The organism is Micromonospora arida (genome assembly GCF_042873195.1).
Classification (GTDB): Bacteria; Actinomycetota; Actinomycetes; order Mycobacteriales; family Micromonosporaceae; genus Micromonospora; species Micromonospora arida.
On sequence record NZ_JBIALC010000012.1, the window covers coordinates 1 to 114391 of the forward strand.

Here is a 114391-nt window from a genome sequence, read left to right on the forward strand (position 1 = left end):
GCGCTTGCTGCGCCCGCCCCCGCGCCGGCGCTTGCTGCGCCCGCCCCCGCGCCGGCGCTTGCTGCGCCCGCCCCCGCGCCGGCGCTTGCTGCGCCCGCCCCCGCGCCGGCGCTTGCTGCGCCTGCGCCTGCTGCGCCCGGCTGGCGAGCGCCGTCGCTGCGCAGGTTCCACCGGTAACGGCCGGCCCGGGTCAGGTCGGGACGTGAAGCGGAACCAGGCTGGCTAGCGGCGCGTGATGGGGTGGGCCGGCTGGCTGTGCTCCACCGCGCGCTGCACCGCCCGGTAGATCTGCCCGAAGCGCAGCGCGTCACCGGTGCGCAGCAGACGCACCGGCTGACCCCGCCAACGGGCCCACATCTCCAGTTGGCGGCTGCCCCGGGCGTACGAGCGGTCCAGGTGTTCGAAGAGGAAGTCGGCGACCGGCCCGACGGCCAACCCGACCAGCACCGACGCGCCGACGATCGCGATCGTCACGGTGGGTGAGCGGTGCAGCCAGACGGCCACGCCGATGCCGAGCACCGCCGCGACCAGCGGGCCGGCGAGTGCGGCGCCGATCGCACCCCGTCCCACCAGCACACGCCAGGAACGGGTGCCCCGGCGGTGCCAGATCATGGTGATGTCGGCCAGCTCGTAGCTGCGACCGTCGACACGGACGGTGGTGGAGGTGACCTGCACCGACCTGTCGTCGTAATACGTGATCATGGCTGGACTCCCGCCCACGGGGCTGACACCACACTACTTACCCAAACGAGCCGGGTCGTAAGGTTGGCACGCGACTTCGACGAGGAAGTGAGGGCAGCGTGGGCGAGTTCGTTCGGCTGGAGACCACTGACGGCATCGGCACGATCCGGCTGGAGCGGCCGCCGATGAACGCGCTCAACACCCAGGTGCAGGAGGAGTTGCGCGCCGCCGCGACGGCGGCCACCGCCGATCCCGAGGTCCGCGCGGTCATCGTGTACGGCGGGGAGAAGGTCTTCGCCGCCGGCGCCGACATCAAGCAGATGGCCGACATGTCCTACGTGGACATGGCCGACCGGGCGGCGAACCTGTCCAGCGCGCTCGGCGCGATCGCCCGGATCCCCAAGCCGGTGGTCGCCGCGATCACCGGGTATGCCCTCGGCGGCGGCTGTGAGCTGGCGTTGGCCTGTGACTGGCGGATCGTGGCCGAGGACGCCAAGCTCGGCCAGCCGGAGATCAAGCTCGGCATCATCCCGGGTGCCGGCGGCACCCAGCGGCTGGCCCGCCTGGTCGGCCCGGCCCGCGCCAAGGATCTGATCATGACGGGCCGGATGGTCGACGCCGAGGAGGCGCTGCGCATCGGCCTGGCCGACCGGGTGGTCCCTGCCGCCGAGGTCTACGAGGCCGCGGTCGCCTACGTGAAGCCGTACCTGACCGGGCCGGTGCAGGCGCTGCGCGCGGCGAAGCTGGCGGTCGACGGCGGCCTGGACATGGACCTGAACTCGGGCCTGGCCTGGGAGAGTCAGCTCTTCGCGGCGCTGTTCGCCACCGACGACCGGCGCGAGGGCATGGCGGCCTTCGTCGAGAAGCGCAAGCCGGGTTTCACCGGCCGCTGATCCGTCGCTTCCCGGCCCGACGGTCCGTGGCCTCGGCAACGTCCACCGGCCGGGGCCGCGGTCGCAGGGCCAAGTGACTGGCCGGTAACCTGTGATCCCGGCCACGGACGATGGGAGCGACATGACGGAGCGGATCGAGGGTCACGGCGGCGAGTTGGCGCTCGCGGCACTACGCGCGCACGGCGTACGGGAGATGTTCACGCTGTCCGGTGGGCATGTCTTCCCGCTCTACGACGCCGCGTACAAGACGGACTTCCCGATCTACGACGTCCGGCACGAGCAGTCCGCGGTCTTCGCCGCCGAGGCGGTGGCCAAGCTCCAGCGCCGCCCCGGCCTCGCCGTGCTCACCGCCGGGCCCGGTGTCACCAACGGCATCTCCGGCATGACCAGCGCGTTCTTCAACGCTTCACCGGTGCTGGTGCTCGGCGGGCGGGCGCCAGCGTTCCGCTGGGGCTCGGGCAGCCTCCAGGAAATGGACCACCTGCCGCTGGTCAGTCCGGTCACCAAGCACGCCGAGACGGTGTTCAGCACCGACGACATCCCGCGTGCGGTGGGTGCGGCGCTGAACGCCGCGCTCACCCCGCACCGCGGCCCGGCCTTCCTCGACTTTCCGCTGGAGACGGTCTTCTCGGTCGCCGAGGCCGAGCTGCCGACCGTGACCGGTGTCGACCCGATCGCCCCGGACCCGGAGGAGGTCGGCCGCGCCGCGATGCTCATCGCCGGGGCGCAGCGGCCGGTCATCATCGCCGGCTCCGACGTGTACGCGGGCGACGCGGTCGCCGCGCTGCGCGAGGCGGCCGAGGCGTTGCAGGTGCCGGTCTTCACCAACGGCATGGGCCGCGGCTCGCTCCCGCCGGAGCACCCGCTGGCGTTCGCCAAGGCCCGCCGGGCCGCGCTCTCCGGTGCCGACGTGGTCGTGGTGGTGGGCACCCCGCTGGACTTCCGGCTCAGCTTCGGTGACTTCGGTGACGCCAAGGTGGTGCACATCGTCGACGCCCCCGGCCAGCGGGCGACGCACGTGCAGCCGGCCGTCGCCCCCGCCGGTGACCTGCGTCTGATCCTGTCCGCGCTGGCCGATCACTCCGGTGACCGGGCCGACCACTCCGACTGGATCGCCGATCTGCGCGTCGCCGAGGACGCGGCGAAGGCTCGGGACGCCGCGGAGATGGCCGCCGAGACCGACCCGATCCGCCCGGCCCGGATCTACGGCGAGCTGCGTCGGGCGCTCGCCCCGGACGCGATCACCATCGGCGACGGCGGCGACTTCGTGTCGTACGCCGGGCGGTACCTGGAGCCGGCCCAGCCCGGCACGTGGCTGGACCCGGGCCCGTACGGCTGCCTGGGCACCGGCATGGGTTACGCGATGGGCGCCCGGGTCAGTCACCCGGACCGGCAGATCTGCGTGCTGATGGGCGACGGCGCGGCCGGCTTCTCGCTGATGGACGTCGAGTCGCTGGTCCGCCAGAAGCTGCCGGTGGTGATCGTCGTCGGCAACAACGGCATCTGGGGGCTGGAGAAGCACCCGATGCGGGCCATGTACGGCTACGACGTGGCCGCCGACCTCCAGCCGGAGCTGCGGTACGACACGGTGGTCAGTGCGCTCGGCGGGGCGGGGGAGACGGTCGCCAAGGCGGCCGACCTGGGCCCGGCGCTCCAGCGGGCGTTCGACTCCGGGGTGCCGTACCTGGTGAACGTGCTCACCGACCCGACCGACGCGTACCCCCGGTCGTCGAACCTGGCCTGAGTCGCACCCGCCGCCGCCGTCGCTCCTGCGCCGGCGGCGGCGCGCTCACACCTCCGGTCGGTCGCCCCCGCGCGGCGGCTCACCGTCGCGGCGGCGCAGATCGTCCTCGCGTCGCCGCAGGTCTTCCTCCCAGCGTTGGAACAGCTCCTGGTCCTGCTGCTGGGCGCGTTCCTCGACGGAGCGCAGGAACTCCGGGTCGTCGTCGGGGGCCACCGGCCGAGGGCGCTGCCGCTCGCCGCCGCCGGTGACGCCCGGCCAGCCCTTGCGGGCGCCGTTGCTGGGCTCCCGGCCGACGATGAACCAGGCGATCGAGCCGACCAGCGGGAAGAACAAGATGATCAGCACCCAGGCGATCCGGGGAAGGGCGCGGATCTGGCCCTCCTCGGCGGAGAGACAGCTGATCAGCGCGCAGACGGCGAGGACAATCTGCACCAGGAAGAGGAGTACGCCAAGCCGGGCCATGCACCCATGATGACGCACCGGATCGCGTCACCCTAGTCCGCGCAGGACCAGCAGCACTCCGAGTAACGCCAGCACCACCGTGCCCACCGTGACCAGGGGCAGTGTCCGGCCGCCGGTGCGGGCAGGACCGGTGCCAGTGCCCCTGGGCCAGCAGAGCACCAGCAGGGCGCCCCACACCAGAACGGTGCCGCCGGCGATCAGCGCACCGGTCGGGTCGCCGGTCGACGCCAGCCGGACGGCGAGCACGGTCACCACGGTCACCGTGAGCAGGGTGCGCCGCCAGGCCAGCCGGGTCCGCTCCGGTTGCAGCCCCGGGTCGCGTCCGGTGCTCACCGCCCGCCGACCGCCCGCAGCAGGACGGCGCCCACCAGCAGCAACGCGCCGACGCCGACGGCGAGCGCCAGGATGGCGGGGAACCGGGACGCGGGCAGTTCCTGACCGAGCCGGATGGCCCGCTCGGTACGCGCCCAGTGGTCCACCGCGCGGATCGCGACCGCCGCGCCGAGCAGCAGCAACGCCACCGCGATCACCTCGCGCAGGTGGCTCATCGGCAGGGGCGGCAGGAACTGCGCGGCGGCCAACCCGCCTCCGACCAGTGCCAACCCGGTGCGCAGCCAGGCGAGGAAGGTCCGTTCATTGGCCAGGGAGAAGCGGTAGTCCGGTGTTTCACCGACCGAGCCCCGCTCCGCCGGGTCGAACCACCGTCTGATCGCCTCCCACACAGTGGGAGATTATCCGCTTCCCATCCCGCTTAGCCTGGTCCGGTGACTGATCTCGACGTACAGACGCTGCGTGACGCCTACGACAACCAACTCCGTCCGGAGATCCCCGACCCGGTTCCGGCCGGCGTGACGGTGGAGCGGGACGGGCCGCTGGTCCGGATCTCCGGGCTCGACTCCGGTGGCTTCATCACCTATCGCGACCTGGGTGGGTTGACCGGCGACGCGCTGGACGAGCTGATCGCCCGGCAGGTGCGGTTGTGCGGCGAGCGGGGCGAGTCGGCGGAGTGGAAGCTCAACGAGCACGACGAACCGGCGGACCTGGCGGACCGCCTGCGGGCAGCCGGCTTCGTGCCGGAGGACCGGGAGACCGTCGTGGTCGGCCCGGTCGCCCCGCTGGCCGCCGCGCTGCCGGTCGTTCCCGAGGGGTTACGCCTGCGTGAGGTGACCGCCCGGGAGGACCTGGAGCGGATCGCCGCCATGGAGGAGGAGGTCTGGCAGGCGGACCGTTCGCACCTCGTGTGGGGGCTGGCCAAGGAGATCGACGCCGACTCGAACTCGATCACGGTGGTGGTGGCCGAGGCGGGCGGGACGGTGGTGAGCGCCGGCTGGGTGCGGTTCCCGGCGAACACCGGCTTCGCCACGCTGTGGGGTGGCTCGACCCTGCCGCAGTGGCGGCGCAGGGGCATCTACCGGGCGCTGGTCAACTACCGGGCGCGGCTGGCCGAGCAGCGGGGTCGGACGCTCATGCAGGTCGACTGTTCCGAGGACAGCCGGCCGATCCTGGAGCGACTCGGCCTCGTCCCGGTCACCACCACCACCCCGTACGTCTACACTCCGTGATCATGGAGCAGCGGTTGACGGACGAGGAGCGGTTGACCCTCAAGACCGGTGCCTTCGGTGCCGTCTTCCTGGTCTCCAACGCCGACCCCGGTGTCCTGGGGGTGATCCGGGAGAGCATCGCCGCGTCCGGCGCGCTGGCCGACGCCAGTGGCACGGTCAAGGAGGCGTTGACGACCGGCCCGCTGCCGCGACTTCCCCGGGACTCGCAGCTGGAGATCGAGTCGGTGGTGCTGCCGGCGCTGGGGCAGGCGGTGCGGATCCTGCGCGAGAAGTGCCCACGGGACGTGGACGCGTACCGCGAACTGGTGTTGGCCGCGGCGGATCGGGTGGCCCGCGCGCACGACGGAGTGGCGCCCACCGAGGCGGCGGCCATCGACCAGATCCGGGTCGCGTTGGCCGAGCCGGCCTGACCGGCCGCGCGTCGGTGAGCTGTGTCACTCTGAGTGCTGCGGGAGCGCAACCTACTGGCAGGTAACATTGTGCCGTGGGCAACTGCACAACCGCCCGCGGTTGACCTGACGTCGACCGACGCGCGACGCTGCGCCCCATACCGGGCGAGCGAATCGCAACACCACACAGGAGGGTCGTCGAAGCGCGATGAACATCGTCGTACTCGTCAAGCAGGTGCCTGATTCGGGCGCGGACCGCAACCTGCGCAATGACGACAACACCGTCGACCGCGGTTCGGCGAACAACGTGATCAACGAGATGGACGAGTACGCCATCGAGGAGGCCCTCAAGATCAAGGAGGCGCACGGCGGCGAGGTCACCATCCTGACCATGGGTCCGGACCGGGCGACCGAGTCGATCCGCAAGGCGCTCTCCATGGGCCCGGACAAGGCCGTGCACGTGCTGGACGACGCCCTGCACGGCTCGTGCGCCGTCGCCACCTCGAAGGTGCTCGCCGCCGCTCTCGGTCAGCTCAATGCCGACCTGGTCATCTGCGGTGCAGAGTCCACCGACGGCCGGGTCCAGGTCATGCCGCACATGATCGCCGAGCGACTGGGCGTCGCGGCGCTCACCGGTGCCCGCAAGCTCACGGTCGACGGCGCGACGCTGACCGTCGAGCGGCAGACCGAGGAGGGCTACGAGGTGGTCACCGCTGCCACCCCGGCCGTGGTCTCCGTCTGGGACACCATCAACGAGCCGCGCTACCCCTCCTTCAAGGGCATCATGGCCGCCAAGAAGAAGCCGGTGCAGACGCTCTCGCTGGCCGAGCTCGGGGTCGCGGCCGACGAGGTGGGCTTCGACGGCGCCACCAGTGCCGTCGTCGAACACACCAAGCGCCCCCCGCGCTCCGGCGGCGCCAAGATCACTGATGAGGGCGAGGGCGGCGTCAAGCTGGTCGAGTTCCTCGCCACCGAGAAGTTCGTGTGAGAGGGGGGTCTGACATGTCCGAGGTTCTCGTCGTCGTCGAAGCCACCAAGGAATTCGGCGTCAAGAAGGTCACCCTGGAAATGCTCACCCTCGCGCGTGAGCTGGGCACCCCGAGCGCGGTGGTGCTGGGCGGCGCCGGCGCAGCCGAGGCGCTGAGCGGCAAGCTGGGCGAGTACGGCGCGGAGAAGATCTACGCGGCCGAGGGTGACGAGATCGACGGCTACCTGGTGGCCCCCAAGGCGACAGTGCTGGCCGAGTTGGTCAAGCGGGTGCAGCCGGCCGCCGTGCTGCTGGCGTCGGCTCAGGAGGGCAAGGAGATCGCCGCCCGGCTCGCCGTGAAGCTCGACAACGGCATCCTGACCGACGTGGTCGGTCTGGACGCCGACGGCACCGCGACCCAGGTCGCCTTCGCCGGCTCCACCATCGTCAAGTCCAAGGTCACCAAGGGCCTGCCGTTGGTCACCGTCCGACCCAACTCGGTCACCCCCGCCCCGGCGGCGGCCACCCCGGCGATCGAGCAGCTCAGCGTGTCGGTCACCGACACCGACAAGCTGGCCAAGGTCCTCGAGCGGGTCGCCGAGCAGAAGGGCTCCCGCCCCGAGCTGACCGAGGCCGGTGTGGTCGTCTCCGGCGGTCGGGGCGTCGGCAACGCCGACAACTTCAAGCTGGTCGAGGAGCTGGCCGACCTGCTCGGCGGCGCTGTCGGCGCGTCCCGCGCGGCCGTCGACTCCGGCTTCTACCCACACCAGTTCCAGGTGGGCCAGACCGGTAAGACGGTCTCCCCGCAGCTCTACGTCGCCCTCGGCATCTCCGGTGCCATCCAGCACCGGGCCGGCATGCAGACCTCGAAGACCATCGTCGCGGTCAACAAGGACGGCGAGGCGCCGATCTTCGAGCTGGCCGACTTCGGGGTGGTGGGCGACCTGTTCAAGATCGTCCCGCAGGCCGCCGAGGAGATCCGCAAGCGCAAGTAAGCCAGCGATACGTCAGTGGCCGCCCGTGCGAACGGGCGGCCACTGCCGTATGGGGAGCTGATCGGCGAGCCGGGGAGCTGAGCCGGCCCGCCGATCAGCCCGTCAGGGAGCCCCTCAGCAGGCTGTCGCCGGAGTGGCGGGTGTTGTTGTCGTACTGCTCGGCGGAGACGTCGACCACCGAGTAGCTCTTGAGGTCGACATTCGGGGGCAGGGGTAGCAGCGCGTCCGAGCCGCCACCCAGGGTGCCGACCGAGAACATCTCCATCGTCGTCGGATTGATGAGCCAGACCTCGTAGTACCCCGCGACGCTCGGGAGATTCGCCACATGCAGATGTAGTTGGCCGTCCTTCAAAACCCGGGCGTCACCCTTGGCCGTCGGCGGGGTCGCCCCGTACGCCGCCAGCGGCGCGCTCGCCACCACCACCGGCGCCGGGGTGGGCGCCGGGTCGTCCGGTCGGAGGACCGAGACGGTGCCCACCACGCCGACCGCCGCGGCGGCGGCCGCGGTCACCGCGGTGGCCACCCAACCGGACCAGCCGCGACGTCGACGGGATCGCCGTGCCGGGTCCAGTCGGGTCACCGTCGACCCGGCCGCCGCGCCGAAGGTCTGCTCGGTCGTCGTGGTGTCGGCCTGCTCGGGCACCCGGTGTCGACGGGTCTCGGTCAGCAACGGTCCGGCCTCCGCGGCCCTGACCTGGGCTTCGATGCCCTGCCAGACGTGCTCCGGCGGGTCGGGCAGGTCGGCCAGGCCCTGCGTCTCGGTGCCGAGCCCCGCCACCAGCTGAAGGCTCGCGATCTCGGCCCGGCAGAGCGCGCAGGTGCCGAGGTGGGTGCTCTCCCCGTTGTCCGCCTCGCTCTCACCGAGTGCCAGAAATACCAGCCGGTCGTGGTCCAGGTGCTGCACCGTCCACCTCCCATCTGCGCTTCAAGCTCGCCATACCGCGTCGGATGTGACTCTTCACAGTGCCCAACGGCACGCCCGTCACCGCGGCTATCTGCTGGTGTGTCAGGTCGTCGTAGAAGGCCAGCTCCAGCATCCGTCGCTGGTCGTCCGGGAGACGAGCCAGCTCGTCGGCGATCACCAACCGGTCCACCACGCGGTCCGGATCGGGCTCGGTCTGCGCCGGCTCGGGCAACTGTCGGACCGTCTCCACCACCCGGGTCTCCCGGGCCGAGGCGCGCATCCGGTCGATCACCTTCCGCCGGCCGATGCCGAGCAACCAGCCGATCAGCGACCCCTTGGCCGGGTCGAACGTGTCGCGACCCAGCCAGGCGGCGACGAACGTCGCCTGGGTGACGTCCTCGGCGTCGCTGCGGTTCGCCAGCATGGACGTGGCCAGGTGGTGCACGGCGCGGCCGTAGCGGTCGTACGCCTCGCGGAGCGCCACGTCGTCACCGGCGCGGAACCTGCGGTCGAGGTCGTCCACCGGAGGGTCCGGTTCCTGTTGGAGCGCCGTCATCAGGCGGCTCGCCTTCGATGGGGCATGCCCGACTGTAGCTGGCACAGTCCCCGCCCCACTTCCCCGGTCGAAGTCATCTCACCAGCTCTTCGTCTCCCGACCCCCTTCCGGATGCGGTCTGGGCCGGAAAAGAAAAGTGCCTCCGGGGCGCATCCACCCGTCCGACAGCCGGCGTAACCCGTTCTGCAAGCCAGGCCTGACGAATCAGCACCAAATATCAGGAGGCAGACATGCAGTTCTCGTACTTCCGTCGGGTCGCCGCGGGCGGCGCGGTCGCCGCGCTGGCCTTCGCCGGTGTCGGTGCCCTCACCGCCGGCCCCGCGTACGCCGCCACGTCGAAGGTCTCCGTCGTGCACGGCATCCCGGACACCCCGGTCGACGTCTACGTCAACGGCAAGAAGACGCTGGACAACTTCAAGCCCGGCGACGTCGCCGGCCCGCTGAACCTGGAGGAGGGCGACTACGACATCGCGCTCACCAAGCCGGGCGAGCCGATCGGCAGCGCGATCCTCAAGGTCGACAACGCCGCGGTGCCGGGCGGTGCGAACATCAGCATCGCGGCCCACCTCGACGCCGCCGGCCAGCCGAAGATCACTCCGTTCGTGAACGACGTCTCGAAGGTCGACGCCGGTAAGGCCCGGTTGATCGTCCGGCACACCGCCGCCGCCCCGGCGGTCGACGTCCGCGCCGGTGGCACCCCGGTCTTCGAGGACCTGACCAACCCGAACGAGGCCAAGGGCGACGTCGACGCGGGCGAGGTCAAGGCGGACGTGGTGCTGGCCGGCACCGACACCGTGGCCATCGGCCCGGCGGACCTCAACCTCAAGGAGGGCACCGCCACGATCGTCTACGCGATCGGCTCCGCCGAGGGCAAGACCCTCGACGTGGTGGCGCAGACCATCACCGGCCTGCACTCCGCCCCGGGCGGCGTGCCCAGCGGTGACGGCGGCCAGGCCGGCACGGGCGTGGACACCTGGTGGTACGTGCTCACCGGTGCCGGCGTACTCCTGCTGCTTGGTGGTGGGGTGCGGATGGCGACCGCGCGGACCGGCCGCAAGTGACGGTGCGCAATCGCGGCGCGCTGGCGGCCCTGGCCGCCGGCGTTGCCGCGCTCACCGTCGCCACGCTCGTGGCGTGCGGCTCCCAGCCGGCCGAGGACGTGGGCGGCGACGAGGCGGCCAACCTCGCGACCGCCACCCCGACCCCGTCGGCCAGCGCGGCCGATGGCCAGTCTGTCCCGGTGACCGTCGGCGAACTGCCGGCCGGGGCGGAGATCGTCCCGCCGGTGCGGCTGGTGATCCCGGCGATCGACGTCACCGCCACGATCAACGCGGTCGGCATCAACAAGCGGACCAACGATTTCGAGGTGCCACCGAGCGTCGACAAGATCGGCTGGTACCGGTACGGGCCCGGCCTGGAGGCGGAAGCCGGCTCGATCGTCATCGCTGGTCACGTGGACAGCGCCCAGCAGGGCAAGGGCGCGTTCTTCCGGCTGCGGGAGCTCGATCAGGGCGACACCCTGACCGCGACCGGCAGTGATGGCGAGGCCCGCAAGTACCGGGTCGTGGCCCGGGAGGAGTACGACAAGACCAAGATTCCGTTGGAGCGCTACTTCGCCCGCGACGGCAAGCCGCGGCTGACACTGATCACCTGTGGTGGGCCGTTCGACGCCAAGGCGCGCAAGTACCGCGACAACATCGTCGTCACCGCGGTGCCCGCCTGAGCGGGTCCGCGCATCGGGCCGGGGTGGAGTTTCCACCCCGGCCCATTGCGTGCGGTCCCCTCCGGCATCCGGTCCCCAAGGTGTCGGCCGTACGCTGAACGGCGATGGCTTACCTGGATCACGCGGCGACGACTCCCATGCTCGACGAGGCACTGGAGGCGTACGTCGCTACCGCCCGCGAGGTCGGCAACGCGTCCTCCCTGCACGCGGCGGGCCGCCGTGCCCGCCGCCGGGTCGAAGAGTCACGCGAACGGGTGGCCGCGGTGCTGGGCGCCCGGCCCTCTGAGGTGATCTTCACCGGTGGTGGCACGGAGAGCGACAACCTCGCGGTCAAGGGCATCTTCTGGGCCCGCCGAGCAGCCCGGCCCGACCGCCGCCGGGTGGTCTCCAGCGCCGTTGAGCACCACGCGGTGCTGGACGCTGTCGACTGGCTGGCCCAGCACGAGGGCGCCGAGGTCGGCTGGCTGCCGGTGGACGCCGTCGGTCGGCTCGACCCGCAGACCCTGCATGCCGAGTTGGCCGCGCACGCCGACCAGGTGGCCGTGGTCACCGCGATGTGGGCGAACAACGAGGTGGGCACCGTCCAGCCGGTGGCCGAGCTGGCTGCCGTCGCCGCCGAACACGGTGTGCCCTTCCACACCGACGCCATCCAGGCGGTCGGTCAGGTGCCCGTCGACTTCGGGGCCAGTGGGGTCGCCGCGCTGACCGTCACCGGGCACAAGTTGGGCGGCCCGACCGGGGTGGGCGCGCTGCTGCTCGCCCGGGACGTGCCGGCCACGCCGCTGCTGCACGGCGGCGGCCAGGAACGCGACATCCGCTCCGGCACCCTCGACACCGCCGGCATCGTCGCCTTCGCGGTCGCGGTGGAGACGGCCGTGAAGGGCCAGCAGGAGTACGCGGCCCGGGTGGCCGCGCTCCGCGACGACCTGATCGAGCGGGTCCGCCAGGCGGTGCCCGAGGTGGTCTACAACGGTGACCCGACCGACCGGCTGCCCGGCAACGCGCATTTCTCCTTTCCCGGCTGTGAGGGCGACGCGCTGTTGCTCCTGCTCGACGCGCAGGGGATCGCCTGCTCGACCGGCTCCGCCTGCTCGGCAGGGGTGGCCCAGCCCTCGCACGTGCTGCTGGCGATGGGCGCCGACGACGACCGCGCCCGCTCCTCGCTGCGTTTCACCCTGGGCCACACCAGCACCCAGGCCGACATCGACGCCCTCATCGCGGCCCTCCCGGCAGCGGTCGACCGAGCCCGCCGGGCCGCAGCCCTCCGCACTCCCCGCTAACCCCCTCGCCCCCACCCCCTGATTTCCGCGATCTTGCACTTTCGGTCGTCTGTTCGCGTCTTGTGCGGCATATGTCGCAGCAGAAAGTGCAAGATCGCGTGGGCGTGGGCTGGGTTGGGTTTGGGTTTGGGTTTGGGTTTGGGTTTGGGGTTGGGTTTGTGGGGTGGCGGGGGGTTCGGGGCTGGTGGATAGGGTTGTTGTGGGGGAACGGGTGGGGACGGGGAAGGGAGTGGGTCGGTGAGGGTTCTGGCGGCGATGTCGGGTGGGGTTGACTCGGCCGTGGCGGCGGCGCGGGCGGTGGCCGCCGGGCACGATGTGACCGGCGTGCACCTGGCGCTCGCCCGCAACCCACAGACCTATCGGACCGGGGCGCGCGGCTGCTGCACCCTGGAGGACTCCCGGGACGCCCGGCGGGCGGCCGACGTGATCGGCATCCCGTTCTACGTGTGGGACATGGCCGACCGCTTCCACGAGGACGTGGTCGACGACTTCGTCGCCGAGTACGCCGCCGGTCGTACGCCGAACCCCTGCCTGCGCTGCAACGAGAAGATCAAGTTCGCGGCGGTGCTGGACCGGGCGGTGGCCCTGGGCTTCGACGCGGTGGTGACCGGGCACCACGCCCGCCTCGGCGCGGACGGGCTGCTGCGGCGCAGTGTCGACCTGGCCAAGGACCAGTCGTACGTGCTCGCCGTGCTCACCCGCGAGCAGCTCGACCGGTCGATCTTCCCGCTCGGTGACTCGACCAAGGCGCAGGTCCGCGCCGAGGCCGCCGAGCGTGGCCTGGCCGTGGCCGACAAGCCGGACTCACACGACATCTGCTTCATCGCCGACGGGGACACCCGCGGCTTCCTGGCCGGTCGGCTCGGTGAGGCGCCCGGCGACGTGGTGGACGCGTCCACCGGCGCGGTCGTCGGCAGTCACAGCGGTGCGTACGCGTACACGGTGGGGCAACGTCGCGGGCTGCACCTGGACCGGCCCGCCCCCGACGGTCGGCCACGCTACGTGCTCTCCATCACGCCGAAGACCAACACGGTGACGGTCGGCCCGGCCGAGGCCCTGGATGTGTCCGACGTGCACGCCGTACGTCCGGTCTGGACCGGCGGCGCCCGTCCGGACGCCCCGGTCGAGTGTGAGGTGCAGTTGCGCGCGCACGGCGAGGTGGTGCCGGCGACCGTCGCCCTCGACGGTGACCGGCTGCACGCCGAGCTGCGCCGACCGGTACGCGGCGTCGCCGCCGGTCAGGCCGTGGTGGCGTACCGACCGGACCCGGCCGGCGACGTGGTCCTCGGCTCCGCGACCATCACCGGCTGACCGCACACCCCGGGTGTTCGCGGGATAGCCTTCGCCCGTGACAGATCAGGCGTGGCCCTGGCCGGCCGGCGCGGCAACCGGAATCGGCTCGCTGCCCGGCACCGACATCGGCGAGGCTCAGCGGGTGGTCCTCGGTGAGCTTCCCGAGCTGCCGCACCTGTCCGAGTTGCCGGCCCGTGGCCCCGGAGCGGACATGATCGGCCGGTCCGCCGGGCTGCTCGTCGAGCTGCCGGTCGAGGTGTACGCGGGGCGGTGGCGGGTCGCCCCACGCCCGGGCCGCGACCTGCGCCGGGCCCGTGACCTGATGGAACGCGACCTGGACCAGCTCGCCGAGCAGGCCGAGGGGTACGCCGGGCCGATCAAGGTGCAGGCCGCCGGCCCGCTCACGCTGGCCGCCTCCCTGGAGTTGCCGATCGGTGGCCGACTGCTGCGCGATCCCGGCGCGGTCCGCGACCTGACCGGCTCCCTCGCCGAAGGGCTGCGCGCGCACGTCGCGGCGGTCGCCCGCAGGCTGCCCCAGGCATCGGTGCTGCTGCAACTGGACGAGCCGTCACTGCCGACCGTGCTGGCCGGGCGGGTGCCGACCGAGAGCGGTCTGGGCGCGTACCGGGCGGTCGAGTCGGTGGACGCCGCCGCCCTGCTGCGCGCGGTCGTCGAGGCGGTCGGCGTGCCGACGCTGGTGCACTGCTGCGCCCCGGACGTACCGCTGGAGCTGATCCGCTCCGCCGGCGCCGTCGCGGTCGCCCTCGACCTGGACCTGGTCACCAAACTCGACCCGCTGGGCGAGGCGATCGACGCCGGCCTCGGGTTGCTGGCCGGGGCCGCGCCGACCCGGCCGCCGTCGGCCGGTGGCGCGCCGACCTCCGCGCAGATCGCCGACCGGGTACGCCAGGTCTGGGACCGCCTCGGCTTCCCTCGTCGCCAACTCGCCGAGCAGGTGGTGGTCACCCCGGCCTGCGGCCTCGCCGGCGCCACTCCGGAGTACGCGCGGGCAGTGCTCGCCGCGTGCCGCGACGCCGTCCGGCGCCTCGCCGAGGCCTGAGGTTTCCTGTCGTACCCGGTGGGCAGGATGACGGTCATGATTGGACAGCTGCGTTCAGTGGTGATCGACTGCCCGGATCCGCGGGCGTTGGCGGCGTTCTACGCCGAACTGCTCGGCGTGCCGCTCGCCGAGGGCAACTCCGATGACGACTGGGTGGTGCTGGGCGGCCCACCCGGTCACCAGCCGCGCCTCGCCTTCCAACAGGCGCTCAACCTGCGCCCACCGGCCTGGCCGGATCCCGAGCGCCCACAGCAGTTCCACCTCGACGTGACGGTGGACGACATCGAGGCCGCCGAGAAGGCGGCGCTCGCGCTGGGTGCGCGGCGGCTGCCAGGTGAGGGCGAGGGCTTCCGGGTCTATGCCGATCCGGCCGGCCACCCGTTCTGCCTCTGCTGGGACTGAGCCGTGGGTTGCGGCGGCGGGGCATCATTGCCGCCGTGATCCACACCTCTGCGCTTCGCGCCTCCGGTTCGCTCTTCGGCCTCGCCTACGGTGACGCGCTGGGCAAGCCGACCGAGTTCCTGACCGTCGCCGAGATCGAGCGCCGGTACGGCCCGACCGGTCCACGCGAGCTGGTCGGCGAGCCCGCACTGGTCACCGACGACACCCAGATGGCGCTGGCGGTGGGTTGGGCGCTGCACGAGGCGCCGTCGTTCACGCCTGAGGCGGTGGAGCCACTGCTGCGGCAACGCTTCCTGGCCTGGGCGGTCAGCCCGGACAACAACCGTGCCCCGGGCATGACCTGCCTGCGCGCCTGCGCCGAGCTGAGCCGTGGGGTGCGCTGGCAGGAGGCGACGGTGGTCGGCTCGAAGGGCTGCGGGGCCAACATGCGGGTCACCCCGGTCGGGTTGCTCGACGTGGACCTCGACACGCTCGCCGGGTTGGCCCAGTTGCAGGCCGGGCTGACCCACGGCCACCCGACCGGGCTGGCCGCCAGCGAACTCACCGCGTACGCGGTCTTCGCGCTGCGCACGGGCGCCTCGCTGCCCGACCTTCCCGCGCTGCTTACCGAGCGGGCGCTGTCCCAGCGCCTGGTCTACCGGGAGCGGTGGCTGGGCGACCTCTGGCAGCGCCCGGGGGTCGGCACGCCGGAGGAGTTCATCGCGCGGGGCTGGGACGAGTGCCTGGCGGTGCTGGGCCGACTGACAGACACTCTGGCGCAGCCGGACGACGGTGGCGACCCGTGCCAGGCCACCGGGGAGGGCTGGGTGGCCGAGGAGGCGCTGGCCACCGCGCTGCTCTGCGCCGTACGGCACGCCGACGACCCGGTCGCGGCGCTGGCCCGGGGCGCGACCACCGCCGGCGACTCTGACTCGATCGCCGCCCTGGCCGGCGCGTTCGTGGGCGCGGCCGTCGGCATGACCGCCTGGCCGCACGAATGGGTCAACCGCATCGAGTACGCGGACCAGCTGGCCACGCTCGGCACGGCCTGGGACTGATCCGGGCGCGGCCTGCCCGACCGGCGCGGTCGGGCAGTCATGATCAACTCGGGTTTCTGTAAATCGGGGCATCCGGGAGCTCGGGACACCGCGACTTTCGGGAACCCTAGTTGATCATGACCGGCGCCCGGTCGCGAGGATGGGGAGGGGTGGTCGGCGGCCGGCCACGACGGTGGTCAGGAGGTGGGGAGGTGGCGCAGGCTGCGCACTTTTCGCCACAGGTCGGCGTCGCAACGGCCGGCGTGGTCGGCGAAGGCGGCCGAGCTGAGTCGGATCGGCTCGGTGAGGCTGAGGTAGCTGTCGTGCTCCGCGCCCGGGTCCCAGTCCCGCGTGGGAATCCGCACGTGGTCGTCCCGGTCGCTCTTGTCCTGGCTGGTGATCTTCAGGACGTCGGCGCCCCGGGAGTCGGCGCGCAGCACCAGGCACGGGCGCACCTTCGACCCGCTGCCGTCGGCGTACGGCACGTCGGCCCACCAGATCTCACCGGGCGCCGGGGCGTCGCCGTGCCGGTCGGTGTCGCGCGAGCGGGGTTTGGTGGACGGCCGTTCGGCGCCACGGGGCCGCGGCGGGGTGGAACGGCGGCCACCGGTGCCGCCCCGACCCGGCCGGGTGCCCGGACGCCGGTTGGCCACCCGGTGCCGCCAACTGTTCCACGCCCAGCCGGCGGTGACGGCCAGCAGGATCGCCACCGCCCAGAGCAGTGCCTCGCGCATCCGTACCTCCGCGTCCCGGCGACCAGCCGGTCGCACCGTCCGGCGATCCTTGCACGCCGCCGCCCGTGCCGCCCGCCAACCACACCGCGGCCGTCCCACCGCCGCTCTGCACGCGCACCTCGCCGACGCGATGCCGGCTGTCACTCAATGGTCGGTAGCTGGGCCGTCCCGTCGACGGCTACCGGGCATCACGTGATCATCGGATGCGGCTGAGGGCGGGGTCGCTTCGGGCGCGGGTGGGCGGCGGATTGTCCCACCGGCCCGATACGGTGCCGGAGTAGCGTGATCAGGGAGGTCGCAGGCGTGTCCGAAGGTGGCGGTGTGTCCGAGGAACAGATCGGTCAGCAGGTCAGCCCGGCGCAGGAGGCGGCGGCCGGGGCTGAGCCGACGCCGCAGGCCCGGGAACGGCATGCCGCGCTCAGTCAGGAGTTGACCGAACACCAGTACCGCTACTACGTGCTGGACGCGCCGACCATCCCCGACGCCGATTTCGACAGGCAGTTGCGCGAGCTGGAGGCACTGGAGGCGGAGTTTCCGGCGCTGCGGACGCCCGACTCGCCGACACAACGGGTGGGTGGCACGTTCTCCACCGACTTCACCCCGGTCACCCATGCCGAACGGATGCTCTCGCTCGACAACGCCTTCGCCGACGAGGAGCTGGCGGCCTGGGCCGAGCGGGTCGAACGGGACGCGGGCGGCCCGGTGCCCTACCTGTGCGAGCTGAAGGTCGACGGGCTGGCGATCAACCTGACCTACGAGAACGGCCGGCTGGTCCGAGCCGCCACCCGCGGCGACGGGCGCACCGGTGAGGACGTCACGGCAAACGTGCGCAGCATTCGGGACGTGCCCGGCCAGCTCGTCCCGTCCGGCGAATTCCCGGACGTTCCCGAGCTGGTGGAGGTCCGGGGCGAGATCTACTTCCCGATCGCCGCGTTCGCCGATCTCAACGCGGGTCTGGTGGAGCAGGGCAAGGCACCCTTCGCCAACCCCCGCAACGCCGCCGCCGGCAGCCTTCGACAGAAGGATCCACGGGTCACCGCCACCCGGCCGCTGCGTCTGGTGGTGCACGGCATCGGCGCCCGCCGTGGGTTCCAGCCCACGGCGCAGTCCGAGTCGTACGCGGCACTCAAGTCGTGGGGGCTGCCGACCAGCGACCGGTGGCGGGTCGTCCCGGACCTGGCCGGCGTGGCGGAGTTCATCGCCTACTACGCCGAGCACCGGCACGACGTCGAGCACGAGATCGACGGCGTGGTGGTCAAGGTCGACCCGGTCTCCATCCAGGGCCGGCTCGGGTCCACCAGTCGTGCCCCGCGGTGGGCGATCGCCTTCAAGTACCCGCCGGAGGAGGTCACCACCAAGCTGCTCGACATCGACGTGAATGTGGGGCGCACCGGCCGGGTCACCCCGTTCGCCGTGCTCGAGCCGGTGCGCGTGGCCGGTTCCACTGTCGCGCTCGCCACCCTGCACAACGCCCGCGAGGTGGAGCGCAAGGGGGTGCTGATCGGCGACACGGTGGTGCTGCGCAAGGCCGGCGACGTGATCCCCGAGGTGCTCGGCCCGGTGGTCGACCTGCGGCCCGCCGACGCCCGGCCGTTCGTCATGCCGACCAGTTGCCCGGCCTGCGGCACCCCGCTCGCACCGTCAAAGGAGGGCGACGTGGACATCCGTTGCCCCAACACCCGCAGCTGCCCGGCGCAGTTGCGGGAGCGGGTGTTCCACCTCGCCGGGCGGGGTGGGTTCGACATCGAGGTGCTCGGCTACAAGGGCGCCGCCGCCCTGCTCGACGCGGAGATCATCAGCGACGAGGGCGACCTCTTCCAGCTCGACGCCGAGCAGCTGTCCCGGTCGCCGTTCTTCGTCAACAAGGACGGCAGCCTGGGCAGCAACGCCACCAAGTTGCTGGACAATCTCGCGGTCGCCCGGGAACGGGACCTGTGGCGGGTGCTGGTGGCGCTCTCCATCCGGCACGTCGGCCCGACCGCGGCCCAGGCGCTCGCCCGGCACTTCCGCTCGATGGACGCCATCGACGCGGCCACCGAGGAGGAGCTGTCCTCCGTCGACGGGGTCGGGCCGACCATCGCGGCCAGCATCCGGGAGTGGTTCGCTGTGGACTGGCACCGCGAGGTGGTCCGCAAGTGGGCCGAGGCCGGCGTACGGATGGCCGAGGAGGCGGTCGACGAGGGGCCGCGCCCGTTGGAGGGGTTGACCGTGGTGGTGACCGGCACCCTCGCCGGTTATTCGCGTGACCAGGCCGCCGAGGCCGTGCAGAGCCGGGGCGGCAAGGTCAGCGGGTCGGTCTCCAAGAAGACGAGCTTCGTGGTGGTGGGGGACAACCCCGGGTCGAAGGCCGACAAGGCCGCCAGTCTCAAGGTGCCGGTGCTCGACGAGGACGGGTTCCGGCTCCTGCTGGACGCGGGCCCGGACGCCGCCCGGGAGGTCGCTCAGCTGGGCGGCTGACCCCGCCGGCGGCCGGGCACGGCGACTGGCCGCGTATACCAACTTAATTACGACTACGACCGATTCGTGACTGTCATACCGGGAAACTGGGGGCCGAGGGCGTTTCATTGGGTCACGGCGGGCGCACCGGCACGCCAATGGTCGGTCGGGAGGTGTGGTGGAGGTCGCCGACCCACGCAACTCGCTTCCTGCGGGACGGGTCGCATCGTTCGCCGCCTTCGTCGCCGGCATCCTGGCGGTCGCCGCGCTGACCGCTGCCGTTCCACTCGCGACGCTCCCCGGCGAGTTGTCCGAGTTGCCGGTGGCGTTCTGGACGATGGCCGCGCTCGCCGTGATCTGCGACGCGCGCCCGTTCGTGCCACCGGGGCGCCGGCAGACGTCGGCGGTGTTCCCGTCCACCTGCTTCACCTTCGCGATCCTGCTCGGCTGGGGTCTCGGCCCGGCGGTCGTGGTGCAGGCGGTGGGCGTCGTCGTCTCGGGTTGGCGGATGCGGCACGCCGCGTGGCGCACGGCGTTCAACGTCGGCCAGTACGCGTGCGCCCTCGCCGCCGCCTACGGGGTGATCCAGCTCGGCTCGGGCACCATCTTCTCCGGTGGGCGGTTGCACTGGACCGACGTGGCCGCCGTCGGCGGTGCCGCGCTGGCCTGGTTCGTCGTCAACTACGGGCTGGTCAGCTGGGCGGTGCGCCTGCGGTTCGGGGACCGCTGGTGGCCCACCGTCCGCCAGGGCCTCGGCTTCGAGTTGCTCTCCACCGGCTCACTGCTGCTGCTCGCCCCGGTGCTGGTCGCGGCGGCGCGGGTCAGCGCCGCGCTGATCCCGCTGGTGCTGGTGCCGCTCTTCGCCGTCTACCGGATGGCGCGGTTGACCAACGAACAGCAGCACCTCGCCGCCGCCGACCCGCTGACCGGGCTGCCCAACCGCAAGGCCCTGCTGACCGAGGTGGCCGAGCAGGTGCACCTGCATGCCGAGCGGACCGCCCGTGGTGAACCCGACGGGCAGCTCGCGCTCCTGCTGATCGACCTGGACCGTTTCAAGAACGTCAACGACGCCCTCGGGCACGCCGTGGGCGACCGGTTGCTGGTCGAGGTCAGCGCCCGGCTCACCGACATACAACCCCGACCACAGATGATCGCCAGGCTCGGCGGTGACGAGTTCGCCGTCGTGATGACCGGGCTGAGCGACGTCGGGCAGGCGCGGGAGTTGGCCGAGCGGGTGGTTCAGGCGCTGGCCGAGCCGGTGCCGCTCGACGGGCTGCCGTTGGACGTGGGCGGGTCGATCGGGATCGCCCTCTTCCCGGAACACGGCGAGGACTTCGCCACCCTGATGCGCCACGCCGACGTCGCGATGTACGACGCCAAACACCGCAACGACACGGTGGCCGTGTACGCCCCGGAGTCCGACCACAACTCCGCCGAGCGACTCGGCCTCCTCGCCGACCTGCGCCGCGTACTGGAGACCAACCCTTCGGCCGAGGGGCCGTTCGACGCCGACGCCGAGTCGGCGGTTCAGGGGCAGGGCGAGGGTGCGCAGCTGGACGGGAACGGCCGGCACGGCGTGCCGAGCGACGCCGAGCGGACTGCCGACGTACCCCTTGTCGCGTCGGCGGAGGTTCGCGGCGGTGACGGGGCGGCGCTGCCCACCGGCGCCCCGGCCGAGGGCGCGCTGCCCACCGAGGCGTCGGACCGGTCCGCGCCAGCGGCGGACCCGGCGTCGGCGGTCGACACAGCACGGCCGGGAGTTGCCCGGTGGTGGGCACGCCGTCGGCGCACCGACGCCGAGCTGGTGCACTCCGATGAGCTGATCAACCGGATCGCCACCGGAGCCGACCCGATCCGGGGCCGCAACGTCCGTGCCACGGTCGCCGGCACCCGTTCCGGCCCGGTCCGGGAGCGGCGCGCCGGGGGCGGGATCGGTCGGCGGTCCCCGAACGGGGGCGCGGTGGGTAAGGGGCGCAACGGGGCTCGGCGGGACGTCGGGCCGGGTACGCCTGGGCAGCCACTCGATTCGACCGGGTGGGCACACGCGGACGATGAGCCGGCCGACGACGCCGGGGAAATCACCATGTACTACCAGCCGCAGATCGCCATCGCGACCGGCGAGGTGGTCGGCGTCGAGGCCCTGCTGCGGTGGCGGCACCCCCGGCGGGGCATGGTCGATCCGGAGGAACTCATCCGGGTCGCCGAGCAGAGCGCCGTGATGCGACTGCTCACCCGTCGCGTCGTCGACGACGTGGTGGAGCAGCTCGCCAAGTGGTCGGCGGCCGGCATCGGCCTGCGCGCGGCGCTCAACGTGAGCGTTCGCGATCTGCACACCGGCGAGATCGCCGACCAGATCGCCGACCGGCTGGCCCGCTATGGGGTTCCGGCCGAGCGGCTTCAGGTGGAGATCACCGAGGGCGCGTTGATGGCCGATCCGCGCCGGGTGCTGGCCACCATCTCCCGCCTGCACCGGATCGGGGTGGCCATCGCGCTGGACGACTTCGGTACCGGCTACTCCTCGCTTCAGCACCTGCGCCGCCTGCCGCTGTCCGAGGTGAAGGTGGACCGGTCGTTCGTCCTCGGCATGGCCGAAGACGCTGACGACGCGGCGATCGTCCGGTCGATGATCGAGCTGGCCGGCGCGCTGGGGCTGCGGGTGGTGGCCGAGGGTGTCGAGGACGAACGGACCTGGCGGATGCTGCACGCCGCCGGCTGCGACGCCGCTCAGGGCTGGTTCTACGCCCGGCCGATGCCGGCCGAGGAGTTGGTCACCTGGCTGGCCCGGTACCGGCCGGTCCGCCCGACCGGCGGACACCCGCAGCCAGATGTCGCTCGCCGCCCCACCCGCTGACCCGGCACGAGGGTCGCTGGAGGGGGAGTCGGGGACGCGGCACCGGAGCGGAACAATAGACTCGCTGCGGTCACCGCGTGTCACGCTCCACCTGTCGCGCGGCCGGCACACCGCCCGACCAGCAGGAATTCAGAAGGGGGCACGGATGGCCGCCATCTCCCGCGAGGAGGTCGCGCACCTGGCGCGCCTGTCGCGGCTCGCCGTCACCGAGGAGGAGCTGGACACGTTCGCCGGCCAGCTCGACGTGATCCTCCAGGCGGTCGCCCAGGTCGGCGAGGTCGCCGCCGCGGACATCCCGCCGACCTCGCACTCGGTGCCGCTGACCAACATCTTCCGCGAGGACGTCGTCACGCCGTGCCTGACCCCGGAGGAAGCGCTGTCGGGCGCGCCCGACGTCGAGGACCAGCGGTTCCGCGTACCGCGGATCCTGAGCGAGGATGTGGCCTCATGAGCGAGCGGCAGCGAGCGAATCAGCAGTGCAGCGCCGTGGTGCCTCATGGCGTCACGGAGCGAAGCGGAGTGACGGCATGAGCGAGCGGCAGCGAGCGAATCAGCAGTGCAGCGCCGTGGTGCCTCATGGCGTCACGGAGCGAAGCGGAGTGACGGCATGAGCGATCTCATCGGTATGACCGCGACGGAGATCGCGGCCCTGGTCGCCGGGGGCGAGACGTCCGCAGTCGAGGTGACCCAGGCGCACCTGGATCGGATCGCCGCGGTTGACGACCGGGTGCACGCCTTCCTGCACGTCGACACCGAGGGCGCGCTCGCCGCGGCACGCGCGGTGGACGAGCGCCGGGCCGCCGGCGAGGAGTTGGGCCCGCTCGCGGGTGTGCCGGTCGCGGTCAAGGACGTGCTCGCCACCCGGGGCATTCCGACCACGGTGGGGTCGAAGATCCTGGAGGGTTGGCGCCCGCCGTACGACGCGACGATCGTGCAGCGGCTGCGGGAGGCCGGCACGGTGATGCTCGGCAAGACCAACATGGACGAGTTCGCGATGGGCTCCTCCACCGAATACTCGGCGTACGGCCCGACGCACAACCCGTGGGACCTGAGCCGGATCCCGGGTGGCTCGGGTGGTGGCAGCGCCGCCGCGCTGGCCGCGTACGAGGCGCCGCTGGCGATCGGCTCGGACACCGGCGGCTCGATCCGCCAGCCCGGCGCGGTCACCGGCACCGTGGGCGCGAAGCCCACCTACGGCGGCACCTCCCGTTACGGGCTGGTGGCCTTCTCCTCGTCGCTGGACACCCCGGGCCCGTGTGCCCGGAACGTGCTCGACGCGGCACTGCTGCACCAGGTGATCGGCGGGCACGACCCACGTGACTCCACCTCCATCCCGCAGCCGGTGCCGGACGTGGTGGCGGCGGCGAAGCTCGGCGCTACCGGCGACCTGACCGGTGTGCGGCTGGGCATCGTGAGCGAGTTCGTCGGCGAGGGCGCCGAGCCGGGCGTGATGGCCGCGTTCCGTGAGTCGGTGGACGCGCTGACCAAGATGGGTGCTGAGGTCGTCGAGGTGTCCTGCCCGACGTTCGCGTACGCCCTGCCGGCGTACTACCTGATCGCCCCGAGTGAGTGCTCCTCCAACCTGGCCCGGTTCGACGGTGTCCGGTTCGGCCTGCGGGTCGGCGACGACGGCAACCGGTCGCTGGAGGAGGTCATGTCGCTGACCCGGGAGGCCGGCTTCGGCCCGGAGGTCAAGCGCCGCATCATGATCGGCACGTACGCGCTGTCGTCGGGTTACTACGACGCGTACTACGGGCAGGCGCAGAAGGTCCGGACGCTCATCACCCGGGACTTCACCGCCGCGTTCGAGCGGGTCGACGCGCTGATCTCGCCGACCACCCCGTCGGTGGCGTTCCCGATGGGTGCGCGGACCGCCGACCCGTACCAGATGTACCTGGCCGACCTGTACACGATTCCGACGAACCTGTACGGCGGGCCGGGCATCTCAGTGCCCTGTGGGCTCTCCGAGGGGCTGCCGGTCGGGTTGCAGGTGATGGCCCCGACGATGGCCGACGACCGGATGTACCGGGTGGCCGCCGCGTTGGAGTCGGCGATCGGCACGTTCACCCCGCCGACGCTGTAGATCGGATGTCACCGCATCGGCGTCGGGGGAGATGTCCCTCGGCGCCGATCGCGTGTCTGCACGGGTTGGGTGTCGATCAGGGCTGACTCGGCGGCCCGGCGAGGTAGCGGCGTGCCTCCCGCAGACCACGCCAGCGCCACCAGGCGGCACCTCCCCAGAGCAGGATCAGCAGCGCGGCCAGCAGGCGGCCGAACGGGCGGCCCGGGCTCACCAGGGGCCCTACCTGGGTGAGGAGACCTACCGCGAACAGGAGCAGCAGCCAGCGTTGACTGACCCGGGTGCGAGCCTCCTTGCGTGCCAGCGCGTCCAGGTGAGGGTCGTCGGTGGACCCGTCGCGTAGCGCCTGCGCGATCCGCCGCCGCGTCGTCGGGTCGGCACCGGCCGTCCGGGGCATCCGCCTGGGCAGCCGGCGGCCGAAGGTAAGGGCGACGACCGCGCCGACCAGCGGCGGGATGAGCATCAGCCCGAACGTCGCGAGGAGGTCGGGCGGCCTGGTGTCGCCGTTCGTCATCGCGGCGGTGGCCATCACGGCCGTGCCGACCACGACGAGCGCGGCGACGGCGTAGGTGCTGCGGTCCCGCCTCTGCGTCACCTGCTCATCGGGCGCCCGTCCCTCGACGGTCACCGCTGCCCCCGCTTTGCACGTCGTCGGTTGAGCAGGTGCACCATGGCGTACGCGATGGCCACCGCCACCACCCCGGGCAGCACCACGCCGAGCACCAACGCGGCGGCCGAGTCCGGGTTCCGGTCCTCTCCGGCGGCGAACCAGCTCACCAGGGTGACCACGACGGCCACCACCCATACCGCGACCACGGCGAGGATCACCGGTCGGGCCCGCACTTCTGACGCTCTCCCCGTATTCGTCATGGTCGCTCCCTACCCCGCCGCCGACGACGCCACGCACCCCTGACGAAACCCGGCCGAGGATTGATCGGGCAACCCCATTAGGCTGGACAGGTTCTGTCCGGATCGCGCCTGGAGCGTCTCATGACCACGACACTGCCCGCGTACGACGAGGTCGTTGCGCGCTTCGAACCGGTGATCGGCCTGGAGACCCACGTCGAGCTGGGCACGAACACCAAGATGTGGTGCGGTTGCCCGACCGACTTCGGCGGCGAGCCGAACACCCGGGTCTGCCCGGTGTGCCTGGGCCTGCCCGGCTCGCTGCCGGTGGCCAACAAGGCGGCCATCGAGGCGATCATCCGGATCGGCCTGGCGTTGAACTGCTCGATCGCCGAGTGGTGCCGGTTCGCCCGGAAGAACTACTTCTACCCGGACATGCCGAAGAACTTCCAGATCAGCCAGTACGACGAGCCGATCTGCGTCGACGGTTACCTGGACGTCGAGGTGGGCGGCGAGACGGTGCGGATCGAGATCGAGCGGGTGCACCTCGAGGAGGACACCGGCAAGACGCTGCACGTCGGCGGCGCCACCGGCCGCATCCACGGCGCGACGGAGTCGCTCGTCGACTACAACCGGGCCGGCATCCCGCTGGTCGAGATCGTCACCAAGCCGATCACGGGCACCGGTGCGCTCGCCCCCGAGGTGGCCAAGGCGTACGTCGCTGAGCTGCGGGACGTGATCCGCACCCTGGGCGTTTCCGACGTGCGGATGGAGGAGGGTTCGCTGCGCTGCGACGTGAACACCTCGCTCAACCTGCCGGGCGCGGAGTGGGGCACCCGTACCGAGACGAAGAACGTCAACTCGCTGCGGTCGGTGGAGCGGGCGGTCCGCTCGGAGATGCTGCGGCAGGCGTCGGTGCTCGACGCGGGCGGCCGGATCACCCAGGAGACGCGCCACTTCCACGAGGACACCGGTGACACCACCCCGGGTCGCTCGAAGGAGACGGCCACCGACTACCGGTACTTCCCCGAGCCGGATCTGGTGCCGATCGCCCCGGACCCGGCCTGGGTCGCCGAGCTGAAGGCCGCCCTGCCGGAGCTGCCCCGGGTGCACCGGCGTCGGCTCCAGGAGCAGTGGGGCCTTTCCGACCTGGACATGCAGTCGGTGTTGAACGCTGGCGCGGTCGAGCTGATCGAGGCCACCGTGGCTGCCGGCACCACCCCGGCGGCGGCCCGCAAGTGGTGGCTGGGTGAGCTGTCCCGCCGGGCCAACGAGAGCGGTGTGGAGCTGGCCGAGATCGGTGCCACCCCCGCCCAGGTCGCCGAGCTTCAGGGTCTGGTCGACGCCGGCAAGCTGAACGACAAGATGGCCCGCACGGTGCTGGAGGGCGTGGTCGACGGTGAGGGCTCGCCCACCGAGATCATGACCAGCCGGGGCCTGGAGGTCGTGTCGGACACCGGCGCGCTCACCGCCGCCGTGGACGAGGCGATCGCCGCGAACCCCGGCATCGCCGACAAGATCCGCAGCGGCAAGGTCGCGGCGGTCGGCGCGCTGGTCGGCGCGGTCATGAAGACCACCCGTGGTCAGGCCGACGCGAAGACCCTGCGTGAGCTGATCCTGCAGCGCCTCGGCGTCGAAGGCTGACCCGAAGCCCCAGCGTCGATCATGAGGTTGACGGCGGTTTGAAGATCGACAACTGCCGTTAACCTCATGATCAACATTTACCGCACCCCTCGCGAGGGCGTCAACGGCGACGCCTGGATGGAGCCACCGTGACCCAGCACGACCTCGATGTCCTCGACGAGATCCAGCGGCGGGTGCTCTGGCTCGCCACCCGGATCGTGGACGCCGCCAACCATGACCGGGCCACCGGCGACGGTGTGAAGGTCGGCGGCCACCAGGCGTCCAGCGCCTCCCTGGTCACGGCGATGACCGCGCTCTGGTTCGCGCACCTGGACGCCGAGGACCGGGTCGCCGTGAAGCCGCACGCGTCCCCGGTGTTCCACGCCATCCAGTACCTGCTCGGCAACCTGGACCGCTCCTACCTGCCCCGGCTGCGGGCCCGTGGCGGCCTCCAGTCGTACCCGTCGCGCACCAAGGACCCGGACGCTGTGGACTTCTCCACCGGTTCGGTCGGCCTGGGCGCGGCGGCGCCGCTCTTCGCCGCCGCCACCCGGCGATACGTCGACGCGCACTTCGGGGCCCGCCCGCACTCCCGCTTCGTGGCGTTGATCGGCGACGCCGAGCTGGACGAGGGCAACATCTGGGAGGCGGTGGCCGACCCGGCGACCACCGGGCTGGGCAACGTCATGTGGCTCGTCGACTTCAACCGCCAGTCGCTGGACCGGGTGGTTCCGGGCATCCGGATCAACCAGTGGCGGGGCCAGTTCGAGGCGGCCGGCTGGCACGTCGTGGAGGTCAAGTACGGCCGCCGGCTCGCCGAGGCGTACGCCCGGCCGGGCGGCGAGGCGCTGCGCGACTGGATCGACGCGATGCCCAACGAGCAGTACCAGTCGCTGTTCGGGCTGACCGGGCCGGCGCTGCGCAAGCAGTTCCTGGACGGCGCCCCGACCGGCATCGACAAGCTGATCGCCCACGTCGACGACGAGGAGCTCGGCCCGCTCGTCACCGACCTGGGCGGGCACGACCTTCAGGCGATGCTGGACGCGTACGCCCAGTGCGACGCGGTCACCGACCGGCCCAGCGTCGTCTTCGCGTACACCGTGAAGGGTTGGGGGTTGCCCATCGCCGGCAATCCGCGTAACCATTCCGCGCTGCTCAGCTCGGAGCAGGTCGACACGCTACGCACCGCGCAGGGGTTGACCGCCGAGACCGAGTGGGACCGCCTCGACCCGGCGTCACAGGCCGGGATCCAGGCCGGCGCCCGCCGGGAGGCGCTGTCCCGCGCGCCGCGCGAGCGTGCGCTGGGGGTCACCGTCCCGGAAAGCACTGGAGTACGCGCCAACAAGCCGATCTCCACGCAGGAGGCCTTCGGTCGGGTGCTGGTGGACCTGGCCCGGGACCGGGAGGTGGGCCGCTACCTGGTCACCACCGCCCCGGACGTGGCCACCTCCACCAACCTCGCCGGGTTCATCAACAAGACCGGGGTGTTCGCCCCCACCGAGCAGCGTTCCTGGACCGAGGACCGGATGCTGCGCTGGACCGAGAGCCCCGCTGGGCAGCACATCGAGCTGGGCATCTCGGAGATGAACCTGTTCCTGCTGCTCGGCCAGCTCGGGCTGTCCTGGGACCTGTCCGGGCAGCCGCTGCTGCCGGTGGGCACCGTCTACGACCCGTTCGTGCTGCGCGGCCTCGACGCGTTCCTGTACGGCACCTACTCCGGCTCCCGGTTCGTGGTGGCCGGCACCCCGTCCGGCATCACCCTCGCCCCGGAGGGCGGCGCCCACCAGTCCACGATCACCGCGTCGGTCGGCCTGGAGCTGCCCGGGGTGACCTTCGTCGAGCCGGCGTACGCGGCCACCCTCGACTGGCTGCTCTGCGACGCGCTCGGTCAGATCGCCGGCGGGTCGGTCCCGGCCGCGACCGCCGCACCCGCCGAGGACGGCGCGTACTACTTCCGGTTGAGCACCCGACCACTGGACCAGGCGCCGTTCGAGTCGGCCCGGGCGCGGCTCGGCGACGCGGTGCTGCGCCGGCAGGTCGTCGCCGGGGCGTACCGGCTGGTCGACGCGCACCAGGCGTACCCGCACCTGGTCGACGCCCCGGTGGTGCAGCTGGCCGCCTCCGGCGCGGTGCTGCCCGAGGTGCTGGCCGCCGCGGCGGAGCTGGCCGACGAGGGCATCGCCGCGCACGTGGTGGACGTGACCTCGCTGGACCGGCTCTACCGGGCCTGGCAGCGCACCCTTCGCCAGGGCGTACGGACGGCCACGGTGCCCAGCGTGCCGGGCGCACTGCGGTCCGCGTTCGCCGATCGGGTGCCGGTGGTGACCGTGCACGACGCCGCATCGCACGCGATGGCCTGGCTCGGTTCGGCGGTCGGCGCACCGGCGGTGCCGCTCGGCGTGGACGAGTTCGGCCAGTCCGGCAGCGTCGCCGAGCTGTACGAACTGCACGACCTGCTGCCCGGCAGCATCGTCAACGCCGCCCTGGCCGCCATCGCCCTCCGCTGACCCGTCGACCGCCCGCCGGTCCGCTGCCGGGCGTCGACGTCTGCTCAGCCGGTCGGCGTGGGCGTGGGTGTGGCGGGGACGCCGCCGCTCGGCGTGGGTGTGGGTGTGGCGGGGACGCCGGCGGCCGGGTTCTCCACCAGGCGTCGTTCCAGGTTGACCTGGGCCTGCCCGGTGCCGCCGACGGTGATGGTGTCGTACGCCTGGAGCAGCTTCTGCTGGTCGAAGTAGAGCACGCTCATCGACAGCGGGGTGGGCTTCTCACCCTCCAGGCCGCGCAGCCCGGCGCCGCCGGTGGAACCCTCCACCATCAGCGTGGTGCGCTGCTGCCCGGGCGCCTGCGGCAGCTCGGAGACCTGCCGGGAGTGGGTGTGCCCGGCCAGCACCAGCGGGCAGGTGCCGGCGAGCGGCCCAGCCGACGCCGGGTCGTGCACGAGCGCGATGTTGACCGGTCGCGGTGAGCTGCGGACCGTCGCGGCGAGCTGGTTGCCGGCGCCGATCACCTGGTCAGCCACCTGCTGGGTCAACCCGCTGCCGGCCGGGGAGGTGTTCTTGTCCGGGGTGAAACGCGGGTCGCCGATGCCGGCGATGGTCAGCCCGGCGAGCGTCGTGGTCGTGTTGTTCAGCACGATCGCGTTCGGCTGACGGGCCACCGCGGCGGCGGTCTTGCCGGAGTCGTGGTTGCCCCGGATGAAGACGTACGGCTTCTTCAGCAGGCCGATCGAGGCGACGAAGGAGGCTTCCGGTTCGCTGCCCCAGTCGGTGATGTCCCCGGTGTCGATCACCACGTCGATGCCGAACTGCTCCACGACCGTCCGGATCAGCTGCCAGCCGGTCGGGTTGAGATGCATGTCGGAGACGTGCAGCACCCGGGTGGTGCCCGGGGTCGGCTCCAACAGCGGAAGCGCCGAGACGGTGGTGTAGAGCTGGCTGACGTTGCCGACCAGGCGCTGCAACTGCTCCGCGTACTTGGTGTAGTCGTTGGCGATCCGGCGGGCGTCACCGACGATGGCCGGCGCGTTGACCAGCAGCCCCTCGTAGCGCGGTTCCTCGATGGCCTGTGGACGAAGGGTCGCCGCCGCCGTGCCGAGGCTGCTGGCGGTGACCAGCAGCGCCAGCCCACCCGCCCAGGCCGTGCGCCGGACGTCGCGGAAGATCAGCCCGGCCAGGATCAACGTGACAAGCACCGACGCGCCGAGGGTACGCAGGCCGAGGCGCATCACCCCGGAGCGGACGTCCTCCACGGCGCTCTGGCTGGCCCGGCTGATGCTGGCCGGATCGTCGATCAGCGCCTCGGTGCGCCCCTGGTCGAGGGCGCCCAGCCGGACGGTGAGATGGGTCGGCCCGTCGTGGCTGTCGAGCAGCAGCGCGCCGAGCGGCGGGATGTCGACGGTGGTGCCGCCGTCGCGGGCGGGGGAGATGCTGAGGTTGGCCCGGAACGGGCCGATGTCGGTGCTCACCTGGCCACCGGCCAGCACCCCGAGCACCGCCCCGGCCAGGGCCACGGCGAGGACGGCGACGATCAGCCCGAGGCGGCGCAGTGGGCCGGCCGCGCCCACCCACCAACCCGTCGGGCGCGGCCGATCGTCGCCGGTCACCGGGTCGTCCCGGTCATCGGCGTCGTCGTGCCCCTCGTCGCGTTGCCCGTCCATGCTGAAAGTCTGACCTGCCCGTCGAAAGATCTTGGCAAACCTGAGCGGATGGTGACGCAATCAGCTGCGTCCGCCGTCACCACCCGCGAAGACCACCCGCAGGAGCCGGTCATCGTCGCCCGCCGGGTCGCCCCGGCCGTCGTGGTTGGAGGTGCTCACCCAGAGCGACCCGTCCGGTGCCGCGGCCACCGCACGCAGCCGACCGTAGCGGTTGGTGAGCAGCTCACTGGGCTGACCCAGCAGGGTGCCGGTGTCGGTCAGCTCCATCACCCAGAGGCGCTTGCCGCGCAGACAGCCGGTGACCAGCAGCCGGTCCGTGGCGGCCAGACCGGAGCAGGACGCGTCCGACGTCGCCCACTGCGCGATCGGGTCGGTGAACCGCTTGTCGCCGGCCCGGCCCTCGACCTCCGGCCACCCGTAGTTGCCGCCCTTGGTGATCTGGTTGATCTCGTCCCAGGTGTTCTGGCCGAACTCGACGGCGTACATCCGCTTCGCGGCATCCCAGGCGAGACCCTGGACGTTGCGGTGCCCCAGGGACCACACCGGGGAGTTGGGGTACGGATTGCCGGCGGCGGGCTTGCCGTCCGGGGTGATCCGGAGGATCTTGCCGCCGAGGCTCTTCACGTCCTGGGAGAGGGGGCGCTGACCGGCGTCACCCGTGCTGACGTAGAGCTGCTTGTCCGGGCCGAAGCCCAGCCCACCACCGTTGTGCACATTGGCCTTGGGGATGCCGGTGAGGATCGGGGTGGGCTGCCCGCCGAGTTGCAGCCGGGCGACCCGGTTGTCCCGCTCGGTGGTGTAGTAGACGAACACCGTCCGGTCCCGGGCGTAGTCGGGGGAGACGGCGATGCCGAGCAGGCCACCCTCGCCGGCCGCCGCCACGTCGGGGATCGTCTGCACCGGGCGGACCCGCAGCCCGTCCGGCCCGGACTCGGGCCCGACCTGGAGGATCCGGCCGTTGTCCCGTTCGGTGACCAACGCGCCGCCGTCCGGTAGGAAGGCGATCGCCCACGGCACCCGCAGACCCTTGGCGAGCACTGTCGCCACCGCCTGCTGGCCGGCACCGCCGGGGCTCGCCGACGCGGACGGGGTCGGCAGGTTGGGCGGTTCGCCGGCCGGGTCGGGCTCCGGCTCGCCGAAGCTGCAACCGGCGGTGAACAGCAGCGCCGCGCAGGACGCCGCGAGGGCCACCCGGAGGCGGTGGATGCGAGGGTACGGGGGACGGGCGCTCACCCGGCCCAGGGTAGCCCGCCGCGCGGCCCGGCCGGGCCCGTCGAGATGCAACGGGTGCCGATCGACCCGCCCGGTGATCCCCGGTGGGCCACTCACCGAGCCCGTACGGCCAGCAGCGCGGTGTCGTCCTCACGGTGTCGGATCGAGGCGAGCAGCAGGTCGCACAGGTCGTCGAGGGGCAGCGTGTCGGTGCCGGTGAGCCGGCCCACCAGCTCCGCCAACCCCTCGTCGATGGAGCGGTCCCGCCGTTCGATCAGCCCGTCGGTGTAGAGCAGCAGGGTGTCGCCGGTGGCCAGGACGGTCGACTGGCTGCTCCGGGGCGACGGGCGGGCCAGGCCGAGCAGCGGCTCCGGCGTCGCCTCCAGGGCCTCCACCGCCCCGCCGGCCCGGACCACCAGGGCCGGCGGGTGCCCGGCGTTGGACCAGGTCACCTCGTGCACACCGGCGCGCTGCGGACAGATCCGCACCAGCGTCGCGGTGGCGGCGATCGGCAGGCGCAGGCCACGGATGGCGCCATCCAGGTCGGCCATCAGTGACCCGACCGCGTCCGGCCGGCCGAAGGCGTTGCCCCGCACCAGGTTGCGCAGCTGGCCCATGGTCGCCGCCGCCTCGATGTCGTGCCCGGCCACGTCCCCGATCGCCGCGATCACGTCGCCGTCGGGCTGCACGAAGGCGTCGTACCAGTCACCGCCCACCTCGACCCGGTCGGCCGCCGGCTGGTAGCGGGCCGCCAACTCCAGCTCCGCCACCATCGGCAGCCGGGGCAGCATGCTGTGTTGCAGGACCTCGGCGACGTGCCGTTGCTCGCCGTACATCGAGCTGTTGCCGACGGCCTGGCCGGCCCGGCGGCCGATGTCGACGGCGGTGAGCAGGTCCCGGTCGTCGAACTGCTGACGTTGGCCGCCGTTGACGAGGGTGATCGCGCCCAGCACCGTGCCGCCGGCGCCCCGCAGCGGCACGCTCAGGTAGGAGGCGACGCCCAACCGACTGGCGATGGAGGCCATCTCCGGGTGGGTGGTGCCCCTTGTCACGTCGGCCAGGGACGCCACGCTGCCGAGCCGGGGCTGGCCGGTCCGGAGCACCGCCCGGATGATCGACTCCGGGCTCAGTCCGGTGCGCAGCAGATCGCCGAAGCGGTCGACGTCCGCCGCGCGGGCCGGGTCCCTGTGCACCGAGACCACCTCGCGGGGCAGGCCGGTCGGCCCGATCAGGGTGAGCAGGCACCAGTCGGCGAGCAGCGGCACCATGGTGGCGGCGAGCCGGCGCAGCGCGGTGCCCACGTCCAGGGTGCCGGCCAGCGTCTCACTCACCCCGGCCAGCAGTTCCAGCCGCCCGTGCGCCTGCACCACCCGCCGCCGGGCCTCCTGCGCGCCGTCGAGCGCGATCCGCAGCCGCAGCTCCGACGAGCAGGCGGCGGCCAGGTCGGCCAGGGTCCGCAGCTGCGCGGCCGTCCAGGCGCGGGGCTTGTTGTCGATGGCGCAGAGCGAGCCGAGCACCCGGCCGGAGAGGTCGGTCAGCGGCATCCCGGCGTACGCGACCACGCCGAGGTCGTCGATGGCCAGGTTGTCCCGGACGCGGGGGTAGAGCCGGGCGTCGGGCAGCACCATCGGCGCCTCGATGCCCACCACGTGCTGACAGAACGAGTGGCTCAGTGGGGTCTGCCGGCGCTCCGACCAGGGGTCCGGCAACCCGACTGCGCCCGGGAAGAACTGCCGGTCGGTGGAGACCAGGGAGACCAGCGCGACCGGCACGTCCAGCAGGTCACTGACCAGCCGCGCGAACCGGTCGAATGCCTCGTCCGGGACGGCGTCGAGCCCGGTGTCGGCGAGTGCGCGCAGCCGTTCCGGGTCGCCGAGCACCGAAGGTGGCGCGATCGAACGCCGGGCGGGGCCGGGGGAGCCGTCGGTCATCGAGCACCTGTCTGCCGGGCGGGGGCCGACCGGCCTCCGACCCTTCGTTATACCTCGTCGGGGTCGGAGTCGAACATCGGTGTGCTGAGTCTCGCCCGCCGCGACCTCGCGCGCCATCCCCCGGGACGTCGGTTCGCCGCCGTGCCTCCACCAGCCGGAGCGGCGGGGACTATCGTCGGCGGACGTGAAGGTATGGATTCCGCACCAGGCCGGGCTGAACCTCCTGGGTGAGCTGCCCGCGGACGTCACAGTGGAGGTCTTCGAGCACACCGACCGGATGCCGTCCGAGGCGGCCGACGTCCGCTTCTGGGTGCCGCCGTTCCTGGGCGGCTCGGACGCGACGGCGGTGCTGCGGGAGCTGCCCGACCTGGCGGTGGTGCAGTTGCTCTCCGCCGGGGCGGACGCCTGGGCCGGCCGGACACCCCCGGGTGTGACGCTCTGCGATGCCCGGGGCGTGCACGACCCGTCCACCGCCGAGTGGGTCGTCACCGCGATCCTCACCCAGCTGCGGGCGTTCCCGGCGTTCGTCCGCGCGCAGGCCGAGCGGCGCTGGACGTTCGCGGAGAACACCCCGACCGACGAGCTGACCGGTAAGCGGGTGCTCATCATCGGCGCCGGCTCGATCGGTGCCGCGGTGCGTGACCGGCTCGCCCCGTTCGACGTGAGCTTCACCCTGGTCGCCAGGACGGCCCGCCCGGAGCAGGGGGTGCACGCCGTCGAGGAACTGCCCCGGCTGCTGCCCGACGCGGACGTGGTGGTGGTGCTGGTGCCGCTCACCGACCAGACCCGTGGCCTGATCGACAAGGCGTTCCTGGCCGCGATGCCGGACGGGGCGCTGCTGGTCAACGCCGCCCGGGGCCCGGTGGCGCACACCGATGCGCTCGTCGCCGAGCTGGGCACCGGTCGGATCTCGGCGGCGTTGGACGTCACCGACCCGGAGCCGCTGCCCGCCGACTCTCCGCTCTGGGTCATGCCGAACGTGCTGCTCACCCCGCACGTCGGCGGGTCGGTGCGCGGGTTGTTGCCACGGGCCTACCGGCTGGTGGGCGATCAGGTCCGCCGGTTCGCCGCCGGGCAGCCGCTGATCAACACGGTGGTCGACGGCTACTGATCAGGGGTGTCCGGCAGCGGCTGGCCGGTCGCCGCGACCAGTTGGGGCAGATCCGCCCCACGGACGGCCGGCAGGGTGACCTGGCGGCCGTCGTCGAGCCGGGCCACCGCGCGCCCGCGCTGGTCGGTGGTCAGCTCGAGGACCTGGTCCCACTCGATCCGACGCTGCCCGACCAGCGCCCGGATGCGCAGCTCCCGCCCGTCGGCGTCGGTGCCGGCCCGCCAGGCCCACACCGCGACGGCGAGCGGGACGAGCAGCACCGGCAGCAGGTAGTCCCGGGCGTTGGCCAGCGGCAGGGCGCCGACGAAGGCGATGATCGCGGCCACCAGGATGGCTTGGTTGTACCGGAAGCGGACCGTGTCGGGCTTACTCACCCTCCGATGATCCCACTTCGGGTTGTTTCGGCTCGCGGCGGGCGGTGCCGGCAGCGAGCGGTACGCCGTACAGTGACACAGGTCGTTGTCTCCCCTGAGTGACCGGCAAGTAACCATTTCGGCCGTCCATCGTTGCCAATCGTGGGTAGCGGACTCGCAACGTCCGATGTCCCGCACCGCTGCACCGCCGCACCGCCCCCGTGCCCCCTCACGAAGGCGACCGCCGTGCTCCTCGCGTACCCGTTCCGCGTCCTCGTCCCCCGCCGTGCGGCACCGGAGGCCGCCACGTCCGTGGCGGTGGCGCTGCTCATCCTCACCGGTTCCGTCGACCTGCTCCCGCCCTCGGTGGTGATCGCGCTGGCCGCCGGTGCCGGCGCCACGCTCGCCGGGCTGCGACTATCCCGGCTGGCCTCCCGACGCGGCACCGATCCGACACCGCGTGCGGCGGGGGTGCTGCTCGACGCGGCGGTGGTGGCGGCGGGCCTCACCGCCGTCGTGCTGCCCCTGGCCGGCATCGGGCACACCCTCCCCGTGCTGATCGGGTCGCTGGTCGTGGCGGCTCTCTCGACGTCCGGTCTGTACCGGCTCCCCGGCCGATCGCGGCCGGCGGCCCCGGTCCGGTTGCGGTGGCTGGTCGAGTCGGCCGGCCCGGCCCTCGGTCTGGCCCTCGCCGGCTGGTTGCTGCTGCCCCCCGACGGCCTGCCGGTCCCGGTTCGGCTGGTCGCCGCGTTGACGCTCGGCGGGTTGGGCATGGCCGCGTTGAACGCGTTCGCGGGGCCACGTCGGCGCTCGGGTGCGGCGCTCTGCCGAGGCGGTGTCCTGCTCACAGTGGGCGGGCTGGTGCTGCTGGCCGCGTTGCCGTCCGCGCCGGCCGGCCGCGCGGCCCTGCTGGCCGTACCCCCGTTGGTGTTCGGGATGTTGCTCGTCGCGGTCGGCGCGGCGGATGCGGCGGACGACCCGGAATCGGTGGAGCCGGTCGCCGCGGCCTGGCCCCGGTCGGTGCTGCCCGCGGCGGTGCTGCTGCTGGCATCGGGTCTGCACCTGGCAGCCGGCCGCGCACCCGATCGGACGAGCGTGCTGTTGGCCCTGGCGGCGGTGCCGCCCCTGGTGCTGCGCGAGCTGCTGCGAACGGGCGACGCGTCCACGTCCGTTCGGCGGGCCGCTCATCGGCGACCGGCCGGCCGTTCGCTGCGGCACCGCCGTGCGGCTCCGGGCCGCTGGCCGGGCACGCCGGAGCCCTCGCCCGAGCGGGCCCTCGGCGTTCCGGAGGGCGCGGCGACCGCGATGGGTGGCGGCTCGACCTGGTCGCCTGATCACAGTTCCGCGTGGTCGGGGCTCAACCGGCGACCCGCGGCGGGGAGCGGCACCCCCGGCGACCGGGCCGCCCTGCTGGACGCCCTGGCCGCGATCGGCGACGTTCCGGCGCCGGCCGGCGCGCTGCTGCTGGTGGACCTGCACGGCACCGAGGGGTTCGGCCCGACGGCCCGGGAGGACGTGCTGGCCGAGGCGGTGCACCGGGCCCGCGCGGTCATCGCCCCCGACGATCTGGTCACCGGGTGCACGGGTACCGGCTTCGCGGTGGTCACCGCCGCCGGCCCGGTGCTGGCGTACGCGCTGGGCACCCGACTGTTGAGCGCGCTCGGCCCGCCCTACCGGCTGGCCGGGGCGATGCTGCGCGTGCAGACGAGCATCGGGTTGGCCGAGGTGAGCGGCGCCGGGCCGGCGGATGTGCTCCGGCAGGCCGAGCTGGCCCGACGACGGGCCGTGCAGCTGGGCCGGGACCGGGTGGAGTGGTACGACGCGTTTCTGGAGGAGCAGCTGGTGCGCCGGCTCGACCTGGAGCGCGAGCTGCCCGGTGCGGTGGCGCGCGGCGAGCTGGACCTCGTCTACCAGCCGGTGGTCGACCTGGCCGACGGGCAGCCGGTGGGCGCGGAGGCGCTGCTGCGGTGGCGCAGCCCGGTGCTCGGCACTGTCCTCCCGGCCGAGTTGATTCCGGTCGCCGAGGACCTGGATCTGGTCGGCGAATTGGAGTGGTGGGTGCTGGACCGGGCCTGCCGGCAGTTGTCCGACTGGTCGGTGGGTGTTCGGGAGCTGTGGATGGCGGTCAACGTGACAACCCGGGAGCTGACCACTCCCGACTTCGTTCAGCGCCTCGCGGCAGTGCTGGCCGCGTACGGGGTGCCGCCGGAGCGACTGGTGGTGGAGGTGAGCGAGCCGAGGGTCGCCGGTGATCTGTCGACCGTGGTGGCTCGGCTGGCCGGGCTCCGGTCGCTGGGCGTACGCACCGCGTTGGACGACTTCCGGGCCGAGCACGCCTCGCTGGCCCAGCTACGCCGCCTGCCGATCGACCTGCTCAAGGTGGGCCCGGAGTTGGTGGGCGCACGACCGGACGGGCAACCGCCGCTGATCGACGTGGTGGTCAACGTGGGCGAGCGGCTTGGCGTCGAGATCGTCGCCGAGGAGTTGGAGTCGTCGACCCAGGTTGAGGGAGCGCGCCGGGGTGGGTGCCGGTACGGGCAGGGGTTCGCGTTGGCCCGTCCGGCGACCGCCGAGCGGGTCGAGGCGTACTTCGAGGAGTTTCCCTCAGCCTCTCGCTGAACCGGTTCATCTCACCCGGGGCGGTGCGGTGCTGCCGCGTGGCGTGAGGTGGGGCGTCTCGTCCTGCACCCGCCCGGCCGGTTGCCCGGCGACGACGGCGAGCAGTTGCCGGGCGGCGTGCGCGCCGTACGCCGGGATGTCCCGGCCCAGCGCGGTCAGCGGCGGGTGCACCAGGCGACACAGCGGTGAGTCGTCCCAGGCCACGATGGACAGATCGCCGGGCACGGTCAGGCCCATCTCCTGGGCGACGGAGAGCCCGGCGATGGCCATCACGTCGTTGTCGTAGACGACCGCGGTGGGCCGGTTGGCCGAGCTGAGCAACCGGCGGGTGGCCCGGCCGCCCTCCTCGCCGGTGTAGTCGGACCAGACCGTGACCGCGTCGACCAGACCGAGCCGCCGGCAGACCGCCGCGAAGGCTTCGGTGCGGATCTCGGTGTGCCGCAGGTCGGGCAGGCCGGCGACCCGGGCGATCCGCCGGTGCCCGAGCGCGACCAGGTACTCCACCGTCTCGGTCAGCGCGGCGGCGTCGTCGGACCAGAGGCTCGCCAGCTCACCGGTGCCGCCGGGGCCGCCGATCACCACCGCCGGCAGTTGCAGTTGTTCGAGTGCGGGGATGCGACTGTCGTCGGTGCGCAGGTCGCAGACGAGCACCCCGTCCACCCGTCGTTCGCCCCACCAGCGCCGGTAGACAGCGATCTCGGCGTCCGGGTCGGCCACCACCTGGAGAGTGAGCGCGTACGAGCGGGAGGAGAGTTCGGCCTCGACGCCACTGATCAGCGCCATGAAGAACGGCTCGACGCCGAGGGTCCGTGCCGGTCGGCACAGGGCCAGGCCGATCGCCCCGGCGGTGGCGGCGGAGAGGGCGCGGGCGGCGCTGCTGCGGCTGAAGCCGATCTCCGTGGCGATGGCCAGGATGCGCTGCCGGGTGGCCTCGGAGACGCCGGGCTGCCCGTTCAGCGCGTACGACACGGCGCCCTTGGACACCCCGGCGCGTTGGGCGACGTCGGCGATGGTCGGCCGCTTCACCGGCGTGCTCCTTCGCTCTCTGGCCGTTGACAGCCCGGATTCCGGACCGTACCGTAGCTCAGCTTATCCGGTTCAGTACGGCATCTCTCGATGCGGGAAGGTGCGGTGGAATCGTGAGCCGACAGGCACTCTACGACGGTTGGACAGTGCGAGCGGCCCCCGGAGCGCAGGTGCCCGAGGAGATCGCCGGCCGGTCCGTGCCGGCGACAGTGCCGGGCTGCGTGCACACCGACCTGCTCGACGCCGGGCTGATCCCCGACCCGTACCTCGACGACAACGAGCGGGCGGTGGCCTGGATCGGGCGCACCGACTGGGTCTACCAGTCCACAGTCGTCCACCGGGCGGGCGACGACGAGCGTGTCGACCTGGTCTGCGCCGGCCTGGACACCGTCGCCACGCTCACCCTCAACGGTGTGGAGGTCGGCCGCACCGCGAACATGCACCGCGGCTACCGGTTCGACGTCCGACCGCTGCTGCGCGACGGGAACAACGACCTGGTGGTCACGTTCGACTCCGCGTACCGCTACGCCGAGGCACAGCAGGAGCGGCTCGGCGACCGGCCGAACGCCTACCCGGAGCCGTTCCACTTCATCCGAAAGATGGCCTGCAACTTCGGCTGGGACTGGGGGCCGACGCTGGTCACCGCCGGTATCTGGCAGGAGATCAGCCTGCACGCCTGGTCGACCGCCAGACTGGCCACCGTCCGTCCACTGGTGACCATGGACGGTCGCGACGGCCGGGTCGAGGTGCACGTCGAGGTCGAGCGGGTCGCGGACGTCCCGCTGACCGTCCGCGCCGCCGTGGCCGGCGCCCGCGCCGAGGTGGTCGTCCCGGCCGGGCAGCGCACGGCCGTGCTCACCCTCACCGTCCGCGAGCCCGCGCTGTGGTGGCCCCGGGGGTACGGCGAGCAGGCCCGCCACCCGATCGAGGTGACCCTGCACGCACCGGACGGAGACACCCTGGACACCTGGTCGCACCGGATCGGCTTCCGCTCCGTTCGGCTGGACACCACACCCGACGAACACGGCACCCCGTTCGCGTTGTCGGTCAACGACGTCCCGGTCTTCGTCCGCGGGGTCAACTGGATCCCGGACGACGTGTTCCCCACCCGGATCACCCGGGCCCGCCTGGCCGAGCGCTTCGACCAGGCGGTCGCGGCCAACGTCAACCTGCTGCGGGTCTGGGGCGGCGGCCGGTACGAGTCGGCGGACTTCTACGACCTCGCCGACGAGCGTGGTCTCCTCGTCCAGCAGGACTTCCTCTTCGCCTGCGCCGCGTACCCCGAGGAGGAGCCGTTCGGCACCGAGGTGGCCGCCGAGGCCGCCGAGCAGGTGACCCGGCTCGCGCCGTACCCGTCGCTGGTGCTCTGGACCGGCAACAACGAGAACATCTGGGGCTGGCACGACTGGGACTGGCAGCAGGCCCTCGCCGGGCGCACCTGGGGGCACGGCTACTACCTCGACGTGCTGCCCCGGATCGTCGGCGAGCTGGACCCGACCCGCCCGTACTGGCCGGGCAGCCCCTGGTCGGGCAGCGAGGCGATCCACCCCAACGACCCGGCGCACGGCACCACCCACATCTGGGACGTGTGGAACACCGACGACTACACCAGATACCGGGAGTACGTCCCGCGCTTCGTCGCCGAGTTCGGCTACCAGGCCCCACCGGCGTACGCGACGCTGCGCCGCGCGTTGAGCGACGCACCCCTCGCCCACGACTCACCGGGCATGGCGCACCACCAGAAGGCGGCCGGCGGTGACGCCAAACTCCAGCGGGGCCTCGACGCGCACCTGCCCGCCCCGGCGGACTTCGACGACTGGCACTACCTGACGCAGCTCAACCAGGCCCGGGCGATCCAGCTCGGCGTCGAGCACTTCCGCTCCCACCGGGACGTCTGCGCCGGCACCATCGTCTGGCAGCTCAACGACTGCTGGCCGGTGACCTCCTGGTCGGCCGTCGACGGCGACGGCCGCCGCAAACCCCTGTGGTACGCGCTGCGCCACGCGTACGCCGACCGGCTGCTCACCGTTCAGCCGCGCGACGGAGGCCTGGCCCTGGTCGCTGTCAACGAGACCGCCGAGGCGTGGACCGCGACGGCCGCGGTCACCCGGTTCACGCTCACCGGGGAGCCGAGGGCGAAGACCTCGGTCGAGCTCGACGTCCCGGCGTACTCCTCGGTGGTGCTGGCGCTGCCGGCGGACCTGGCGCGGCCGGAGGATGCCCGGCGCGAGTTGCTGGTCGCAGAGGCCGGTGGCACCGCGGAGCGTGCCCTGTGGTTCTTCGCCGAGGACCGGGAGGTGGACTGGCCGCCGGCGGCCTGGGACGCCACGGTCGAGCCGGTCGACGGCGGGCAGCGGGTCCGGGTCACGGCCCGCACGGTGCTGCGCGACCTGACGCTGTTCGCGGACCGCCTCGACGCCTCGGCGGAGGTGGACAAAGCCCTGGTCACCCTGTTGCCGGGCGAGTCGACCATCTTCACCGTGCGCGCGCACACCGCGCTGGACCCGGCGGCACTGCCCAGTCGCCCGGTGCTGCGCTGCGTCAACGACATCCGCCAACGCTAAGCCGACCCCGCTTACGAGCAGAGGCTCATGGGGCGAGCCGATCACGTCCCTGTTCGGGCACGATCATCGCGTAGCGCGGCGATGATCTGGCCGACGGAAGTGGACGGGTTGCCCTCCGGGGGCGGGTCAAGCCGATCAGCCCGTCGGCAGGCGTCCTCAATTCGGTCGCGGGAGTTGGCGAAGTCGAGCGCGGTCTTGTCCCAGGCAGGGTTGTGTTCGCGCAACAGGTCGCGGGCCCGCTTGGCGTTCTCCACGAACCTGGTGTGGTTGCTGTAGTGGAGCAGCAGCCACACCTCGAAGCAGGGATTGGACCAGGCCAGCTTGACATCGGTGGCGCCAGCTTCGCGGGCCGCCTGCTCCGTGGCGAATTCATCGACGTCGCAGACGGCCCATGCCTCGTCGAAGTCGTCGCGTTGACGGCGTCGTGCCGCACCTCGTACCACGTTGACCGGCGAGCCGCGTTCTGCCACGACGACCACCCGGGGCCGTACCCACGCCTCCTGCTTGAGGCCGGTGAAGTAGGCCCGTTCCGTCAATTCACCGTTCGTGGCGATCAGGATGGTTGTCCGTTGTTCCCGGTTCGACGCGCGTCGTCGCAGGTCGGTCTCCCGGCCACGGCCGGACCGCGAGCCGGCGGCTTGCCGATTACCCTGCCGTGGCGTCATTCGGGCCTCCACGGTTGGCAAGGGCCTGTTCGAACAGGTCGGTGGACAGGTTGGGAACCGCGCCGTAGTTGCCGTTTAAGTAACGGCGCTGACGGTTCTCGCCTTCCTTACGGGGCCTGAAATCGGTCAGCGGGTACAGCGAGGACGCGCCCTCGTCGTCTTTCTCCACGAACCAGATCTCGTCACGGCGCAGGATCTCCTCCCCGTCGAGGGTGCCGAGTAGGGCGGCGTCGTGACTGGTGAAGATGAGTTGGCTGCCCAGGGGGTTCGCCTGCGGGCTACGGAACAGGCTGACGAGCTTCGCGGTGAGCACCGGATGCAGGCTGGCGTCGATCTCGTCGATCAGCATCGTGGCACCGGTGCGCAGCATCGTGGCGGCGTGCAGGCCCAGGGTCAGTAGTCGCTGTGTGCCGGTCGACTGGTTCTGTAGGTCGAGCAGCGCGAGACCGTGCGGTCCCTGATGCTTGAACAGGATGACCGGTGGGCGCCGGGCTCCCGCCATTGCCTTTTTCACCCGGGCCCTCATGCCCTGGGCCGACGACTCGGCCCAGGCGGAATGGTCGTCGGCCGGATCCGAGAGAACTACGACGTCGACAATCCCGACATCAGCGGCCTGCAACAGATCCACAGCGAGCCGGCGTACCTCGTCGGCGTCCGATTGACCGAAGCGGATGAGGGTGGACAGCACAGGGGTGGGGTCAGTGCCTTGACCCATCAGGTAGAACCACCGGTAGGTGTCGTGCAGCGGCTGGGGGTCTGCCGGGTCCGACTGGGGGCGGCTGTGACCAAAGCGGGCGACCGTGCTGAGGAAAAGCGCTGTCGGAGCGGTGATGCCGGCGATCTGCTCCAGGTCGTTACGTCGGCCCGTCTCCTCGCCCCAAGAGAAGGTGTCGCCGTCCCGCTCGAACACGCGCCGCCTGCGCCCGACCGGATAGTGGTAGAGCCATTCCTCCAGCACCTGGTCGTCATCGATCGTGAAGCCGTAGGTGTGCCGGGCTCCGCCGAGCAGAAGGTCGACGACATAGCGTGACGGCTGGGTGGCGAGTTCCGGATCCAACCCGAACGGCTCTCGGTGCAGACCTAGACCAGGCTCGACCGCGCGGTCGGATTCCACGACGGTCTGCCGCATGAACGCCAACGCGCCGAGGCAGTTTGACTTGCCAGAGGCGTTGGCCCCGAAGATGCCGACGACCTGGACTGCCTGTGGGGCCGGCTCGTCGGCCGAGGCCCCGTCCCCGTAGACGGGCGTCAGGTTGAGCTGGTGCTCGTCGCGGAACGATCGGTGGTTGGCGAAGCGGAAACTCAGCAGCATTAGCCGTGTGCCCCTAGTTCGTGGGGTGTTACAAGCGCATCCCTGCGAGTAAACCACGGGAAGGTGATGCAAAGCCCGTTGCGGACTAGTGCTGCCACGGCGGGTTGCTCCCTTACGGGTCAGCGATTGAAGACTTCTTCAACTGCTAAAGTCTTCGTATCGATCGGGAGAGGTGCTCATGTCGGTCCCGCTGTACCAGGCGAAGGCGGAACTCTTCCGCACCCTCGGGCACCCGGTGCGCATCCGGGTCCTCGAACTGCTCCAGGACGGCCCGAAGCCGGTCCGCGACCTGCTTGCCGTCATCGAGGTCGAGGCATCCAACCTCTCCCAGCAACTCGCCGTGCTGCGCCGCGCCGGGATGGTCACCTCACACCGCGACGGCCCCCTCGTCATGTACGCGCTCAGCACCCCGGACGTGGCCGACCTGCTGGCCGCCGGGCGGCGGATCCTCGGTGCGGTCCTCACCGACCGGGACGACCTCCTCGGCGAGCTGCGCGCCACCGGCGCGGACAGGTGAGCGGCACCATCCCTGTCGTCCGCGAGCGGCTCCTCGGGCTGCTGCCCGGCCGAGCCGACTGGGCGGCCGTCCATCGCTCACCGCGCCGAGACCTGCTGGCCGGGCTCACCGTGGCGGTGGTGGCGCTGCCACTGGCCCTGGCGTTCGGCGTCACCTCCGGGCTGGGCGCCCAGGCCGGGTTGATCACCGCCGTGATCGCCGGTGCGGTGGCCGCTGTCTTCGGGGGCTCCAACCTCCAGGTCTCCGGGCCGACCGGCGCGATGACCGTGGTGCTGGTGCCGGTGGTGCAGCAGTTCGGCACCACCGGCGTACTCATGGTCGGGGCGATGGCCGGTCTGGTGCTGATCGCGCTCGCCGTGGCCCGCCTGGGTCGGTACGTCCGCTACCTACCCACCCCGGTACTGGAGGGTTTCACCGCCGGCATCGCCGTGGTCATCGCACTGCAACAGGTGCCCGCCGCACTCGGCGTCAGCGACGCGCACGGGGAGAAGGTCTGGGCTGTCGCCTTCGACGCGGTCGCCCGTTTCGTCGTACACCCGAAGCCGGCCGCGCTCGCGGTGGCCCTCGCCGTCGCGGCGCTGATGCTGCTGGGCGCCCGGTGGCGACCCGGCCTGCCGTTCTCGCTGCTCGGCGTGGGCGCCGCCACCGTCTTCGCCGAGGTCATCCCGGTCGATCTGGTCCGGATCGGCGCTCTGCCGCAGGGCCTGCCCGCGCCGTCGCTCGACTTCCTCGACCTCGACGCGCTCGGCGTGCTGCTGCCCAGCGCCCTCGCCGTCACCGCGCTCGCCGCCCTGGAGAGCCTGCTCTCCGCTACCGTCGCCGACGGCATGACCGTCGGTGAGCGGCATGACCCGGACCGGGAGTTGTTCGGTCAGGGGCTGGCGAACCTCGCCGCCCCGCTCTTCGGCGGCATCCCGGCGACCGCCGCCATCGCCCGGACAGCGGTCAACGTCCGCGCCGGGGCGGCCTCGAAGCTGGCGGCCCTCACCCACGCCGTCGCCCTCGCGGCGATCGTGCTGGCCGCCGCGCCGTTGGTCGGCCGGATCCCGCTCGCCGCCCTGGCCGGGGTGCTGCTGGCCACCACCGTCCGCATGGTGGAGGCCGGCGCGCTGTGGGCGCTGGCCCGGGCCACCCGGGGTGACGCGGTCGTGCTGGTACTCACCTTCGCCGTCACCGTGATCTGGGACCTCGTCGCCGCCGTCGCGGTCGGCGTCGGCGTCGCCGTGGTGCTCGCCCTGCGCGCGGTGGCCCGCAGCGCCCGGCTGGAACAGGTGCCCCTCGACCAAGGGGAACACAGCGCCGAGGAGCATGCGCTGCTCACCGAGCACATCGTCGCGTACCGGCTGGACGGGCCGCTCTTCTTCGCTGCGGCCCACACCTTCCTCCTCGAACTCTCCGAGGTCACCGACGTCCGGGTCGTCATCCTGCGGATGTCCCGGGTGACCACCATGGACGCCACCGGTGCGCACGTTCTCGGCGATGCGATCCGGCGGCTACGCGGACGCGGGATCACCGTCCTGCTCTCCGGCATCACCCCCGCCCACGACCAGGTCCTCGCCACCCTCGGAGTCGCTGACGACCTGCGTCGCACAGGGCTGGTCTTCCCGGACACCCCGGCCGCGATCCGGTGCGCCCGCGTGGTCGCGCTCTCCACGGTGGGCCACCCGACGGTCGTACCCGTCGACTGAGCGGTAGGTCTGTCAGGGCAGTATTACCGCGTCGTGGCCGGCGTCAACAGCGCCGCCGACAACGGCGAAGTCCGACGTCGACTCAGCGGTATCGCGGGGAGCGCAATGATCACCGAACATGTCCGGGACGCGGCGGCGACGGCGTTCGTTTTCGGCTTCTTCGCCACCAGTTGGTTCGGTTGGGCGCAGGAGGCGCCCCCGAAGCCGTGGCGGCCGGTGCTCATCGCCGGTTCGGTTCTTGCCCTGCTCACGGCTGCCGCCGGGGCCTTGCTCGCCTCGCGTCACTGGTCGGACGGTACGGCGTTCGACGCCGACACCAGCCCCATCTTCGGCATCGTCGTCGGCATCGAGTTCGGCGTCGCCGCGGTCGGTGCGGGGGTGCTCGCTCTGCTGCGGCGCAATGAGCTGGCCGCCCCCTGGGTCGCCCTCGTTGTGGGCGTGCACCTCTTCCCGGTTGCGGCGCTGATCGACTACCCGTTGATCTACGTGGTCGCCGCACTCGTCACCGTGGTGGCCGTCGCGGCGGTGCCGGTGGCCCGGGCCCGCGCCGTGGCGGTGAGCGCGGTGGTCGGGCTCGGCACCGGCGGCGTGCTCCTGGTCGCCGCGGTGTCCTCGCTGCTCATCGCCCTGTTGGGCTACTGAGGCCGGTCGCCGGGGGTGACATCGTGGCGCCGGCCCGTCGGTTGACACCCGTGAGCGGCGGGCCCGGAGGTCTTCCTCCAGGCCCGCCGCTGGTCAGGACGTGTTGTCGGTCAGGCGCGGGCGGCGGCGAGCACCTGCCCGACCAGGGTGCCCGAGGTGCCCGAACGCTCGTACTCGGGCCGGTTCAGGCTGCCACCCATCAGCGGCGCGGGGTTGCGGTGCACGGCCGGGCTGTCCGAGCTGACCAGGGCCGCGAAGTGGTACTCGTCGGCACCGGTCGCCTCGACGATCCGGGCGATGTTGCGCGGGGTGATGCCACCGCCCGGCATGATGACGATCCGGCCGGCGGCCCGGCGCACCAGGTCGGCGATGAGCGGAGCACCCTCCAGCACGCTGACCTCCTGACCCGAGGTGAGCACCCGGTGCACGCCCAGTTCGATCAGCTGCTCCAGCGCCGCGTGCGGGTCGCGGGTCATGTCGAACGCCCGATGGAAGGTGATGCTGACGTCGCCCGCGGCGGCGATCAGCCGGCGGGTGGTCGGCACGTCGACGTCGCCCTCGGCGGTCAACGCGCCGATCACGATGCCGTGCGCTCCGGCCGCCACCGCGGCCCGCACGTCCCGCTCCATGGCCTCGATCTCGAAGGGCGAGTAGATGAAGTCGCCGGCCCGGGGGCGGACGATCACGTGTACCCGGATCCGACTGACCGCACGCATTGTCGTCTCGATGGTGCCCAGGCTGGGGGTCAGCCCGCCGTCGAAGAGCGCGGAGCACAACTCCACCCGGTCGGCGCCGGCCTCCTCGGCGGCGACCGCTCCCTCGACGCTGTCGATGCAGATCTCGAATGTGTTCATGATTCTTCCTTTTCCGTGCGAGGCGATGCCGCTTCGGTCCGAGACGATGCTGGGGTCCAGTCGATGACGGCCGTGACGGCACCAACTGGTACGCCGCCGCCGAGCACCGGCACCTGGCGCAGCGCGTCGGCCCCACCCACCGGTACGCCCACGGCGTCGAGGGCGGCGAGGGCGATGGCGGTGGTGGCTCGGGGCGAACCGTCGATCGCCTTCACCGCCACCGCGTGACCGTCCGGTGCGGCCACCGCGAGCACGCCTTCGGCCCCGCCCTTGGCGAGAACGCCGGGCAGCGCCCGCATCAGGTCGGTGTTCGGGTGCCCGTTCCAGCCGCCGACGTACTCCGGGTGCTGGCGCATGGCCTGCGCGACCAGCGCCTCGTCGCTGCCGGCGGGCGCGGTGACCAACGCCTGGAAGGTGCGGGCCAGGCCGGTCAGCGAGAGGCCGAACAGCGGTGCCCCGCAGCCGTCGACCGCGTGGTGCGCGATCGGCGTCCCGGCCAGCCGGGCGACGGCGGCGGCGGTTTCCCGCTGGAGCGGGTGGTCGGGGTCGAGGTAGTCGTGGGTGCTCCAGGACCGGGCGACGCAGGCGACGAGCATCGCGGCGTGCTTGCCGGAGCAGTTCATCCGGATCCGGTCGCGCTGTCCGCCGGCGCGGATCAGCCGGTCCCGGGTCGGTTCGTCCTCCGGCCAGTCCACCGGGCAGCCGAGCGCGTCCTCGGTCAGGCCGGCCCCGGTCAGCATCGTCCGAACCACCTCGACGTGCCGGTCGTCGCCGGTGTGGCTGCCGGCGGCGAGGGCCAGCGCCGGGCCGGTCAGCTCGTCGCCCGCCGCGATCCGGCAGGCCAGTGCCTGCACCGGCTTGAGGGTGGAGCGGGGCAGCACCGGCTCGTCGGGTACGCCGGCGGCGAGGGCGACAGTTCCGTCCGGGGCGAGCACCACGACGCTGCCGTAGTGCCGGCTCTCCACGAAGCCGTTGCGCACGACCCGGGCCAGTTCGGCGTAGCGGAAGATGGTCACCGGGGGGTGTTCCCTTCGAGGAGTGGTGGGGGCAGCTCGGCGGTCCGCCGTCCGCGCCGGCCTCCGAAGCGGCCGTTGCGGGCCTGGAGTACGCGGGCGAACTTCGACAGCGAGGCGTTGACCACCAGGTAGATCAGCGCCACCACCAGGAACGTCTGGATCAGCAGGTGGGTGTACGAGGAGAGCACCTGCCCGCTGTAGAGCAGCTCGGTGTAGCTGACCACGAAGCCGAGCGAGGTGTCCTTGAGCAGCCCGACCAGCTGGCTGACCAGGGACGGGGCGAGTTGGAGCAGCGCCTGCGGCAGGACCACCAACGCCATCACCTGCCCGCGGCGCAGCCCGACCGCGAGGCCGGCCTCGGTCTGCCCGCGGTCCAGTGCCAGGATGCCGGACCGGAAGATCTCCGCGAACGCCGCCGAGTTGGAGACCACCAGCGGCACCACGAGCTTCCAGAACAGCGGGAAGTTCAGCCCGTACTGCGGCAGTGCGAACAGCGTCACGTAGATCAGCAGCAGGGTGGGGACGGTCCGGAAGATCTCCACGTACGCGCCGGCCAGCCAGCGCAGCGGTCGATGCGTCGACAGCCGGCCGAGCGCCAGCAACAGCCCGAGCGCGGCGCTCAGCACGGCGGTCGCGGCGGCGGCGCGCAGCGTGGCCCACAGGCCGTTGAGCAGGTACCGCCAGATGGGCCAGGTGGTGAACGGCTCCCACCGGGCGGCGGCCAACTCGCCGTGGCTGGCGAACTGGTAGACCGCCGCGACCAGGGCACCGGCCAGGACGACGGCGCCCAGCACTGTGGCGATCCGGATCCGCCGTTGGGCGCGCGGGCCGGGTTCGTCGAAGAGGATCTGTTGCGTCTTGTTCATCGGACGATCGCCAGCCTTCGTTCGAGCAGGCCGGTGACCTGACCGATGATCAGCGCCAGCAGCATGTAGGCGAGGCCCGCGCCGGTGAACACGGCGATCGGTTGAGCCTCGACCAGGTTCACGGTGTTGGCCGCCTGGGTCAGCTCGACCACGCCGACGGCGGCGGCCAGCGAGGTGTTCATCAGCAGAGCGATGCAGATGTTGCCGATTGGCTGGATCACCGCCCGGAGTCCCTGCGGCAGGATCACGTGCCGCAGGGACTGGCCGAAGGTGAGCCCGATGGCTCGGGCTGCCTCAGCCTGGCCCACACCGACCGTGTTGATCCCGGCGCGGATCGCCTCGGCCAGGTACGCCCCCTCGTACACCGCGATGACGATCGCGGCGGAGGTGAACAGCGGGAACGTGATGCCGATGGTCGGCAGCGCGAACACGAAGAGCACCAGCAGCGCCAGCAACGGCAGGTTCTGGAACACCTCCACGTACGCGGTGCCGATGGCGCGCAGCAGCGGGACGGGGGCGATGCGCAGGGTGGCCACGACGATGCCCAGCAGCATCGCGCCGACGGTGGTCACGACGGTCAGTTCGACCGTCGTGACCAGGCCGTGGCCAAGCTCGCTCAGGTGGGCGGTGAGGGCTTCCATCGGTACGAGAGGCTGCTCAGGAGCCGTCGGCGGAACCGAGGGCGGGCGGGGTGGGCGCCCCACCCTCCACCACCGAGCCGAGGGTGCCTTCCCAGACCTTCGCCCACGTGCCGTCGGCCTGGATCTTCTTCAGCCAGTTGTTGACGAACTCCTTGAACTGCGCGTCCTCCTTGTTGAGGCCGATGCCGTAGGCCTCGGTGGTGAACGGCTCGCCCACCACCTTCATCCCCGGGTTCGCCTTGGCGCCCGAGGCGAGCAGCGTGAAGTCCTGCACGTACGCGTCGCCGCGCTTCTGCAGCAGCGCCTGCAACGCCTGCGGGTCGGTGCCGAAGGCGATCTGCTTCGAGCCGGGCGCGGCGGAGGGCAGCGCGGTGACGGCCGGGGTGTTCGCCCCGACGATCACGGTCTTGCCGGCGAGGTCCTTGACGCTCTTGATCGAGGTGTCGTCCTTGCGGACACCGACGGCGAGGCCGGAGGTGAGGTACGGCCCGGCGAAGGCGACCTGGGTGGCCCGCTGCGGGGTGATCGTGTACGTCTGGAAGACCGCGTCCACCGACTTGGCCTGGAGCATGGCCTCCCGGGTCTGGGTGCCGATGGTCGTCGTCTTCACCTCGGGCTTGCCGATGATGTACTTCGCCAGCAACTTCGCCATGTCGGCGTCGAAGCCCTCGATGGTGCCGCTGACCGGGTTCTGCTGGGCGAGCAGCGGCGCGTCCAGGGATCCACCGATGTTCAGGTAGCCGCGCTTGCGGATCGCCTCCATTGTGGAACCGGCCGGGATGTCCGCGTCGGTGGCCACCGGGGCCGCGTCGTACACCGACTGGGCGACCACGCCGTCGCCGCCCAGGCCGGGGTTGCCGGGCAGCGTCGGAGCGCTGCCGCCGCTGTCGCCGCCGCAGCCGGCGGTGGCGAGGGCCACCGCCACCGCGGTGGCGGTGAGGGCGAGCGACCGCCGCCCGGTGAAGCTCATCTTGAGGATTGACATGACACCCTCCCGTTGGGGGCTAGTGCTGGAGGATCTTGGATAGGAAGTCGCGGGCCCGCTCGGTGCGCGGAGCTGCGAAGAAGTCGTCGGGTGCGCCGGATTCGACGATCCGGCCGTCGTCCATGAAGACCACCCGGTCGGCGGCGCGACGGGCGAAGCCCATCTCGTGGGTCACCACGATCATGGTCATCCCCTCGGCGGCGAGGGAGACCATCACGTCGAGCACCTCGTTGACCATTTCCGGGTCGAGGGCCGAGGTCGGTTCGTCGAAGAGCAGCACCTTCGGCTGCATCGCCAGGGCTCGGGCGATCGCGGCCCGCTGCTGCTGCCCGCCGGAGAGTTGGGCCGGGTGGTGGTCCGCCTTGTCGGCGATACCGACGCGCTCCAGCAGGGCCATCGCCTGCTGCCGCGCCTCGGGCCGAGGGATCCGGCGGACCCGGGTGGGGCCGAGAGTGATGTTGTCCAGCACCGTCTTGTGGCCGAAGAGGTTGAAGGACTGGAAGACCATGCCGACATCAGCCCGCAGCCGGGCCAGCGCGCGGCCCTCGGCGGGCAGCGGCTCGCCGTCGATCTCGATGCTGCCCTCCCCGGCGGTCTCCAGCCGGTTGAGGCAGCGGCACAGGGTCGACTTGCCGGAGCCGGAGGGCCCCACCACGACGACCACCTCGCCGGCGGCCACCGTGAGGTCGATGTCCTTGAGCACGTGCAGCGGACCGAACCACTTGTTCAGGCCGCGTACCGACACCATCGGTCGGTTCGCACCCGTCGTCTCCGGTGCCACCAGACGGCCTCACTTTCTTCGATTACAAAACTAAGTCAGCTTCATATCGAACCAACAGCGCCATCTAAAGGTAGCCAGCAAACTAAGTCAACCGGTTGCTTGAACAAACTCCGGGTGCTAAGAAGCTGACGTGACGATTGACGACGCGCCACGCGACGCCCTCCGGGGCGGCCCCCGGGAGCTACTGCGCTGGGTGGCCACCGGTGCGGCCGTCAGTCGGGCCGATCTGTCCCGCCTCTCCGGGCTCTCCCCGTCGACGGTCTCCCAGCGGGTCGAGGCGTTGATCAGCCAGGGGTTGCTGGAGGAGGCCGGCGCCGGGCGGTCCCGGGGTGGGCGGCGACCCCGCCAACTCGCCGTGCCCACCGGCGGCGCCGTGGTCGGCGCCATCGACCTCGGCGCGCATCACGCCCGCGTCGGTGCACTGGATCTCTCCGGGCGGGTGGTCCAGGCCCGCACCCTGCCGGTCCGCATCGAGGACGGCCCGGAGGCGGTGCTCGGCGCACTGCTGGCCGAGGTCGCCACGCTGGTGGACGGCGATCCGGCGGCCTCGCGCGGCGGCTCGGCCACAGGTGCGCTCCGCGGCGTCGGCATCGGGATCCCCGGTCCGGTGCAGCACTCCACCGGGCGGATCGTCAGCCCGTCGCGGATGCCCGGCTGGAACGGCTTCGACGTCGCCGCGTTCTGCGCCGGCCGTGTCGACGTGCCGGTCATCGTGGACAACGACGCCAACCTGATGGCGCTCGGCGCACACCGCACCGCGCATTCCGAGTTGGACCACGCCGTCTACATCAAGGCTGGCACCGGAATCGGCTCCGGTGTGATCTCCAGTGGACGGTTGCACCGGGGTGCCCAGGGATCGGCCGGGGACATCAGCCACTGCCGGGTGGTGGCCGATCCCGCGCCGCCGTGCACCTGTGGCAACGCCGGTTGCCTGGAGGCGGTGGCCAGCGGCGCCGCACTGGTCACCGCGCTCCGGGAGCAGGGCGTGCCGGTCTCCGACCTGACCGGTGTGATCCGCCTGATCGACGACGGTGACCGGCAGGCCACCGCCCTCGCCCGGCAGGCCGGCCGCGCTGTGGGCGAGATCCTGGCCGTGGTGGTCAACTTCTTCAACCCGCAGGTGGTGGCCATCGGTGGTCGGCTCGCCGACTGCGAGCCGCTGCTGGCCAGCATGCGGGCCACCCTCTACGAGCGGTGCCTCCCGCTGGCCACCCAGACCCTGCTCATCGAACGGGTCGCCGCCGGCCAGGACGTCGGCATCACCGGTGCCGCCCACCTGGTGATCGACCACGTCGTAGCGGCCGCCTGACCTCGCCTGCTTTGATACCCAGCGTGATTCACCCTGCGCGTTACGTTGGAAATGTAACCCCTTGACCGGGTTCCACCGCAGATCATCTTGACATTTTCCTTACAGGCAGTCACGTAGCCTTCCGGTGTTCTCACTGGCCCGTGATCACTCCTGGAGGTTTCGACGTGCGGATCAACGGACGGCTGCTCGTGCCGATCTCGTTGGCAGTGGTGCTGGCGACCGCCGCCTGTGGCCTGTCGGCACCGGCGTCCGGGCAGGCCGACGTCCCACTCTCCGGAGCGACTGCCCAGAACCCGGATCCGAGCCCCAGCGATACGCCGACCTCCAGCCCGACTCCGGAGATCCCTACCGACGCGCAGATCCCCACCAGGGCCGCCGGCACCTTCACCACCGCCACCGGCACCGGTCGCGTGATCGGCAAGGGCAAGAAGCGGGTGCGCTACAGCGTCTCGGTGGAGAAGGGCATCGCCTGGGGTGACATCCCCGCCTGGAAGCCGGACCGGTTCGCGGCGAGCATCGAGCAGGTGTTGGCCGCATCGAACGGGTGGGCCACATCCGCACAGCACCCGGTCACCAATGCGGCGGTGAACCTGAACCGGGCGTCGTGGTCGTTCCAGCGGGTCGGCACCTCGAAGGTCGACGTCGACGTGCGGCTCGCGACACCGAGGACAGTGGACCGACTCTGCGGCGCGAGCGGCGTCGACACCGAGGGCGTCTACTCCTGCAAGTACGGCAAGACCATCATGATCAACCTGCGGCGTTGGCTCCAGGGGTCACCGGGATACCCGGTCAGCATCGACGAGTACCACGCCGGCGTGATCAATCACGAGTTCGGTCACTTCCTCGGCTTCGCCCACATGAAGTGCGGCGGTCGCGGCAAGCCGGCCCCGGTCATGATGACCCAGACCATGGGCCTGGGCGGGTGCGTGCCCAACGTCAGCCCGTTTGTCGGCAACGGGCAGTTCGTCAGCGGACCGTGGGCACCGTCCTGACCGCACGGATCTCTGGTGATCGCTGCCCGGCGAGTTGCTCGGCATGCGTACCGGCAGTACCGGAACGGAACGGGCGGGCCCGGCGTGACGCCGAGCCCGCCCGAACACGGAACTGATCAGTTGCCGGCGGTCAGGCCCTGCAGAGCCTTGATGCGCAGGCGCGGTAGGTGCGGTGTGCCGCACCTACCGCGCGCAACGATCAATTCTCGAATTATTGAGTTACGGGGTATGCCCCGTACTCACGTGCGATATCTGCCCAATCCTGGAAGTACATGGTAGACCCCGAGCCGGCAGAGGTGATTCCCTTGGCCCGAACTCCCGTGCCGTCCAAGGTGAACACCGGCCCGCCGCTGTCACCGCGTTGGACGGCGGTGCCACCGGCAGACCTCGTTGTCTTGATGAGCCCCTTGACCGTATAACCCTGGTCACCGTCGGAGTCGCAGCAGCCAAACGTTATGTCGGTGCTGTTCAGCTGCTTGAGGCCGCAGATGGTGCCGCTCGTCGCGCCGGACTGACATACCAGCTCGTTTGCGGCCCAGTATCCCCAGCTGCGGACTGGCTTGGTGGTGGACGTCGTTGCCGTGCCATCGAAGATCAGACCCGAGCCTTGAGCGCCAATAAGGATGATGTCGTATCCGTAGTTCTCGCTGTGCACCGAACCCATGTTCTCAAGGGTGGAGCCCTTGCCCTGACGCGCGATATCCGGCGCTGTCGCGCAGTGCGCGGCGGTCAGCACAAATTTCGTTCCAGCCCCGTTCTTGACGCCCCACCCCGTAGTGCAGGTGGCTCGCTGCGCGCCATTACGCCACGACTCCCATCTGCCACCGCCGTTCCACGCGCTGAAGTCATCAATACGACTGGCCATCAGCTCGATGGGCTCTTCGCCGGTAGTCACCTGAACGGGGACGCTCAGTCCAGCATCGCGGATGATGCTGGCTGCGGGAACGACCGGCGCCTTTCCCTTGGCTGCACGTCGGGTCGCAATCTGTGCCGATTGCGTGGCCGGGATCCGCTCGATCACCAGCCCGCTACCGTTGTGTTCCACGCTGACCGCTTGGATGTCGCTGCTGCCCCGAGACTTGATGGTATCGCTGATTTTCGCAGCGTTCGCTTCCAGTTCGGACTTCGAATGAGCCGCAGGGCTGACCTTGATCGGCCCATAGGCCCGTGATCGGGCAACCGCGCTTGCCATGGAGGTGGTCAAAGAGCCCTTGAAGTAGAGAGTCAACCCAGGACCCTCGAAAGCGACGCCCGCGAATCCGGAATTCGGCGCCTTCACATACTCTTCGTACAAGGCCTGAACGGCCGGCTGCATTTTGGCCTGCTCTTGCATTGTGGCCAGAATCGTGGGGTCGATGTTTTCGATAGATTGTGCATCCGGCTTCGCCTCGCTTGCTGGCTTAGCCGTGTCCTGGGCGAGGGCCACATTCGACGGTGCCATGACGAGGGGGAGCAGCAAGAGCGAGGCCACGATACCTCGTCGGCTGCTGCGCCATCCAGAGAGCCGTGGTGGATTGTTCGATGCCATTCAGGACCGCCTTCCTTTTGGCTGCAGGCAGTGAGCCGTCAAAAATTTGAGAGATGCCCAAAAGGCGCTTGTTTCACTTCCAAATATCGATGGCGCGAAGGAGCTCCTCCCCTTGATCAGGGCAGGCGCAGATCATCGAGATTGTCTCAGTGCGAAGGCTTCGAGTCTTCTGAGGCAGCGTCAGACAGGGGAGAGGGAAAGGTCTGACGGCTGAAGTGAGATCCGAATTCCGGGCGGACTGCTAATGCTTGTCCGTGGTCGGGATCCAGCTAGCGACTCTTCTGAGCCAATAGGCTCGTTGCTGCAGATTCATTCGACGTCCTCCCCGTTGGCGAAGATCGTACGCAGTCTCTTCGTCCGCCACAAGAACCGTCCTGAATCCGCCGACCGAGATGGCGTGTAAGGGCTGAATGGGGTATAAATGCCAAACGATATGATCATCGTAAATGTGGCGACAGCCAGTGGCGCTGGCGTGCGCAGCTACCTGCTGTTTCGCCGACGTGCGCCAGCGGCTTCAGCTGGTGTCCTCCGACGAAAGCTGTCGGCGAGGCTCTCAGGCCCTGTCGACGCGTGGCCGCGCAGCTCGCTCGCTCGCCCGGGTCAGGTACAGGCCGGCGCCGAGGACAAGCCCGGGTGCCAACACGAGCAGCACGGCTTGAGCGGGTGCCGACACCAGCTGGCCATCCCATACGCCGAACGGCGTTGGCAGGCCCAGATGGATCGTGGCGTACCCAGCGACGCCCGCCCCCATCAGCGTGAAAACGCGCTTGCGGACGGCAGGCCCAAGATCCGAAACCGCTGCCACGGCCAGGGCCAGCACGACCACGAATGTGAGGGCGGCAACGGCGGCGCTCAGTCGTGAGGAGACGACAAACGCGGGTTCGATCGTCGAAGCGGCGTCGCCTGCCTGGGACGGCGCACCGGGCTCGCCCAGGAGAGGAATCGCCGCGGCTGTGAGCGTGGCAGTCGAGGCGGCGGCGGCCAGCAGCGTGCGTCCACGGTGCGTCAAAATGACCAAGCCGCGCTGGACCGGGGATGCCACGCTCAACAGCGCCGCTGCCGTGAGCGCCAGGAGCAAGGGCCACAATCCAAGGTCAAGCGTCGCCCCTGAGCGTCGGCCACCGGTGAAGCTGGTCGCGAGAATGGCGACCTCGTACAGCACCGCAGACCAGGCGGCCAGCAGGACGGCGGTGCGCCACCGCGCGACGATGGCGATGCTGACCGCCACCCACGCCACGGCCCGCAACCAGGTCCCGGTCGGCAGGGCGATCACTGTTTCGCCGGTACGAGCGAGGAAGGCCGCAGCCTCGACCAGCGGGCGTAGCTGGCGAGCAGCCAGGATCAAGGTGACGACGACGGCAACAACCGCGGCAGCGTCCACCCAGAGTGCCCGGCGAGCCGGCTGGTCAAATGTGTCCATGTGTACCTAGACGGTGAATCCCCCGGCGCGGTTGCACCTGAGACTGCGGATTCTGTTCTCGGCGTCCAGCGCGACCCGCTCGCCACACCCCGCCCGGAGAGCCCCGATTGTGTCGTTTGCCGGCCACTCCCCAGGCGGTCGGCGGTCGCTACTCCGGGACGCGGCGGTAGGCGCCGTCGCTGGCCGAGGTGGCCATCGAGGCGTACGCCCGCAGCGCCGCGGACACCGGCCGCTGCCGATCGGTCGGGGTGTACGGCTTGTCGCGCTTCTCCTCGGCCACCCGTCGTGCCTCCAGTTCCTCGGCGGGAACGTTCAGCTCGATCGACCGGCCCGGGATGTCGATGACGACCTCGTCGCCGTCGCGGACCAGGGCGATCAGCCCGCCGGAGGCCGCCTCGGGGGAGACGTGCCCGATGGAGAGCCCGGAGGTGCCACCGGAGAAACGGCCGTCGGTGAGCAGCGCACAGGAGCGGCCCAGCCCGCGGCCCTTGAGGAACGAGGTGGGGTAGAGCATTTCCTGCATGCCGGGGCCGCCCTTGGGCCCCTCGTACCGGATCACCACGACGTCCCCGGCGACGACCTGCTTGGCGAGGATCGCGGTCACCGCGTCGTCCTGCGACTCGTAGACCTTCGCCGGGCCACGGAAGGTCAGGCAGTCGTCGGGCACGCCGGCGGTCTTCACCACGCTGCCCTCGGGTGCCAGGTTGCCGTGCAGGATGGCCAGCCCACCGTCGGCGGAGTAGGCGTGCTCGCGGTCCCGGATGCAGCCGCCGGCCGCGTCGGTGTCCAGCGACGACCACCGGTTGGTGGTGGAGAACGGCTCGGTGGTGCGAACCCCGCCGGGGGCGGCGTGGAACAGCTCGACAGCCGTCGGGGTGGGGGAGCCACCGCGCACGTCCCAGTCGGTCAGCCACTGCGCGAGGGAGGGGGAGTGCACGGCGTGAACGTCCCGGTTGAGCTGCCCGGCCCGGTCCAGTTCACCGAGGATCGCCGGGATGCCGCCGGCCCGGTGCACGTCCTCCATGTGGTAGTTCGGTGAGTTGGGTGCGACCTTGGCCAGGCACGGCACCCGCCGGGAGATCGCGTCGATGTCGGTGACGCCGAAGTCCATCTCCGCCTCGCGGGCGGCGGCCAGCAGGTGCAGCACCGTGTTGGTGGAGCCACCCATCGCCACGTCGAGGGCGACGGCGTTCTCGAAGGCGGCCTTGGAGGCGACCGTACGCGGCAGCACCGAGTCGTCGTCGCCGTCGTACCACCGCTTGGAGATCTCCACGACGGTCCGGCCGGCCTCGACGAAGAGCGACCGGCGGGCGGCGTGGGTGGCCAGCGTGGAACCGTTGCCGGGCAGCGCGAGCCCGATGGCCTCGGTGAGGCAGTTCATCGAGTTGGCGGTGAACATGCCGGAGCAGGAGCCGCAGGTCGGGCAGGCGGAGCGTTCGATCTCACCGAGCTGCTCGTCGGTGACCGCCTCGTTCGAGGAGGCGATCATCGCGTCGATCAGGTCGATCTTGCTGTGCACGACGCCCTCGATCGCCATCGTCTTGCCGGCCTCCATCGGGCCGCCGGAGACGAAGACGGTCGGGATGTTGAGCCGCAACGCGGCCAGCAGCATCCCAGGGGTGATCTTGTCGCAGTTGGAGATGCAGACCAGGGCGTCCGCGCAGTGCGCGTTGACCATGTATTCGACCGCGTCGGCGATCAGCTCACGGCTGGGCAGCGAGTAGAGCATGCCGCCGTGGCCCATCGCGATGCCGTCGTCGACGGCGATGGTGTTGAACTCCCGGCCCACCCCGCCGGCCTCGGCGACCGCGTCGGCGACCAGGCCACCCATGTCCTTGAGGTGTACGTGACCAGGCACGAACTGGGTGAAACTGTTGGCGATGGCGACGATCGGCTTGCCGAAATCGTCGTCGGTCATCCCGGTGGCCCGCCAGAGGGCCCGGGCGCCGGCCATCGTCCGACCGTGTGTGGAGGTCCTCGACCGCAGCTCAGGCATGCATACCAGCATGACACCGCCCGCGCGTCGGCCCACCCGGGTGTCTGCCGTGTCCCAACAGATGCACACTCGGCCCCCATGGCGTGCGCCCATCCGGCACTCTTGGAGGCGTGCATCTTCCACCGGGCATGGTCGCTGTCGCGGCGCTCAGCGGGCTCGTCGCCGCGGTGGCCGCCGTGCTGCTGACCGTCGTCGCCCGGCGGCGGACGCGGCCGCGTCGACCGGCGCACCTGCTGCTCGCGGCCGCCGCCGGTGTTGGCCTGCTCAGCCTCCTGGCCGGGGTGGCCGCCGCGCTCAGTGCGAACGACCACTGGGCCCACCAGCAGGGGCAGCGCACCGGTTGGGCGACAGTGGTGGCGATCGGCATGGCGGTGAGCGGCCTGGCCTTCGCCGCCGGGCTGCTGCGGCTGCCCGGGGTGGCCGCCACCGCGGCGGGAACGGCCCGGCTCGCCCTGGACGGGTTGGTCATGGCGGCGGCGCTGTGGTTCGTCGGTTGGGTGCTCTTCTCCGAGCCCACCCGGCTGCTCGGTGCCGCCACCCCGATGGCCTGCCCGGCGATCCTGTTGGCCACGGTGAGCGCCGCGCTCGGTGCCGGGCTCGCCGTGATCGTCGTTTTCCGGGCCGCCAGGCCACGTCGCCGGCTCGCCGCGCTGGGCGCCGGCATCACCGCGGTGACCTGCGGCGGGCTGGGTCTCAGCGGCGGGCTCTGCCAGGCCGGGCCGACCATGGCGCTGACCGGTGCTGCGGTGCTCGCCGCCGGTCTGCTGACGGTCGCGCTCGCGGTGTACCAGGCCGACCGGCCGGGGCAGGTCGACCTTGACCTGGTCGGTAGCGACGGCGAATACGCGATCGCCCCGATGCTGGCGATGGCCGCCTCGGCGATGTACCACCTCGCCCAGGACGGCCGTTTCACCGCGGCGGGCATCGTGGCCGGCAGCGTGGAGGGCTTCGCCCTGGTGGCACGGCAGTACCTCACCCTTCGCGACGTCCGGGGGTACGCGGACCGCCTGGCCGAGCGGGAGGCGCACTTCCGGGAACTGGCGCACACCGATCCGCTGACGTCGTTGGCCAACCGGCGCGGGCTGCTCCGGGCGCTGCACCGCAACGCCGCCGACCGCAACCCGTGTGTGCTGCTCGGCCTCGACCTGGACGGCTTCAAGAACGTCAACGACATGCGGGGCCACGACGTGGGCGACGCCGTGCTGGCCGAGGTGGGCCGGCGGCTGCGCGGCAACCTGCGCCCCGGCGACGTGGCCGCCCGGCTGGGTGGCGACGAGTTCGCCGTACTCATGCAGGGCCGGCCGGTCGAGGCGGACCGGGTCGCCGAACGGCTCCTCGGGGTGATCAACCGGCCCTACGACCAGCCGGAGGGGCCGGTCTTCCTGTCGGTGAGCATCGGGGTGGCCGACTGGGCCGACGAGCCGGACGTGGAGCTCCTGCTGCGCCACGCCGACCTGGCGTTGCGCTACGCCAAGCAGCGCGGCAAGAACCGGATCGAGCGGTACGACGCCGCGTACGACCAACTGCTGCGTCGGCGTACGACGGTGGAGCACGAGCTGCGCGGGGCCATCGACCGCGACGAGCTGCGGCTGGCGTTCCAGCCGGTGGCGTCGCTGCCGTCGGTGCGGCCGGTCGGCGCCGAGGCGCTGCTCCGTTGGCACCATCCCGAGCTGGGCAACGTGCGTCCGGACGAGTTCATCCCGCTCGCCGAGGAGTGCGGCATGATCGCCCCGCTCGGCGCCTGGGTGCTGCATCAGGCCTGCTACCAGCTCTCCCGGTGGCTGGCGGACGGGCACGACGTCTGGGTGTCGGTCAACGTTTCCCCGCGCGAGCTGCACGCCCCGGAGTACGTGGTCCAGGTCGCCGAGGCGCTGCGCGCCCACCACGTGCCGCCGCAGCGGCTGGTGCTGGAGGTCACCGAGCACGCGGTCGCCACCGACCTGGACGAGCTGATCCGGCGGCTCACCGCGCTGCGGTTGACCGGTGTCCGGATCGCGCTGGACGACTTCGGGGCCGGCTACTCGTCGCTGGGGCAGCTGCGCCGGTTGCCGATCGACATCCTCAAGATCGACCACAGTCTGGTCGCCGAGCACGAGCCGGTCCGCCCGGTCGGCCAGGACGGCCCGGCGTTCGCCCCGATGGTCGACATCGTCATGCGTTTGGGCCACCAGTTGGGGCTGGAGGTGATTGCCGAGGGGGTGACCACGCCGACCGAGTTGGCCGCGGTGGTGGCCGCCGGTTGCCGCTTCGGGCAGGGCGCGCTCTTCGGCTGGGGGGTGCCGGCCGAGCACCTGGAGGCGATGCTGGAGGCGGCCACGTCACCGGGTGCGCGTCCCGCCCCGGTGCCCGCACCACGGCCCGCTCCGGCCGGGTCCGGGCAGCTCACCCCGTCTGACGATGGCGCGTCGGCGGTCGACGCGCCGGCCTCCGTTAACCAACATGTGGGATCAGTTGACTCATCGCGTGAGATGCGTCAGGCTTAGCCGCATGTCGTCGTACCGGTCGCTGCGAGTACTTACCTGAGCGCACTCTCCCTCGTCGAGAGTGCGCTGGCCCCGTGCATCTGCACGAGGGCCGTTTTTATTGCCATCGGAACCTGGCGAAGCGGGCCCCGTCCGCGTCGCATCGCTTGACTAGCCACCAGCCACTCCAGCCGAAGGCCAGAACCGCCATGACGAAACCCACGCCCGAGACCCTCGCCCACACCGCCCGCCGGGCCCGCGCGGCCGCCGACGTCGACCAGGCCGCCCCGCGCACGGCCACCCCGGCCGTCCCGGCGGTACGGTCCGCCGCCGCGACGCAGGTCTCCGGGGCCGGCTCGCTCGTGCGGTCCCTTGAGGCGCTCGAGGTCGACGTCGTCTTCGGCATTCCGGGCGGCGCGATCCTGCCGGCGTACGACCCGCTCTACGACTCGACGGTTCGGCACATCCTGGTGCGGCACGAGCAGGGCGCGGGGCACGCGGCGACCGGCTACGCGCAGGCCACCGGCAAGGTCGGTGTCTGCATCGCCACCTCCGGCCCGGGCGCGACGAACCTGGTCACCCCGATCGCCGACGCGTACATGGACTCGGTGGCGATGGTGGCGATCACCGGGCAGGTGGCCCGCCCGTCGATCGGCACCGACGCCTTCCAGGAGGCGGACATCCAGGGCATCACCCTGCCGATCACGAAGCACAACTTCCTCGTGCAGAACGCCGAGGAGATCCCCCGGGTGCTGGCCGAGGCGTTCCACCTGGCCAGCAGCGGGCGACCCGGCCCGGTGCTGGTCGACATCCCCAAGGACGTGCTCCAGGCGTCGACCACCTTCTCCTGGCCGCCCACGCTGGACCTGCCCGGTTACCGGCCCACCCTGCACCCGCACGGCAAGCAGATCCGGGAGGCGGCGCGGTTGATGGCCGCAGCCCGACGGCCGGTGCTTTACGTCGGTGGTGGGGTGCTCAAGGCCGGTGCCACCGACGGGCTGCGCCGGCTGGCCGAGTTGACCGGCATCCCGGTCGTCACCACGCTGATGGCGCTCGGCGCGTTCCCCGACTCGCATCAGCAGCACCTCGGGATGCCCGGCATGCACGGCACGGTCGCCGCGGTCTACGGCCTGCAGAAGGCGGATCTGATCGTCGCGCTGGGCGCACGCTTCGACGACCGGGTCACCGGCAAACTGGACTCCTTCGCCCCGGACGCGGCAGTGGTGCACGCGGACATCGACCCCGCCGAGATCGGCAAGAACCGGCACGTGGACGTCCCGATCGTCGGCGACGCCAAGCACGTCATCGACGAGCTGATCGCCGCGGTCACCGCCGAGCGGTCGGCGGGGCGCACCGCCGACCTCGGTGACTGGTGGACGCAGCTCAACGACCTGCGCAACCGTTACCCGCTGGGCTACGACGAGCCGGTCGACGGGACCCTGTCCCCGCAGTACGTGATCAAGCGGCTGGGCGAGATCGTCGGCCCGGACGCGATCTTCGTGGCCGGGGTGGGCCAGCACCAGATGTGGGCGTCGCAGTTCATCTCCTACGAGAAGCCGTACACCTGGTTGAATTCCGGCGGCCTCGGCACGATGGGCTACGCGGTGCCGGCGGCGATGGGCGCCAAGGTCGGCAAGCCGGACACGGTGGTCTGGGCGGTGGACGGGGACGGCTGCTTCCAGATGACCAACCAGGAGTTGGCCACCTGCGCGTTGGAGGGCATCCCGGTCAAGATCGCCGTCATCAACAACGGCAATCTCGGCATGGTCCGACAGTGGCAGACGCTCTTCTACAACGAGCGCTACTCCAACACCGAGCTCGGCACCCACAAGCACCGCATCCCCGACTTCGTCAAGCTCGCCGAGGCCCTGGGCTGTGTCGGGCTGCGGTGCGAGACCGCGGCCGACGTGGACAAGACCATCGCCGCCGCCATGGAGATCAACGACGCGCCCGTGGTGATCGACTTCGTGGTCGGCAAGGACGCGATGGTCTGGCCGATGGTCGCCGCCGGCACCAGCAACGACGAGATCATGTTCGCCCGTGGCGTCCGCCCGGCCTTCGACGAGGATGACATCTGACAATGAGTGAGCGAAGCGAACGAATCATCGAGCTCAGTGATGCGGGTCGTCAGGGCGCGACCGAGCGAAGCGAGGTCGTGGCATGACCATGCACACCCTGTCCGTGCTGGTGGAGAACAAGCCGGGCGTGCTCGCCCGGGTCTCCGGCCTGTTCTCCCGGCGCGGGTTCAACATCGACAGCCTCGCCGTCGGCGAGACCGAGAACCCGGACGTCTCCCGGATCACCATCGTGGTCAACGCGGAGTCGTCCCCGCTGGAGCAGGTCACCAAGCAGCTGAACAAGCTGGTCAACGTGCTCAAGATCGTTGAGCTGGATCCGCAGGTCTCGGTTGCCCGGGAGTTGCTACTGGTGAAGGTTCGCGCCGACCGGTCCGCACGGTCGCAGGTGCTGGAGACCGTCAACCTGTTCCGCGCCCGGGTGGTCGACGTCGCACCGGACACGCTGACCATCGAGGCCACCGGCACTCCGGACAAGCTCGACGCGCTGCTACGCGACCTCGAGGCCTTCGGCATCAAGGAAATGGTCCAGTCCGGGCTGGTGGCGATCGGGCGCGGCTCGCGTTCGATCACCGCCGGTCCCGCGCTCCGGGCCGCCTGACCCGCCGCCGGTCGGCCCTCGGCCGGCCGTCCGGCGAATTCATCCGCACAGACCACGACGGGCCGCCCCGGCCGTCGTACGAAAGGGAAGTTCTCATGAGCGTTGAGGTGTACTACGACGACGATGCCGACCTCGGCCTGATCCAGGCCAAGAAGGTCGCGGTGATCGGTTACGGCAGCCAGGGCCACGCCCACGCGCTGTCGCTGCGTGACTCCGGCGTCGACGTGGTGATCGGTCTGCCGGAGGGCTCGAAGAGCCGTCCCAAGGCTGAGGAGCAGGGCCTGCGGGTGGTCACGCCCGCACAGGCCGCCGCCGAGGCCGATGTGATCATGGTGCTCGCACCGGACACCGCCCAGCGTGGGATCTACGCGGAGTCGATCGCCCCGCACCTCGCCCCCGGCAAGGCGATCTTCTTCGGCCACGGCTTCAACATCCGGTACGGCCTGATCAAGCCGCCGGCCGAGGTGGACGTGGCGATGGTCGCGCCCAAGGGCCCCGGCCACCTGGTCCGCCGCCAGTACAGCGACGGTAAGGGCGTGCCCTGTCTCGTCGCCGTCGAGCAGGACGCCAGCGGCAACGCGCTCGCGCTCGCCCTCGCGTACGCCAAGGGGATCGGCGGCACCCGGGCCGGCGCGATCAAGACCACCTTCACCGAGGAGACCGAGACCGACCTCTTCGGCGAGCAGGCGGTGCTCTGCGGCGGCGCCTCGGCGCTGGTGCAGACCGGTTTCGAGGTGCTCACCGAGGCGGGCTACGCCCCGGAGGTCGCCTACTTCGAGTGCCTGCACGAGCTGAAGCTGATCGTCGACCTCATGTACGAGGGCGGCATCGCGAAGATGCGCTACAGCATCTCCGACACCGCCGAGTACGGCGACCTGTCCCGTGGCTCGCGCATCATCGACTCCCGGGTCAAGGACGAGATGCGAAAGATCCTGGGTGAGATCCAGTCCGGCGAGTTCGCCCGCGAGTGGGTCGCCGAGGACGAGGCCGGCCGGCCCAACTTCACCAAGTGGCAGGCCGAGGGCGCGGCGCACCCGATCGAGGAGACCGGCAAGAAGCTGCGCGGCATGATGAGCTGGGTGGACCGCCCGATCACCGAGACCGCCTGACACGTTCGACCGGTCCACCAGCGGCCGGCGATCCAGCGCTCTCCCCAGCGCGGGTCGCCGGCCGCTGGCCGCAGTGCCCCGCGTCAGCGGCTTTCCGTCGCCTCGGCCTCAGCGGCTGCCCAGGCGGCCTTCTCATGCAGCCCGAGAGCGTTGAGAGTGCCGGCAAGCGTGCGTAGCGCGATGACCAGCCGTGGCTGATACCGAACGGGGTCGTGCTCGGCCAGCCAGCGGTAGTGCCCGACGGCCTCCTCGGCCGCCGCCACGGCCGCATCCTGTTCGCGAAGCCCCAGGTGGGACCTGGCGATCACGAACAACAGGTTGCCGAGCGTCGGCCGGAACCGCAGTGGCTCCAAACGGCTCATGAAGGTCAGGTCCTCGCGGGCACCCGCGGCCAGCGTCAGCGCTTCGGCCCACCGGCGATGGGAGGCGAGGGAGTCCGCCAGCCCGCTCATCGCCTCGAGCCGGGCGGGCATGTACTTCAGCCGTGTCCAGAAGGGAAGCCGCCGGAACAACTCGACCGCCTCCTCCCGGGCGGCGAGCGCCTCGGCCGGCTCGCCCAGCGCCGCCCGGCAGTAGCCGAGCACGGTGAGGGACCGGGCCAACGCCATCCGCTCACGGGCACCGAGCGGCGCGCACCGTAGCCAGGTCTCCCGGGCCTGGTCGGCGAGCGGCAGCGCGTCGCGGGGTGCGTCGGTGCGGAGTTGCACGGCCACCGTCAGCTGCGCCGCGGCCAGGACGACGAGGCCGTCCCGGTCGGTCGCGTTCTCGACGTACCCGATCGCCTCCCGGCCCTGCGCGAGCGCGGCTTCGACGGTGCGGTCGTCCGGGACCGAGCCCTGCGCGACGAGGGCCCGCGCGAGTGCCACCTCGTGCCGGCCCGGCCGGTCCTGGACGAGCCGCCGGTAGAGCGCGACCGCCTCGTCCGCGGCGGCGGTGCGCCGACGCACGAAGCTGCGTCGGATTTTCACCTGCTGGGACCGGGTGACCAACGCCTCGGCCAGCACCGGACCGAACCGCGCGAGATCGACACGGGTCAGCTGTCGGAGCAGCGTGATGCGCACGGCGAGCGACAAGGGCGGATCCTCCCGCAGGGGTGTGCCTCCGGTTGTAGCGGGCGGGAGCAACCGTGTCGGTGCGGTGAACGGCCGATGTCCGTCGCCCGACCGGGCGTGTGAGGGCACTCACCCTGAAGACCGGAACACGCCGACCAGCGAGGCCCCTACGATCGCCTGTAGGTGCAGCAGCCGGCACCTGACGGCCACGGCACGGATCAGCGCAGGGCGCAGTGCGGCGCCCCCCGCCGCCCGGGCCGATCGCAAACACGACCTCTACGAGGACCGATGAATCCTGTCGTACTGATCGCCGAAGAACTCGCCCCCGCCGCCATCGAGGTGCTCGCCCACGACTTCGACGTCCGGCACGTCGACGGCACCGACCGTCCGGCCCTGCTCTCGGCGCTCTCCGAGGCCGACGCCGTCATCGTGCGCAGCGCGACCCAGATCGACGCCGAGGCGGTCGCCGCCGCGCCGCGACTCAAGGTGGTCGCCCGGGCGGGCGTCGGGCTGGACAACGTCGAGGTGCCGGCCGCCACCGCGCGGGGCGTCATGGTCGTCAACGCGCCCACCTCCAACATCGTCTCCGCCGCCGAGCAGGCCGTCGCGCTGCTGCTCGCCGTCGCCCGTAACACCGCGAGCGCCAGTTCCGCGCTCAAGGCGGGGGAGTGGAAGCGGTCGAAGTACACCGGCGTCGAGGTCCAGGGCAAGACGGTCGGCGTGGTGGGGCTCGGTCGTATCGGGGTGCTCTTCGCGTCTCGCATCGCCGCGTTCGGCACCCGGCTGATCGCGTACGACCCGTACATCCAGCCGGCCCGTGCGGCGCAGCTCGGCGTCCGCCTGGTCGGGCTGGAGGAGCTGCTGCGGGAGAGCGACTTCATCTCCATCCACCTGCCGAAGACGCCGGAGACGGTGGGCCTGATCGGTGAGAAGGAGTTGGCGCTCGTCAAGCCCGGCGTCCGCATCATCAACGCCGCCCGTGGTGGGTTGGTCGACGAGCAGGCGCTCGCGGACGCGATCGCCGAGGGCCGGGTCGCCGGCGCCGGTGTCGACGTGTACAGCAAGGAGCCGTGCACCTCGTCGCCGCTGTTCGCCTTCGACAACGTGGTGGCCACCCCGCACCTGGGCGCCTCCACCCACGAGGCGCAGGACAAGGCCGGTCTCGCCGTGGCCAAGAGCGTCAAGCTGGCGTTGCAGGGCGAGTTCGTCCCGGACGCGGTGAACGTGCAGGCCGGCGGTGTGGTCGCCGAGGACGTTCGGCCGCTGCTGCCGCTGGCGGAGAAGCTCGGCCGGGCGTTCACCGCGGTCGCCGGTGGGATCGCCGCCAGCGTCACGGTCGAGGTCCGCGGTGAGATCGTCAGCCACGACGTGTCGGTGCTCAAGCTCGCTGCCACCAAGGGTCTGTTCAGCTCCGTGGTCGAGGAGCAGGTCACCTACGTCAACGCCCCGCACCTGGCCGCCGAGCGTGGCGTCGAGGTCACCCTGGCCACCCTGGCCGAGACGGCCGAGCAGCCGACCCTGGTCACGGTGCGCGGCGCGCTGCCGGACGGTCGGACGGTCAGTGTCTCCGGCACGGTCACCCACTCCGGCGCTCGGGACGTGCTGAAGCTGACCGAGGTGGACGGCTTCGACGTGGAGATCGGCGCGGAGGGCATCCTGCTCTTCCTGCGCTACGCCGACCGGCCCGGTGTCGTCGGCACGGTCGGTACCCTGCTCGGCGAGTCGGGCATCAACATCGCCGCCATGCAGGTGGCTCGTCGGGAGGCGGGCGGTGAGACGCTGATGACGCTCACCGTCGACCAGGCGCTCGGCGCCGACCTGCTCACCTCGGCCGCCGAGTCGATCGGCGCCACGGCGGCCAGCGCCGCCGACCTGCGCGACGAGTAGTAGACGACAAACACCGTGGGGGGCCTGGCGATTCGCCGGGCCCCTCGTCATTTCCCGTCCGTGCCGCCGGTCAGGTCAGCCGGGCAACCGCGCCGGCGGCGGGTAGACCGAGCCGTCCTGCGGGTCGAAGAGCATCAGACCGTGCTCGCCGGCCAGCCGCTCGATGTCCAGTAGCACCTGGTCCGCGCAGGTCGGGTGCAGGTTCAGCTCGACGTGGTCGTGGGCCGCGTGCAGCGGCGCCACCGCCCACGGGCTGTTCGGGCCGGGGTGACGGTCCGGATAGGAGGCGGTGATCGCCCGGTAGAAGCTGACCACCCGCGGATCGGGGTAGCGGTCCACGTGTCGCCCCTGCCGGCAACCGTTGACCGCTGTCCGCACGTCCTCGGGCGTCGCCCCGTCCTCCAGGGCCCACACGCTCAGATCGAAACTCACGGCGGATAGCGTGCCATCCGCCGTTCACCATGTCGAAACTGCCTCGCCGCCGGTCAACCATCGATCACCGCGGTCTGCTGTCGCGACGGTCCGGTGTGGAGACTCTTGCGTCGAGTTGCGTCGATTCGCTAGCGTACGCACTGCGGTCACTGGCCGAGTTCGAGGCGCCGGCCCGTCTTCGGGTGGCGCGGTCGACGTCCGGCCCGACCGGTCCGCACCCCTCGGTTGTGCGAGCCACGCGCACTCGTCGCTGACCGGCCCCCACGGCCGTTGCCGAGACCGTGGGGGCCGATCGCGGGCCCGACCGGCTCAGCGACGGTGCGCGAAGAGCGCGCGATAGTCGGAGTTGCCCCGGAACCACGCCAGGCCGGTAGGGCCAGCGGCGTAGAGCGCGGTGGCGTAGGCGTCGGCGACCGTCAGGTCGGGGCCGACCACGGTGGCGGCGACGAGGTGATCGGCCGGCTCGCCGGTGTGCGGGTCCACCACGTGCCCCTGCCGCCCGCTCACCCCGGAGGTGCCGATCGCGCCGGCGGTCATCTCCAGCACCAGCGGCGCCCGCTCGGGTGCGGTCGGGTGATGCACCGCGACCCGCCAGGGTCCGCCGTGCGGCGCGCGGCCCCGGACGACGAGGTCGGCGCCGGCGAGTACGGCATAGTCGTGGATGCCGGCGGCGCGCAGTCGCTCTGCGGCGCGTTCCACCGCCCAACCTCCGAGCAGGCCGCCCGGGTCGAAGCCGCCGGGCACCGCCCAGGCGTCGAACCACCCGTCGGTGGCCGCACGCATCGCGGCGCAGCGGTCCACCAGATCGGCGAGCGGCGGGTACGACTCCGGGCTGATCTCGCCCCGACGCAGCCGGGAGACCAGGCTCTCCGGTCGGTTGGGGCCGTAGGTGAGGTCGATGGCGCGCAGCTCGGCGACGCTGTCCCGCAGCGCCTCGCCCACGCCCCGGCGGCCGAGCGACTCTGGGGCGTTGAGCAGCAGGGTGTACTCGGCGGTCGCGGTGCGTACGGTGTGCTCCACCGCGATCCGGCCCTCGGTGGCCGCGGCCGGGTCGATCCGCTGCCGGCGGCTGCCGAGTCGCAGGTCCGGTCGGCGGTTGCGGAACGCGGACGGGTCCGGCCAGCGGGTCCGTGGCTGCTCGTCGATGCGCATCGCATCTGCCCCCTCGCACATGGCGCCGCGTCATCGCGACCCCGTTGGTCAGCGGGCCGCCGCGACCCACTGACTACCACGGTAGGCAGCGGAGATGACCGCCCCATGAGTCTCAGCTGAGAGGGTGCTGTGCATTCCCGCATCCCAAAGTGTGGACCCAGCGTACCGGGAGGCGGGACGGCGACGTACCGTTGCCCCGAACGGAACCGTTGAGCAGAGGAGTGCGGTCGTGGCGCGGATCGCGGTGGTGGCCGGAGACGGCATCGGGCCCGAGGTGGTCGCGCAGGCCCGCAAGGTCCTCGACGCGGTGCTGCCCGGCGTGCAGGCCACCGAGTACGACCTCGGTGCCGCCCGCTGGCACCGTACCGGCGAGGTGCTGCCCGACTCGGTGCTGACCGAGCTGGCCGGGCACGACGCGATCCTGCTCGGCGCGGTCGGTGACCCGACGGTCCCGCCGGGCGTGCTGGAGCGAGGGCTGCTGCTCAAGCTCCGTTTCGCCTTCGACCAGTACGTCAACCTGCGCCCGTCCCGGCTCTGGCCCGGGGTCGCCGGCCCGCTGGGCAACGTGAAGCCGGGCGAGGTCGACCTCGTGGTGGTGCGCGAGGGCACCGAGGGGCTCTACGCCGGTGCCGGCGGTTCCCTGCACCGGGACACCCCGGCCGAGGTCGCCACCGAGGAGAGCCTGAACACCCGGCACGGCGTGGAGCGGGTGATCCGCGACGCGTTCGCCCGCGCCGGCCGCCGGGAGCGGCGCAAGGTCACCCTCGTGCACAAGACCAACGTGCTCACCCACGCCGGGTCGCTCTGGGCGCGTACGTTCGACGCGGTCGCCGCCGAGCACCCGGACATCGAAACCGAGTACCAGCACGTCGACGCGGCGGCCATGTTCCTGGTCACCCAGCCGCAGCGCTACGACGTGGTGGTCACCGACAACCTCTTCGGCGACATCCTCACCGACATCGCCGCGGCCGTCACCGGTGGCATCGGGCTGGCCGCCAGCGGCTGCATCAACCCCCAGGGGGCGTACCCCTCGATGTTCGAGCCGGTGCACGGCTCGGCTCCGGACATCGCCGGGCAGGGCATCGCCGACCCGGTCGCCGCGGTGCTCTCCGCCGCGTTGCTGCTGGAGCAGCTCGGGCACAGCGAGTCGGCCGCTCGGGTCAACGCGGCGGTCGCCGCCGAGCTGGCCAGCCGGGCGCCGGGTGCGACGCTGCGTACCGAAGAGGTCGGCGACCGGCTCGCCGCCCACGCCGTAGCCTGATCACCTCGGCCCGAGCGGCAACCGGCCCTGAGGCCGGTCTGCCACGGGCAGCCCGACCGGCGCTACCCGCTTAACGACCGTTCGGGGTAAGTTCCTGGCACAGCCATGTCGGTGTGCGGTCCCGCATGCCGTTGTTCCGCAGGGAGGTCAGCGCGATGAGCGGTGGTGACAAGCTCGACTTCGAGATCCGTCCGAATCTCGCGCCGGTATCCGCCGCCGATCGGGCCGCACTGCTGGTCAACCCCGGGTTCGGCCGCGTCTTCACCGACCACATGGTCACCGTCCGCTACGCCGACGGCAAGGGCTGGTACGACGCCCGGGTGGAAGCCCGTGCCCCGATCCCGATGGACCCGGCCAGCGCGGTGCTGCACTACGCGCAGGAGATCTTCGAGGGGCTCAAGGCGTACCGCACGGCCGACGGTGGCGTGACGATGTTCCGGCCGGACGCCAACGCGGCCCGCTTCGCCACCTCCGCGCAGCGGATGGCGATGCCGGTGCTGCCGCCGGAGGTGTTCGTCGACTCGCTGCACAAGCTCATCGAGATCGACCGGGAGTGGATCCCCACCGGCGAGGACGGCAGCCTCTACCTGCGGCCGTTCATGTTCGCCAGCGAGGTCTTCCTCGGCGTCCGCCCGGCCAACGAGTACCTCTACATGGTGATCGCCTCACCGGTCGGTGCGTACTTCACCGGTGGCGTCAAGCCGGTCACCGTCTGGGTCTCTCCGGACTACACCCGGGCCGCGCCCGGTGGCACCGGCGCGGCCAAGTGCGGCGGCAACTACGCCGCGTCGCTCGCCGCCCAGGCGGAGGCCATCGAGGCCGGCTGTGACCAGGTCGTCTTCCTGGACGCTGTGGAGCGCCGGTACGTCGACGAGCTGGGCGGGATGAACGTCTTCTTCGTCTACGACGACGGCACGGTGGTCACCCCACCGTTGACCGGCACGATCCTGCCGGGCATCACCCGCGACGCCGTCCTCGCGCTGGCCGGCGCGGCCGGACACCAGGTCGAGGAGCGGCCGGTCAGCTTCGCCGACTGGCAGGCCGACGCCGCCAGCGGTCGCCTCCGCGAGGTTTTCGCCTGCGGCACCGCCGCGGTGGTCACCCCGATCGGTGGGGTCCGCTTCCCGGACGGCGAGTTCCTGATCGGTGGTGGCGAGCCCGGCCGAGTCACCATGGCCCTGCGTCAGCAGTTGGTCGACATCCAGCGGGGCAAGGCGGCCGACCCGCACGGCTGGGTGCAGCGGGTCTTCTGATCTCCGTCGCTGCGCCGGCCCGTCCACCCGGACGGGCCGGCGCAGTCGGCCCTACGCGTCGGTGGGCTCCGCCTTGGTGGGCTCGTCGAGCAGGTGGTCGCGGAGCGCGGCGAGCTGCTCGTCGGTCACCCCGGCGTGGCGCAGGTACGCCTCGACCGAGCCGTGCCCCGCGCGCAGCTCGTCCAGGAAGATCTGCATCGCCTCGGCAGGCGAGCTCAGGAACGGCGCCGGCACGTCCACGCCACCCGGGGTGATGGAGGCCAGCCAGGCGCTGTACCGGGCCGACGCCGCACTGCTGAGCGCGTAGTCCGCGGTGATGTCCGCGTCGTCGACGCCGAGCACGGCGAGGGTCAGCGCGCACACGATGCCGGTGCGGTCCTTGCCGGCGACGCAGTGCACCACCACCGGGGCGTTGGCGGAGTCGGCGATCAGGCCGACCGCCTCGGCCAGCCCGGCGGTGCCGGTCTGGGCCAGGTCCGCGTACCGGTCCGCGAGGTACCGGGCCAGGCTGGCGCCCTCCTCGTGCGGCGTACCCGCCCAGTCGGCGTGCTCCGGGTGGATGTTCCGGTAGGTCAGCCCCTGGTACGCCGGCACCCGACCGTCGCGCTCCACCTCGGTGGGGCGGCGCAGGTCGATGACGGTGCGGATCCCGATCGCGGCGAACGCGTCCCGGTCCTGCTCGGTGAGGCGGTGCAGCGAGTCCGAGCGGTAGAGCCGGCCTCGGCGTACGGATCGGTCGTCGTGGCCGAGGTAGCCACCGACGTCGCGGAAGTTGAAGGTGGCGGGGAGCGGAATCTGTCGGCTGTCGTCGATGGCGTCCACGTTCACACGGTAACGGCCGGTGGGGCAGCGCCCCACCGGCCGTCGGGTCGAACAGTCACCGTGCGGTGCCGGGCGGGAGCGCGCCGTACGTCTCGTCGTAGTAGCCACCCAGCTGATCCCGGTAGCTCGGGTCGCTGTGGCTGTTCTCGTCGTACTCCGGGGCAGCCTTGATCTGGTCCCGGGTCCGGTCGACGGAGACGGTGCGCTGGTCGTGGTCGACCTGGTTGACGGTGCCGGCCGGCAACATCACCTTCTTGCCGAAGATCCAGGGCCCGGTGTCCACGACCAGGTAGCTGCCGCCGACCTCGTGACTGGCGCTGTCGATCTTGCCGATTCCACCGTCGGTGGTCTCGACCTTGTAGCCGACCAGGTCGACGTCGGCCACGCTGGCGTGGTCCCGGTAGCGCCAGGGGTCGAACGTGCCGGCCGGCGCGCCGCCGGGCACCGTGCCCTGGTCGCCGCCGCGCAGCGGGTCCGGCCCGGCGTGGGTGGCGTGCGGATCGATCCTGTCCATGCCGTTCACTCCTGACTGTCGTCGATCGTCTCGGCGTAGGTGGGTGCGTCCCCGCAGGAGCTACCCGGCCGTCGGGGGCCGGAAACGGCGACAGGCAGCGGTACGCGACGCGGCGCGGCGACGGGTCGCCGCACGGCGACAGGGCGAAGCGCGGTGTACGGCAGGGGGCCGGGGCCGCGACATGCGGCCTCGGCCGTCGAGGCGTACGTGTTCAGGCCAGTGCGGCTTCGGCGTCCAGGGTGACCGCCGCGGCGTGCACCACGGCGGAGATCCGCAGGGCCTCGTGCAGCTGCTCCCGGGTGAAGCCGCTGCCGCGCAGCTTTTTCTCGTGCAACTCCAGGCACACCCCACAGCCTGTGATGGCCGACACGGCGAGGCACCAGAGCTCGAAGTCGCCCTTGTCCACCCCCGGCCTCGCGATGATCTGCATCCGCAGTCGGGCCGGCGTCGAGGCGTACCGCTCGTCGCCGATCAGGTGCTTGGCCCGGTAGTAGATGTTGTTCATCGCCATGATCGCCGCAGCGCCCTTGGCCGCCTCGACACCCTCCGGCCCGAGGTGCCCGAGCGCCTCGGCCGCGATCTCCCGCAGCACCACCGGGTTGCGAGCGGTCACCGCGCAGGCCAGTGCGGTGCCCCAGGTCTGCACCGGGGTCAACGCCGAGGAACCGATGGTGGAGCTGAGGTTGAGCCTGATGTCCTTGGCGTACTCCGGCAGGGCTGCCTTGATCGCGTCCAGGCCCATGGTCAGACTCCGGCGGCGGGGGTCTCGTCGGCGATCTCCGTCGGGCTGATGGAGGTGAAATCCATCGGCCCGACGAAGACCACACACCACGTGCCCTCGTGGGACGTGTGGTTGATCGTCCTGGACGCGTTGTTGGCGCCCAGCGATACGCAGGCGGCGAGTCCGTGCTCAGGTAAGCGGTCACTGACGGTGAGCACAGGTCCTCCTTGCAGACGGCGCGGTGGCCATCATCGGATCCGTTCCAGATGCTTCCGCATGGCTGTTTCCGCCGATGAGTGGCCCGGTGGCTTGTGAAGCCGATCACGAGCGTTGGTCAGGGGTGAACGAACCCTCAGTCACCATCCCGCTATGTGGATTGTTCCTCCCAAATTCGGGGGAGGAGTGGCAGAGTGGCCAGCGTGACCAGTACCGCCCTGATTATTGCGACCTAGCGCGCCGGCTCTCCCCTCTGCCGAGCGCGCAGACCTCCCGCATCCGCGGGAGGTCTTTTTGTTGCTCCGAGAAAGGATCCTGATGACGTTCCAGGTCTTCGACACCACGTTGCGCGACGGCGCTCAGCGCGAGGGGCTCACCTACTCGGTGGTCGACAAGCTGGCCGTGGCCCGGCTGCTCGACGAGTTCGGCGTCGGCTTCATCGAGGGCGGCTGGCCGGGCGCGGTGCCCAAGGACACCGAGTTCTTCCGCCGCGCCCGCACCGAGCTGGACCTGCGGCACGCCGTACTCGTCGCGTTCGGCGCCACTCGCAAGGCCGGCGTTGCGGTCGCGGACGACCCCCAGGTGCGCGCCCTGCTGGACGCGCAGACCCCGGCCGTGGCCCTGGTCGCCAAGGCCGACACCCGGCACGTCGAACGCGCGCTGCGTACCACCGGCGCGGAGAACCTCGCGATGATCCACGACACCGTCGACCACCTCGTCCGCGAGGGTCGACGGGTCTTCGTCGACGGTGAACACTTCTTCGACGGCTACCGGCACGACCCCGCGTACGGCGCGGCCGTGGTGCAGACCGCGCTCGCCGCCGGCGCCGAGCGGATGGTGCTCTGCGACACCAACGGCGGCATGCTGCCGTCCCAGGTGACCGCCGTGATCCACGACCTGACGAACAGGCTGGGGATCGACGCCGGGCTGCTCGGTATGCACGCCCAGAACGACACCGCCTGCGCGGTGGCCAACACCATCGCCGCCGTGGAGGCGGGCGTCCGCCACGTGCAGGGCACCGCCAACGGGTACGGCGAACGCCCGGGCAACGCCGACATCTTCGCGGTCGTCGCCAACCTCCAACTCAAGCTCGGCATGCCCGTCCTACCGGAGGGCTGCCTGGCGCAGATGGTGCGGGTCTCGCACGCCATCGCCGAGATCGCCAACATCGCCCCCGACACCCACCAGGCGTACGCCGGGGCCGCTGCCTTCGCCCACAAGGCGGGGTTGCACGCGAGCGCGATCAAGGTCGACCCGTTGCTCTACAACCACGTGGACCCGTCGGTGGTGGGCAACGACATGCGGATCCTGGTCACCGAGATGGCCGGTCGGGCCAGCGTCGAGCTCAAGAGTCGTGAGCTCGGCCTGGACCTGGCCGGCAGCCCGGACACCCTGACCCGGGTCACCAAGCGGGTCAAGGAGCTGGAGGCGGGTGGCTGGTCCTTCGAGGCGGCCGACGCGTCCTTCGAGTTGCTGGTCCGCTCCGAGTTGCCGGAGGGCAGCCCGGCCCGACCGTTCACCCTGGAGTCGTACCGGGTGTTGGTCGAGCACCGCGAGGACGGCGCGGTGGTCTCCGAGGCGACCGTGAAGATCCGGGTACGTGGTGAGCGGGTGATCGCCACCGCCGAGGGCAACGGCCCGGTCAACGCGCTCGACGAGGCGCTGCGGGTGGGGCTGGCGCGGCACTATCCGCAGCTGCGCGACTTCGAGTTGGCCGACTACAAGGTGCGCATCCTGGAGGGCAGCCACGGCACCGGCGCGGTCACCCGGGTCCTGCTGGAAACCTCGAACGGCAACGGCCGCGACTGGACCACGGTGGGCGTCCACCCCAACGTGGTCGAGGCCAGCTGGCACGCCCTGGTAGACGCCCTGACCTACGGCCTAGCCCCCACCTCCGTCTAACCCCCGCCCCCCCACTCTCGCGATCTTGCACTTTGTGTCGACGGTCTGCGGCTTTTATCGCTGATGCCGGGACAGTAAGTGCAAGATCGACGGGGTGGGGGTGGGGGTGGGGGTGGGGGTGGGGGTGGGTTAGGGGAGGGGAAGAGTGAGGGTGGCTTGGACGGGGCGGTGGTCGCTGCCGGGCAGGGCGAACACCTGCACCGAGCGGACCGCTATCCGATGGTCGACCAGGACGTGGTCGATGGTGACGGGTGGGATGAGGTCGCCGTCGTACGGACCCCAGGTGCCGGTCAGGCCCTCTCCGGTGGCGTCGGCGGCGTCGACGTAACCGCTGCGCAGCAGGGCCCGCAGTGGACTGTGGTCGAGGGTCGCGTTGAAGTCTCCGGCGAGGATTCGCAGGCCACCGTCAGGGGTGGCCGGTGGTTGGGCGGTCAGGTCGGCACGCCAGGCGCCCACCTGGTCCAGCGCGTACGGCGCCGAGGGGTGGGCCGACTCGACGCGGACGGGAGGCCCGCCGGGGACGGAGACCGTCGCGTGCGCCTGGGTGAAGCCCCAACCGTTGAGGTTGCGCCGGACGCCGACGTCGGTGATCGGCCACCGTGAGTAGAGCCCGGAGCCGGCGGTGCCGATCTCCGGGTTGAGCTGCCGGTGCGGCAGCAGCGTGGCCAGGCCGAGTTGATCCAGGGCGCCCTGCGCGTCGGGCGTGAACTCCTGCACGGTGAGCACGTCGATCTGGTGTCGCCGGACCAGTTCCACCAGCGTCCGCGCGTCGCCGGTGCCGGCGAGCAGATTGGCGGTGAGCAGCCGCACGGTCGGCCCGGCCGCCGCCGGCTGCGGGTTGGCCAGAGCCCGAGGTGCGACGGTGCCGAGCAGCGCCACCGTCGCCAGGGCCGCGAGCGCCGCCGGCCACCAGCGCCGCAGGGCGAGCGCGAGGGCCAGGACCAGCACGCTGACGCCCGCCACGTACGGCGTGAAGGCGAGCGCCTGAACCAACGGCCCCCGGTCCAGGCCGAGCAGTCGGGCTGCCGCCCAGAGAGCGGTGGGTACGACGGCAAGCCAGCAGAGCACCGTGCCGAGCCGAGCCCTTCGGTGCGCGGGCGCGTCGATGATCACGACGATGATCGTAGTCGGGCCTGACGAACCCATTTCATGAATGGTGAGGCGCTCACATTTCACAATTATCTGACGGTTGGTTGACACCCCGGAAAAACGAGATCAACTATTGACTGTCCGCTTTTTCCGGTGCTACGTTCCATCTGGCTTAAACGACGCAACTCTGAGTAGTAACCGCAGTTCAGGCGGGATGCAGATCGTTGAGAAATCAACCTCGTCGGGTGTAAGTGAATCAGCTTTCCCCCGCGCCGCTGTCGTCGTACGCCTATTTATGGGCAGTCATCCGTCCCGCCCCGCGGGTCGGCCGAATTCGCACGGTCACACAAGGGGGACCTGTCATGAGCACATCCTTCCGACGTAAGGCGGCGGCGGTCACATTCGCCGTCCTGGCGCTCAGCCTGGCCGGCGGGGGCATCGCTCTCGCCCAGCCGTCGGCGAAGGCGCCGCAGGAGGCCGTCCAACCGGCGGCCCGCGGCACGAACTCCCAGCCGCCGGTCACCGCCGAGTCGGCGCGCATGGCGAAAGCCGCGCTGAAATCGGGCGCGGCCACCAAGCTGGCCGCCACCGCCACCAGCGTCGTCGTCGTCAACTCCAACGGCACCAAGGCACGCGGCGTCGGCACCGTGATCAAGTACGGTGTCGGCCAGTACGAGGTCCAGTTCGGTTACGTCGTCACGTCGAGCGTTATCGTGGCCACCGTCGGCCGGGCTGACGCCTGCTGCATCCCGCCGGCCGGCGAGATCTCGGTCGCGCCCCGGCTCAGCACGCCCAACGGGGTCTTCGTGCAGACCCGCAACTCGGCCGGCACCCCGACCGACCTGGGCTTCCACCTGGTCGTCCACCTCCCCTGATCGACCGACACCCCGGCCCCCGTCGCTCACGGCGACGGGGGCCGGACCCTGTCCGCGCAGCGGACTCGCCGGCTGCGCCTCGGCCAGCCGGTCCGCGCATTGATCGACTCGGGTTGCATGAAGTCGGCGTGCCCGCCGATCCGGGATACCCCGATTTCCGTGAACGCGAGGGGATCACGCAGGCGTTCGTCACCGGCTCGCCGGTCGGACTCTCCGTGGCCGGTCGCTTGACGGTTGTGCGTTCTTTGACCCGGCTCGCGCCGATCGGCGCTCCCTGGCCGGTCGCGGCCCGGTTGAGCGCTCCTTGGCGGGCTCGGGATGGTCGTCACCCTTCCGCGCGCATCATCCCCATTCCGGCCACTCCGGGCCGGTCCGGGCCGCACAATCCCACGTTTGTCGAACGTGTGCCCGGGAAGCAAGCACCGTGACGGACATCTCGGACACCCTGGCCAGCATGCCCAGCCCGGTCGATCCGGAGCCGACCGGCATCGAGCTGGAACAGACCCTCTTCGAGGTCAAACGCGTGATCGTCGGGCAGGATCGCCTCGTCGAACGCCTGCTCACCGCCCTGGTCGCCAACGGACACTGCCTCCTTGAGGGGGTACCCGGCGTAGCCAAGACACTTGCCGCGCAGACCCTCGCGACAGTGGTCGGCGGCACCTTCTCCCGGATCCAGTTCACCCCGGACCTGGTGCCATCCGACATCGTCGGCACCCGGATCTACCGGGCGTCCAAGGAGACCTTCGACATCGAGCTGGGCCCGATCATGGCCAACCTGGTGCTGGCCGACGAGATCAACCGGGCTCCGGCCAAGGTCCAGTCGGCGCTACTGGAGGCGATGGCCGAACGGCAGGTCTCGATCGGCGGGCGTAGCTGGCCGGTCCCGGAGCCGTTTCTGGTGCTGGCGACCCAGAACCCGATCGAGTCCGAGGGGGTCTACCAGCTCCCGGAGGCACAGCGTGACCGGTTCCTGATGAAGGTGGTGGTCGACTATCCCAGCGACGCCGACGAACTGGCCATCCTCTACCGGATGAGCACCGACCGGCCCACCGCGCGCCAGGTGCTCGACGCGCAACGGCTGCGGGACCTTCAGATCCACGCCGAGCGGGTCTTCGTCCACCACGCGTTGGCCGAGTACGTGGTGCGGCTCATCCTCGCCACCCGCGACCCCGGCCGGTTCGGGCTGCCCGAGATCGCCCCGCTGTTGGCGTACGGGGCCAGCCCTCGGGCCACCCTGGGCCTGGTCGCGGCCGCCCGGGCGCAGGCCCTGCTGCGGGGTCGGGAGTACGTGCTGCCCGAGGACGTCCGAGAGCTTGCCGTCGACGTCCTCGCCCACCGGCTGGTGCTCTCCTTCGACGCGGTGGCCGACGGGGTGTCGGCCGAGAGCGTGGTGCGACGGCTCGTCGAGGCGGTGCCGCCGCCCCGGCTGGCCACCGGACACCCGCAGCAGACACCGGATCTGGCGGCGGCATGAGACGCGCCACCGTCGCGCCCGCCGACCCCGGCCTGGCCGAGCTGGCCCCGGACCAGCGCCTGCGCCGCCTGGAGCTGACCGTCACCCGCCGACTGAACGGCCTGCTGCACGGCCAGTACCGTGGTCTGCTGCCCGGTCCCGGCAGTGAACCCTCCGGCAGTCGCGAATACCGGCCGGGCGAGGACGAGGTCCGCCGGATGGACTGGGCGGTGACCGCCCGGACCGCCGTGCCACACGTCCGGCAGGTCGACGCCGACCGGGAACTGACCACCTGGCTGCTCGTCGACGGCAGCGCCAGCATGGAGTTCGGCACCGCCGAGCTGGACAAACGGGAACTGGCGGTGGCCGCCGTCGCGGCGGTCGGCTTCCTGACCGCGGGCGTCGGCAACCGCCTCGGCGCCCAGGTGCTGCGCGCCGACGGGGTACGCCGCTTCCCGGCCCGCAGCGGACGTACCCATCTGCTTTCCCTGCTCCGCGCGCTGCTCGCCGCCCCCCGAGCCACCGCGCCCACCGACCGGCCGGGGCGCGGGCCGGCGGCCCGACCGCCCGATCTGGCCGACGGCCTCGACGCGCTGCACCGGATCGCCAACCGGCGCGGGCTGGTCGTGGTGGTCTCCGACTTCCTCGACGGCCTGCCCGACGACCCCGGCCGGACAGCGCCCTGGGAGCGGACCATGCGCCGGCTGGCCGTCCGGCACCAGGTGCTGGCGATCGAGGTGACCGACCCGCGTGAGCTGGAACTGCCGGACGTCGGCCTGATCACGCTCGTCGACCCGGAGACCGGTCGACACCGCGAGGTGTGCACATCGGACCGTGGGCTGCGCGAGCGGTACGCCGAGGCCGCCACCGCCCAGCGCGAACAGGTCCACCAGGCGTTGCGCCGCAGCGGGGCCACCCATCTGCCGCTGCGCACCGACGGCGACTGGAGCGCGGACATCGTCCGGCACGTGCACGCCCAGCGCCGGCTGGCCGCCGCGCCGGTCGGCCGGCCCCGGGGAGGTGCCGCGTGATCTGGCAGTCGCCGCTGCGACTCTGGCTGCTGCTCGGCGTGCTCGCCCTGGTCGTCGCGTACCTGGTGATGCAGCGGCGACGCAGCCGGTACGCGGTCCGCTTCACCAACCTGCGGCTGCTGGACCGGGTGGCCCCGGAGCGGCCCGCCTGGCGTCGGCACGTACCGGCCGGGCTCTTCCTGGCCATGCTGGCGCTGCTCGTGGTCGGCTTCGCCCGACCGAGCGCCGAAGTCCGGGTGCCCCGGGAACGGGCCACGGTGATGGTGGCGGTGGACGTCTCCACGTCGATGCTCGCCACCGACGTCGAACCGGACCGGTTGGCCGCGGCGAAGGAGGCCGCCCGGCGCTTCGTCGAGGGCCTGCCCGACGAGTTCAACGTGGGTCTCGTCGCGTTCGCCGGCAGCGCCGCCGTGCTGGTGCCCCCGAGCACCGACCGGGACGCCCTCGACGAGGGGATCGACCGGCTCGCCGAAGGGATCACCGGTGTCCAGGGCACCGCGATCGGCGAGGCCATCAACACCTCACTCGGCGCGGTCAAGAGCCTGGACAGCGAGGCCGCGAAGGAGACCCCACCCGCCCGGGTCATCCTGCTCTCCGACGGCGCCAACACCTCCGGGATGGACCCGATGGAGGCGGCGGCGGAAGCGGTGAAGGCGGAGGTGCCGGTGCACTCGATCTCGTTCGGCACCCCGTCCGGGTTCGTCGACCGAGGTGGACGGCCCATCCAGGTGCCGGTGGACGGACAAACCCTCAAGGCGGTCGCCGAGGAGACCGGCGGCATGTTCCACGAGGCCAGCACCACCGACGAGCTGCGGGCCGTCTACGACGACATCGGCAGTTCGGTCGGCTACCGCACCGAGCGGCAGGACATCTCGGCCCGGTTCATCGGCCTCGGACTGGTGTTCGCGATGGGCGCCGCCGCCGGCTCGATGCGCTGGTTCTCCCGGCTGCCCTGACCGCCACGTACAACCGACGTCGACCGTGAGGAGTACGCATGGCAGTGCAGACCGGACTGGGCGAACCGCGCGGTCCCTGGTTCATCTCACCGGAACTCGACCCGGACGGGCGCGGGTGGTGGGACGCGCCCGAGCGCGACCCGGGCGGGCGACGGCCTGGGCGGCTGCTCGCCGTGTTGGCCGTGGTGGCGGTCTCGGCCGTCTCCGGTGCTCTCGCCGGCGGCGTGGTGGCCAGTCGGGACGGGGCTGGTGGCCCGGCTGCGGCGTCCGCTGCCCCGGTGCCGGCAGAGCTGGTCACCGCGGCCGAGCGGACCGTACCCGGGGTGGTGTCGGTGCTGGCCGGCGGCGCGACCAGTGGGTCCGCGACCGGCTCCGGCTTCGCCGTGGACGACCAGCAGCACCTGATCACCAACGACCACATCCTGGCCAAGGGGGGCGGCGGGCCGGTGACCGTGGAGCTGCCCGACGGCCGCCGGTTCGCCGCCGAGGTGGTCGGACGGGAGCCGCGCAGCGACCTGGCGGTGCTGAAGGTGCCGGCATCGGCCGGTCTCACCCCGCTGCCCCTGGCCAAGCCCGGCGCGACCCGGGTCGGTGAGCCGGTGCTCGCGGTGGGGTCGCCGCTCGGTCTGGCGGGGACGGTCACCGCGGGCATCGTCAGCGCGCTCGACCGGGAGGTGCGGCTCGGCAACAGCCGGCACAGCGCGGTGCAGACCGACGCGTCCATCAACCCCGGCAACTCAGGTGGGCCACTGGTCAACGCGCGCGGGGAGGTGGTCGGGGTGAACACCGCCATCGCCACCATCGACGGGAACGGCTCGATCGGCATCGGGTTCGCCATCCCGATCGACCAGGTGCAGCAGACCGCCGACACGATCATCGGCAAGGGCGGCTGAGCTGCCCGGACACCCTGACGGGGGCCAACACTGTCAGATATCCGGCCGGACGGCATCGGACCATGGAAATATTACGCTCGGTATGGATACTGGCGGAGGTGGAGCGTCCTCTTCTCACGGTCCTCCTGCTGGTGGGCCTGGTCATCGGATGTGCAGTGGGGTCGGCGTACGCCCGGGCACGACGCGGGTGGACCGATTACCAGACCGTCAAGAAATCGGTGCCAGGTGCCCGCCGGGGCGCCTGGTCGCTGATCCGCGGCGTCGTCGTGAAGGCCGCGGTGATCGGGGTGCTGCTCTTCGGCGCGGTGGCGTACGCGGCCGTCGGCTCCGACGAGGAGAGCGCCGGGCCGGCGCCCACCCAGTCCCCGACGCAGAGTGAGCCTGCGCACCGATGATCCCCGGAGGGTCGTCGCGGGTTAGCCTCGGGGCGTGGACGACGGACTGCGGGTGACCGACCGGTGGATCGTCCCCGCCGGCGAGCTACGGGAGCGCTTCTCCCGCTCGTCCGGGCCGGGCGGGCAGGGTGTGAACACCGCTGACTCCCGGGTCGAGCTGAGCTACGACGTGGCCAACTCGCCGGCCGTGCCCGAGTGGCTGCGGTCGCGGGCGCTGGCCCGGCTGGCCAACCGCCTGGTCGACGGGGTGCTGACGATCGCCGCCAGCGAGCACCGGGCCCAGCTGGCCAACCGGGAGGCGGCCCGGGCACGGATGACCGCCCTGCTGCGGGAGGCCGCTGCGCCCCCGCCGCCGGCCCGCCGAGCGACCCGCCCGTCCCGCGGGGCCAAGGAACGCCGGTTGGCCGAGAAGAAACGCCAGTCCCAGCGCAAGCGGGACCGCCGCGCCGACGACGACTGATCTAAGGCCTGTTTCATAAGAACTGGCCGGCCTGCGCCAGGCCCGGACGACGACCGGCGGCGTTGCGGTTTCGTCCGGATACAACACCGGTATCCGGACGAAACCGCGCCTTGCCGGATCGCCGCCCGGACTCCGCCTCGGCTCGACCGCCCTTATGAAACAGGCCTTAGTCCGGCACGGCGGCGAGTAGCCGGTCGCGCAGCACGGCGGCCCGCTCGGCGAACCCGCGCTGGGCCGCCGCGTACTCCGCCCGGCCGTCCGGTGTCTCCACGCGCACCGGCGGGTAGCCGAGTGCCGCCAGGTCGTACGGGCTGGCCCGCATGTCCAGCGTGCGGATGTCCCGAGCCAGGTCGAACGCGTCGGCCACCAGCTCCGAGGAGACCAACGGCGACAACTTGTACGCCCACTTGTACAGATCCATGTTGGCGTGCAGGCAGCCCGGCTGTTCGTGCGCGTGCTGCGTCTCCCGGGTCGGGGTGAGCAGGTTCAACGGGCGGGCCGGCGGGGTGAAGAAGCGGAACGCGTCGAAGTGGCTGCACCGCACGCCCCGCTCCTCGACGACCTCGGCGGTGCGTTCCGCGCTGAGCCGCAGCGGCCAGGTGTTGTGCCGCAACTCCTCCCGGGTCTGCCGGTAGACCATCGCCCACTCGTGCATCCCGAAGCAGCCGAAGTGCGCCGCACGTCCACGCGTCGCGGCCAGGAGGGAGCGGATCCAGGCGATCGATTCGGCGCGCCGGGCGCGTACCCCCTCGGTGTCGAGGGTGACCCCGGCGGTGCCGGCGTGGTAGTCGCGGCCGAACTCGGCCGGGTCGGCGTCGCGCAGCTCGACCCCGGGCCCCGGATGCCAGCGCCGCAGTTGGGCCGGGCGGTGCGAGTAGTAGGTGAACAGGAAGTCGGCCACCGGATGCCGCTCCCCGCGTCGTCGCCGGGCCAGGTGCGGGGTCAGCCAGACGTCCACCCGCTCCTCGTGGGCCCGTCGGCGCGCCTGCCACTGCGTCGCGTCGAGCACGGCGGGGGCGAGGGCGGCGGTCACGCACCCCAGGGTACGACCGCCGCCCGCACACCGATCAGGGCATCTGCACCCGGACTCCGGCGGAGAACACCCCGCTGCGCAGCTCCAGCTGCTGGGGCGGGTCCCGCCCGTCGACGGTGAAGACCAGCGGGAGCACCATCCGGGTGCCCGCCGCCATCGGGTCGGCGAAGACGTCCCGACCCAGGTTCGCCGTCCGGGTGGCCGACTCGTCGGCGCTCACCCAGCGCCCGCCGGGCAGGTACGCCCGTTGCAGATCGCTGTGCCACGGCTGGTGGTCTCCGGTGACGTTGCGCACACCGACGGTGGCCTCGCAGCGTTGCCCGTTGGCCGGTGCGGCACCGCCGCCGTCGGTTTTCCCGGCGGTGCCGGGCGCGCCGCAGGTCATCCGGTACACGGTGAACTCGAACGCCGACTCGCGCAGCGGCACGCCCAGCGACCCGGTGACCCCGGTGCCCACCCACGCGCCGCTGGTCGGCTGCTTCTCCGTGTCGATCGCCGCGACCTGCCGGGTCGCCGTCCAACCCGCGGTGCCGACCACACCGGCCAGCACCACGACGGCGGCGCCCACCAACATCCAGACCGGCGGGGTACGCCGACGCCGCACCGGACTCGGCGCTGCCGGGCGGGGATAGACCGTCCCGCGGCCGCCCTCGGGGCCGCCGCCGGTGGAGAGCGCGGCAGCCGTCACCCGACGCCCGCGCCGACGTCGCCACACCCACACCAGGGCGGCGCTGATCAGCAGCAGGACCGCCAGCCCGCCGAGCAGCACCGGGTAGCGGCGCCACGGCGGCGCCTCGGTCACCTCGGCCGCCGGTGCCGCTGCCGCCTGCCAGGTGGCCGTGGCGCAGTCGTACGGCCGGCTGCCGTCACTGGTGAACGCGCAGGTCGGCGCGGTCAGTGGCTTGCCCGGCGCGGTCGCCGCGAGCGCGGTGCCCAGGGTGGTGGTGCTGTGCGCGGGCAGCCGCAACCGCCAGGTCACCTCGGTGGCCGATCCGCCGGCCGGGGTGGACCGGCCACCACCGCTGATCGCGGTCGTCGACGCACCGGGCGGCAGTTCCTGACGCACTGTGGTCTCCAGCGGCGAGTTGCTCACGTTGCGCACCTGGATCCGGTACCTCGGTGCCGGGCTGCTCTCCGTCGCGACCGCCACCGTGACCTGTTGCGGGGGCGCCGACGCCGGTGCCCGGGTCGGCGGTGCCATCGCCGGTGGCGCCGAGGGCGGGGTGGGCTCGGTCACCCGCGCGACCATCGCCACCGGCGGCCGGGTTGCCGCTGGTGCTGGTGTGGCAGCCGGTGGTGGCGGCGCGGCCGCCGTTGGTGGTGGCGTTTCGACCGGTGGCCGTGGCGCGGCCGCGGTTGGTGGTGGCGTGGCGGCCGGTGGTCGTGGCGCGGCCGCCGCCTCCGGAGCCGCCGTCGGCAGGGCCGGCACGGCGGCGAGGATGCCGAGGCAGTGCACGAACACTGCGAGGGCTCTGTGGTGTCGTGTCGATGCAGGCATACGAACGAACCTCCGGAGCCGACGCTAGGGGCGGGCCGCCTCCGTGCGGGTACGAAGTCGAGAAGTCCGCCCCGGTCACCTCCAGCTCGGGTAGGGTGCCGCGCGCTGACGGGTTGAGCACACCCGACGGCCGGTCCTGGCCGGTTGGGGCACCTGCGGCGCTAGATTGGCCGGGTGCGTATCGCTCGTTTCGCCCATGCCAAGGGAATGTCGTTCGGTGCCGTCGAAGGCGAAGCGGAGGCCGGGCCGCAGGGCCTGACCATCGCCGAGATCGAGGGCCACCCGTTCGGCAATCTCTCCTTCAGTGGGGCCCGCTGGGCCCTCTCCGACGTCCGGCTGCTCTCGCCGATCCTGCCCAGCAAGGTCGTCTGTGTCGGCCGCAACTACGCCGACCACGCCGCCGAGCTGGGCAACGAGGTGCCCAAGGAGCCGCTGCTCTTCCTCAAGCCGTCCACCTCGGTGATCGGCCCCCGGGACGCCATCCGGCTGCCGATCTTCTCCAAGCAGGTCGAGCACGAGGCGGAGCTGGCGGTCGTGATCGGGGCGCCGGGTGCGCGCCGCGCCGACCGCGCCGCCGCCGAACGCGCCATCTTCGGCTACACCTGCGCCAACGACGTCACCGCTCGGGACCTCCAGCGTTCGGACGGACAGTGGACCCGGGCCAAGGGCTTCGACTCGTTCTGCCCGATCGGCCCGTGGATCACCACCGGACTGGACGTCTCCGATCTGGAGATCCGGTGTGAGGTGGGTCGCAACCCGGAGGAGATGGAGGTACGCCAACTCGGCCGGACGAAGGACATGGTCTTCGACGTGCCGGGCCTGGTGTCGTACATCTCGCACGTGATGACTCTGCTGCCCGGCGACGTCGTTCTCACCGGCACTCCAGCCGGGGTTAGCCCGCTTGTCGAGGGGGATACGGTCACCGTGCGGATCGACGGCATCGGCGAGCTCACCAACCCGGTGGTGCCCGTCGCCTGATCCGTCTGATGCCCCTGTTTCCGCAGCTCACGGGTGGTTCGGGGGGATCGGATTTGGCCTGCCGGCACCGGGAGGGTAAAGTTCACTCCCGGCGCCGCAAGGGGCCAATGGGGTATGGGGTAATTGGCAGCCCGACTGATTCTGGTTCAGTTAGTCTAGGTTCGAGTCCTGGTACCCCAGCGCTGCTGGAATTCGCGAGAGTTTCCAGACGCTGGATTCTGACGGAGTTCGACTCCGCCCCTTCGGGGGCGGAGGGTGGTCTTCGGTAGAGTGCAGCTCCTCCACCGGTGAGGTGGGGGAGCAAAAGTTGTTCTGGCCCCGTCGTCTAGCGGCCCAGGACGCCGCCCTCTCAAGGCGGTAGCGCCGGTTCGAATCCGGTCGGGGCTACAGCGTGCACAGCCCGTCTCACCTCGTGAGGCGGGCTGTTTCGTGTCCGCCGCCGGCCCGTTCCGGCCTCAGCCGGGCCCTCGGGTGACAGCGCACCCCGCGCTCATGCCCGGGTACGGTGCCGCTAGACTACATTCGCACCGCCCGCGAGGGTGGTGAACGGAAAAGTTCTGGCCCCGTCGTCTAGCGGCCCAGGACGCCGCCCTCTCAAGGCGGTAGCGCCGGTTCGAATCCGGTCGGGGCTACAACCAAAGGCTCATCTCGCCCAGCGAGATGAGCCTTTCTCGTCCCCCCACCCCTCCCCCGATCCCTTGTCGATCATGAGGTTAGCGGCAGCGACACGCCGATGTCGGTGCCGTTAACCTCATGATCAACCCGGGGGAGGGGTGGGGTGGGGTGGGGTGGGGTGAGTGGGTGGGGAGCCGGGCGGGTTAGAGGCCGGACAGGCGTTGGCCGGCTCGTACCACGGCCATGGCGTGGCGTTCGCCGGGGCGGCGGCCCAGGCGCTCGATCGGGCCGGAGATGCTGACCGAGGCGATGACCCGGCCGGTGCGGTCGCGGATCGGGGCGGAGACACTCGCCACACCGGCCTCCCGCTCGGCGACGCTCTGCGCCCAGCCACGACGCCGTACCTCGGCGAGGGTGCGGCCGGTGAACTTGCTGCGCGGCAGCAGAGGCATCACCGCCTCCGGCGGCTCCCAGGCGAGCAGGATCTGGGCCGCGGAGCCGGCCGTCATCGGCAGCACCGAGCCGACCGGAACGGTGTCCCGCAGACCGCTGGCGCGTTCCGCCGCCGCCACGCAGATCCGTTCGTCGGCGCGGCGCAGGTAGAGCTGCGCGCTCTCACCGGTGGCGTCCCGCAGCGCGGCCAGCAGTGGCTCGGCGGCGGTCAGCAGAACGTCCGGTGCGGCGTTGGCCAGCTCGCCCAGGCGGGGGCCGGGCCGCCATCTGCCCTGGGTGTCACGCACCAGCATTCGGTGGATCTCCAGGGCCTGGGCCAGGCGATGTGCTGTGGCCCGGGGCAGCTTGGTGCGTTCGACGAGTTCGGCCAGGCTGGCGCCGTCCACGCAGGCGGCCAGGATGACCACCGCCTTGTCGAGAACGCCGACACCGCTCATACTGTGTCCCACAAGCCGAAACTTACCTCCCAGAATTTAGGATGTCCAGATGGTGGGAGTCACTCCTGAGTCGAGGACCCTGGCCGAGAAGGTCTGGGACGCGCACGTCGTACGGTCCGCCGCTGGTGAGCCGGACCTGCTCTTCATCGACCTGCACCTGCTGCACGAGGTGACCAGCCCGCAGGCCTTCGACGGGCTGCGGCTCGCCGGGCGCCGGGTGCGCCGTACCGACCTGACCCTCGCGACCGAGGACCACAACACCCCGACCGGGTACGCCGACCCGGCGTTCCGCCTCCGTCGTGGTGACCTGCTCACCATCGCGGACCCCACGTCGCGTACGCAGATCGAGACGTTGCGCCGCAACTGCGCCGAGTTCGGGGTGCGACTGCACCCCCTCGGCGACGACAACCAGGGCATCGTGCACGTGATCGGCCCGCAGCTCGGTCTCACCCAGCCGGGCCTGACGATCGTCTGTGGCGATTCGCACACCGCCACCCACGGCGCCTTCGGCGCGCTCGCCTTCGGCATCGGCACCAGCGAGGTGGAGCACGTGCTGGCCACCCAGACGCTGCCGCAAAGCCGGCCGAAGACGATGGCCGTGAACGTCACCGGCCAGCTCGCGCCCGGCGTGACCGCCAAGGACCTGGTGCTCGCGCTGATCACGCAGGTCGGCACCGGTGGAGGTCGCGGGCACATCGTCGAGTACCGCGGCGAGGCGATCCGCGCCCTCTCCATGGAGGGGCGAATGACCATCGCCAACATGTCCATCGAGTGGGGTGCCAAGGCCGGCATGATCGCGCCGGACGAGACCACCTTCGCGTACCTCAAGGGTCGACCGAACGCGCCGCAGGGCGCGGACTGGGACGCGGCGGTGGCGTGGTGGCGGACGCTGCCCACCGACGAGGGCGCGCACTTCGACGCCGAGGTGACCCTGGACGCCAGCCGGATCACCCCGTTCGTCACCTGGGGCACCAACCCCGGGCAGGGTGCGCCGCTGAGCGCCCCGGTGCCGGACCCTGAGGAGTTCACCACCGACTCGGAACGCACCGCCGCCCGCCGGGCCCTGGAGTACATGGACCTTCGCCCCGGCACCCCGCTGCGGGAGCTGCCCATCGACGTCGTCTTCGTGGGGTCCTGCACCAACGGTCGCCTGGAGGACCTACGGGCCGCCGCCGACGTGCTGCGTGGCCACCGGGTCGCCGACGGCGTCCGGATGCTCGTGGTGCCCGGCTCCGCCGCCGTGCGCGAGGCAGCCGAGGCCGAGGGTCTGGACAAGGTCTTCGCCGACGCCGGGGCTGAGTGGCGGTTCGCCGGCTGCTCCATGTGTCTGGGGATGAACCCCGACACGCTCAAGCCGGGCGAGCGCTCCGCCTCCACCTCGAACCGCAACTTCGAGGGCCGTCAGGGCCGGGGCGGGCGTACCCACCTGGTCTCCCCGCCGGTGGCCGCCGCCACCGCCGTGGTCGGCCGGCTGGCCGCCCCCGCCGACCTGTAGAAGGGACCGACGAGATGGACAAGTTCACCACCCACACCGGCACCGCCGTGCCGCTGCGCCGGTCCAACGTGGACACCGATCAGATCATCCCCGCCGTGTACCTCAAGAGGGTGACCCGGACGGGCTTCGCCGACGGGCTGTTCAACGCCTGGCGGGAAGATCCGGCATTCGTGCTCAACGATGAAAACTATTCCGGCGCGTCGATCCTCATCGCCGGCCCGGAGTTCGGCACCGGCTCCTCCCGGGAGCACGCCGTGTGGGCGCTACGGGACTGGGGCTTCCGCGCCGTGGTGGCCCCGCGCTTCGGTGACATCTTCCGCGGCAACGCCCTCAAGGAAGGCCTGTTGCCGGTCGAGTTGGAATTGAAAGCCGTCGAAGAGTTGTGGGACCTGGTCGAGGCGGATCCCACCACTGCGGTGACCGTCGACCTGACCGCCCGCCAGGTCCGGGCGGGGGACGCGAGCTGGTCGTTCCCGCTGGACGACTTCAGCCGTTGGCGCCTCCTGGAAGGCCTCGACGACATTGGACTCACCCTCCGCCACGCCGCCGACATCGACTCCTACGAGGCGCGCCGGCTGCCGTTCCTGCCCTCCGTGGCATAGCCGTTAGGCCGCCCGCACAGCGGATTTCACCCCCATCGGTCCATCCGGTGGGGGTGAATCCGTTACGACACAAGGGCTTTTTTCTACCGAATGTTTGTGTCCCGGCAGCACAGGGCATACCGTGCGCGCAGAATGGCTCGCGACGAGTCAGTTGCACAATCGGGAGGAAGTCGTGAACAAGGCCGAGCTCATCGAGGCGCTCGCCGTTCGCCTGGGGGACCGGAAGATGGCGACGGCCGCGCTCGACGCGGTCCTCACCGAGGTCCAGGCGGCGGTCACCAAGGGCGAGAAGGTGGCGATCACTGGATTCGGAGCATTCGAAAAGCGTGTGCGTGGCGCGCGAACAGCGCGCAACCCGCGTACCGGCGAGGCGGTGAAGGTCAAGAAGACGTCAGTCCCGACCTTCCGCCCCGGCGCCGGGTTCAAGGAGATGGTGGCCAGCGGCAAGGTGCCGAAGGCCACGGTGGCGACGAAGAAGGCCACCACCAGCACCGCCACGGCCAAGGCGGCGGGCACGAAGGCGACCGGCACCAAGGCGGCCACCGCCAAGGCGGCGGGCACCAAGGCGACCACGGCGAAGGCGGCCAGTAAGAAGACCGCCCCGGCCAAGGCGAGCAAGACCACCACGGCGACCAAGACGGCCGCCAGCAAGAAGACCGCCCCGGCCAAGGCGAGCAAGACCACCACGGCGACCAAGACGGCCGCCGGCAAGAAGACCACCGCGGCGAAGAAGACCACCGCCGCGACCCGGTCGACCGCGGCGAAGAAGACCACCGCGGCGGCGAGCAAGAGCACGGCGGCCAAGAAGGCGCCGGCGAAGAAGGCTCCGGCCAAGAAGGCGGCCAGCAAGCGCTGACCGACCCGTACCGCAAGGGCGTCCACCAGTGGGTGGGCGCCCTTTCGGCGTACCGGGACGGCTTTTCGGCGTACGGGGACCGTTGACCGGGTTGGCGCGCTCGCGCAGAATCGCCGTGCCGGCCACCCCTGGGCCGGCCCGTCGACGGGAAATGGGGCGCCGGTGCGCTACCGCCAGCTCACCACCGGCACGCTCGCGCTGGGCGTGCTCCTCCTCATCGACGTGCTGCGGGTCTGGTTGCCCGGCATCATCACCATCTTCGGGCAGGCGGCGTCCACCCCGGCCGAGCTGATGGGGGCGTTCGCCCTCGGCTGGTTCGTGCTCGCGATGGGCGCGCCCGCCGTGGTCCGCCGGGTCGGAGCCCGCCCGGTCACCGTCGTCGCCGCCGTCGCGCTCGCCGTCGCCCGGCTCGCGCTCACCGCCGCTCCCGGCGGGCGTACGCAGCTCTGGTTGGCCACCGCCGGGTTGCTCGCCGGGCTGGTCTGGCTGGTCGGCGTCGCCGCCGACACCGACCGCCCGGTCCCGGGGCTGGCGTTGGGGTTCGCGGTCAACGCGGCCCTGCACGCGGTGCTGGACACCGTCGACCTGGTCTGGCGGGGTGACTGGGTCGCCTGGCTGCTCAGCGCCGTGGCGGTGGCGGTGTTCCTGGCCGGCACGGCGCAATCCGGCCGGCACGGCGGTGCAGGTGACGCCCGCACTGGCCCCGCTGACGCCCCTGTCGGCTCCGCTGACGCCCCTGTCGGCCCTGGTGGTGGCCGAGCCTGGCTGCTGGCCGGGCCGGCGCTGCTGCTGGCCGGAATGGTGGCGCTCTCCCCGGCGCTGGCCCGGACCGGGATGTCGTACCTGGTCGCCGGGGACGGGGTGGCTCGTTCGCCGCTGTTCGGCCTGGCGCCGGTGCCGGTGGCGGTCGCCGGGTTCCTGTGCGCCGCGTTGACCCGGCCGCCCAGTGGGTGGGGCCGGGCGTACGGCCCGGTGGCGCTGCTCGGCGGCGCGGTGCTGTTCGCCCTCGACCTGGGCGACCTGCTCCTGCCGGCCATCCTCCTCGCCGCGGTCGGCCTCGGCGCCTGCCTCGCGCTGACCGACGACGCCAGCCAGCCTGCCAGCGGCACCGCGAGCGCCGGCACCGCTGGTGGCAGCAGCGCCTTTCGGCGGGGGTACGCGGTCGCCGCCGGGATGCTCGTCTTCGCGCTCGGGGCGGTCGGCTACTACTCGGCCTACGACCTCGGCTACCCCAACGCGGCGGTGCCGGTGGTGGTGGCCGTGCTGATCGCAGCCGTGGCCTTCACCGCCCGTCCCGTCGTCCACTGGCTTCCCGGGCCGTTTCCGCCGCTCCGGGCCGCCGCCGCGGTCACCGCGCTGGCCCTGCTGGCACCCGTGCTCGCCGACGAGGTGCCGGTGACCAGCAACCGGGACGGCCCACCGGAACGGTTGACGGTGGTGGCGTACAACGTCCGGATGGGGTTCGGGCTGGACGGCCGTTTCGACCTGACCGGCCTCGCCCAGGTCGTCGACCGGCAACGGCCCGACGTGGTGCTGCTCAGCGAGGTGGACCGGGCGTGGCTGCTCAACGGCGGGCACGACACCCTGGACCTGTTGTCAGACCGGCTCGATATGCCGTACGTCTTCGGGCCGGCCGCGGACCCCGTCTGGGGTGACGCGGTGCTCAGTCGTTGGCCGGTCCGCGATCCGCGGACCCTGCCGCTGGCCGCCGTCGGCGCGCCCACCGGAGCGCAGGCCCTCGCCGTCACGCTGGACCTCGGTGACGGTGTCAGTACCGCTGTGGTCAGCACCCACCTGCAACCGCCGCCCGGCAAGGGCCCGGTGGTCCAGGCCCGCGCGGTCGCCGACTTCGCCACCAGGTACGCAGCGGGTCGGCCGTTGGTGGTGGCGGGTGACCTGAACACCGAGCCGGGCGACGAGGCGTTCGCGGAGTTCACCAAGGTCGGCCTGGTCGACGCGTTGGCCGCCGCCCGACCACTGGCGACCAGCCCGGCGGACGACCCGCGCCAGCAGATCGACCACATCTTCGTCTCGCCCGGCCTGACCCCCGGCGATCCGGTCGCGCCGCGCAGCACGGCCAGCGACCACCTGCCGGTCGCGGTGACAGTGACCCTGCCGCCCCGGTGACCAGGCCGGGCCCGTGCGAACGCGGGCCCTACAGGCGATCGGTGGCGAGCAGCCGGTCGGCGGCGAAGGCGAGCAGCCACCCGCCGCCCTTCGGGGTGGTGAAGTCCTCATCGGTGCGGCCGGTCAGTCGCTCCAGGGCGCCCGGCAGGACCTTGCCCTGGCTGCACACCGCCGACTGCCCACCGGTGCCGGCCAACTCCAGCAGTCGGGCGGCGGTGGCCAGGATCTGCTCGTCGCTCTGCTGGCCGGGTTGTGGCTCGTCCAGGTCGCCGCAGACCTCGATCGGCAGGTCCAGCAACGCGGCGGCCGGGTCGAGTGTCTGCACGCACCGTCGCGGCGACGCCGACACCAGTCGGGCCGGTCGGATCAGGGCGATCAGCTCGGCCAGCGTGCTCGCCTGGGCCCACCCCTCGGCGTCCAGGGGCCGTCCGACGTCCGGGCCGGACCAGGTGGCCCGCTTACCGGCGTGCGCGTGCCGAACCAGCGCGACCGTCGCCGTCACCGACGGCAGCGCGGCGAACGCCGCCAACACCTCGGCGTCGTGCGGGTAGCTGACCAACCGGATCGCGTCGTCCACCGCGAGCCAGCGGATGTCGTCCACCTCGGTGTCCGGCTGGAAACCGCCGCTGGCCACCGCGAGCATCGACCAGTAGTCGACCAGCTTGGGTTGACCCTCGCTGCGGTACCGCACCGACGGCAGCCGCACCTGCGGCACGCCCCGCACGTCGGCCTCCTCGGCCACCTCACGCACCGCCGCGGCCAGCGCGTGCTCGCCCGGCTCCAGTTTGCCCTTCGGCAGCGTCCAGTCGCCGTAACGGGGGCGGTGCACCACGCAGACGCGTACGCCGTCGTCGGTCGGCCGCCAGGCCACCCCGCCCGCCGCCCGAATGCCCGTCACGGCAGCCAACTGGTGCGCCGTCGCCGGGTGGCCCGGTGCCAGGCAGCCGGGAGGAGACCCCGCGTCCGGCGTACCGACAGGCGTTCCCGCTCGGCCAGCCGCCCGGCGGTGACCGCCAGCTCGTGGTCGTCCGGTCGCTCGGCGGCGATCTCCAACCAGGTGTCCGCCGCCACCGCCGCGTCCTGGTGCTCGCCGAGCACGTCCTGCACCCGGGCGAGGGCGCGGGACAGCCGCCGTGCGCCCTTGCCGACCGTCGGAGCCACCGCGTTGATCGCGTACCGGGCCTGCTTGCCCTCCTTGCGGACGGCGTGCCAGCGGTCGTCCGACGACTGCGCGTCGAGCCCGCCGACGCCGTCCGGCCCGGTCAACCGCCGCCAGGGGCGGGCCACCAGCGCGGGGAGCGCCTGCGCGGCGGGCGCTGCCGCCCGGCGGGTGAACCGGGGCGCGCGGGCGGCCAGCACCAGGGAGTCCACCAGGGCCAGGTAGCGCGCGGAGCGCAGCATCTCGTCGATGGCGGTGAGCGCCCGCCGCTGCCGTTCGGCGAGCACCTCGTCGAGCCGGTCCACCGCGCCCCGGTCGAGTGGGCTCAGCGGATCGGCGTCGGCGGTACGGCGCAGCCGCGCGCGCAGCACCTCGGCGTCGCGGGCCGCGCCGAGCACGTCGGCCAACCAGCGCAGCTCGGTGCGCAGCGGGCGGGACCAGGTCTTTCGCAGCAACGGTTTGAAGGTGCGCAGATCACTGCGCAGGCGTCGGCAGGCCACCCGCATCTGATGCACGGCGGTGTCGCCACCGGCGGCCGGGGCGCGCAGCCGGACCAGCGGGTCGTGCGCCAACAGCCGGCGGATCTCCTTGCGTAGCGCCTCGGTCACCACGTCACCGGCGCTCGGCTCGGCGGTCAGCCCGGCCGGCGCGACCAGGTCCGGATCGGCCTGCGCCGTCGCGCCCAGCGCCCGTACGTGCTTCGGCGTGAACGACCCGCCCCGCGCGCCAGCCTCGCGCAGCACCCCGCCGACCCGGTCGAGCAGCTTCCGGTCGCCGGCCTTCAGCTCCACCTCCACCTCGCGGAACGTGTCGGTGGTGCGGCCGGCGTCGTCGAGCACTGTCACCCGGTCGTCCACCACCTCGGCGAGCACCGTGCCGGCCCGGTCACACACCTCGTACGCGTGCCGCACCGTCCGCACCACCGTCACCGGGGTCAGCGGCGCCCCCCGGTGCAGGACGGTGACCAACTCCACCAGCTCCGCAGGCGGCTGCCCCTTCGGCCCGGCACGGGAGATCTCGTGCCGGACGCCCGGCGTCCCGGTCGGTAGTTTCACCGTCCAGGGCAGCTCGTCGCCCCGACGGTGGCGCAGCGAGGCACCGGCCCGGGCCAGCCGCAGGTCGACCGTGTCGAGGTAGCGGGCGACCAGCGTCACCGGTGGCAGTGCCCGGACCCGACCGCCGGCCGGGGCCGAGCCGGCCAGGTCCGGCAGCACGTAGGCGTCGTCCACCTCGTACTTCTGCTCCTCCTCGACCATCAGCTCAGCCTATGCGCTGCGCGGTCAGCTGGCCGTGCCACCGACGCGGCGCAGCAGCAGTTCCTGCAGATGGGTCCGGGCGGCGTTGCCACCGCCGGTACGCCGGGTCCAGGTCCCGTCGCCGGCCAGCTCGAACGCGTCCACTTCGGGGCTCATCGCGGCGGTGAGCACATGGTCCAGCTCGGCGCGGGCGACCGGGTCGCTCACCTGCACCAGCGCCTCCACCCGGCGGTCCAGGTTGCGGTGCATGAGGTCGGCCGAGCCCATCCAGAACTCGGCCTCGCCGTTGTTGCCGAACCGGAAGACCCGGGAGTGTTCCAGGAACCGGCCGAGGATCGAGCGGACCCGGATGTTCTCCGACAACCCCGGCACCCCCGGGCGCAGCGTGCACATGCCCCGAATGAGCAGGTCGACGTGGACGCCGGCCTGGGAGGCGCGGTACAGCGCGTCGGTCACCCCCTCGTCGACCAGGGAGTTGACCTTGAACTGGACCAGGCCGGGCATGCCCAGGCGGACGTGCGAGATCTCCCGCTCGATCCGCTCGATGAGGCCGCTGCGGATGCCCTGCGGGGCGACCAGCAACCGCCGGTACGCGGTCTGCCGGCTGTACCCGGTGAGCACGTTGAACAGGTCGGTGAGGTCGGCGCCGATCTCCGGGTCGGCGGTGAGCATGCCGAAGTCCTCGTACAGTCGGGCCGTCTTCGGGTGGTAGTTGCCGGTGCCGATGTGGCAGTAGCGACGGATCTGGTTGCCCTCCTGCCGGACCACCAGCGCGGTCTTGCAGTGCGTCTTCAAGCCGACCAGGCCGTACACCACGTGGCAGCCGGCGCGTTCCAGCGTGCGGGCCCAGCCGATGTTGGCCACCTCGTCGAAGCGGGCCTTCACCTCCACCAGCACCACCACCTGCTTGCCGGCGGCGGCCGCGTCGACGAGCGCGTCGACGATCGGGGAGTCGCCGCTGGTCCGGTAGAGGGTCTGCTTGATGGCCAGCACGTTCGGGTCGGCGGCGGCCTGCTCGATGAAGCGCTGCACGCTGGTGGCGAACGAGTGGTACGGGTGGTGCACCAGGATGTCCCCGTCGCGCAGGGTGGAGAAGACGCTGCGCGGCACCTCGCCCTCGGCGAGCCGGGGATGGGTGGCCGGCACGAACGGCGGGTCCTTCAGGTCCGGCCGGTCCGCCTCGCCGTAGACCTGCCACAGCGCGGACAGGTCCAGCAGGCCCGGCACCCGCAGCACGTCCTGGTCGTCCATGTCCAGCTCGCGGACCAGCAGCTCCAACATGTGGTCGGAGATGGACGCGGCGACCTCCAGGCGGACCGGGGGACCGAACCGCCGACGGGCCAGCTCCCGTTCCAGGGCCTGGAGCAGATCCTCGTCGCGGTCCTCGTCGACCTCCACCTCGGCGTTGCGGGTGACCCGGAACAGGTGGCACTCGACCACCTGCATGCCACTGAACAGCTGCCCCAGGTGCACCGAGATCAGGTCCTCCACCGGCAGCATCCGGACGCCCGGCTGGTCCCGGTCCACCCGGACGAAGCGGGGGACGTTGTTGGGCACCTTCACCCGGGCGAACAGCTCCGAACCGCCGTCCGGGTCGCGAACCGCCACCGCCAGGTTCAGCGACCGCCCCGAGATGTACGGGAACGGGTGCGCCGGGTCCACCGCGAGCGGGGTCAGCACCGGAAAGATGTGCTCCCGGAAGTAGGTGCGCAGCCGCTCCCGTTCGCCGTCGCCCAGCTCGCCCCAGCGCAGGATGCGGATGCCCTCGTCGGCCAGCTTGGGCAGCACGTCGTCGACGAAGCAGGCGGCGTGCCGGGCACCCAGCGCGGCGGTCCGCTCGGCGATCAGCTCCAACTGCGTACGCAGGGGCAACCGGTCCCCGCCGCGCACCGGCAGGCCGGCGGAGAGCCGCCGCTTCAGTCCGGCGATGCGCACCATGTAGAACTCGTCGAGATTGCTGGCGAAGATGGCCAGGAACTTGGCCCGCTCCAGCAGCGGGGTGCGCTGGTCCTCGGCCAGGGTGAGCACCCGGGCGTTGAAGTCGAGCCAGGACAGCTCCCGGTTGAGGAACCGGTCCTCGGGCAGCGGCGGGGCCGCCGGGGGCTCGTCGTCGTCCTCCGGTGCGGCACCGGTCGGCAGGTCGTCGGGCAGGACCTGGTGGACGTCACCGGGGGCCGGGCCGTCCGCTGCGATCTTCGGGGCGGGGTCGATGACCTCGTCAAGCCCGGAGGAGGCGGCACCGGGATCGTCGGCGAGCGTGTCGGCGCGGGCGGCACCGGCACGTTCGGCGCGGGACGGGCGGAAGCGCCCATCGGTGCCGCGCGTACGGGAGCCGTTGCGGAGGTCGGTGGCGGGCGGGTGGACCGGTTGCTCGCGAGGGGTGCTCACCCGCTCATAATCACCCGATTACGGTAAACGCAAAATGAACTTGGGCTCGCCGGGTCAGATCATCGTCGGCAATGTCACCCGGACAACCTCGCCGTCGGGATCGGTGTCGATGCGAACCCGCTGCCCGAGCCGGAGAAGCCGCAGCCCGGAGGCGTCGAAGGCCCGGGCGGGGAAGCGCATCTCGGTGCCGTCGTCGAGCAGCAGGACACCGCTGCGCGTCGCCGCGTCGTAGCTGGCCACCGTGCCCTGCATGCTGGCACCGTACACCCGGTGGTTCACCCCGTGGCGCGGGCTCAGCCCACCCGGGCGGCTCAGCCGGCGGCGCGGGCGGCGCGACCGGCGGCCACCAGGGCGGCCGTGCGCGGCCCCAGCCCGAGCCGGGCGGCGGCGGCCAGGTCCGCGGCGGTGTCCACGTCCCGGCGCAGGCTGGGCCAGTCGCCGTCGAGCGGCAGCGCCCCGCTCGCCGCGTGCGCGACCGCCGAGCCCACCCCGAAACGCGGATCCAGCGGCACGCCCGGCCCGGCGGTGAGCAGCACCGTGCCCGCGCCGGGTGCGTCCGGCAGGAACCGGCGTACCCCCGGTCGACCGTTCTGCGCCGCGAGCAGCGCGCCGGCCAGCTCGGCCGGGCGCAGCGCCGGCACGTCTGCGGTGATCCCGGCCACCCACCCGGCGACGGCCCCGGCCGCCCCGTGCCGGAACGCGGCGTTCAGGCCGGCGTCCGGCTCGTCCGGCAGCACGCGCGCGCCGCCGGCCCGCGCCGCCGCCGCCACCCGGGCGTCGTCGGTCACCACCAGGGCCTCGGCGACCGCCGGGCAGGCCAGCACCGCGCGGAGCGTGTCGGCCGCCAGGGCCAGCGCCAACTCCTCGTGCGGTACGCCGGGCAGCGCGCCCCGCAGCCGGCTCTTGGCCACGGCCAGCTGCTTCACCGGCACCACCACGGCCCACCTCGGCTGACTCACGTCCGCAATCCTGCCAGCCGGACGACAGGCCCCTCGCTGGCCGTACCGGGGGCGAGCAGGCATGATTTCCGCTGCGGGTGTCGCGGGCGGAATTTCGCGGCGGGGTTGGGGCGCGACGAGGAGGCACAGTGGCACGGCGGAGGCTGGGGTTCTGGCAACGGTTCGCCGTGGCGCTGGTGAAGCCGGTGATGCTTGTCTGGACCCGGCGTACCTGGCGTGGTCAGGAGCATCTCCACCGCGACGGCGGCGTGATCATCGTGGCGAACCACATCTCGCACGCCGATCCGCTGGTGTCCGCGCACTTCATCTACGACTCCGGGCGCTGGCCGCAGTACCTCGGCAAGGCCAGCGTGTTCCGGGTGCCGGTGGTCGGCTGGATCCTGCACCGGTGCCTGCAGATCCCGGTCGAGCGGGGCAGCGTGGACGCGGTCCGCTCGCTGGACGCACTGGTCGCCGCGCTCGACAAGGGCGGCGCGGTCGTGATCTACCCTGAGGGCACCACCACGCGACAGCCGGACCTCTGGCCGATGAAGGCCAAGACCGGTGCGGCTCGGCTGGCCCTGGCCACCGGCGCCCCGGTCGTACCGGTGGTGATGTGGGGGCCGGAACGGATCTTCGACCCGCGGACGACCCGTGTCAGCCTGCGCCCCCGGATTCCGGTGACCGTTGCCGCCGGGGAGCCGATCGACCTGAGCCGGTGGGCGGACGCCGAGCCGACCCGGGCCACCCTCGAGGAGATGACGGACACCATCATGTTGCGGCTGCGGGACATGCTCGCCGAGATCCGTGGCGGTACCCCGCCGCCACTGTGGGAGCGACCGGCCCGGTCCTCCGTCGGCCGCGAGCAGCGGGATGAAGTGGCATGAGCGGTCACGTCGCGGTGCTCGGTGCCGGTTCCTGGGGCACCGCGTTCGCCAAGATCCTCGCGGACGCGGGGCGGGACGTGACGGTGTGGGCCCGCCGGGCACCGGTCGCCGAGAGCATCCGGACCGAGCGCCGCAATCACGAGTACCTGCCCAACCTGCTGCTCCCGGCCCGCGTCACCGCCACCGCCGACGCCGCCGAGGCGATCACCGACGCCGAGGTGGTGGTGCTGGCCGTGCCGTCGCAGACCCTGCGCGGCAACCTCGCCGAATGGGCCGGGCACCTGCACCCGGATTCCACCCTGGTGTCGCTGATGAAGGGCATCGAGCTGGGCACCACCAAGCGGATGAGCGAGGTCATCGTGGAGACCGCCGGGGTCGCCGCGGACCGGGTGGTCGTCGTGTCCGGCCCGAACCTGGCCCCGGAGATCGCCGCCGAGCAGCCCGCCGCGACAGTGGTCGCCGGGACGAACAGCGCCCGCGCCACGCTCGTCCAGTCGTCGATCCGGACGCCGTACCTGCGCCCCTACACCAACGACGACGTGATCGGCTGTGAGCTGGGCGGGGCGGTCAAGAACGTGATCGCCCTGTCCTACGGCATCGCCACCGCGATGGGTTTCGGCGACAACACCCGGGCCATGCTGATGACCCGTGGGCTGGCCGAGACGGCCCGACTGGGCGTGGCGCTCGGCGCGGACCCGATCACCTTCGCCGGCCTCGCCGGCATGGGCGACCTGGTCGCGTCCTGCTCGTCCCCGCTGGCCCGCAACCGCACCTTCGGGGAGCACCTGGGCCGGGGCGAGACGCTGGAGCAGGCCCAGGCCGCGACCCGGCAGACCGCCGAGGGCGTGAAGAGCTGCCTGGCCATCCGCGACCTGGCCCGGGCGCACGGCGTCGAGATGCCGATCACCGAGCAGGTCGAGCGGATCTGCCACGAGGGGATGGACCCGCGCATCGCCGTGGAGACCCTGATGAGCCGCACCGCCAAACCCGAGTCGTACGAGTGAGGAACCCGATGAGCGAGTGGGGAGACGGCACCCGCTGCGTACGTGCTGGCCTGCCCGAGCCGGCACCGGGGGACCCGTTCCTACCCGGGCCGGTCTTCGCCGCGCCGTACCACCTCGACCCGTTTGCTGGTCAGGGCACGTCGCCGAACGGCTACGGCCGCCCCGACAACCCGACCCGGCGGCTGCTGGAGGCGGCGGTGGGCGAGCTGGAGGGCGGTGACTGCCGGGTCTTCGCGACCGGTCAGGCGGCCATCACCGGCCTGCTGCTCACCCTGCTGCGGCCGGGGGACACCGTGGTGCTCCCCACCGACGGATACTTCCCGGTCCGGGCGTTCGCCACCGATGTGCTGGAGGGGATCGGCGTCCGGGTGCTGTTCGCCCCGACCGTCGGGCCGTACCCGTCGTTCGAGGGCGTCCGGCTGGTGCTGGTGGAGACGCCCGCCAACCCGGGCCTCGACGTGGTCGACGTGGCGGCCCTGGCCGAGCGGGCGCACGCCGACGGCGCGCTGCTCGCGGTGGACAACACCACTGCCACCCCGCTCGGTCAGCGCCCGCTGGATCTCGGTGCCGACCTGGTGGTCGCCTCCGGCACGAAGGCGCTCACCGGCCACTCCGACCTGCTGCTGGGCTACCTGGCCAGCCGGTCCGCCGAGCTGATCGCCGCCGTGACGACCTGGCGTACCACCACCGGCGCGGTCCCGGGCGCGTTCGACGCCTGGCTGGCCCACCGGTCACTGGCCACTCTCGACCTGCGGCTGACGCGGCAGAGCGCGAACGCCGCCGCGGTCGTCGAGCTGCTCGCCGGCCGGTCGGACGTGACCGGCCTGCGCTGGCCGGGGCGGCCGGACGACCCGGCGTACCCGGTGGCCTCGGCGCAGATGCGCCGGATACCGGGGGTGCTCTCGTTCGACCTGGGCGACGCCGACCGGGTGGGCCGATTCGTCCAGGCCGCCCGGCTGGTGGCGGCGGCGACCTCCTTCGGTGGCCTGCACACCACTGCGGACCGGCGGGCGCAGTGGGGCGACGACACCGCTCCCGGCTTCGTCCGGCTCTCCTGTGGCGCGGAGGACACCACGGACCTGGTGGCCGACATCGCCGCCGCGCTCGATGTGGCCGGACCGGTTTGACGTCTCCTCCCCCCACCGAGCGGGCCGCTCTCGTGAGTCGGCTGCGCGCCGCCGGCTGCGTCTACGCCGAGGACGAGGCCGAGCTGCTGCTGGCCGCCGCGCGCAGCCCGGCGGCGTTGGCCGACCTGACCGACCGTCGGGTGGCCGGCGAGCCGTTGGAGTATCTGCTCGGCTGGGCGGAGTTCTGTGGCCTGCGGATAGCCGTCGACGAGGGCGTCTTCGTGCCCCGGGCCCGGACCGCTCTGCTGGTCGAGGTGGCGGCCGAGCTGACCGGCACGGCGCCGGCCGTGGTCGACCTGTGCTGCGGCTCCGGGGCCACCACCGTCGCGCTGGCGCACCGGCTCGCGCCACGCTGGCTGGCCGCCGCCGACATCGACCCGGCGGCCGTGGCGTGTGCCCGCCGCAACGTCGTCGGGTTGGACGCCGAGGTGTACGAGGGCGACCTCTTCGCGCCGCTGCCCCGGCAGTGGCGGGGTCGGCTGGACCTGGTGGTCGCCAACGCCCCGTACGTGCCGACCGACGCGGTCGCACTGATGCCGCCGGAGGCGCGGCTGCACGAGGCCCCGGTGGCGCTCGACGGCGGCCCGGACGGGCTTTCCGTGTTGCGTCGGGTCGGTGCCGACGCCGCCGGGTGGTTGACCCCCGGCGGCCACCTGGTGGTCGAAGCCGGCACCACCCAGGTCGACACACTCTGCGAAGCGTTCGGGGCGGCCGGCCTGCTGCCAACCGTGCGCCACGACGAAGACCTGGACGCCACGGCGGTCTTCGCCCGCCGCCCCTGACCCACCCCACCCCACCCCACCCCACCCCACCCCACCCGCGCGATCTTGCAGTTTCGGTTGCCGGGATGAGTGGAATGCCCCTTGTGTCGGGACAGCAAGTGCAAGATCGCGGGGAGGGTGCGGCCGTTCCGGCATGGCGGGGGAGGGGGGTTGGCACTAGCCTCGGCTCACACTCATGACGGCGGGAGGCGGTTTCGGTGGGCAGCGCAGGGGTGCCGGTGGTCGTCGGGCTGGACAACGGCGGCACCAGCAACAACGCCACCGTGCTGACGGTGGACGGCCACTTCCTGGTGGACGGGCTGTTGGAGATCCCCAGCGAGGTGCGGGCCGGGCCGGAGGCGGCGATCGAGGCGTTGGCCCAGGCGCTGGACGGCGCCCTGGCGCAGACCGGCGTGCCTCGTGACCTGGTCCAGGCGGTCGGGCTGGACACTCCCGGCCCGGCCAGCGCCGAGGGCGTCATCTCGTCGCGGGGCTCCACCAACTTCTCCCAGCCGGCCTGGCGCGGCTTCGACGTGCGAGGGGCGCTGGAGCGACGGCTCGGGCTGCCGGTGATCTATCACAACGACGGCAACGCGGCCGCGCTCTACGCCCACCACGTCTACTTCGGTGCCGACGCGATGAACCGCTCGTCGGTGTCCGCGATCGTCGGCACCGGCCTCGGCGGCGGTGTGGTCGAGAGCGGTCGGGTGATCGCCGGCGCGGCCGGGATGGCGGGGGAGTTGGGCCACGTGCACATCCCGCTGAACGGGCTGCTCGGCCCGGGTCAGCCGGAGCCCACCTGCGCCTGCGGCTTCACCGGAGATGTCGAGAGCGTCGCCTCGCTGACCGGCATCGAACGCAACCTGCTGCCGTACTGGCTGACCCGGTACCCCGACCACCCGCTCGCCGCCGAGCCGGTGGCCCGGGCGGCCAAGCTGGTCCGGGGGTACGGCGAGCGCGACGACGCCCTCGCGCGGGACCTCTTCACCCAGCAGGCGAAGGCGCTGGGGCGGCTGTTCACCGTCGCCGCGAACTTCACCGACCCGCACGCGTACTTCGTCGGAGGCGGGGTGGTGGAGGCGGCACCGGAGTTCCGCGACTGGTTCCTGGCGACGGTCCGCGAGCACACAGTGCTCCGCGAGGAGCAGGCGGCGGTGGCTACCTTCGCGCTGGTGCCGGACCGGGACATGGCCGGTGCCCGAGGCGTCGCGATCGCCGCGCTGGAGGCGCTACGCGCTGTTCCGGAGCCCCGCCCGCTGGTTGCCTGAGCCGGCGCGGGCCTCGGCCCGCACCGGCTCGGCACCTCTGGTCAGCGCTGCGGTGGCGCCTGGGCGAAGGCGGCCCAGGCCGCCGTTGGGAACAGCAGGGCCGGGCCGGCCGGGTCCTTGGAGTCGCGGACTGCCACGAACTGCGGGATCGCGGCCACCTCCACGCAGGCGCCTTCGTCGCCGCTGCGGCTGCTCTTGCGCCACGGCGCCGCGGCCAAGGCCGCTGTGATCATCGGGGTCATCGGTCCTACCGTCCCTTCAGGACTGACAGGAGCATCTCGCGGCTGTCCGCCGGGCTGAGCGCCACGCTTCGGAGATGCTCCATGATCTTGGTGCAGGTACGCGTCTCGCCGGCGCGGTCGAGGATCATCTGACCTGCGACGGTCTCCACCGACGCGATGATCGGGTCCTCCGGGTCGGCGAACTCGAGGATGTGCAGGGAACCCCGGGTGCCCCGGTGGTAGCCGGCGGAGAGCGGGATCACCTGGACGCTGATGTTCGGCAACTCGGCCATCTTGACCAGGTGCCGTAGTTGCCCGTTCATCACCGACTGGTCACCGACCGGCCGTAGCAGCGCGCCCTCGTCGATGATCGCGTCGAGGATGGGCGGCTGGTCGGCGGTGAGTCGCTGTTGTCGGTCGAGCCGGATCTTGACCCGCTGCTCCACCAGGTCGTCGCCGAGGGTGTGCGGCCCGCCGCGCATCACGCCACGGATGTAGTCCGCGGTCTGCAACAGGCCGGGCACCACCGAGGGCTCAAAGTTGGCGATGGCGGTCGCCTCGGCCTCCAGCGCGATGAAGTCGATGGTGCGCGGACTCAGCAGGTAGGAGTACGACACCCACCAGCCGGGCTTGCGGGCGTCCTTGGCGAGCTGCACCGCGGCGGCCACCTCCTCGGCACTCACCCCGTACGACGTGAGCAGGGCGCGCACGGTGGCGGGGCTGATCAGGGTCTGGGCGTTCTCGTAGCGGGAGAGGGTGCTGCGGGTGCTGTTGATCTCATCCGCCGCGGTCTCCAGCGTCAGCCCGGCGGCTTCCCGGTGGTGGCGCAGGGCGATGCCGAGCCGGCGGGCGCGGGCGGTCTTCGGAGCCATGCATCGATGGTCGCATACATTTGCGGGATCGTCTGCATGAGAGAACGTCGATGGGAGTTGCATTCACGCCTATACACGTGTCAATCTGTGATGGCGTCCTCACCGCCGGTTGTCGTGGCGACGGTGGTGGTGAGCGACCGGAGGGGATGGGGCGCGCGGCGATCGGGTTTCTCCCCCGTACCCGATCGTCGCGTGCCGCCCCTCCATCCCGGCCTGCCGGAAGGAGACGACGTGCGAACCCGCCCGGAGCCCCCCGCCGTACCCTCGGGCGGCGTGCGATGACCCGCTTCCTCGTGGTGCTCACCGACGTGCGCCCCGTCGAGAGCGTCTACCGCAACGAGCGGGTCGCGCCGGAACGGCGCCGGCAGGTCGTCGGCGCCAGCAGCCGGGAGGCCGCCGACCGCATCGCCGGAGCGTTCATGGCGCTGGGCATGGTGCGGGCCGGTCGACAGCGGGTGAAGGTGATCGCGGTCGGCCGCCGGCACTCCCGGGACTGAGCAGCCCCAGGTCAGCGGTCTGTGGCACCGCTACCATCCGGTTACACACCGTATATCCTCTCCTGACCGTTTGCCGTGTCGTGCCGTGGCTCGCCGGGTATCGCCTCGCCCGGTGGCCACGCACAGTAAGGTCAACCGGGTGAGCGCCACCGGCGAGCACGACCAGCCGCAGTCGCGTACGAAGAGGTGACCGGAGTGACCACCCCAGGCAAGACCCGCGTGGCGATCGTCTTCGGCGGCCGCAGCCCGGAGCACGGCATCTCCTGCGTCAGCGCCGGCAGCGTGTTCGGCGCACTCGACCCGGACGAGTTCGAGGTGGTGCCGGTGGGCATCACCCGGGCCGGCCAGTGGGTGTTGACCAACGGAGACCCCGCCCAGCTCGCGATCAACGCCCGTCAGCTGCCGGAGATCACCGCCGACTCGGGCGACGACATCGTGCTGCGCGCCGACCCCACCGGCAACGGACTGATGGTGCTCGACCCGACCGAGGGCCCCCGGGCGCTGGCCGACGTGGACGTGGTCTTCCCGGTGCTGCACGGCACCTACGGCGAGGACGGCACCATCCAGGGAATGCTGGAGATGGCCGGCATCCCCTACGTCGGGGCGAACGTGTTCGCCTCCGCGGCCGCGATGGACAAGGAGTTCACCAAGAAGCTCTGTGCCGTCGAGGGCATCCCGGTCGGCACGTACGCCGTGCTGCGCAACGGCATGACGCTCAGCGAGCAGGACAAGGAGCGGCTCGGCCTGCCGGTCTTCGTCAAGCCGTCCCGGGCCGGGTCGTCGTTCGGCGTCAGCAAGGTCACCGACTGGGCCGAGCTGGACGCGGCGGTCGCCGCCGCCCGGCAGTTCGACCCGAAGGTCATCATCGAGGCCGCGATCGTCGGCCGCGAAATCGAGTGCGGTGTGCTGGAGGGCGAGGCCGGTGGCACACCGGAGGCGTCCGTGCTGGCCGAGGTACGGGTCGTCGCCGACCACGACTTCTACGACTTCGAGGCGAAGTACCTCGACGACTCCTGCGAGTACGACATTCCGGCCAACCTGCCGGAGAAGGTGACCCGCCAGGTGCAGGAGTACGCGGTCCGCGCGTTCACCGCGCTGGACTGCGCCGGTCTGGCCCGGGCCGACTTCTTCGTCACTCCCGAGCTGGACGTCTACCTCAACGAGATCAACACGATGCCCGGCTTCACCCCGACGTCGATGTTCCCGCGGATGTGGGCGGCCTCCGGTCTGGAGTACCCGAAGCTGGTCAACCGGCTGATCCGTACCGCCCAGCGGCGCGGCGTCGGCCTGCACTGAGCCGTCCGACCCCGCCCGCGCAGGTCAGCCGGCGCGGGCGGGATCGGTTCGAGTTCAGCGCTGGCAGCCGGACGGGATCGCGCCGCCGGAGGGGACGCTCGCCACGATCGTGCTGGAGATCGTCGGCAACCACTGCAACGGCTGCTCGTACGAGCGCGGGACCCGCACGGTGATCAGCGTCTCCCGGTCGACCGTGGAGAGGACCGCCGCGTCGGCCTGCTCGGCCAGGTGCCAGCAGACCCGGTTGACCGTCCAGACCTCGTCGGTGCTGAGGAAGGCCGGCTCGGTGCCGCCGCAGGCCACGGTGAGCGCGGGGTCGCCGTAGGCGGCGTTCTGCTCCGGGCCGGCGGTGACCGGCCGCTGAGCCAGGTCGCGGATGCTCGCCGGAAGCTGGGAGAGCAGGGCCCGGCAGACCGTGGCCGGGCGGGCGGCCAGCGCCGGGGCGGCCATCTCCACCGGGGTGGTGGACTGCACCCGGGCGGTGGACGCGGAGGGCGTCGGCGCGGCGGCCGGCGTGTCCGGGCTGAGCTTGCTGAAGGCCAGCATGGCCACCAGCAGCGTGATCGGCAGCGCGATCAACGTGGCCAGCAGGGCCGCGCCACGCATGGTCCGATCGCGGCCGGCCGGCGCGGCGGCGGCGGGATCGGTCGACTCCCGGTTACCGTCAGCCGGCTCGGACGTCCCGTCGGCCGCGTCGCGCGCCCCGTCGTCGTCCAGAGCCGAGGAGGAGGTCGTCATCTCGTCCACTTACAGCCGCACCACCGAACACGTGAGGGTGCGAGTGATGCCGGGCACCATCTGCACCTTGCTGACGATGAGTTTGCCGAGCTCGTCGACGGTGTTCGCCTCGGTGAGGACGACCACGTCGTACGGCCCGGTGACGGCGTCGACGCGTACCACGCCGGGGATGTCCGCGATGAGACCCGCCACGTCACGTGCGCGGCCGACCTCGGTCTGGATGAGGATGTACGCCTGTACCACGACTCGACCTCCGTCCGTCGCCGCCCGGGAGCGGCCCGAAGGGTGAAACTACCTTACGGACCAGGTCTGATCCCTATCGGTGGTCAAGGAGCAGCGGTGAGCGAGCACGGCGGAGCCGGGCAGCACGGGCGGAACGCCCGCGGCGGCGTCGGGGTGTCCGGGATCGGGGAGTTCGGGCTGATCGGGAAGATCACCGCCCGGCTGTCGTACGGGCCGACGACCCTGCTCGGCCCGGGCGACGACGCGGCGGTGGTGGCCGCGCCGGACGGCCGGGTGGCGGCCTCCACCGACGTGCTGGTCGACGGGCGGCACTTCCGACGGGACTGGTCCTCCGCCCGTGACGTCGGGCACCGGGCGGCAGCCGCCAACCTGGCGGACATCGCGGCGATGGGTGCCACGCCGACCGCCCTGCTGGTCGCTCTCTGCATGCCGGCGGACCTGGACACCGCCTGGGCGGAGGAGTTGGCGGACGGGCTCTCCGCGGAGGCGGCTACGGTCGGCGCGAGCGTCGTCGGCGGGGACATGTCGGCCAGTCCCACCCTGACCGTCGCGGTCACCGCGCTGGGTGACCTGGCGGGCCGTCCGCCCGTGCTGCGCTCGGGGGCCCGACCGGGCGACGTGCTCGCCCTGGCCGGGCGCACCGGGTTCGCGGCAGCCGGGCTGACCGTGCTGAACCGGGGCTTCCGTACGCCCCGGCTGTTGGTCGAGGCGTACCGGCGGCCGCAGGTGCCCTACCAGGCCGGCCCGCAAGCCGCCCAGCTCGGCGCCACCTCCATGATCGACGTGTCGGACGGGCTCCTCGCCGACCTCGGGCACGTCTCGGCGGCCAGCGGGGTGGCGATCGACGTACGCCGCGACGGGTTCGAGGTGCCCCGGCAGATGGCCGACGCGGCGCAGGCACTCGGCGTCGACCCGTACACCTGGGTCCTCGCCGGTGGCGACGACCACGCGCTGGCCGCGACCTTCCCCCCGGCGGTGGTCCTGCCGTCGGGCTGGCGGCCGATCGGCCTGGTCACCGACGGTGCCGGTGTGACGGTCGACGGCAGCGCCTACGACGGCCCGGCCGGCTGGGACCACTTCCGGTGAGGCCCGCCGGCGGCCGTACCCTGGATACCGTGAGTGAGATCGAGATCCGGGCGGTGCGGTTCGACGCGCCGGTGGCACAGCACCTGATCCACGCCGCACTGGCCGACCTCGGTGCCCGCTACGGCGGCACCGGCGACGACACCCCGGTGGACGCGGCCGAGTTCGAGCCGCCCGACGGCGCGTTCCTGGTGGCCTACCTGGCCGGCGAGCCGGTCGGCTGCGGTGGCTGGCGCAGCCACGGCGCGGACACCGCGGAGCTGAAGCGGATGTACACGGCCCCGGCGGCACGGGGGCGGGGTGTGGCCCGCGCGGTGCTGGCGGCCGTCGAGCGCTCCGCGCGCGAGCAGGGCCGCAAGCGGGTGGTCCTGGAATGCGGCGACAAGCAGCCCGAGGCGATCGCCATGTACGGCTCCGCCGGGTACGAGCGGATCCCGAACTTCGGCTTCTACAAGGACGCGGAGGGCTGCGTCTCCTTCGGCCGCACCCTCTGACCTGCGCGCCTGGCCGGCAGGCCATGCACCGGCGGGCCGCTGTGCGGCGTCTGCCCGGGCACACGACAGAGCCGGCGGACCCTCGGGGTCCGCCGGCTGAGCCGAACGAAAGGTGGGTGCTACCGCGTCAGGCGCGGGTGACCTTGCCGGCCTTGATGCACGAGGTGCAGACCTTCAACTTCTTGGTGTTGCCGCCACCGGCCGGGGTACGCACCGACTGGATGTTCGGGTTCCAGCGGCGGTTGGTCCGCCGGTGCGAGTGGGACACGTTGTGGCCGAAGCCCGGTCCCTTGCCACAGACGTCGCACACGCTAGCCACGGGATACTCCTGGGATTGATACGTTCATGAGGTCGCCGGCAGGTGCTGCCCGGGCAACCTGGTCAGGTTACCCGATGACTCGCCGACCCGGCCAACCGGCCCGGTCCGGCGCTCGCCCGTGCCCCGGCTCACGCCTGGTCGTGGGCCCGTCCGCCCTGTGGTGGGCCGGCCCGGCGGCAAGGGTACCGGAGGCGCTCGCCCCCGCCGCGGCCAGCGCCGGCCGAGGTCGGCGAGGAGCGGCGGCCAGCGCCGGCCCGGGCCGGCGAGGACACGCCGGACGAGTCCGACGGGTGTCGGTGCGCGCCAGTAGGCTTCTGCCCGTGCTGGACACCCTCGACGCCGCCGCGGTCCGCCGCTGGTGCGCGAGCGGGCTGGCCGCACTGAAGCGCCACCAGGGCGAGATCGACCAGCTCAACGTCTATCCGGTGCCCGACGGCGACACCGGCACCAACCTGGTGCTCACCCTCACCTCGGCGCAGCAGGCCCTCGCCATGGATCTGGACACCCTCCCCGACAGCGGGCCGACGGCGCACGGGCACGCGCTGCGGCTGATGGCCCAGGGCGCGCTGCTCGGCGCGCGGGGCAACTCCGGGGTGATCCTTTCGCAGATCCTGCGTGGTTTCGCCGACCAGGCCGCCGGGGTGCCGGCGGTGCGTGGCCGGGAGTTGGCCGCCGCGCTGCGCTCCGGCACCGCCGCCGCGTACACAGCGGTCTCCCGGCCGGTCGAGGGCACCCTGCTCACCGTGGTCGCGGCGGCCGCCACCGCGGCCGAGGGCGCGGACAGCGACGACCTGCGGACGGTTGCCGGCGTCGCGGCCCGGGCGGCGGCCGAGGCGCTCGCCCGCACCCCGGAACAGCTGCCGGCGCTGGCCCGCGCGGGCGTGGTCGACGCCGGTGGCCGAGGGCTGTGCGTGTTGCTCGACGCCCTGGTCGAGGTGCTGACCGGGGAGCGCACGGTCCGGCCCGCCCCGACGCCGCGCTCGGCCCGCCCGGCGGCCACCGTCGCCCGCGAGACCGGTTCGGATGAGTACGCGTACGAGGTGCAGTTCCTGCTCGACGCCCGAGCCGAGGCGGTCGCCGGGCTGCGGCGGGCACTCGACGCCCTGGGAGATTCGCTGGTCGTCGTCGGTGACGGGCGTGAGCCGGAAGGCACCTGGAACGTCCACGTGCACGTCAACGACGTGGGCGCGGCGGTCGAGGCCGGTGTCGCCGCCGGCCGCCCGTACCGCATCTCGGTCACCCGTTTCGCCGACCAGTCGGAGTCGCCCTCCGGCCCGTTGGTGGCCGGCCGGGCCGCGGTGGTGGTGGCCACCGGCGGCGGCATCGCCGACCTGTTCGCCGCCGAGGGCGCCACCGTCGTGCCGGGCAACCCGTCCACGGGTGAGCTGCTGGACGCCGTCCGCAGCACCGGCGCGGCCCGGGTGGTGGTGCTGCCCAACGACGCCAACACCGAGGCGGTGGCGAGCGCGGCCGCCCGCGAGGCCCATCGGTACGGCATCAAGGTGAGCGTGGTGCCGACCCGCTCGCCGGTCCAGGCCCTCGCAGCCCTCGCGGTCCGCGACGGTGACCGCCGTTTCGAGGACGACGTCATCGCGATGGCCGAGGCGGCTGGCGCCTGCCGTTACGCCGAGGTCTGCCACGCCAGCCGGGAGGCGCTGACCGTGGCCGGCCCGTGCCGTCCCGGTGACGTGCTGGCGCTGGTGGAGGGGGAGGTGCACCTGATCGGCACCGACCTCACCGACACCTGCGCGGCCGTGGTCGACCGGATGCTCGGTGGTGGCGGCGAGATGGTCACACTGCTGGCCGGGGTGGACGCTCCGGCCGGGCTCACCGACGCCGTCCGCGCGCACGTCGCGCGACGCTGGCCGTTCGTCGAGGTGCACGCGTACCCGGGCGGCCAGCCGTTTTATCCGCTCCTGGTAGGGATCGAATGAGCGAACCAGCCACGGTGGACACTCCGCTGAAGAAGCTGGTCGGGGACAAGACAGCCAAGGCGCTGGCCTCACACCTCGACCTGCACACCGCGGGTGACCTCGTCTACCACTTCCCGCGTCGCTACGACGAGCGTGGTGAACACACCGACATCCGCTCACTGGACGTCGGTGAGCAGGTCACCGTGCTGGCCCAGGTGCAGCGCACCGCGGTGCGCCCGATGCGTCAGCGGCGGGGCAACCTGCTGGAGGTGACCGTCGGCGACGGCTCCGGCGGGGTGCTGACGTTGACCTTCTTCGGCAACCAGGCGTGGCGCGAGCGCGAGCTGCGCCCAGGCCGGTGGGGTCTGTTCGCTGGCAAGGTCACCGAGTTCCGGGGCAAACGGCAGCTCAACGGCCCGGAGTACGTCCTGCTCGGCGAGAGTGGCGACGGCGAGGCGGCGGTCAGCGACGACATCGAGGAGTTCGCCGGGGCGCTGATCCCCGTCTACCCGGCCGCCGCGGCCGTGCCGACCTGGGTGATCGCGCGCTGCGTGCGCGTCGTACTGGACACCTTCACCCCGCCGGACGATCCACTGCCGAGCGCCGTGCGGGCCAGCCGCAAGCTGGTCGGGCTGGGCCCCGCGCTGACCGAGATCCACCGGCCGTCCAGCAAGGAGGCGCTGCACCAGGCGCGGCGGCGCCTCAAGTGGGACGAGGCCTTCGCCGTTCAGGTGACCCTGGTGCAGCGCAAGCACCGGGCGGCCGACTGGCCGGCCCGGCCCCGCCCGGCGCGCCCGGGCGGGCTGTTGGAAGCCTTCGACGCCCGACTCCCGTACGAGCTGACGGCCGGTCAGCGGGAGGTGGGTGTGGAGATCGCGGCGGACCTGGCCACCCCGCACCCCATGCACCGTCTGTTGCAGGGCGAGGTGGGCTCGGGCAAGACGGTGGTGGCGCTGCGGGCGATGCTCCAGGTGGTCGACGCGGGCGGGCAGGCCGCGCTGCTGGCGCCCACCGAGGTGCTGGCCGCGCAGCACCACCGCGGCATGCTCGACCTGCTCGGGCCGCTCGGGCGGGCCGGTGAGCTGGGCTCCGCCGAGCACGCCACCCGGGTCGAGCTGGTCACCGGCTCGCTGGGCGCGGCGGCCCGTCGCCGGGCGCTCGGCGAGGTGGCCAGCGGTGCCGCCGGCATCGTGCTCGGCACCCACGCCCTGCTCTACGAGGGAGTCGACTTCGCCGACCTCGGCCTGGTGGTGGTCGACGAGCAGCACCGCTTCGGCGTGGAGCAGCGCGACGCACTGCGGGCCAAGGCCGATCAGCCGCCGCACGTGCTGGTGATGACGGCCACCCCGATCCCGCGCACGGTGGCGATGACCGTCTACGGCGACCTGGAGGTCTCCACGCTCTCCCAGTTGCCCCGGGGGCGGTCGCCGATCGCCTCGCACGTGGTGCCGGCCGCCGAGAAGCCCGCCTACCTGGACCGGGCCTGGCGTCGGCTGCGCGAGGAGGTGACCGCCGGCCACCAGGCGTACGTGGTGTGTCCGCGAATCGGTGACGGGCCGACCAGCGACGAGGAACCGCCACCCGAGGACGACAACGGCCGTCGGCCACCGCTGGCGGTCACCGAGGTGGCTCCGCTGCTGGCCGAGGGCCCGCTGCACGGCCTGCGGATCGGGGTGCTGCACGGTCGCCTGCCGGCCGACGAGAAGGACGCGGTGATGCGTTCCTTCGCGGCCGGTGACCTGGACGTGCTGGTGGCGACGACGGTGGTCGAGGTTGGCGTGGACGTGCCGAACGCCACCGTGATGATCGTGCTGGACGCCGACCGGTTCGGCGTCTCCCAGCTGCACCAGTTGCGGGGCCGGGTCGGTCGGGGTGCCGCCGCCGGTCTCTGTCTGCTGGTCAGCGAGGCGGCCGAGGGTTCGTCGGCGCGGGAGCGGCTGGACGCGGTGGCGTCCACCAGCGACGGTTTCAAGCTCGCCGAACTCGATCTGGAACAACGCCGGGAGGGCGACGTGCTGGGTGCCACCCAGTCCGGGCACCGCTCGCACCTGCGGTTGCTGTCCCTGCGACGCGACGCCGACCTGATCCGCGACGCCCGCGCCGAGGCGATCACCCTGATCGAGGACGACCCGGAGCTTGCCCGCAGCCCGGCACTGGCCGCCTCGGTGGCCGCACTGGTGGACGAGGACCGCGCGGAGTACCTGGAAAAGGGTTGACCACGCAGGCCACCACATGGTTGAGGGCGCGCCGACCGGGTGGTCGACGCGCCCTCAACTGTCAGAGCGGGTTGTCTCAGGCGGTGAAGCGGACCCGACGACGACGGGCCACCACGAACAGGGCGGCACCGGCGGCCAGCAGCACCACGGCGCCGGCGATGATGCCGCCGGTGGCGGCACCGGTCAGCGGCAGGGCCGGCTCGTCCTTACCGCCACCCTGACCCGGGGCGCAGTCGGCCGGCTGCTCCCAGGCGATCGGCGCGGTGTCGTCGAGGCCCTCGGCGGCCGGCGTGACGACGAGACCCTCGGTCGCGTCGAAGGAGAC

Annotated in this window: 105 protein-coding genes and 3 tRNA genes (1 of these 108 cut by a window edge); 61 read left to right on the forward strand and 47 right to left on the reverse strand. The window is 72.0% G+C overall.

What is annotated here, in order from left to right; all coding sequences use genetic code 11:
* Positions 1 to 222: 222 nt before the first annotated feature.
* Positions 223 to 702, reverse strand: a complete 480-nt coding sequence (locus tag ACFYP0_RS27085; RefSeq protein WP_355498610.1) for a DUF6232 family protein — start codon at positions 700 to 702, stop codon at positions 223 to 225.
* Positions 703 to 800: 98 nt separating this feature from the next.
* Between ACFYP0_RS27085 and ACFYP0_RS27090 the strand changes: the two genes are divergently transcribed.
* Together ACFYP0_RS27090 and ACFYP0_RS27095 are read left to right on the forward strand one after the other, a co-directional pair.
* Positions 801 to 1574: an enoyl-CoA hydratase-related protein gene (locus ACFYP0_RS27090; RefSeq protein WP_355005364.1), complete on the forward strand. Its 774-nt coding sequence runs from the start codon at positions 801 to 803 to the stop codon at positions 1572 to 1574.
* Between the two features lie 121 nt (positions 1575 to 1695).
* Positions 1696 to 3318: an acetolactate synthase gene (locus ACFYP0_RS27095; RefSeq protein WP_124862338.1), complete on the forward strand. Its 1623-nt coding sequence runs from the start codon at positions 1696 to 1698 to the stop codon at positions 3316 to 3318.
* Positions 3319 to 3363: 45 nt separating this feature from the next.
* Here the strand turns inward: ACFYP0_RS27095 and ACFYP0_RS27100 are convergent, their stop codons facing one another.
* Genes ACFYP0_RS27100 through ACFYP0_RS27110 form a run of 3 tightly spaced genes read right to left on the reverse strand, consistent with a single transcriptional unit; the run spans position 3364 to position 4502 of the window.
* Complete coding sequence (locus tag ACFYP0_RS27100; protein ID WP_124862335.1) at positions 3364 to 3780, reverse strand: PLD nuclease N-terminal domain-containing protein; 417 nt, start codon at positions 3778 to 3780, stop codon at positions 3364 to 3366.
* 27 nt (positions 3781 to 3807) lie between these two features.
* Complete coding sequence (locus ACFYP0_RS27105; protein ID WP_355498608.1) at positions 3808 to 4113, reverse strand: DUF202 domain-containing protein; 306 nt, start codon at positions 4111 to 4113, stop codon at positions 3808 to 3810.
* Positions 4110 to 4502, reverse strand: a complete 393-nt coding sequence (locus tag ACFYP0_RS27110) for a YidH family protein (protein WP_124862329.1) — start codon at positions 4500 to 4502, stop codon at positions 4110 to 4112. Before ACFYP0_RS27110 ends, ACFYP0_RS27105 begins: the two co-directional genes overlap by 4 nt.
* A gap of 42 nt (positions 4503 to 4544) precedes the next feature.
* Between ACFYP0_RS27110 and ACFYP0_RS27115 the strand changes: the two genes are divergently transcribed.
* The 4 genes from ACFYP0_RS27115 to ACFYP0_RS27130 all read left to right on the forward strand — a co-directional run bounded on the left by ACFYP0_RS27115 (position 4545) and on the right by ACFYP0_RS27130 (position 7693).
* Positions 4545 to 5342, forward strand: coding sequence for a GNAT family N-acetyltransferase (locus ACFYP0_RS27115; protein ID WP_355498605.1), 798 nt, complete (start codon positions 4545 to 4547; stop codon positions 5340 to 5342).
* Positions 5339 to 5752, forward strand: a complete 414-nt coding sequence (locus ACFYP0_RS27120; protein ID WP_124862323.1) for a hypothetical protein — start codon at positions 5339 to 5341, stop codon at positions 5750 to 5752. The genes ACFYP0_RS27115 and ACFYP0_RS27120 overlap by 4 nt, the downstream gene beginning before the upstream one ends.
* Positions 5753 to 5939: 187 nt before the next feature.
* Positions 5940 to 6719, forward strand: a complete 780-nt coding sequence (locus tag ACFYP0_RS27125; protein ID WP_124862320.1) for an electron transfer flavoprotein subunit beta/FixA family protein — start codon at positions 5940 to 5942, stop codon at positions 6717 to 6719.
* Between the two features lie 14 nt (positions 6720 to 6733).
* Positions 6734 to 7693, forward strand: a complete 960-nt coding sequence (locus ACFYP0_RS27130) for an electron transfer flavoprotein subunit alpha/FixB family protein (protein WP_355498603.1) — start codon at positions 6734 to 6736, stop codon at positions 7691 to 7693.
* A 94-nt stretch (positions 7694 to 7787) separates the two neighbouring features.
* On the opposite strand, the gene ACFYP0_RS27135 is transcribed toward ACFYP0_RS27130, so the two are convergent.
* Complete coding sequence (locus tag ACFYP0_RS27135) at positions 7788 to 8597, reverse strand: anti-sigma factor (protein ID WP_355498601.1); 810 nt, start codon at positions 8595 to 8597, stop codon at positions 7788 to 7790.
* A complete protein-coding gene (locus ACFYP0_RS27140) occupies positions 8551 to 9153 on the reverse strand; it encodes an RNA polymerase sigma factor (protein ID WP_355498600.1) in 603 nt (200 codons plus the stop codon). The genes ACFYP0_RS27135 and ACFYP0_RS27140 overlap by 47 nt, the downstream gene beginning before the upstream one ends.
* Positions 9154 to 9383: 230 nt before the next feature.
* Here ACFYP0_RS27140 and ACFYP0_RS27145 point away from each other — a divergent pair, with 230 nt between their 5' ends.
* The 7 genes from ACFYP0_RS27145 to ACFYP0_RS27175 all read left to right on the forward strand — a co-directional run bounded on the left by ACFYP0_RS27145 (position 9384) and on the right by ACFYP0_RS27175 (position 15948).
* A complete protein-coding gene (locus ACFYP0_RS27145; RefSeq protein ID WP_124862307.1) occupies positions 9384 to 10214 on the forward strand; it encodes a DUF4397 domain-containing protein in 831 nt (276 codons plus the stop codon).
* Complete coding sequence (locus ACFYP0_RS27150) at positions 10211 to 10876, forward strand: class F sortase (protein ID WP_355498597.1); 666 nt, start codon at positions 10211 to 10213, stop codon at positions 10874 to 10876. The genes ACFYP0_RS27145 and ACFYP0_RS27150 overlap by 4 nt, the downstream gene beginning before the upstream one ends.
* Before the next feature lie 104 nt (positions 10877 to 10980).
* Positions 10981 to 12156: a cysteine desulfurase family protein gene (locus ACFYP0_RS27155; RefSeq protein WP_355498594.1), complete on the forward strand. Its 1176-nt coding sequence runs from the start codon at positions 10981 to 10983 to the stop codon at positions 12154 to 12156.
* A gap of 237 nt (positions 12157 to 12393) precedes the next feature.
* Positions 12394 to 13467, forward strand: a complete 1074-nt coding sequence (gene mnmA, locus ACFYP0_RS27160; RefSeq protein WP_181549021.1) for a tRNA 2-thiouridine(34) synthase MnmA — start codon at positions 12394 to 12396, stop codon at positions 13465 to 13467.
* A gap of 37 nt (positions 13468 to 13504) precedes the next feature.
* Positions 13505 to 14509 carry a methionine synthase gene (locus ACFYP0_RS27165; RefSeq protein WP_386998013.1) on the forward strand — a complete coding sequence of 335 codons (1005 nt, stop codon included), beginning with the start codon at positions 13505 to 13507 and terminating at the stop codon, positions 14507 to 14509.
* A 36-nt stretch (positions 14510 to 14545) separates the two neighbouring features.
* Positions 14546 to 14911: a VOC family protein gene (locus ACFYP0_RS27170; RefSeq protein WP_181518643.1), complete on the forward strand. Its 366-nt coding sequence runs from the start codon at positions 14546 to 14548 to the stop codon at positions 14909 to 14911.
* 26 nt (positions 14912 to 14937) lie between these two features.
* A complete protein-coding gene (locus ACFYP0_RS27175) occupies positions 14938 to 15948 on the forward strand; it encodes an ADP-ribosylglycohydrolase family protein (RefSeq protein ID WP_386998095.1) in 1011 nt (336 codons plus the stop codon).
* A 176-nt stretch (positions 15949 to 16124) separates the two neighbouring features.
* Here the strand turns inward: ACFYP0_RS27175 and ACFYP0_RS27180 are convergent, their stop codons facing one another.
* On the reverse strand, positions 16125 to 16697 hold the full coding sequence (locus ACFYP0_RS27180) for a type II toxin-antitoxin system PemK/MazF family toxin (protein ID WP_355498584.1): 573 nt from the start codon (positions 16695 to 16697) through the stop codon (positions 16125 to 16127).
* Positions 16698 to 16982: 285 nt separating this feature from the next.
* On the opposite strand from ACFYP0_RS27180, the gene ligA reads away from it, so the two are divergent.
* The 4 genes from ligA (at position 16983) to gatA (ending at position 24031) form a co-directional block, all read left to right on the forward strand.
* Positions 16983 to 19118, forward strand: a complete 2136-nt coding sequence (ligA, locus tag ACFYP0_RS27185; RefSeq protein ID WP_386998016.1) for an NAD-dependent DNA ligase LigA — start codon at positions 16983 to 16985, stop codon at positions 19116 to 19118.
* A gap of 157 nt (positions 19119 to 19275) precedes the next feature.
* Entirely contained in the window at positions 19276 to 21948 is a 2673-nt protein-coding gene (locus ACFYP0_RS27190; RefSeq protein WP_355498581.1) for an EAL domain-containing protein, read from the forward strand.
* A 145-nt stretch (positions 21949 to 22093) separates the two neighbouring features.
* Positions 22094 to 22399, forward strand: coding sequence for an Asp-tRNA(Asn)/Glu-tRNA(Gln) amidotransferase subunit GatC (gene gatC, locus ACFYP0_RS27195; protein WP_355498578.1), 306 nt, complete (start codon positions 22094 to 22096; stop codon positions 22397 to 22399).
* A 156-nt stretch (positions 22400 to 22555) separates the two neighbouring features.
* On the forward strand, positions 22556 to 24031 hold the full coding sequence (gene gatA, locus ACFYP0_RS27200) for an Asp-tRNA(Asn)/Glu-tRNA(Gln) amidotransferase subunit GatA (protein ID WP_356976199.1): 1476 nt from the start codon (positions 22556 to 22558) through the stop codon (positions 24029 to 24031).
* A 76-nt stretch (positions 24032 to 24107) separates the two neighbouring features.
* Here the strand turns inward: gatA and ACFYP0_RS27205 are convergent, their stop codons facing one another.
* Complete coding sequence (locus ACFYP0_RS27205) at positions 24108 to 24623, reverse strand: hypothetical protein (RefSeq protein WP_355498574.1); 516 nt, start codon at positions 24621 to 24623, stop codon at positions 24108 to 24110.
* Between the two features lie 29 nt (positions 24624 to 24652).
* Entirely contained in the window at positions 24653 to 24898 is a 246-nt protein-coding gene (locus tag ACFYP0_RS27210; RefSeq protein WP_124859760.1) for a hypothetical protein, read from the reverse strand.
* A 120-nt stretch (positions 24899 to 25018) separates the two neighbouring features.
* Between ACFYP0_RS27210 and gatB the strand changes: the two genes are divergently transcribed.
* Both gatB and ACFYP0_RS27220 read left to right on the forward strand, forming a co-directional pair.
* The gene (gene gatB / locus ACFYP0_RS27215) at positions 25019 to 26518 is read left to right on the forward strand and encodes an Asp-tRNA(Asn)/Glu-tRNA(Gln) amidotransferase subunit GatB (protein ID WP_124859758.1); all 1500 of its coding nucleotides are present in this window, start codon (positions 25019 to 25021) and stop codon (positions 26516 to 26518) included.
* A gap of 128 nt (positions 26519 to 26646) precedes the next feature.
* On the forward strand, positions 26647 to 29004 hold the full coding sequence (locus ACFYP0_RS27220; protein ID WP_355498571.1) for a transketolase-like TK C-terminal-containing protein: 2358 nt from the start codon (positions 26647 to 26649) through the stop codon (positions 29002 to 29004).
* A gap of 44 nt (positions 29005 to 29048) precedes the next feature.
* Here the strand turns inward: ACFYP0_RS27220 and ACFYP0_RS27225 are convergent, their stop codons facing one another.
* The 3 genes from ACFYP0_RS27225 to ACFYP0_RS27235 form a co-directional block, all read right to left on the reverse strand.
* A complete protein-coding gene (locus ACFYP0_RS27225) occupies positions 29049 to 30653 on the reverse strand; it encodes a metallophosphoesterase (RefSeq protein WP_124859754.1) in 1605 nt (534 codons plus the stop codon).
* Between the two features lie 60 nt (positions 30654 to 30713).
* The gene (locus tag ACFYP0_RS27230; RefSeq protein WP_124859752.1) at positions 30714 to 31886 is read right to left on the reverse strand and encodes a PQQ-dependent sugar dehydrogenase; all 1173 of its coding nucleotides are present in this window, start codon (positions 31884 to 31886) and stop codon (positions 30714 to 30716) included.
* Between the two features lie 92 nt (positions 31887 to 31978).
* Complete coding sequence (locus tag ACFYP0_RS27235; RefSeq protein WP_386998021.1) at positions 31979 to 33796, reverse strand: SpoIIE family protein phosphatase; 1818 nt, start codon at positions 33794 to 33796, stop codon at positions 31979 to 31981.
* Positions 33797 to 33980: 184 nt separating this feature from the next.
* On the opposite strand from ACFYP0_RS27235, the gene ACFYP0_RS27240 reads away from it, so the two are divergent.
* Positions 33981 to 34907 carry a 2-hydroxyacid dehydrogenase gene (locus tag ACFYP0_RS27240; protein WP_124859749.1) on the forward strand — a complete coding sequence of 309 codons (927 nt, stop codon included), beginning with the start codon at positions 33981 to 33983 and terminating at the stop codon, positions 34905 to 34907.
* Here ACFYP0_RS27240 and ACFYP0_RS27245 read toward each other — a convergent pair.
* Entirely contained in the window at positions 34901 to 35281 is a 381-nt protein-coding gene (locus tag ACFYP0_RS27245; protein ID WP_355498567.1) for a PH domain-containing protein, read from the reverse strand. The two genes, ACFYP0_RS27240 and ACFYP0_RS27245, sit on opposite strands and share 7 nt — an antisense overlap.
* A gap of 225 nt (positions 35282 to 35506) precedes the next feature.
* Here ACFYP0_RS27245 and ACFYP0_RS27250 point away from each other — a divergent pair, with 225 nt between their 5' ends.
* Positions 35507 to 37879 (forward strand): GGDEF domain-containing phosphodiesterase, encoded by a 2373-nt coding sequence (locus ACFYP0_RS27250; protein ID WP_355498564.1) that lies wholly within the window; start codon positions 35507 to 35509, stop codon positions 37877 to 37879.
* 6 nt (positions 37880 to 37885) lie between these two features.
* Here ACFYP0_RS27250 and ACFYP0_RS27255 read toward each other — a convergent pair whose 3' ends face one another.
* Positions 37886 to 38905, reverse strand: coding sequence for a LacI family DNA-binding transcriptional regulator (locus tag ACFYP0_RS27255; RefSeq protein ID WP_124859744.1), 1020 nt, complete (start codon positions 38903 to 38905; stop codon positions 37886 to 37888).
* 113 nt (positions 38906 to 39018) lie between these two features.
* On the opposite strand from ACFYP0_RS27255, the gene ACFYP0_RS27260 reads away from it, so the two are divergent.
* Positions 39019 to 41469 (forward strand): glycoside hydrolase family 2 protein, encoded by a 2451-nt coding sequence (locus ACFYP0_RS27260; RefSeq protein WP_386998024.1) that lies wholly within the window; start codon positions 39019 to 39021, stop codon positions 41467 to 41469.
* A gap of 41 nt (positions 41470 to 41510) precedes the next feature.
* Here ACFYP0_RS27260 and ACFYP0_RS27265 read toward each other — a convergent pair whose 3' ends face one another.
* Both ACFYP0_RS27265 and ACFYP0_RS27270 read right to left on the reverse strand, forming a co-directional pair.
* Positions 41511 to 42134: an RloB family protein gene (locus ACFYP0_RS27265; RefSeq protein ID WP_386998026.1), complete on the reverse strand. Its 624-nt coding sequence runs from the start codon at positions 42132 to 42134 to the stop codon at positions 41511 to 41513.
* On the reverse strand, positions 42115 to 43503 hold the full coding sequence (locus ACFYP0_RS27270; protein WP_386998028.1) for an AAA family ATPase: 1389 nt from the start codon (positions 43501 to 43503) through the stop codon (positions 42115 to 42117). The genes ACFYP0_RS27265 and ACFYP0_RS27270 overlap by 20 nt, the downstream gene beginning before the upstream one ends.
* Before the next feature lie 121 nt (positions 43504 to 43624).
* On the opposite strand from ACFYP0_RS27270, the gene ACFYP0_RS27275 reads away from it, so the two are divergent.
* From ACFYP0_RS27275 to ACFYP0_RS27285, 3 genes are all read left to right on the forward strand, one after another.
* Positions 43625 to 43963 (forward strand): ArsR/SmtB family transcription factor, encoded by a 339-nt coding sequence (locus ACFYP0_RS27275; protein WP_124859734.1) that lies wholly within the window; start codon positions 43625 to 43627, stop codon positions 43961 to 43963.
* A complete protein-coding gene (locus ACFYP0_RS27280) occupies positions 43960 to 45651 on the forward strand; it encodes a SulP family inorganic anion transporter (protein ID WP_355498556.1) in 1692 nt (563 codons plus the stop codon). The genes ACFYP0_RS27275 and ACFYP0_RS27280 overlap by 4 nt, the downstream gene beginning before the upstream one ends.
* Positions 45652 to 45756: 105 nt before the next feature.
* Positions 45757 to 46293 (forward strand): hypothetical protein, encoded by a 537-nt coding sequence (locus ACFYP0_RS27285; protein ID WP_355498553.1) that lies wholly within the window; start codon positions 45757 to 45759, stop codon positions 46291 to 46293.
* A 110-nt stretch (positions 46294 to 46403) separates the two neighbouring features.
* Here ACFYP0_RS27285 and ACFYP0_RS27290 read toward each other — a convergent pair whose 3' ends face one another.
* Genes ACFYP0_RS27290 through ACFYP0_RS27315 form a run of 6 tightly spaced genes read right to left on the reverse strand, consistent with a single transcriptional unit; the run spans position 46404 to position 51403 of the window.
* Complete coding sequence (locus ACFYP0_RS27290) at positions 46404 to 47147, reverse strand: copper homeostasis protein CutC (RefSeq protein ID WP_355577105.1); 744 nt, start codon at positions 47145 to 47147, stop codon at positions 46404 to 46406.
* Positions 47144 to 48163 (reverse strand): asparaginase, encoded by a 1020-nt coding sequence (locus tag ACFYP0_RS27295; protein WP_386998032.1) that lies wholly within the window; start codon positions 48161 to 48163, stop codon positions 47144 to 47146. Before ACFYP0_RS27295 ends, ACFYP0_RS27290 begins: the two co-directional genes overlap by 4 nt.
* Entirely contained in the window at positions 48160 to 49029 is an 870-nt protein-coding gene (locus tag ACFYP0_RS27300; protein ID WP_124859725.1) for an amino acid ABC transporter permease, read from the reverse strand. Before ACFYP0_RS27300 ends, ACFYP0_RS27295 begins: the two co-directional genes overlap by 4 nt.
* Complete coding sequence (locus tag ACFYP0_RS27305; protein WP_112582064.1) at positions 49026 to 49670, reverse strand: amino acid ABC transporter permease; 645 nt, start codon at positions 49668 to 49670, stop codon at positions 49026 to 49028. Before ACFYP0_RS27305 ends, ACFYP0_RS27300 begins: the two co-directional genes overlap by 4 nt.
* Positions 49671 to 49686: 16 nt before the next feature.
* Positions 49687 to 50655: a glutamate ABC transporter substrate-binding protein gene (locus ACFYP0_RS27310; protein ID WP_357004004.1), complete on the reverse strand. Its 969-nt coding sequence runs from the start codon at positions 50653 to 50655 to the stop codon at positions 49687 to 49689.
* 19 nt (positions 50656 to 50674) lie between these two features.
* Positions 50675 to 51403 (reverse strand): amino acid ABC transporter ATP-binding protein, encoded by a 729-nt coding sequence (locus tag ACFYP0_RS27315; protein ID WP_124854328.1) that lies wholly within the window; start codon positions 51401 to 51403, stop codon positions 50675 to 50677.
* Positions 51404 to 51566: 163 nt separating this feature from the next.
* Between ACFYP0_RS27315 and ACFYP0_RS27320 the strand changes: the two genes are divergently transcribed.
* The gene (locus ACFYP0_RS27320; protein WP_208740897.1) at positions 51567 to 52745 is read left to right on the forward strand and encodes an ROK family transcriptional regulator; all 1179 of its coding nucleotides are present in this window, start codon (positions 51567 to 51569) and stop codon (positions 52743 to 52745) included.
* Between the two features lie 164 nt (positions 52746 to 52909).
* Positions 52910 to 53737 (forward strand): DUF3152 domain-containing protein, encoded by an 828-nt coding sequence (locus ACFYP0_RS27325; protein WP_355498539.1) that lies wholly within the window; start codon positions 52910 to 52912, stop codon positions 53735 to 53737.
* A 211-nt stretch (positions 53738 to 53948) separates the two neighbouring features.
* Here the strand turns inward: ACFYP0_RS27325 and ACFYP0_RS27330 are convergent, their stop codons facing one another.
* The 3 genes from ACFYP0_RS27330 to ilvD form a co-directional block, all read right to left on the reverse strand.
* Positions 53949 to 55208 (reverse strand): S1 family peptidase, encoded by a 1260-nt coding sequence (locus ACFYP0_RS27330; protein ID WP_355498536.1) that lies wholly within the window; start codon positions 55206 to 55208, stop codon positions 53949 to 53951.
* A gap of 610 nt (positions 55209 to 55818) precedes the next feature.
* A complete protein-coding gene (locus ACFYP0_RS27335) occupies positions 55819 to 56685 on the reverse strand; it encodes a hypothetical protein (RefSeq protein WP_355498533.1) in 867 nt (288 codons plus the stop codon).
* 148 nt (positions 56686 to 56833) lie between these two features.
* Positions 56834 to 58681: a dihydroxy-acid dehydratase gene (gene ilvD, locus ACFYP0_RS27340; protein WP_112730699.1), complete on the reverse strand. Its 1848-nt coding sequence runs from the start codon at positions 58679 to 58681 to the stop codon at positions 56834 to 56836.
* Positions 58682 to 58809: 128 nt separating this feature from the next.
* On the opposite strand from ilvD, the gene ACFYP0_RS27345 reads away from it, so the two are divergent.
* The 4 genes from ACFYP0_RS27345 to ilvC all read left to right on the forward strand — a co-directional run bounded on the left by ACFYP0_RS27345 (position 58810) and on the right by ilvC (position 64928).
* Positions 58810 to 61164, forward strand: coding sequence for a putative bifunctional diguanylate cyclase/phosphodiesterase (locus ACFYP0_RS27345; RefSeq protein ID WP_386998097.1), 2355 nt, complete (start codon positions 58810 to 58812; stop codon positions 61162 to 61164).
* Positions 61165 to 61352: 188 nt separating this feature from the next.
* On the forward strand, positions 61353 to 63221 hold the full coding sequence (locus tag ACFYP0_RS27350; RefSeq protein ID WP_355498527.1) for an acetolactate synthase large subunit: 1869 nt from the start codon (positions 61353 to 61355) through the stop codon (positions 63219 to 63221).
* A gap of 82 nt (positions 63222 to 63303) precedes the next feature.
* Positions 63304 to 63819, forward strand: coding sequence for an acetolactate synthase small subunit (gene ilvN, locus ACFYP0_RS27355; RefSeq protein WP_088946549.1), 516 nt, complete (start codon positions 63304 to 63306; stop codon positions 63817 to 63819).
* 95 nt (positions 63820 to 63914) lie between these two features.
* Positions 63915 to 64928, forward strand: coding sequence for a ketol-acid reductoisomerase (gene ilvC, locus ACFYP0_RS27360; RefSeq protein WP_112625850.1), 1014 nt, complete (start codon positions 63915 to 63917; stop codon positions 64926 to 64928).
* 83 nt (positions 64929 to 65011) lie between these two features.
* Here the strand turns inward: ilvC and ACFYP0_RS27365 are convergent, their stop codons facing one another.
* Positions 65012 to 66001 carry a hypothetical protein gene (locus ACFYP0_RS27365; RefSeq protein WP_355498523.1) on the reverse strand — a complete coding sequence of 330 codons (990 nt, stop codon included), beginning with the start codon at positions 65999 to 66001 and terminating at the stop codon, positions 65012 to 65014.
* A 267-nt stretch (positions 66002 to 66268) separates the two neighbouring features.
* Between ACFYP0_RS27365 and serA the strand changes: the two genes are divergently transcribed.
* Positions 66269 to 67867, forward strand: coding sequence for a phosphoglycerate dehydrogenase (serA, locus tag ACFYP0_RS27370; protein WP_355498520.1), 1599 nt, complete (start codon positions 66269 to 66271; stop codon positions 67865 to 67867).
* Between the two features lie 75 nt (positions 67868 to 67942).
* On the opposite strand, the gene ACFYP0_RS27375 is transcribed toward serA, so the two are convergent.
* Positions 67943 to 68299, reverse strand: coding sequence for a hypothetical protein (locus tag ACFYP0_RS27375; protein WP_091393184.1), 357 nt, complete (start codon positions 68297 to 68299; stop codon positions 67943 to 67945).
* A gap of 309 nt (positions 68300 to 68608) precedes the next feature.
* Positions 68609 to 69451: an FAD:protein FMN transferase gene (locus tag ACFYP0_RS27380; RefSeq protein ID WP_386998038.1), complete on the reverse strand. Its 843-nt coding sequence runs from the start codon at positions 69449 to 69451 to the stop codon at positions 68609 to 68611.
* 229 nt (positions 69452 to 69680) lie between these two features.
* Here ACFYP0_RS27380 and ACFYP0_RS27385 point away from each other — a divergent pair, with 229 nt between their 5' ends.
* A complete protein-coding gene (locus ACFYP0_RS27385; RefSeq protein ID WP_124854322.1) occupies positions 69681 to 70712 on the forward strand; it encodes a 3-isopropylmalate dehydrogenase in 1032 nt (343 codons plus the stop codon).
* Positions 70713 to 70867: 155 nt separating this feature from the next.
* Positions 70868 to 71965, forward strand: coding sequence for a branched-chain amino acid aminotransferase (locus ACFYP0_RS27390; RefSeq protein WP_356976247.1), 1098 nt, complete (start codon positions 70868 to 70870; stop codon positions 71963 to 71965).
* A 51-nt stretch (positions 71966 to 72016) separates the two neighbouring features.
* Here the strand turns inward: ACFYP0_RS27390 and ACFYP0_RS27395 are convergent, their stop codons facing one another.
* The 4 genes from ACFYP0_RS27395 to ACFYP0_RS27410 form a co-directional block, all read right to left on the reverse strand.
* Positions 72017 to 72823, reverse strand: a complete 807-nt coding sequence (locus tag ACFYP0_RS27395; RefSeq protein WP_356976249.1) for a tyrosine-protein phosphatase — start codon at positions 72821 to 72823, stop codon at positions 72017 to 72019.
* Positions 72824 to 72842: 19 nt separating this feature from the next.
* Positions 72843 to 73301 carry a PRC-barrel domain containing protein gene (locus tag ACFYP0_RS27400; RefSeq protein ID WP_356976251.1) on the reverse strand — a complete coding sequence of 153 codons (459 nt, stop codon included), beginning with the start codon at positions 73299 to 73301 and terminating at the stop codon, positions 72843 to 72845.
* 211 nt (positions 73302 to 73512) lie between these two features.
* Positions 73513 to 74043 (reverse strand): carboxymuconolactone decarboxylase family protein, encoded by a 531-nt coding sequence (locus ACFYP0_RS27405; protein ID WP_356976253.1) that lies wholly within the window; start codon positions 74041 to 74043, stop codon positions 73513 to 73515.
* Positions 74044 to 74045: 2 nt separating this feature from the next.
* Entirely contained in the window at positions 74046 to 74240 is a 195-nt protein-coding gene (locus tag ACFYP0_RS27410) for a hypothetical protein (RefSeq protein ID WP_112582047.1), read from the reverse strand.
* A 316-nt stretch (positions 74241 to 74556) separates the two neighbouring features.
* On the opposite strand from ACFYP0_RS27410, the gene cimA reads away from it, so the two are divergent.
* The gene (gene cimA, locus ACFYP0_RS27415; RefSeq protein WP_386998043.1) at positions 74557 to 76140 is read left to right on the forward strand and encodes a citramalate synthase; all 1584 of its coding nucleotides are present in this window, start codon (positions 74557 to 74559) and stop codon (positions 76138 to 76140) included.
* A 129-nt stretch (positions 76141 to 76269) separates the two neighbouring features.
* On the opposite strand, the gene ACFYP0_RS27420 is transcribed toward cimA, so the two are convergent.
* Complete coding sequence (locus ACFYP0_RS27420; protein ID WP_386998099.1) at positions 76270 to 77208, reverse strand: endonuclease/exonuclease/phosphatase family protein; 939 nt, start codon at positions 77206 to 77208, stop codon at positions 76270 to 76272.
* A 383-nt stretch (positions 77209 to 77591) separates the two neighbouring features.
* Here ACFYP0_RS27420 and ACFYP0_RS27425 point away from each other — a divergent pair, with 383 nt between their 5' ends.
* From ACFYP0_RS27425 to arfB, 7 genes are all read left to right on the forward strand, one after another.
* Positions 77592 to 78104, forward strand: a complete 513-nt coding sequence (locus ACFYP0_RS27425; protein ID WP_355498504.1) for a hypothetical protein — start codon at positions 77592 to 77594, stop codon at positions 78102 to 78104.
* A gap of 424 nt (positions 78105 to 78528) precedes the next feature.
* Positions 78529 to 79578: an AAA family ATPase gene (locus ACFYP0_RS27430; protein WP_124862842.1), complete on the forward strand. Its 1050-nt coding sequence runs from the start codon at positions 78529 to 78531 to the stop codon at positions 79576 to 79578.
* Positions 79575 to 80588, forward strand: a complete 1014-nt coding sequence (locus tag ACFYP0_RS27435; protein WP_355498501.1) for a DUF58 domain-containing protein — start codon at positions 79575 to 79577, stop codon at positions 80586 to 80588. Before ACFYP0_RS27430 ends, ACFYP0_RS27435 begins: the two co-directional genes overlap by 4 nt.
* Positions 80585 to 81544, forward strand: a complete 960-nt coding sequence (locus tag ACFYP0_RS27440) for a VWA domain-containing protein (protein WP_124862849.1) — start codon at positions 80585 to 80587, stop codon at positions 81542 to 81544. The genes ACFYP0_RS27435 and ACFYP0_RS27440 overlap by 4 nt, the downstream gene beginning before the upstream one ends.
* Positions 81545 to 81582: 38 nt before the next feature.
* Positions 81583 to 82437, forward strand: a complete 855-nt coding sequence (locus ACFYP0_RS27445) for a S1C family serine protease (protein WP_356976258.1) — start codon at positions 81583 to 81585, stop codon at positions 82435 to 82437.
* 98 nt (positions 82438 to 82535) lie between these two features.
* Positions 82536 to 82832, forward strand: a complete 297-nt coding sequence (locus ACFYP0_RS27450) for a hypothetical protein (protein ID WP_124862854.1) — start codon at positions 82536 to 82538, stop codon at positions 82830 to 82832.
* Positions 82833 to 82866: 34 nt separating this feature from the next.
* Positions 82867 to 83292 carry an alternative ribosome rescue aminoacyl-tRNA hydrolase ArfB gene (gene arfB, locus ACFYP0_RS27455; protein ID WP_356976260.1) on the forward strand — a complete coding sequence of 142 codons (426 nt, stop codon included), beginning with the start codon at positions 82867 to 82869 and terminating at the stop codon, positions 83290 to 83292.
* Between the two features lie 166 nt (positions 83293 to 83458).
* On the opposite strand, the gene ACFYP0_RS27460 is transcribed toward arfB, so the two are convergent.
* Complete coding sequence (locus ACFYP0_RS27460; protein WP_357004025.1) at positions 83459 to 84325, reverse strand: 3-methyladenine DNA glycosylase; 867 nt, start codon at positions 84323 to 84325, stop codon at positions 83459 to 83461.
* Between the two features lie 34 nt (positions 84326 to 84359).
* Positions 84360 to 85823, reverse strand: coding sequence for a hypothetical protein (locus tag ACFYP0_RS27465; RefSeq protein WP_386998048.1), 1464 nt, complete (start codon positions 85821 to 85823; stop codon positions 84360 to 84362).
* 174 nt (positions 85824 to 85997) lie between these two features.
* Here ACFYP0_RS27465 and ACFYP0_RS27470 point away from each other — a divergent pair, with 174 nt between their 5' ends.
* From ACFYP0_RS27470 to ACFYP0_RS27485, 4 genes are all read left to right on the forward strand, one after another.
* A complete protein-coding gene (locus tag ACFYP0_RS27470; RefSeq protein ID WP_091393135.1) occupies positions 85998 to 86801 on the forward strand; it encodes a fumarylacetoacetate hydrolase family protein in 804 nt (267 codons plus the stop codon).
* Positions 86802 to 86909: 108 nt separating this feature from the next.
* A tRNA-Gln gene (locus tag ACFYP0_RS27475) sits at positions 86910 to 86981 on the forward strand.
* A gap of 134 nt (positions 86982 to 87115) precedes the next feature.
* Positions 87116 to 87188 (forward strand) — tRNA-Glu (locus tag ACFYP0_RS27480).
* Positions 87189 to 87360: 172 nt separating this feature from the next.
* Positions 87361 to 87433: transfer RNA gene (locus ACFYP0_RS27485), tRNA-Glu, on the forward strand.
* Between the two features lie 186 nt (positions 87434 to 87619).
* Here the strand turns inward: ACFYP0_RS27485 and ACFYP0_RS27490 are convergent.
* A complete protein-coding gene (locus ACFYP0_RS27490) occupies positions 87620 to 88306 on the reverse strand; it encodes an IclR family transcriptional regulator (RefSeq protein ID WP_007456408.1) in 687 nt (228 codons plus the stop codon).
* A 49-nt stretch (positions 88307 to 88355) separates the two neighbouring features.
* Here ACFYP0_RS27490 and leuC point away from each other — a divergent pair, with 49 nt between their 5' ends.
* The 4 genes from leuC to ACFYP0_RS27510 all read left to right on the forward strand — a co-directional run bounded on the left by leuC (position 88356) and on the right by ACFYP0_RS27510 (position 93386).
* Complete coding sequence (leuC, locus tag ACFYP0_RS27495) at positions 88356 to 89801, forward strand: 3-isopropylmalate dehydratase large subunit (protein WP_357004032.1); 1446 nt, start codon at positions 88356 to 88358, stop codon at positions 89799 to 89801.
* A 14-nt stretch (positions 89802 to 89815) separates the two neighbouring features.
* Positions 89816 to 90403: a 3-isopropylmalate dehydratase small subunit gene (gene leuD, locus ACFYP0_RS27500; protein WP_124862453.1), complete on the forward strand. Its 588-nt coding sequence runs from the start codon at positions 89816 to 89818 to the stop codon at positions 90401 to 90403.
* Positions 90404 to 90575: 172 nt separating this feature from the next.
* Entirely contained in the window at positions 90576 to 91259 is a 684-nt protein-coding gene (locus ACFYP0_RS27505) for an HU family DNA-binding protein (RefSeq protein WP_355498489.1), read from the forward strand.
* 162 nt (positions 91260 to 91421) lie between these two features.
* The gene (locus ACFYP0_RS27510; protein ID WP_356976268.1) at positions 91422 to 93386 is read left to right on the forward strand and encodes an endonuclease/exonuclease/phosphatase family protein; all 1965 of its coding nucleotides are present in this window, start codon (positions 91422 to 91424) and stop codon (positions 93384 to 93386) included.
* Positions 93387 to 93414: 28 nt separating this feature from the next.
* Here the strand turns inward: ACFYP0_RS27510 and ACFYP0_RS27515 are convergent, their stop codons facing one another.
* The 5 genes from ACFYP0_RS27515 to cofC are packed head-to-tail and all read right to left on the reverse strand — an operon-like array spanning position 93415 to position 99148.
* A complete protein-coding gene (locus ACFYP0_RS27515; RefSeq protein ID WP_350863088.1) occupies positions 93415 to 94293 on the reverse strand; it encodes an NUDIX hydrolase in 879 nt (292 codons plus the stop codon).
* Positions 94281 to 95801, reverse strand: coding sequence for a CYTH and CHAD domain-containing protein (locus ACFYP0_RS27520; RefSeq protein ID WP_356976270.1), 1521 nt, complete (start codon positions 95799 to 95801; stop codon positions 94281 to 94283). Before ACFYP0_RS27520 ends, ACFYP0_RS27515 begins: the two co-directional genes overlap by 13 nt.
* Positions 95802 to 95825: 24 nt before the next feature.
* A complete protein-coding gene (locus ACFYP0_RS27525; RefSeq protein ID WP_356976272.1) occupies positions 95826 to 98189 on the reverse strand; it encodes an RNA degradosome polyphosphate kinase in 2364 nt (787 codons plus the stop codon).
* Between the two features lie 54 nt (positions 98190 to 98243).
* Positions 98244 to 98441: a cold-shock protein gene (locus tag ACFYP0_RS27530; protein WP_030335323.1), complete on the reverse strand. Its 198-nt coding sequence runs from the start codon at positions 98439 to 98441 to the stop codon at positions 98244 to 98246.
* 59 nt (positions 98442 to 98500) lie between these two features.
* Positions 98501 to 99148 (reverse strand): 2-phospho-L-lactate guanylyltransferase, encoded by a 648-nt coding sequence (gene cofC / locus ACFYP0_RS27535; protein WP_356976277.1) that lies wholly within the window; start codon positions 99146 to 99148, stop codon positions 98501 to 98503.
* A gap of 128 nt (positions 99149 to 99276) precedes the next feature.
* Between cofC and ACFYP0_RS27540 the strand changes: the two genes are divergently transcribed.
* The 5 genes from ACFYP0_RS27540 (at position 99277) to ACFYP0_RS27560 (ending at position 104174) form a co-directional block, all read left to right on the forward strand.
* On the forward strand, positions 99277 to 100014 hold the full coding sequence (locus ACFYP0_RS27540) for a lysophospholipid acyltransferase family protein (RefSeq protein WP_356976279.1): 738 nt from the start codon (positions 99277 to 99279) through the stop codon (positions 100012 to 100014).
* A complete protein-coding gene (locus ACFYP0_RS27545; protein ID WP_356976281.1) occupies positions 100011 to 101018 on the forward strand; it encodes an NAD(P)H-dependent glycerol-3-phosphate dehydrogenase in 1008 nt (335 codons plus the stop codon). Before ACFYP0_RS27540 ends, ACFYP0_RS27545 begins: the two co-directional genes overlap by 4 nt.
* A gap of 8 nt (positions 101019 to 101026) precedes the next feature.
* A complete protein-coding gene (locus ACFYP0_RS27550) occupies positions 101027 to 102145 on the forward strand; it encodes a cystathionine gamma-lyase (protein ID WP_386998054.1) in 1119 nt (372 codons plus the stop codon).
* Positions 102142 to 102927, forward strand: a complete 786-nt coding sequence (locus tag ACFYP0_RS27555) for a putative protein N(5)-glutamine methyltransferase (RefSeq protein ID WP_356976285.1) — start codon at positions 102142 to 102144, stop codon at positions 102925 to 102927. Before ACFYP0_RS27550 ends, ACFYP0_RS27555 begins: the two co-directional genes overlap by 4 nt.
* A 197-nt stretch (positions 102928 to 103124) precedes the next feature.
* Positions 103125 to 104174 (forward strand): ROK family protein, encoded by a 1050-nt coding sequence (locus ACFYP0_RS27560; RefSeq protein WP_356976287.1) that lies wholly within the window; start codon positions 103125 to 103127, stop codon positions 104172 to 104174.
* 41 nt (positions 104175 to 104215) lie between these two features.
* On the opposite strand, the gene ACFYP0_RS27565 is transcribed toward ACFYP0_RS27560, so the two are convergent.
* Positions 104216 to 104416: a DUF397 domain-containing protein gene (locus ACFYP0_RS27565; RefSeq protein ID WP_124861631.1), complete on the reverse strand. Its 201-nt coding sequence runs from the start codon at positions 104414 to 104416 to the stop codon at positions 104216 to 104218.
* A gap of 5 nt (positions 104417 to 104421) precedes the next feature.
* Positions 104422 to 105267 (reverse strand): helix-turn-helix domain-containing protein, encoded by an 846-nt coding sequence (locus ACFYP0_RS27570; RefSeq protein ID WP_124861628.1) that lies wholly within the window; start codon positions 105265 to 105267, stop codon positions 104422 to 104424.
* Positions 105268 to 105545: 278 nt separating this feature from the next.
* Between ACFYP0_RS27570 and ACFYP0_RS27575 the strand changes: the two genes are divergently transcribed.
* Complete coding sequence (locus ACFYP0_RS27575; protein WP_356976289.1) at positions 105546 to 105764, forward strand: hypothetical protein; 219 nt, start codon at positions 105546 to 105548, stop codon at positions 105762 to 105764.
* A 195-nt stretch (positions 105765 to 105959) separates the two neighbouring features.
* The gene (locus ACFYP0_RS27580; protein WP_091393084.1) at positions 105960 to 107060 is read left to right on the forward strand and encodes a D-alanine--D-alanine ligase family protein; all 1101 of its coding nucleotides are present in this window, start codon (positions 105960 to 105962) and stop codon (positions 107058 to 107060) included.
* Positions 107061 to 107114: 54 nt separating this feature from the next.
* On the opposite strand, the gene ACFYP0_RS27585 is transcribed toward ACFYP0_RS27580, so the two are convergent.
* A complete protein-coding gene (locus ACFYP0_RS27585; protein WP_356976291.1) occupies positions 107115 to 107798 on the reverse strand; it encodes a DUF3515 family protein in 684 nt (227 codons plus the stop codon).
* Positions 107799 to 107807: 9 nt separating this feature from the next.
* Positions 107808 to 108041 (reverse strand): Lrp/AsnC ligand binding domain-containing protein, encoded by a 234-nt coding sequence (locus tag ACFYP0_RS27590; protein WP_030487446.1) that lies wholly within the window; start codon positions 108039 to 108041, stop codon positions 107808 to 107810.
* A gap of 96 nt (positions 108042 to 108137) precedes the next feature.
* Here ACFYP0_RS27590 and ACFYP0_RS27595 point away from each other — a divergent pair, with 96 nt between their 5' ends.
* Entirely contained in the window at positions 108138 to 109127 is a 990-nt protein-coding gene (locus tag ACFYP0_RS27595; protein WP_124861619.1) for a thiamine-phosphate kinase, read from the forward strand.
* Between the two features lie 29 nt (positions 109128 to 109156).
* On the forward strand, positions 109157 to 109618 hold the full coding sequence (locus ACFYP0_RS27600) for a GNAT family N-acetyltransferase (protein WP_124861616.1): 462 nt from the start codon (positions 109157 to 109159) through the stop codon (positions 109616 to 109618).
* A gap of 127 nt (positions 109619 to 109745) precedes the next feature.
* On the opposite strand, the gene rpmB is transcribed toward ACFYP0_RS27600, so the two are convergent.
* Entirely contained in the window at positions 109746 to 109937 is a 192-nt protein-coding gene (rpmB, locus tag ACFYP0_RS27605) for a 50S ribosomal protein L28 (protein ID WP_011905179.1), read from the reverse strand.
* A 320-nt stretch (positions 109938 to 110257) separates the two neighbouring features.
* Here rpmB and ACFYP0_RS27610 point away from each other — a divergent pair, with 320 nt between their 5' ends.
* On the forward strand, positions 110258 to 111871 hold the full coding sequence (locus ACFYP0_RS27610) for a DAK2 domain-containing protein (RefSeq protein ID WP_124861613.1): 1614 nt from the start codon (positions 110258 to 110260) through the stop codon (positions 111869 to 111871).
* Positions 111868 to 114066, forward strand: coding sequence for an ATP-dependent DNA helicase RecG (gene recG, locus ACFYP0_RS27615; RefSeq protein ID WP_356976295.1), 2199 nt, complete (start codon positions 111868 to 111870; stop codon positions 114064 to 114066). Before ACFYP0_RS27610 ends, recG begins: the two co-directional genes overlap by 4 nt.
* Positions 114067 to 114142: 76 nt before the next feature.
* Here the strand turns inward: recG and ACFYP0_RS27620 are convergent, their stop codons facing one another.
* Positions 114143 to 114391, reverse strand: partial view of an LPXTG cell wall anchor domain-containing protein gene (locus tag ACFYP0_RS27620; protein ID WP_124861607.1) — the final stretch only. The gene runs 714 nt beyond the window's last position; 249 of the gene's 963 nt are visible here — the last part of the coding sequence; its start codon lies beyond the right edge, outside the window; its stop codon occupies positions 114143 to 114145.

Excerpts from the sequence above, each read along its gene's own strand:
- ACFYP0_RS27465 (WP_386998048.1), bottom strand. The coding sequence starts at position 85,823 with ATGCCTGCATCGACACGACACCACAGAGCCCTCGCAGTGTTCGTGCAC.
- ACFYP0_RS27520 (WP_356976270.1), bottom strand. The coding sequence starts at position 95,801 with ATGGTCGAGGAGGAGCAGAAGTACGAGGTGGACGACGCCTACGTGCTG.
- ACFYP0_RS27145 (WP_124862307.1), top strand. The coding sequence starts at position 9,384 with ATGCAGTTCTCGTACTTCCGTCGGGTCGCCGCGGGCGGCGCGGTCGCC.
- ACFYP0_RS27285 (WP_355498553.1), top strand. The coding sequence starts at position 45,757 with ATGATCACCGAACATGTCCGGGACGCGGCGGCGACGGCGTTCGTTTTC.
- ACFYP0_RS27170 (WP_181518643.1), top strand. The coding sequence starts at position 14,546 with ATGATTGGACAGCTGCGTTCAGTGGTGATCGACTGCCCGGATCCGCGG.
- ACFYP0_RS27140 (WP_355498600.1), bottom strand. The coding sequence starts at position 9,153 with ATGACGGCGCTCCAACAGGAACCGGACCCTCCGGTGGACGACCTCGAC.
- ACFYP0_RS27435 (WP_355498501.1), top strand. The coding sequence starts at position 79,575 with ATGAGACGCGCCACCGTCGCGCCCGCCGACCCCGGCCTGGCCGAGCTG.
- ACFYP0_RS27425 (WP_355498504.1), top strand. The coding sequence starts at position 77,592 with ATGAGCACATCCTTCCGACGTAAGGCGGCGGCGGTCACATTCGCCGTC.
- ACFYP0_RS27550 (WP_386998054.1), top strand. The coding sequence starts at position 101,027 with ATGAGCGAGTGGGGAGACGGCACCCGCTGCGTACGTGCTGGCCTGCCC.
- ACFYP0_RS27350 (WP_355498527.1), top strand. The coding sequence starts at position 61,353 with ATGACGAAACCCACGCCCGAGACCCTCGCCCACACCGCCCGCCGGGCC.
- ACFYP0_RS27575 (WP_356976289.1), top strand. The coding sequence starts at position 105,546 with ATGACCCGCTTCCTCGTGGTGCTCACCGACGTGCGCCCCGTCGAGAGC.
- ACFYP0_RS27380 (WP_386998038.1), bottom strand. The coding sequence starts at position 69,451 with ATGCGCATCGACGAGCAGCCACGGACCCGCTGGCCGGACCCGTCCGCG.
- cimA (WP_386998043.1), top strand. The coding sequence starts at position 74,557 with ATGACGTTCCAGGTCTTCGACACCACGTTGCGCGACGGCGCTCAGCGC.
- leuD (WP_124862453.1), top strand. The coding sequence starts at position 89,816 with ATGGACAAGTTCACCACCCACACCGGCACCGCCGTGCCGCTGCGCCGG.
- ACFYP0_RS27275 (WP_124859734.1), top strand. The coding sequence starts at position 43,625 with ATGTCGGTCCCGCTGTACCAGGCGAAGGCGGAACTCTTCCGCACCCTC.
- ilvD (WP_112730699.1), bottom strand. The coding sequence starts at position 58,681 with ATGCCTGAGCTGCGGTCGAGGACCTCCACACACGGTCGGACGATGGCC.
- ACFYP0_RS27345 (WP_386998097.1), top strand. The coding sequence starts at position 58,810 with ATGGTCGCTGTCGCGGCGCTCAGCGGGCTCGTCGCCGCGGTGGCCGCC.
- ACFYP0_RS27085 (WP_355498610.1), bottom strand. The coding sequence starts at position 702 with ATGATCACGTATTACGACGACAGGTCGGTGCAGGTCACCTCCACCACC.
- ACFYP0_RS27405 (WP_356976253.1), bottom strand. The coding sequence starts at position 74,043 with ATGGGCCTGGACGCGATCAAGGCAGCCCTGCCGGAGTACGCCAAGGAC.
- ACFYP0_RS27490 (WP_007456408.1), bottom strand. The coding sequence starts at position 88,306 with ATGAGCGGTGTCGGCGTTCTCGACAAGGCGGTGGTCATCCTGGCCGCC.
- ACFYP0_RS27585 (WP_356976291.1), bottom strand. The coding sequence starts at position 107,798 with ATGACGACCTCCTCCTCGGCTCTGGACGACGACGGGGCGCGCGACGCG.
- ACFYP0_RS27235 (WP_386998021.1), bottom strand. The coding sequence starts at position 33,796 with ATGACCGACGGCTCCCCCGGCCCCGCCCGGCGTTCGATCGCGCCACCT.
- recG (WP_356976295.1), top strand. The coding sequence starts at position 111,868 with ATGAGCGAACCAGCCACGGTGGACACTCCGCTGAAGAAGCTGGTCGGG.
- ACFYP0_RS27565 (WP_124861631.1), bottom strand. The coding sequence starts at position 104,416 with ATGACCCCGATGATCACAGCGGCCTTGGCCGCGGCGCCGTGGCGCAAG.
- gatB (WP_124859758.1), top strand. The coding sequence starts at position 25,019 with ATGACCACGACACTGCCCGCGTACGACGAGGTCGTTGCGCGCTTCGAA.
- ACFYP0_RS27390 (WP_356976247.1), top strand. The coding sequence starts at position 70,868 with ATGAGCGGTGGTGACAAGCTCGACTTCGAGATCCGTCCGAATCTCGCG.
- ACFYP0_RS27125 (WP_124862320.1), top strand. The coding sequence starts at position 5,940 with ATGAACATCGTCGTACTCGTCAAGCAGGTGCCTGATTCGGGCGCGGAC.
- ACFYP0_RS27305 (WP_112582064.1), bottom strand. The coding sequence starts at position 49,670 with ATGGAAGCCCTCACCGCCCACCTGAGCGAGCTTGGCCACGGCCTGGTC.
- serA (WP_355498520.1), top strand. The coding sequence starts at position 66,269 with ATGAATCCTGTCGTACTGATCGCCGAAGAACTCGCCCCCGCCGCCATC.
- ACFYP0_RS27300 (WP_124859725.1), bottom strand. The coding sequence starts at position 49,029 with ATGAACAAGACGCAACAGATCCTCTTCGACGAACCCGGCCCGCGCGCC.
- leuC (WP_357004032.1), top strand. The coding sequence starts at position 88,356 with ATGGTGGGAGTCACTCCTGAGTCGAGGACCCTGGCCGAGAAGGTCTGG.
- ACFYP0_RS27290 (WP_355577105.1), bottom strand. The coding sequence starts at position 47,147 with ATGAACACATTCGAGATCTGCATCGACAGCGTCGAGGGAGCGGTCGCC.
- ACFYP0_RS27315 (WP_124854328.1), bottom strand. The coding sequence starts at position 51,403 with ATGGTGTCGGTACGCGGCCTGAACAAGTGGTTCGGTCCGCTGCACGTG.
- ACFYP0_RS27210 (WP_124859760.1), bottom strand. The coding sequence starts at position 24,898 with ATGACGAATACGGGGAGAGCGTCAGAAGTGCGGGCCCGACCGGTGATC.
- gatC (WP_355498578.1), top strand. The coding sequence starts at position 22,094 with ATGGCCGCCATCTCCCGCGAGGAGGTCGCGCACCTGGCGCGCCTGTCG.
- ilvN (WP_088946549.1), top strand. The coding sequence starts at position 63,304 with ATGACCATGCACACCCTGTCCGTGCTGGTGGAGAACAAGCCGGGCGTG.
- ACFYP0_RS27335 (WP_355498533.1), bottom strand. The coding sequence starts at position 56,685 with ATGGACACATTTGACCAGCCGGCTCGCCGGGCACTCTGGGTGGACGCT.
- ACFYP0_RS27445 (WP_356976258.1), top strand. The coding sequence starts at position 81,583 with ATGGCAGTGCAGACCGGACTGGGCGAACCGCGCGGTCCCTGGTTCATC.
- ACFYP0_RS27400 (WP_356976251.1), bottom strand. The coding sequence starts at position 73,301 with ATGGACAGGATCGATCCGCACGCCACCCACGCCGGGCCGGACCCGCTG.
- ACFYP0_RS27100 (WP_124862335.1), bottom strand. The coding sequence starts at position 3,780 with ATGGCCCGGCTTGGCGTACTCCTCTTCCTGGTGCAGATTGTCCTCGCC.
- ACFYP0_RS27530 (WP_030335323.1), bottom strand. The coding sequence starts at position 98,441 with ATGCAGGGCACGGTGGCCAGCTACGACGCGGCGACGCGCAGCGGTGTC.
- ACFYP0_RS27310 (WP_357004004.1), bottom strand. The coding sequence starts at position 50,655 with ATGTCAATCCTCAAGATGAGCTTCACCGGGCGGCGGTCGCTCGCCCTC.
- ACFYP0_RS27265 (WP_386998026.1), bottom strand. The coding sequence starts at position 42,134 with ATGACGCCACGGCAGGGTAATCGGCAAGCCGCCGGCTCGCGGTCCGGC.
- ACFYP0_RS27095 (WP_124862338.1), top strand. The coding sequence starts at position 1,696 with ATGACGGAGCGGATCGAGGGTCACGGCGGCGAGTTGGCGCTCGCGGCA.
- ACFYP0_RS27225 (WP_124859754.1), bottom strand. The coding sequence starts at position 30,653 with ATGGACGGGCAACGCGACGAGGGGCACGACGACGCCGATGACCGGGAC.
- ACFYP0_RS27545 (WP_356976281.1), top strand. The coding sequence starts at position 100,011 with ATGAGCGGTCACGTCGCGGTGCTCGGTGCCGGTTCCTGGGGCACCGCG.
- ACFYP0_RS27130 (WP_355498603.1), top strand. The coding sequence starts at position 6,734 with ATGTCCGAGGTTCTCGTCGTCGTCGAAGCCACCAAGGAATTCGGCGTC.
- gatA (WP_356976199.1), top strand. The coding sequence starts at position 22,556 with ATGAGCGATCTCATCGGTATGACCGCGACGGAGATCGCGGCCCTGGTC.
- ilvC (WP_112625850.1), top strand. The coding sequence starts at position 63,915 with ATGAGCGTTGAGGTGTACTACGACGACGATGCCGACCTCGGCCTGATC.
- ACFYP0_RS27155 (WP_355498594.1), top strand. The coding sequence starts at position 10,981 with ATGGCTTACCTGGATCACGCGGCGACGACTCCCATGCTCGACGAGGCA.
- ACFYP0_RS27570 (WP_124861628.1), bottom strand. The coding sequence starts at position 105,267 with ATGGCTCCGAAGACCGCCCGCGCCCGCCGGCTCGGCATCGCCCTGCGC.